Genomic DNA, 111,139 nt, shown 5'->3' on the forward strand with positions numbered 1-111,139 from the left:
TGGAGTCCACGAAGTAGATGAGCGGGTGCTCCTGCACCTGTTCGGACGTGCGGATGGCCGGGTGGGCCGCGAGGTAGTCCCGTGAGGCGTAGACGCCCAGCGAGTAGTCGGCCAGGTGGAAGGCCTCCTTGCGGGAGACCTCCGGACGCCCGACGACCACCTCCAGGTCGATGCCCACCGGATTGGTCTGCGCCCGCCGGGCCGCGTTGATCATCTCCAGCCGCACCCCGGGGTGCTCCTCGATGAGCCGCCGCATGGCCGCGCCCATCACCACGCCGCCGAAGCCGTCCGGGGCCAGTGCCCGCACCACGCCGTTGATGGAGTTGCCGCGTCCGCCCGCGCCGAGCGGGAGGGAGCCCATGGCGGCCTCGATCTCCTCGCCGGCGGCCACGAACTTCCGGCCGAGCTCGCTGGGCTCCCACATCTCCCCGGTGCGCACGAGCAGCCGGGCGCCCACGGTCTTCTCGAGCGCGGCCATCCGCCGCGACACGGTCGTGTGACTGAGCCCGAGGTCCGCGGCGGCGCCGGCGTAGGAACCGTGGCGGACCACCGCGAGCAGGAGCAGGAGGTCGTCGGCACCGTGCGACAAGGGGGAACTCCTCCGAAGGACTGGACCGGCCCCCGGGGAACGCACACGACCGGGCGGTATGTGCATTTTTGCACAGGCACCGCGAGCGCATGGTCATTGTGAAGCGCAACACATATCCGCACACTGTAGGCAAACAATGTGACTACAGTCACCGTTTCCCCAGCAGGAGGAGAGTTCCATGAGCACTGAGGACAGGGTCGCCGCCTCGGCGGACCCGAACGACTCGCCCGAGAACCGGGGTGGGCTGAAGAAGGTCGTGGCGGCCTCGATGGCCGGCACGGTCGTGGAGTGGTACGAGTTCTTCCTCTTCGCCACTGCGTCCACCCTGGTCTTCGGCCAGCTGTTCTTCGTGGACACCGGCAACCCGCTGGACGGCATCCTCAAGGCGTTCCTGATCTACGCGGTCGGCTTCATCGCCCGCCCGCTGGGCGGCATCGTCTTCGGCCACTTCGGCGACAAGTACGGGCGCAAGCACCTGCTGCAGATCTCGATCGTCATGGTCGGCGCCGCCACGTTCCTGATGGGCTGCCTGCCCGGCTACGACCAGGTCGGATACTGGGCCGCGGCGATGCTCGTGGTGCTGCGCTTCGTGCAGGGCTTCGCGGTGGGCGGCGAGTGGGGCGGGGCCGTCCTGCTCGTGGCCGAGCACTCCCCCAACAAGGAGCGCGGCTTCTGGTCCAGCTTCCCGCAGGCCGCCGTGCCGCTGGGCAACCTGCTGGCCACCGTCGTGCTGCTCACCCTGTCCTTCACGCTCTCCGAGGAGGCCTTCCTCTCCTGGGGCTGGCGCGTGGGCTTCTGGCTGTCGATCGTCATCGTGGCCATCGGCTACTACATCCGCACCCACGTGACGGACGCCGCGATCTTCAAGGAGGCCCAGAAGGAGGTCCTCGAGGAGAAGTCCGCCGCCTACGGCGTGGGCGAGGTCTTCCGCCGGTACCCCCGCGGCGTCTTCGGCGCCATGGGCCTGCGCTTCGCGGAGAACATCCTCTACTACGTGGTGGTGACCTTCTCGATCACCTACCTGTCCACCCAGCGGGACGTCGACACCAGCCGGATCCTGCTCCTGCTGCTGATCGCCCACGTGATCCACGCGATCTGCGTGCCGCTCGTCGGCCGGGCCACCGACAAGGTGGGCCGCCGCCCGATGTACGCCGCGGGCGCCTTCCTCGGCATCTTCTGGGCGTTCATCGCCTTCCCGATGTTCGACACCGACAACAGCTTCATCATCCTGGCGGCCATCACCATCGGCCTGATGATCCACGCGCTCATGTACGCCGGGCAGCCGGCGATCATGGCCGAGATGTTCCCCACCCGGATGCGCTACTCAGGCGTCTCCCTGGGCTACCAGGTGACCTCGATCGTGGCCGGCTCGCTGGCCCCGATCATCGCTACCGCCCTGCTGCGCGAGTTCAACTCCTGGGTGCCGATCGCCATCTACATCGCCATCGCCTGCCTCATCACCCTGTTCTCGGTGTGGACGCTGCGCGAGACCAAGGGCATCTCCCTCCAGGACGTCGACGCCGAGGACCGGCGCCGGCTCTCCGAGGAGAAGTCCGCCCGGGACCGGACCTCCTGATTCCCGCCATCAGCACCCACTTGCGCCCAGCGGCGGACCGGCTCCCCGGTCCGCCGCTGGGCGCGCTGTCCGTGAGCCCCACCTCTGGACACCCTCGACACCCCGCAGATCACGACTCCGCAGTTCACGACCTCGCAGTTCTCGACCTTGCAGAAGGGACTCCCCGATGACCACCATCACCTGGATCGGCCTCGGCCACATGGGCAACCCGATGTCCGCCAACCTCGCGAACGCGGGCTACGACGTCCGCGGCCACGACGTCAGCGCCGACGCCATGGCGGCCGCCCGCGACAAGGGGGTGCAGACCTTCGACACGATGGAGGAGGCGCTGCAGGGCGCGGAGGTCGTCTTCACGATGCTCCCCAAGGGCGAGCACGCCCGGGCGGTCTACCTCGGGGACAGCGGCGTCATCGCGCTCGCCCCGCAGGACGCGCTGCTCATCGACAGCTCCACGATCGACGTGGAGACCGCCATGGACCTGCACCGGGCCGCGGCGGACGCGGGCTTCCGCTTCGTGGACGCACCGGTCTCCGGCGGGATCAGCGGCGCGGCGGCCGGCACCCTGACCTTCATGGTGGGCGGGCAGCCCGGCGTCGTGGAGACCGCCCGGCACTTCATCGAGCCGATGGCCCGCAAGATCGTGGCCACGGGCGAGGCCGGCACGGGCCAGGCCGCCAAGATCGTCAACAACATGATGCTGTTCATCTGCCTCGAGGCCTGTGCCGAGGGCTCCGTGCTCGCCGACCGGCTGGGCCTGGACCCCCAGGTGTTCTGGGACATCGCCTCGGTGTCCTCCGGCAACTCGTGGGCGCTGCAGACCTGGTACCCGGTGCCCGGGATCGTGGACTCCGCCGCGTCCAACAACAACTTCGAGGCCACCTTCAGCGCCGCCCTCGCCGCCAAGGACGCCGGCCTGGCGCTCATGGCGGGCGAGCAGACCGGCGTGCACCTGCCCGCGGCCGCCCTCGTGGCCGAGAAGCTGCAGCAGCTCATCGACGAGGGCCTCGGGGACAAGGACTGCTCCCTCATCACCAAGTACGCCGCTCCGGACGGGAAGATCCAGGGCTGGGACCCGGACCGGGCCTGAGCGGCACCGAGATCACCACGACCGAGGAGAGAACCATGCAGGACACCAAGCAGAACGCCGAGCGCGCCGGCCAGGACGCGGCGCGCGGCGGCGGCCAGGACCCCCGGACCACCGGGACGGTCATCGAGCACTTCATCGACGGCAAGCGCCACGGCGGGTCGGCACGCACCGCCGACGTCTACAACCCCGCGACCGGGCAGGTGGCCAAGCAGGTGCTGCTGGCCTCCGCCGAGGAGGTCGCCACCGCCGTGGAGGCCGCCGAGCTCGCCCTGCCCGCCTGGCGGGCCACCGGGCTGTCGAAGCGCTCGGCGATCATGTTCAAGGTCGAGAACATCATCCGGGAGCGCATCCCGGAGCTGGCCGCGATCATCACCGCCGAGCACGGCAAGGTCCTCTCGGACGCGGCCGGGGAGGTCGCCCGCGGACTGGAGAACGTGCAGTTCTGCGCGGGACTGATGCACCACATGAAGGGCGAGTTCCTCGAGCAGGCCGCCACCGGGGTGGACGTGCACCAGACCCGCCAGCCGGTCGGGGTGGTCGCGTGCATCACCCCGTTCAACTTCCCCGCCATGGTCCCGCTGTGGATGATCACCACCGCGATCGCCGCCGGGAACACCGTGATCCTCAAGCCCTCCGAGCGGGACCCCTCGGCGGCGGTGTGGATCGCCGAGGCCTTCGCCGAGGCCGGCCTGCCGCCCGGGGTGCTCAACGTGGTGCACGGGGACAAGGTGGCCGTGGACGAGCTGCTGACCAACCCGCTGGTCAAGGCCGTGTCCTTCGTGGGCTCCACCCCGATCGCCAAGTACATCTACGAGACCGCGGCCGTCCACGGCAAGCGCGTCCAGGCCCTGGGCGGGGCGAAGAACCACATGGTGGTCATGCCGGACGCCGACCTGGACGGGGCCGCCGACGCCGCGATCTCGGCCGCCTACGGCTCCGCCGGCGAGCGCTGCATGGCGGTCTCGGTGCTGGTCACCGTGGGGGACGTGGCCGACCCGCTGATCGAGCGGCTCCAGGAGCGGATCGCGAAGCTGACCATCGGCGACGGCACCGACCCGGACTCGGAGATGGGCCCGCTCATCACGAGGGCGGCCCTGGACCGGGTCAACGGCTACGTGACGGGGGCGTCCGCGGAGGGCGCGACCGTCGTCGTCGACGGCACGGCCCAGGAGTTCGACGGCGAGGGCTTCTTCACCGGGGTGTCGCTGCTGGACCACGTGAGGCCGGGCATGAAGGCCTACGACGAGGAGATCTTCGGACCCGTCCTGTCCGTGGTGCGGGTGGACACCTACGAGGAGGCCGTGCGGCTGATCAACACCAACCAGTTCGCCAACGGGGTGGCGGTGTTCACCCGCGACGGCAAGACCGCGAGGCAGTTCGAGTTCGAGATCGAGGTCGGCATGGTCGGGGTCAACGTCCCGATCCCGGTGCCGATCGGCGCGTTCTCCTTCGGCGGCTGGAAGAACTCCCTGTTCGGCGACACCCACATGTACGGCCCGGAGGCCTTCAACTTCTACACCCGCCGCAAGCTCGTCACCACACGCTGGCCGGAGCCCTCGGAGTCCCAGATCAACCTGGGCTTCCCGACCCACTGACGGGTCCGCCGGAGCTCAGGCACGACGACGCCGGTCCTCGCCTCCCGCACGGAGGGCGGGGACCGGCTTCGTGGCAGGGGGGCGGTCCGCCGTGGTCGGAGGACGACCAGGGTGGTCCCGGCAGTGCATACCGACTGGTAGGTTATTGTCCGGCGCTGGCTCACACACCGGTGCCGCGGACCGGCGGCCCGTTCCCCGGCGGGTCCGGTCTGCACGGTGCGCTGCGGCGCAACGGTGCGCCCCCACCCTCTCCCGGGCCCGGGGGCGCACTCGCCGCCTCAGCTCTTCAGGCCGCCGCCGACGTTCCGGGCGGCGTCCTTCAGGTGCTCGCCGGCCTGTTTCGTGCTCCCGGCCGTCTTCTGCACCTTGCCCTCCGCCTGCAGGTCGCGGTTGTCGGTGGCGCCCCCGACCGCCTCCTTGGCCGAGCCGACCGCCTTGTCGGTGGCGTTGCGGATCTTGTCGTCGAGTCCCATGGGGATCTCCTTTCGTGCCCCGGCGTCCTGTGCCGGGGGTCTGGCGCCGGACACCTGGTGCCGTGAGGTCCCGCGCGAGCGGCGACCTGCCGGTGCGGTGCCCGGCGGGGCGGGCGCCCGATTCAGGCGGCCCCGGGGCCTTGATGCCGGCGGTCCTCGACCCGCGCCTCGGGCTGGGTCTCGTCGACGGCCTCCACCGCCTCCGCCATCGCGTGCAGGAAGGCGGTGACGGTGGCGGCCTCCTCGGCGGTCAGCGCGCGCGCCGCGCGCATCATGCGCTCGTGCACGGCCCCGAGGGTGGAGCGGACCTCGCAGTCGGCCTCGTCGGTGGCCACGATCACCAGCGCCCGCCGGTCCGTGGGGTGCGGGCGGCGCGCCACGTGGCCGCTGCGGGTCAGCCGGTCCAGCAGCGTGGTGGTGGAGGCCGAGGAAATGCCCAGCTTGCTCGCCAGGTCCCGCGGACTCAGGGGGGTCCCGGAGCGGTCCGCCGCGAGCAGGTAGCGCAGGGCCAGCACGTCCCTCTCCCCCATGCCCATGGACTCACGGGTCCGGAGGCGCATGGCCGTCTCGGCCGCGCGGTACGCGCGCATGGCCTCGAGGACCTGCAGCGCCGGCGGGCGCTGGCCCTCGGTGGCGTACCAGTAGCCGGAGGTCTCGGGTTGTGCGCTCATGCCCATAGTGTAAGCGATCTACAAAAGAGATTCTCTGATAACTAGACAACCTAGCAATACTGCTGTTCGATGGGACTCGTGCGGTTTCTCCCGGAGCCCGCAGGCAGTCGCAGCGGAACGCAGCAGGGTACGTGAGGAAGAGGTCGAGGAATGAGCCAGCAGCAGAAGTCCAGGAGCACCGACGAGCAGGCCGACCTCTCATTCCTCCGGGCGGTCCAGGACGATCCGAGGGACGTCTCTGCCTTCCCCGTGCACTGCGGGCAGCCCATGCCGGTGCGCACCCTCGACTTCGCCGAGGTGCAGGACCGCGTCAACCACGCCGTGGCCCAGGCCGCGGTCGAGGGCCGGCGGGTGCACGCGTGCGGCTGCGGCTTCCTGCAGGAGACCGCGCTGCCCGAGGGCACGGTGCCCTCGATCGTTCCCGACGGCGAGACGATGCTGTTCCGCCCGTTCTTCACCCGGCGGGTGCTGGCCGCGGCCGGACGCGTCGAGACCGCCGAGTGGTCCTTCGACCAGGCCCTCGCGGACGCCGGCCCCCTCGCCTCCCGGGACGCCGAGGAGCCGGCACAGCGCCTCTGCGCCTTCGAGGCCGGCCTCGAGACCGAGCGCTGGCGGCTGGACCAGGCCGTCGAGGCCCTGCGCGACGAGCTCCGCCTGGCCGTGCGCCACGGCGTGCCGACTGCCCTCCTGGCCCGCGAGGCCGCTCTCGACGAGGCGGACGTGGAGGACCTGCTGCGCCTGGGGGACGTCCCCGCGCAGTCCCGCGCGGGTGGGTCCGGCCCCGCGCTCGCCGCGGCCTGCTGATCCCCGGCCCCTCTCCGTCGGGCTGCTGTCGTCGAGTCGCTGCCGCCGGGCCACCGTCACCGACCTGGTCCTGCGGGGCCGATGCCCCCGGTCCACCGCCGGGCTGCTCCTTCCGGTCCATTGCCTCCGGGCAGCTCCTGCTGGGCCGCTACGCTGGAGGGGTTCCGATCCACCCCCGCGCCCCGGAAGGACGCCCGTGAAGTCGATCGTCGCGAGCCTGCTCGTCCTGGCCCTGGTGCTGACCTCGGCCGGGGCGCTGCTGACCTCCGTGGACGCCCAGGAGTGGCTGCCCGTCGTGGTGCTCGCGGCCCTCGCCTATCTCGGCACGTTCACCCTGTACCGGCGCGCGCGGGACCGCTACGCCGACCGTTACGCCGACCGGCGGGACTGATCCCGGCGGGGTCGGCGCCACGCCCGCCACGCCCCGGTGGACCACAGCGCCCACAGCACGAGCAGCGGCTGGAACAGCAGGCGCACGGCCCGGGCGCGGTCCGTGTCCAGGCCGAAGGCGTCGGTGCGCGTGAGGTACTGCGAGACGTTGCCCGGGAACACGGCCACGAAGAACGCCGCGGCGAGCCACCCGAGCAGCACCCGCCGCCGGGGCAGGACCACCAGCGCGGCGCCGAGGAGAATCTCCACCACCCCGGACCCGAGCACCACGGCGTCGTCGGGCACGGGCACCCACTCGGGCACCTGGGCCGTGAACTCCTGACGGGCCACCGTGAGGTGGCTGATCCCGGCGCCGAGCAGGGCGAGCCCGAGGAGCACCCGCGCGAGCGTGCGCGGCAGGGACCTGGCGGGGGCCCCGTCGGAGGATGTCATGCCCGCAGATTAACAGTGCAGGCTCAGGAGCGGTCGAAGTCCGCCTTGCGGATCAGCCCGTGCACCCCCACGGTGCGGTCCACCACCTGGGAGACGGCGAAGTCCGCGGCGGCCGAGAGGTAGGCGTAGGCCACCGCCCGGTCCATGCCCCTGTCGTTCTCGAGGAAGTCGAGGGCGTTGACCACGGCCCGGCGCATCGCCACGTCCAGGTCGGACCCCTGGCCATGTGCGGGTCCCCCACGTAGAACAGGGCGCCGTCCGTCGGCACGGGCAGATAGAAGGTGGAGTCGACGCCGAGGTGGCGGATGTCGATGTTGCCGCCGCCCAGTGTCGGCGGGAGCGAATTGATCAGGTCGTCGGTGGGCCCGGAGCCCTGGTGGTGGGCGACGCCCGTCATGCCCATGAACGGCCGCAGCGGGGATTGGACAGGTCACCGGGCGCCCCGGCCGTGGTGCTACCGGCGGCGACAGCCCGACCTCGTTGTCGGGACCGCGCACGGACGCCCGCGTGACCTGCGTCACCCACAGTAGGGGGTTACCGGGGGGTCTGGCCTATCTCATGCGAAATATGACGATTACGAATGCACATCAATCGGACCGACCTCTCAAGAACCCCTTGCGAAGGGGATGCTCAGCGGAAGTCCGCCTTGCGGATCCGGCCGTGGGCGCCCGCGGAGCTGTCCTCCAGCCGGGTGACGGCGAACTCCGCGGCGCTGGAGAGATAGGCGTGGGCGATGGGCCGGTCCATGCCGCGGTCCCGCGCCAGGAAGTCCACCCCGGCGCGCACGGCCCGCTGCATGGCCGCGGTCAGGCAGAACGTCCGCTCGTCGACGTCGTCCGTCCCCGAGCGTCCGACGACGATCCAGTGCTCGTCGGTCTCGGCGAACGGCTGCCGGTGCGCCACGGCGGGCACGTCCCGGGCGCCGGTCCGGCACACGGTCACCCGGAAGGTGCCGCGCAGGGGCTGTCCGGCCGCCCCCAGTGCCCTGTGGAGCTCCCGGGGGCAGAAGACGGCGCCGTCCGCGCGGACCGGCAGGTAGGCGGTGCACCCGGTCTCGAGAGGACCGTCGGACGCGCCGGGGTCCACGACGTCGAGCACCTCGACCTTGAGCGCGTCGCCGGACCGGGCCGCCGGCAGGAGCACCGGGCCCGTGACCACGTGCGGGCCCAGCCCGTCGAGAGCGGTGACGTCGGGCTGCGGCTCTGACTGCTGCTCCTCCGGGGGCGCCGCGGGGACCTCGGCCCGGGGCGCCGGACGGTCGTCCGGTCCCGGACTCGCGACCGGCTGCGGGCGCTGGAACCCTGGCACGCCCAGGCCGGACGAGGGGTGGGCGGCCCGCGCGGCCGCGGCACGGGCCCGTGCGGCCTCGTCGGGGGCGGCCTCGGTGGAGGTGGGCTCGGTGCGGGCGGGCCCGACGGCGGTGCCGCCCACCACCCGGAGGTCCGGCCGCCGGGCGTGCGGCACCACGGGCGCGGGTCCTGGTCCGGCGTGCTCGGTCATGGGCTGCTCCTTGGGGGCGGGGCGAGCGGTACTGCTCCGACAGTAGGAAGTGCGTGTTACTGCATCGGGCACGTCGTGTTACCGGAGCATGACGATCCTCATAACGAGACGAAGCATGCCACGGACGGGCCCGCAAGCCCCACAAATGACAATTGCGACGAAAACGCTCCCCTGCTGCCTCGAGCCCGAAGATCCGCCGGACCGTGTGGTCCGGGTCACGGATGCGGCATCCTCGTCAGAGGCATCCGAGCACCCCGATCCCCAGGAGGACCCATGAACGCCGCCGCGACCGACCTGCTCGACGTCGAAGCAGACCTCAGCGCCGAGGAGCTCGAGACCCGGGACGCGGTCCGCGAGTTCGTGGACCGGCGGATCCGGCCGAACATCGCCGGGTGGTTCGCCGACGCCGTCTTCCCGCAGGAGATCGTTCCCGAGATGGCGCAGCTGGGACTGCTCGGCATGCACCTCCAGGGCTACGGGTGCGCCGGGAAGTCCGCGGTGCAGTACGGCATCGCGATGCAGGAGCTCGAGGCCGGGGACTCCGGTCTGCGCACGTTCGTCTCCGTGCAGGGCTCGCTGGCGATGTCCGCGATCGCCAAGCACGGCTCCGAGGAGCAGAAGCAGCGCTGGCTGCCCGGCATGGCCGCCGGCGATATCATCGGCTGCTTCGGTCTCACGGAGCCCACCGCCGGTTCGGACCCCTCGACCATGGCGACCACCGCGGTGCGCGACGGCGACGAGTGGGTCCTCGACGGCGCCAAGCGCTGGATCGGTCTCGCCTCGATCGCCCAGGTGGCCGTGATCTGGGCCAAGGCCGTCGACGAGAGCGGGCAGGAGCGCGTCCGCGGCTTTCTCGTGCCCACGGACACCCCCGGGTTCACGGCCACGCCGATCGAGCCGAAGCTGTCCCTGCGCGCCTCCATCCAGTGCGACATCGTCCTCGAGGACGTCCGGCTCCCCGCCGACGCCCTCCTGCCGCACCACGCCGGTCTGCGGGGACCGTTCTCGTGCCTCAACGAGGCGCGCTACGGGATCGTGTGGGGCGCCCTGGGCGCCGCCCGGGACAGTTTCGACGCCGCGCTGGCCTACTCGCAGCAGCGCATCCAGTTCGACAGGCCGCTCGCGGCCTGTCAGCTCTCGCAGGCGAAGCTGGTGAACATGGCCCTGGAGATCCAGAAGGGGCAGCTGCTGGCGCTGCGCATCGGGCGGCTCAAGGACGAGGGCCGTCTGGAGAACCACATGATCTCGGTGGGCAAGCTCAACAACTGCCGGATCGCGATCGAGGTGTGCCGGGAGGCGCGCACCATGCTCGGCGGCAACGGGGTCACCCTCGAGCACTCGCCGCTGCGCCACGCCAACAACCTGGAGTCGGTGCGCACCTACGAGGGCACCGACGAGGTGCACACCCTCATCCTGGGCCAGCAGCTGACCGGGCACTCCGCCTTCCGCTGAGCACGGACCAGCCGCTCGAGCCGCAGGGGGCCCGGCCGGACCATGCCACGACGTGGTCGGCCGGGCCCCTGCGGGTCAGGGGGCGACGCCGGGGGCACCCGCCGGCGCCGACGGACCGGACGAAGATCACACCGGGAGGCATGGGAGACCGGGGCGAACGCGCGTAGCATCGAAAGCTACCCCTCCCCTTTCGCTCGGGCTCGACGACGTGCTCGTTCCCCGTCCCTGCGCCCTCCCCGGAAGGACCCGCCGTGCCCGCACCCCGCACCGCCCTGCTCCAGGTGGTCAACGCCCCCGGCCCCACCGGCACCCGCCTCGCCATCTTCGCCCTGGCGATGGGCGGCTTCGGGGTGGGCACCACCGAGTTCGCCTCGATGGGCCTGCTGCCGTTCATCGCCGAGGACTTCGACGCCTCCATCCCCGCCGTGGGCCAGTCCATCTCGCTCTATGCCCTGGGCGTGGTGGTCGGCGCGCCGCTCATCACGTCCCTCGCCGCCCGGGTGGAGCGCAAGACCCTGCTGCTGGCGCTGATGCTCACGTTCGTGGTGGGCAACGGGCTGTCGGCCGCCGCACCCTCCCTCGAGTGGCTCTACGTCGCCCGGTTCCTCGCCGGCCTGCCCCACGGCGCCTACTTCGGGGTCGCCGCGGTGGTGGCCTCCTCCCTGGTGGCCCGCGAGCGGCGCGGCACCGCGGTGGCCCGGGTGATGCTGGGCCTGACCATCGCCAACATCGTGGGCGTGCCGTTCGCCGCGGCCCTGGGCGGGGCCCTCGGCTGGCGCTCCGCCTATCTCCTGGTGGTGCTCCTGGGCGCTCTGACCATCGGGGCCCTGGCCCTCTGGGTGCCGCGCACCCGCAGCGAGGGCATGGCCTCGGCGGCCCAGGAGGTCCGCGCCCTGGCCCGGCCCCAGGTGGCCCTGACGCTGCTGGCCGGATCCGTCGGCTTCGGCGGCATGTTCGCGGTCTACACCTACATCTCCCCGACCCTGACCGAGCTGACCGGCCTCGACATCGGCACCGTGCCGTGGGTGCTGGCCGTCTTCGGTGTGGGCATGACCGTGGGCTCGCTGCTGGCCGGCCCGCTCATCGACCGTTCGATCGAGCGCACCGCTCTCGGCGCCGGCGCCGTGTCCGGCGTGGCCCTGGCGTTCTTCGCGCTGTTCGTCCACGTGCCCGTCGCGGCCGTCCTGGGGGCGCTGTGGATCGGCATCATGGGCTCGATCTTCACGACCTCGCTGCAGGTGCGCCTGCTGCGCGAGGCCAAGGACGCCCCGTCCCTGACCGCCGCCATGAACCACGCGGCGTTCAACCTGGCCAACGCCATGGGCGCCTTCCTCGGCGGGATCGTGATCTCCGCCGGCTGGGGCTACCGCTCCCCCGCCTGGGTGGGCGTCGGCCTGGCCGTGGCCGGCCTGCTCATCCTGGGCTACGCGGCGCAGCGGCGCCGGCACGCCGCGGTCGAGGCCCGGTAGACCCACCCCTCGAACACGGCCGGGCAGCTCCGTGCCACGAGGGACCGGCCCGTGCGGGGGCGGCGCCTTCCGCACCTGCCCACCGCACGGCGGACGACGGCCCAGGACCACGACCGCTGACGCGGACCGGGCCGCGGGGCCCCTCGGTCAGGCCTCGGTGTCCACCGGGCGCCGCGGCCCGCGGGAGGGACCGAGGCAGACCGCGCCGACGGTCAGGAGCCCCGCGGCGAAGACCACGACCGCGGCCCAGAAGACGAGCTGGGACCCCGGCGTGAGCGAGTGGACCACGGCAGCGTTGGGATCGAGGGAGGGGTGCTCGCACACCACCGAGGGAGGCCACCACGTGCGGTGGCCGACGGCCTGCTCCCCGGGAAGGAGCTCCGCGCTCCGCGGCACGGAGTCGGCGCACGCCGTGTCAGGGTCACCGCGGCTACGGAACGCCACGTAGACGAGGTCGAGCAGGACCACGAGCAGCGCCCCGAGCATGGCCACCGCGGCCAGCGGATAGAGGGAGGCGCCGGACGGGAACCGCCGGCCGGTCGAGCGGAGAGTCATGGGGCGAGAGCCTACCCGCGTGCTCGGCGGGGCCGTCGGCGCGCCACGGCACGCTCGGGGACGGCGCCGTCGGAGGCGGTGCCCCGGGCACGGTGTCCCATACTGGACCGACATCTGCAGTCGGACCCGTGGAGGCGGACGGACATGGAGGCTTCCGAGCGCGCACGGCGGCGGGGCATCGCGCTCTGCGCGACCGTCGCGGCGGTGGGCGTGCTCGCGACCGCCCTCGGGTGGCCCACGGCCCGGGAGATCGCGGCGTACGGGGAGCTCGCGTGGACCAACGCCGTCTCGGGGGTGCTCATCACGGCGCTGGGGCTGCTCCTGCTGGCGGGCACCGTCCGCCGGCGGCTGCGGCCCACGGGTGACCGCGTGGTGTTCGGGCTGTTCCTCGTGCCGCCCGGGCTGATCGGGCTGCTGGTCCTGGGCGGGCGCCTGCCGCAGCCCGTGGAACCGGTGCTGGGCCTCTTCCTCCTCTGGCCGGCGATCTTCGCCGTCCTGCTGTTCATGCCCCAACGGGCCTCCCTCGGCCCGGGCGGCGCACCGGGGACAGCACGCTCCGGCGGGTGACCCGCACCAGGGCGGTCACCAGCCGCTCGAGGGGCCCTGACCCGTGGCCCGGCGCCGGAGGGGCGCGCACAGCGCCGCGGAGGGGCCGGCGGCACGGCCTTCCGGTGCCTACACGGTCTCCGGGCGCCTCGACGGGCGGAGCGCGTCCAGGACGGCGCGCGCCCGGCGCGGCGCGGCGGCGGGGGCGGTGACCGACGACGACGGGACCGCAAGGGGGCGCTGGGCCGCCGTGTGCCGGTAGGCCATGGCCTGCAGCTCCACCACCGGGTACTCGAGGCTGCGCCGGGCGGCCTCGCTGGGGCGGGTGGTGGCGAAGGCGGTGGCGGCGTCCTGCAGGGACCGCGCGGCGATGAACGGGGCGGCCGCTTCGACGTGGGGTCGCACCGCATGGCGGTAGACGGCGCGGTCGGTCTCGGCGCAGTCCTCCCACCGGGGAGCCCCGGGGTGGGAGGCCCGCTCGTACTGGGCGCGGGCGGCGGCCTCGACGGCGTCGGTGATGGTGATGGGGCGCATGTCCGCTCCTGGGTGTCCGGTGGGTGGGTGGCTGGTCCGAGTGGTTCGAGTGGTTCCACTGTCCGTCCGGAGTCTGTGCCCCAGCTGTGCCGACGGTCCCGGTGTCCCTGAGAACCCTGGCACCACGGCACAGGCTGCGCACAGGTTCCACAGGACGTGCGCCTAATCTGGTGGGCAACAGTGGCAGTGTTATGTCCGCCCGGAACCGGGAGCTCCCATGTCCTACTCCTCCAGCTTCTCCGTCCTCACCGAGGTCCTGCCCCGCCTGACCCACCCGGACGGCTCGCCGATCCGGGTGCTGGTCGTGGACGACGAGCCGGCCCTCGCCGACCTCGTGGCCATGGGCACGGGCATGTGCGGGTGGGAGGCCCGGATCTCCCACGAGGGCTTCGACGCCGTCGCCCAGGCGCGCGACTTCGCTCCCGACGTGCTGGTCCTGGACCGGATGCTGCCCGGCCTGGACGGCCTGGAGGTCCTGGCCCGGATCCGCCAGTCCTATCCCGAGGTGCCGGTGCTGTTCCTCACGGCCAAGGACACGGTGCAGGACCGGATCGAGGGCCTGGCCTCGGGTGGGGACGACTACGTGACGAAGCCCTTCTCGATCGAGGAGGTGCTCATCCGGCTGCACCGGCTCGTGCAGCGCTCCGGGGCCGCCGCGCAGGACAGCGCCACCCTGGTGGTCGGGGACCTGGTCCTGAACATCGACAGCCGCGAGGTCACCCGGACCGGGGAGCCGATCGAGCTGACCACCACCCAGTTCGAGCTGCTGCGCTACCTGATGGAGAACCCGCGCCGGGTCCTGTCCAAGGCCCAGATCCTGGACAACGTGTGGCACTACGACTTCTCGGGCCAGGCCAACATCGTGGAGCTCTACATCTCCTACCTCCGCAAGCGGATCGACGCCGGCCGCGCCCCCATGATCCACACCGTGCGCGGGGCCGGGTACGTCATCAAGCCCGCGTCCTGATGCCGCACGGCCCGCGGACCCCGCCGCCGTCCCGGCGCCGCCTGCGCCTGGCCATCCGGCTCATCGCCGGAGTGGTCGTCCTCCTGGCGGTGGTCCTCCTCGTGCTGGGCGCCACGATCGTGGAGCTCACCCGTCAGGACCTCGTCGAGCGGCTCGACGGATCGTTGCGGCAGGCCACCGGGCGGGCGCTGACCTTCACCCGGGGGGACCCGGCCCTGGAGCGGGACCCGCTCGACGCCCCCGGCCAGCCGGTGGGCGTCCTGGTGGCCGTGCTGCAGGAGGACGAGGTGGTCACGGCGTCCTACCGCACCGGGTCCGGGGAGCCCGCGCCGCTCCCCGAGGAGGACGTCGCCGCCCTGCAGGAGGCGGGCGCCTTCGAGGCCGAGAGCCCGGACGAGCGAGGCTTCGGGGACCGTCGGCGCTCCACGGGCACGGAGCAGGGCCGGCTCTCGGACGTGGCCCTGTCCGTGGGCGAGTACCGGGTCGAGTCGGTCGCCCGGAACGCGCGCAGCGGGAGCCGGGTGCTGGTGACCGGGCTGCCCACGGCGTCGGTCGACGACACCGTGGCGGAGCTCGTGACCACGATGACCGTGGGCAGCCTGCTCGCGCTGGTGACCACGGCGGTGGCCGGGACCGTCGTCGTGCGTCGTGCCCTGCGGCCGCTGGAACAGGTCTCGGCCGCGGCCTCCGACGTCGCCCGTCTGCCGCTGGCCTCCGGGGAGGTCTCCCTGGCCGGCCAACACGTGCCCGCCGAGCTCGCCCGGCCCGGCACCGAGGTCGGGGAGGTCGGCCACGCCCTGAACTCCCTGCTCGACAACGTCGACTCGGCCCTGGCCGCGCGCCAGCACTCCGAGACCCGGCTGCGAGAGTTCGTGGCGGACGCCTCCCACGAGCTGCGCACTCCCCTGGCGGCTGTGCGCGGCTACACGGACATGCTGCAGCTCACCGAGCCCCTGACCGACACCGGCCGCGCCTCCCTGGCCCGGGTCGAGCAGCAGACGCTGCGGATGACCGCCCTGGTCGAGGACCTGCTGCTGCTGGCCCGCCTGGACGAGGGCCGCCCCCCGGAGCTGCGGGACGCGGACCTCGGCGAGCTCGTGCTCGAGGCCCTCACCGACGCCTCGGCCGCGGGCCCCGACCACGGCTGGGCCCTGGACGTGCCGGAGGAGCCGGTGCCCGTGCGCGCGGACGTCGCCCAGCTCCACCAGGTGCTGGCCAACCTGCTCTCCAACGCCCGCAAGCACACCCCGCCCGGCACCGCGGTGACCGCGGCCGTGCGGGCCACCCGGGACGGCTGGGCGGAGGCCTCCGTCCTGGACGCGGGCCCGGGCATCCCGCGGGAGTTCCAGGCCAGGCTCTTCGAGCGCTTCAGCCGCCTGGACAGCTCCCGGCAGAGCCGGGAGGGCAGCACCGGGCTGGGCCTGTCGATCGTCCGCTCGGTGGTGCAGGCGCACGGCGGCACGGTGGACGTGGAGTCCCGCCCGGGCCGCACGCGCTTCACCGTCCGGCTCCCGCTGGGCACTGACGGATCGGTGCCCGCTCCCCCACGGTGATCGACGGCCGCGTGCGCTTCAGCTCCGACGACGACGGCGGCGGCCGAGCCAGCCCGCCGGGCCGCCGTGGACGAGCAGGTGGCGGGTGTGGGGATCCAGGAGCATCAGGTAGGCGGTGAACAGCAGGGAGGTGACGAACGCGATCGTCGAGGCGTTGACCGGCAGCTCGATGAAGGGCCACACGGAGAGCTGGTCCTGAGCGCCGAAGATCACGAAGAAGGTGATCACGACGTACAGGGTGCGGATCTGCCAGTTGTCCCTGATCCCGGTCACGGCGAGGAAGGGGAGGAACCAGAGGATGTACCAGGGCTGGATGATCGGGGAGAGCAGCACCACGGCGGCAAAGGCCAGACCGAGCCTGCGGACCACGCGGTGGTCGTCGCCGCGGAACATCAGGAGCAGGACCAGGCCGATGGCGGCGTACTGCAGGACGGCACGCAGCATCGAGGCCATCGCCGCGCCCGGCAGTCCCACCGCGCTCGCGAGGTGCTGGACCTGCTGGCCCAGGAACCCCGAGGGTGAGTACCCGGTGTATCCGGGAGTGGAGTCCACGATCGCCCACGTCCACCCGAGGCCCAGCTGATAGGGGAGGCCGCTGAGCACCAGCACTCCGAAGCTGATGGCCGCCGTGGCCGCCCAGAGGGTGAACTTCCGCCTCCAGGACGCTCTCGGCCCGGCCCACAGGAGCCCGATGAACGGCAGCAGCAGGATCGTGATCGGCTTGATGCCGATGGACGCGGTCACCAGCAGGACACCGGTGACGGGGCGGCCCGTGGCCGCGAAGTACGTGCCCGCCACGGCCAGCCCGAGCATCAGCGCGTCGTTGTGCGCGCTGGCCACGAAGCTGATGAGGAACAGCGGATTGGCCACCGCGATCCACAGCGCCCGGGCCGGGTCGATCCCGTGCAGCCGCGCGAGCTTGGGCACGTACACGACGCAGAGGAGGACACCGGCGCAGGCCAGGATCCGGAAGAGCAGGACGGAGAGGTCCGGTTGCGCGCCCGTGAGGCCCACGATCCCACGCGCCAGCCACAGGAAGTACGGCCCGTACGGTGTCCGGGCCTCGGCCCAGACGGGATCCGCTCCCAGCATGAACCAGTTCTCCAGGACGGAGATACCGGTCGTGTACGGGTTCTGGTCGGCCAGCATCAGGCGGCCCTGCCCGATGTAGGCGTACACGTCGCGGGAGAAGATGGGCACGGCGAACAGCAGGGGCAGCGACCAGGCGCACACGGCCAGCACCACGGAGCGCTGGGCGCCCGCCGGCCAGCCCTGGAGTCTCTGGCCGAGCCGGAGCCAGGAGCGCACCAGCAGCATGGCGCCCAGGGTCAGCAGCACCGTGCAGGTGTAGACGCCCCAGCCCTCGACCCGCAGCGCGATGACCAGCGGATGGCGGACCATGGGTGAGCCGTTGGCGATCCACCCGGTGCCGACCGATCCGACGAGCATCATCAGGGAGCCGATGAACCCCTGCAGGACGGCGATGTGCGCTCGGGGGTGCGGGTGGGGCGCGGGCGTGTCCCGGGGGAACGGTACGGCGGCGGCAGCCTGGTCCCCGCGGCCCTGCGGCGCCTCCAGATGCGAACCCCCTGCCGTCATGACGTGCGCTGATCCCCTACGTGAGTCACTGCTGGGCGGACAGGTGTGCAGAACGCTCTCCAGGAGCGTCTTTTCAGCCATGATGCCACCTCGCCGCCTCGGCGTCGTGAGGCGTCGCCGGGATCCTGGGCCCGGAGCAGGAACCGCCGCGGGGGCGGGCTCCTGGGCGGATGCCGGGGCGGATGATGACGCGCGGTTCCGGGCGGACCGTACCCGGGCACGTACCATGGTGGGGCAGCGGACCTGCGTCCCTGCGACCCCACCCCCTTGACGAGGATTGCCCCATGTCCACGGACACGACCTTCAGCATGCTCACGCGGTTCCGCAACCGCCTCGCGAACCGGCGGTGGCCGGCCTGGTCGAGATCTCCGCGCGGACTGCTCGCCGGCTTCATCGCGGTGCACCTGGTGTTCCTGGTGTTCGCCCTCGTCGTGTCCCTGTCCGGCGGCGCCTTCAGCGACACCTACATCTACCGCGAGTGGGCCCGGGCCGGCTTCGACGAGCAGAACCTGGGTCCGGAGCCCAGCCCGTGGGTCTATCCGGTGCTGGCGCTGGTGCCCATCGCGGTGGCCGGCATGGCCGGCCCGGGACCGTTCTTCTTCCTGTGGGTCCTCATGATCACCGTGCTCAACGGCTGGGCCGTGGGGAAGCTGACGGACTGGGGACGCGACCGGCACGCCTTCCCGGCCGCGTGGTGGTGGCTGGGCTTCCTCTTCCTGATGGGGTGGCTGGGCTTCGCCCGCGTCGACGGGCTCACGGCCCCCCTGGTGCTCATCGCGCTGGTCTACGGCGTGGCGCACCCGGTCGCCGCCTCGGTCCTGCTCAGCATCGCGACCTGGATGAAGGTCTGGCCAGCAGCGGTCGTGCTTGCCCTCGTCACCGTGACGCGCCGACGGGTGGCGGTCGTCGTCGCGGGCCTGCTGGTCAGCGCGGCCGCGGCCGGGATCGCCGCCGCCATGGGCGCGCTCCCGAGGCTCTTCGACTTCCTCACTCAGCAGGGGGACCGGGGCATGCAGCTGGAGGCCACGTTCACCACCCCGTGGCTGTGGTCGTCCGTGCTGGGAGTGGGCGGGTCCCAGATGTACATGAACACGGAGATCAACTCCATGCAGGTCGACGGTCCCGGCACGGCGACGATGGCCGTGCTGATGCAGCCGCTGCTGGTGCTGGCCGCCGCGGTGGTCACCTTCCTGATCGCGCGGGCCCTCCGCAACGGCGAGCGGTCCGGGGACACCGATCGCACGGAGCTGCTGCTGGCCGGATCGCTGACCATGGTCACCGCCTTCATCGTGTTCAACAAGGTCGGCTCCCCGCAGTTCATGGTGTGGCTGGCTCCGGCCGTGGCCGTGGGACTGACCCACCACTGGAAGGCGTGGCGGGTGCCGGCGGCCATGCTGATCGCCATCGCCGTGGCAACGTTCTTCGTCTACCCGTTGTTCTACTACGAACTCAGCCACAACAATCCGCTGATGGCCCTGGTGCTGACCCTGCGCAACGCCCTGCTGGTGCTGTTGCTGGGGTGGTCGTCGGGCCGCCTGTACCAGCTGGGCACCCGGCGCCCCGCCACCGCGCTCGCCGCGAAGGAGGTCTGAGATCTCCGCCGCCTTCTTCGACCGGCTGGCCGGGGGCCGCGACGCCGTCCTGCCCGCCCGCGCCGTGGCCTGGTTCTCCCGTCCGTCCAGCGTGTGGTGGGGTTTCGCCGTCGTCCACCTCTACTTCCTGGGCTGGATGATGTCCTTCGTCATCCACGGCGACGCCTTCAGCGACACCGAGCAGTACCGCACGTGGGCCATGGCCGGGTACGACCCGGGCGATCGCGAGGGCGAGATCAGCCCGTGGGTGTACCCCGTGCTGGCGCAGATCCCGATCCTCCTGGCCGGGATCGCCGGTCACGGTCCCTACCTGCTGGTGTGGACGCTGATCATCACCGTGCTCAACGCCGTGGGCCTGGTCTGCCTCACGCGTGGCCGGCGGGGTGAGCAGGGTGTCGCCCCGGCATGGTGGTGGCTGTTCTTCACGGTCTTCCTGGGCTATCTGAGCTTCGCCCGGGTCGAGGGCATCGCGGCCCCGATCGTGCTCGTGGGCCTGCTCTACGCGTCCGAGCGTCCCGTGCTCGGCTCCGTGCTGCTGAGCATCGCGACGTGGATCAAGGTGTGGCCGGCGGCCGTCCTGTTCGCCCTGTTCATCGCCTGCCGGCAGCGCCTCCAGGTGGTGGCCGCCGGGGTCGCTGTCACCGCCGCGGTGGTACTGGGGACGTACCTGTCGGGCGGCCTCCCGCGGATCGCGGACTTCCTGGTCAACCAGGGAGAGCGCGGCATGCAGCTGGAGGCCACGTTCTCCACCCCGTGGGTGTGGCTGAGCGTCTTCGACGTGGCCGGGGCGCGGATGGCCGACAACGTGGCCATCAACTCCACGGAGGTCTACGGCCCCGGCACCGAGGTCGTCGCGTTCCTCATGCAGCCGCTGCTCGTGCTCGCCGTGCTCGTGGGGGCGGTCCTGCTGGTCCGGGCGCTGCGGCGCGGGGCCGAGCGGGAGGAGCTCTTCTACGAGGGGGCGCTGATGATGACCACGATCTTCATCGTGTTCAACAAGGTGGGCTCCCCGCAGTTCATGATCTGGCTCGCCCCGGTCGTCGTAGCGGGACTGGTGCACGACTGGCAGCGGTGGCGGACGCCGGCGGCGCTGCTGATGGGCATCGCGGTCACCACGTTCGTGATCTATCCGCTGTTCTACACCCCGCTCATCCACGCGCACCCGGTGATGGCGGCCGTTCTGACCACGCGCAACGTGCTGCTCGTGGTCCTGCTGTGGTGGTCCGTGCAGCGCGTGGCCCAGCTCCACCGCGTGCCTCCCCGCCCCGCACAGCTGGCCACCACCTGAACCGCGACGTGTGAGGGGCACCTTCGGGAGGACCAGGGTGGGCAGCGCGTCGGGCAGCTCGCCCTGGTCCCCGACCGCGGGCCCGACGACCGCGGCGACGACCGCGATGAGGGTGACGGCGACGGTCCCCAGCGGGGCGCCGGGCAGGCTGCTCGTCGGCGGTACGGAGCCGGAAGTGCTCAGTCGAGGTCCCCGCCGATCGGTTCCAGGGCAACCTCGGGGGCGTGGGTGGCCACGCGGCCGAGCTTCCACTTGTCGCTGAACACCGCGATCGGTTCGCCGTCGGCCCGCCGGAGGACCTCGGTCCCGGGGATCCGGTTGAGGACCTCGGGGTCCGGGGCGACGACCCGCCGGGCGAGGGTGTAGGTCAGGGGCTCCAGCCGGACCTGGGCGCCGAACTCCCGGTCCATCCGGTCGGCGACGACCTCGAACTGCATCGGCCCCACGGCCGCCAGCACCGGGGCCTGGTCTCCGCGGGCCTCGGAGCGCAGCACCTGGATCACTCCCTCGTGCTCGAGCTGGGTGATCCCGCGGCGGAACTGCTTGGCCCGCCCGGCGTCCACGGCCCGGGCCACCTGGAAGTGCTCGGGGGAAAAGTGCGGGATGGGCGGGAAGGTCACCGGCGTGCCCACGTACACGCTGTCCCCGGCCCGCAGCGCCGAGGCGTTGACCAGGCCCACCACGTCCCCGGGGAACGCCGTCTCGATGGTCTCCCGGTCGCGGCCGAACACGTGGTGGGCGTACTTGGTGGCGAAGGGCTTGCCGGTGGCCGCGTGGGTGAGGACCATCCCGCGGTGGAACACACCGGAGCACACCCGCAGGAACGCCACGTGGTCCCGGTGGGCGCGATCCATCCCTGCCTGCAGCTTGAACACGAACCCGGAGAACGGCGCGTCCACCGGGCGCGGGGCACCGTCGGCGTCCACCCGGGCGCCGGCCGGGGGCGCGAGGTCGACCAGGACGTCGAGCAGGGCGGCCACACCGAAGTTCAGGGCGGCGGCGGCGAACAGTACCGGGGTGGACTCCGCCGAGAGAAAGGCGTCCCGCTCGAACTCACCGTTGCTCTCGGCCACCAGGGCCGCGGTCTCCGTCGCCTCCGTCCACACCGCACCCTCCGACGCCGCGGCCTCTTCGGCGGAGAAGACGTCCACCTCGGCCAGGGAGGCACCGGAGGCCACCCTCCGGTACCGGGTGTAGGCGCGGCTGTGCGGATCCAGGGTGCCCCGGAAGTCCCCGGACAGTCCCACCGGCCAGGTCAGGGGCACCGGCACCCGCCCGGTGCGCTCCTGGACCTCGTCCATCAGCTCCAGGGCGTCCTTGCCCGGCCGGTCCCACTTGTTGATCACGGTGATCACCGGCAGGCCCCGTCGCCGGCACACGTCGAAGAGCTTCAGGGTCTGGGTCTCCAGACCCTTGGCCGCGTCGATCAGCATCACCGCGCAGTCCACCGCGGCCAGCACCCGGTAGGTGTCCTCGGAGAAGTCGGCGTGGCCGGGAGTGTCGAGCAGGTTGAACACGGTGTCCCGGTAGGTGAACTGCAGAGCGGCCGAGCTGATCGAGATGCCCCGCTCCTGCTCCATCTGCAACCAGTCCGAGACGGTCGCCTTCCGGCTGGCCTTCCCGTGCGTGGCCCCGGCCTCGGCGATGACGTGCGCGTGCAGGGCCAGAGCTTCGGTCAGCGTGGACTTGCCCGCGTCCGGGTGCGAGATCACTGCGAACGTCCGCCGCCGGGACGCCTCCCGGCGCACCTGGACGGCCGTATCCTGGCCGGTCGTCTCTGCCGGCGAGCGTTCTGGGTGGTGGACAGCCATGGCTCTGAATCTACTCTGACGTCACGGTGTTCTTTCGACGCGTGATGCACCATCCTGACACGTCCCGCACCACCGCGCCGCCCTCCGGAGCGGTCCTGGTCCCGGTGGCCGAGGCCCCTCGGCGGCCGCTGCCCCCGAGCGCTGCTGCCGGCGCCCACCACGCTGCGGGTCATGGAACCGGTCGGCTGCACCCCCGAGCGGTTGCCCACGCCTGACGAGAGCAACGGTTCCAGCTCACCGGTCCTCCGGGTGCCCACCGGCCCTCAGGACCAGGCCGCGGCCGGCGCCGGCGGCCCGCGCCATGACCCGCTCCAGCGGGCCCCGCCCGAAGGAGCGGTGCCAGGCCACCGCGAACAGCGCCGCGACCGCCACGTGGATGAGGAACCACAGCAGCGGCACCTCGTAGTGGAGCATGGCGGCCAGGGCCAGCAGGTGCGCCGAGTAGAGCGTCAGGGTCATCGACCCCATCGCGCTCAGCGGCAGCAGCCAGGCACCGGCCCGGCGGGCCACGAGGAGGAAGAGACCCAGCACGGCGGCCCCGGAGCCGAGATCCTGAAAGATCGCCACCGGGGTGTTGGTGTGCGGGCCGGGGATCAGCAGCCACCACCAGGAGGTGTCGGGCAGCACCGGGTCCGGTCCCCAGACGATGATCTCGTCGATCTGGTCCTCGCTCAGCCACGGGGCGGAGCTCATGAGCTGGTCGTAGCCCCCGGACCGGAGGATCAGCACCCAGTAGACCAGCCACGCGCCCACGGCCAGGGCGAGCCCCGCCCAGAGCAGCCGGCCCTGGACCCGAACGGCCCGCAGGTTCAGCCGGCCGATGGCCATCCCGGCGAGCAGGTAGGCCAGGTACGGGACCGCCGGATAGGTGCCCGTGAACAGGACCTGGGCCAGGACGGTCCCCGGCTCGGCGAGCACGTCGGAGAAGGTCGGGTTGTACACCTCGAGCGCGGGCAGCACCCCGCGGAGCACCTGCACCAGTACGGGCCCCGCCACGGCGGCCGCGGCGGCGAGGCCGAACAGCGCCCGCACCGGCAGGTGCAGGAAGGGGATGGCCAGCAGGAAGAACATGCCGTAGTGGACGAGGATGTCGTACGCGGGCGGATCCCCCGGCATGACCTGGTTGATCAGCAGCCCCACCACGGTGATCAGCACGGCCCGGACGAGCAGTCCCACCCGGTCGGCGGTCATCGTCCGGCCCCGGTGCGGGGCGTGCCCGCCGGAGGAGAAGGCCAGGCCCACCCCGGCGAGCAGCGCGAACAGGGCCGCGGCGCGGCCCGCGAACAGCTCCCACTGAAGAGTGGGCCCGTAGGTCTCGGGGTTCCAGGCGGGGAGGATGTGGATCGACATCATCCCGACCAGGGCGAGGCCCCGGGCGGCGTCGACCCCCACGAGCCGGCGCCTCCGGACCAGCGGCAGGGCCGGGCCCTCCTCTGCTGACCGTGCACCGGGGGCAGGGTGGTGGACGTTGACCATGGCGGCGGGTTCCTTCTGTCGGACGTGCCGACGGGCTCCCGTCCGCCGGCCCGGACCTCTCGGTCCTTCTCGTCCTCCAGCTGACCAGGCCGGATTGTGCCGTCCTTGTGGCGATCCTGTGCCGGGACTGTCGAAGAGGTTCCGCGCGCCCGGCTAGCGCCGCAGGGTCTTCTCCAGCCCGCTGACCAGCAGCACCGCGCACGTGGACCAGATCGCCCCGGCCGGGCCGAGCGGCGCGGCCACCAGGCCGGCCAGCAGGGGCATGGCGACCTGGCCCACCCGGTTGCCGACCAGGCGCACGGCGAGCGCCGATCCCCGCCACGAGGAGGGCACGGCGGTGGACACCAGCGTCATGGTGATCGGCTGCCCCAGGCCCAGGCAGAACCCGCCCACGAAGAGGAGCACCGCGGCGAGCCAGGGCACCGTGATGACGGCCGGCGGCACGGCCAGGGTGCACCCGGCGCCGTAGAGGCTGATCAGCAGCAGGGACCGCCGGGACATCCGGTGCGCGAGCCACGGCAGCAGGACGCGCGAGAGGATCGAGGCGCCGCCGCGCACGGCCAGCAGGACGCCGATCCACGCCGGGGAGACCCCGGCCCGCTCCCCCACCAGCGGCAGGAACGCGGTGAGGATGTCGAGCATCGCCAGCAGGGCCAGGGACGCCAGCATGTGGGACGGGATGCCGGGGACCCGGAGGATCCGCAGCATCGACGCCCGCGGCGACGTTCCCGGGACCACCTCGAGCTCACCGGTGGCGGGAACGGCCTGCTCCGCGGCAGCGGCGTCGTCGTCGTTCCGGGGGCGGGCACGGCCGGACCGCGCCGACCGGGCACGCACGAGCAGCACGGGCACCGCCAGGAAGGACAGGACGGCGCCGATCCAGAACGCCAGGTCGATGTCGGCGAGCCGTTCGGGGGAGTCGACCGTGCTGCCGGAGCCCAGCAGCGCACCCGCCAGCAGGGGTCCGGCGAGCTGTCCCACCGAGAAGGCCGCGGTGAACCAGCCGAAGCCCTGGTCCAGCTGGTCGTCCGGGGCGTGGCGGGCGATGGCCGCCTGCCCGGCGATCGTGAACACCAGGTGCCCCATGCCCAGCAGGGCGCTCGCCACGGCGACCAGTGCCACGTTGGGCGCGACGCTCAGCGCCACCGAGCCGAGCGCGAGGACCAGGGCGCCCAGGAGCACCATGGTCCTGAGCTCCCGGACGCGGTCGGTCATCCGGCCCAGCGACATGGCCGTGACCAGCGGAATCACGGCATAGGCGGCCGTCACCAGGCCGACCGTCACGGAGTCGGCGTCCAGTGCCAGCAGCTTGTAGGTGGTGACGGGCCGCACCAGGTTCAGGGCGGTCTGCGTCAGGGCGGCGCTGACCACCAGGAACCAGAGCCACGCCCCGGGCCGAGCAGCCCGAACTCCCCGGGCCATGCCTCAGGAGCGCCGGGGCTTGACCGCGATCACCGGGGCGTTGGCCTCGAGGAGGATCTGCTGGGCGGCGCTGCCCAGCAGCAGCTTGCCCACGGGGCTGCGGTGCTTCACGCCGATCACCACGGCGGAGGCGTCCACCTGCTCCGCGGCGTCGAGAAGCTCCCCCACGGCGTCCCGGTTGCGGGTGTCGGGGGTGCGGAATGTGACGGGCACGCCGTCGATCTCCCCGGTCTCGGGGTCGAGCTGGGCGCCCCCGAGGTTGAAGACCAACAGGTCCTCCTGGCGGCGTCCGGCCTCCTCGACCGCGGCCGCGAGCGCGGCCTCGCCCTCGGGGGTGTTGGTTCGGGCAACGACGACGGTCATGGGAGCCTCCGCGGTGGGATGGGAAAATCGGGGAACAAAACGAAGTCCACCCTACGGCCGAACGTGTGAGGAGCATCTCTTCCGGCGTGAGCAGAATGCGCAGAACCAGCACAACGATCACTACGCACGAAAGGCCCAACAACGCCGGCCGCGTGATCCGGATCACTTATCGTCGGGGGAGCGGCTCGGACGGAGCCATGCACCCGTAACCTACGACCCAGGAAAGTGGATCCCCGTGAGTTCACCACCAGATCAGGCCCAGCCGGGCTCCCGGCGCCGGCACCCGATCGCCATGACGGTCTACGGCGTCGTCGCCGCCGCAGTGATCGGGCTGGCCTCGTTCACCTCCATCCAGGCCGCGAGCGGCGGGGCGGACCTGCGAGCGAACATGACCCTGATCGCCCCGGCCGGCGCCGGCGGCGGCTGGGACACCTTCGTGCGCGAGCAGCAGCAGGCGATGCGCACCAACAACATCGTCAACAACGCCCAGGTGGTCAACATCCCGGGCGCCGGCGGGACCATCGGCCTGGGCCAGCTCACCACCATGGAGGGCCAGGCGAGCACCATCATGTCCACCGGAACGGTGATGCTGGGCGGTGTCGCGCTCAACGATTCCCCGGTGGGACTCGACGACGTCCGGCCGATCGCCCGCATGGCGGAGGAGTACGACGCGCTCGTCGTGCCCGCCGACTCCCCGTACGACACGCTCGACGAGCTGATCGCCGACTGGAAGAAGGACCCGAAGGCCTTCCCGTTCACGGGCGGCTCCGCCGGGTCGATCGACCACCTCATCATCGCGGACCTGGCCCTGCAGGCAGGGATCGATCCCGCGGACGTCACCTACATCCCCAAGACCTCCGGCGGCGAGGCGATCCAGACGATCTCCTCCGGCACCGCGAAGGCAGCGACCTCGGGCTTCACCGAGTTCGCCGACCAGGTCGAGGCCGGGCGCCTCAAGATCCTGGGCGTGGCGGCCCCCGAGCGGCTCGAGGGCATCGACGCCCCGACCTTCAAGGAGCAGGGCTACGACGTCGAACTGACGAACTGGCGCGGCATGGTGGCGCCTCCCGGCATCACCGACGAGGAGTTCGCCGAGCTGCAGGCCATCATCGCGGAGACCGTGGAGACCCCGGAGTGGCGCGAGGCCCTCGAGCGCAACCAGTGGCAGGACGTCTACCTGACCGGGCCCGAGTTCGAGCAGTTCATCGAGGAAGACCGGGCCGAGATCGAGGCCCTCATCGAGGAGTTGGACCTGTGAGCACATCGTCTCCCACCACCCCGTCCGCCGAGCTCGCGGACGACGGCCACGGCGGAGCCTCCGGCAGCCGTGACGTGCAATCTCGCGGAGGAAGGATGCACGGGCGCAGCGGGCTGGTCGTGCCGCTGCTGATGGCGGCCTTCAGCACCTACCTGCTGATCGGCATCCTCACCATGGAGGTGCCCGAGGGCACCGACTTCCCGGGCCCGAAGTTCTTCCCCGGCATCCTCATGGTGGCCGGCTACGTCCTCGCCGCCCTGCTCGTGCTCCACTACCTGCGCTCCCCCGAGCACCCCGAGGAGCTCTCGGAGAGCACGTACCGCACGCACTCGGACTGGTCCGCGGTGATCTGGTCCGTGGCCGGGTTCCTGGTCTTCGCCCTCACCATCGAGTTCCTCGGCTGGATCCTGTCCGCCGCGCTGCTCTTCTGGGCCGTAGCCCGGGGCGTCGGCAGCCGCCGCCCCCTGTTCGACATCTCGCTCGCCCTGGTTCTCTCCAGCGCGATCTACCTGGCATTCTCCGTCGGCCTGGGCCTGAACCTCCCGTCCGGCATCCTGGGAGGCGGTTTCTGACATGGAAGCACTCGAACTGCTCGCCGGCGGCTTCGCCGGGGCGCTCACGCCCATGAACCTGCTGTGGGTCCTGATCGGCTGCCTTCTGGGCACCGCCGTGGGCGTGCTCCCGGGCCTGGGCTCCTCCATGGCGGTGGCCCTGCTGCTGCCCATGACCTTCGCCCTGGATCCCACCGCCGCCTTCATCATGTTCGCCGGCGTCTACTTCGGCGGCATGTTCGGCGACTCGACCATGGCCATCCTCATGAACACCCCCGGACAGGCCTCCGCGATCGCGTCGACCTTCGAGGGCCACAAGATGGCCAAGGACGGCCGGGCGCCCCAGGCGCTGGCCACCGCCGCAATCGGCGCGTTCATCGGCGGCATGGTCGCGGCCTGCGTCGTCGTCTTCCTCGCCCCGGCGCTGGCGGACTTCTCCGCGAACTTCGGTCCGGCCGAGTTCTTCGCCCTGGCGATCTTCGCCTTCATCGCCACGTCCTCGGTGGTCTCCGACTCCGCCGTCAAGGGCCTGGCGGCCCTCGTCCTGGGCCTGGGCTTCGCGACCGTGGGCATCGACTCCATCTCCGGCACCGAGCGCTTCAGCTTCGGGGTCCCGCAGATGTTCGACGGCATCTCCCTGGTCACCGTCACCGTGGCCATCCTGGCTCTGGGCGAGGTGTTCTTCGTGGCCTCCCGGATCCGCCGCGACCCCGCCGCCATGCAGATCTCCGCAGCGGGACGCCCGTTCCTGTCCCGCGCCGAGCTCAAGGAGGCCGCCCCGGCCTGGGCGCGCGGCACCGCGATCGGCCTGCCCTTCGGCGTCATCCCCGCCGGCGGCGCGGAGATCCCCACCTTCATCTCCTACGACGTCGAGCGGCGCATCGACCGCCGCCGCCCGAACCCCATGTTCGGCAAGGGCGCGATCCGCGGCCTGGCCGCCCCCGAGGCCGCCGGCAACGCCACCACCGGCACCGCCATGGGCGCGCTGCTGGCCCTGGGCCTGCCCGTCTCGGCCACCGCGGCGATCATGCTCGCGGCGTTCCAGCAGTACGGCCTGCAGCCGGGCCCGCTGCTGTTCGACCGTGCCCCCGAGCTGGTGTGGGCGCTGCTGGCCAGCTTCTTCATCGCGATGATCGTGCTGCTGATCATCAACCTGCCCTTCGCCCAGTACTGGGCCAAGCTGCTGCTGATCCCCAAGCCCTACCTCTACGGCGGGATCACGGTGTTCTGCGGCCTCGGTGTCTACGCGACCTCCGGGTCGGTGTTCGACCTGCTGCTGCTGCTGGGCATCGCCCTGGTCGGCTTCGCCATGCGCCGCCACGGCGTGCCCCTGGCCCCGCTGATGATCGGCATGGTCCTGGGGCCGCTGGCCGAGACCAGCATGCGCGACGCCCTGCTGTCCTCCAACGGCGACTACTCGGTCTTCGTGGCCGGTCCCATCCCGCTGGTGCTCTACGGCCTGCTGTTCATCGTGCTGGCGCTGACCGTCCGGTCCAAGATCGTCAACCGCGCCCGCCAGGACGTGTAGCCCCCGGTCCCACCGCGTGCCGCAGCGCCCCGCCCCGGGAGTCCCCGGGGCGGGGCGCCGCCGTTGCGGCGGTGACCACCTTCACGCGGGCCGCGACGGTCTCGAGCCGGCGACCTTCACCCGGGAACCACCGGAACGGTGCTCGGGACGCGGCGGGGTGGCAGGCCCCGGCGGACCCTCCCCGTGGTGGCCTCCGGTACTGGCCGGTCACGGTGATAATCACGACGGTCACGAAGGTCACGACGGTCACGACGGTCACGACGGTCACGACGGTCACGGCGGTCACGACGGTCACGGCGGTCACGGCGGTCACGGCGGTCACGGCGAAGAAGACCACGGACACGAGGACGCGGACGGCGGGACCGAAGTTGTTCTCCAGGGACCGGGCGACGGCGAACCGGACGAACCAGCAGACCGGGTCCGGGTGGTGCACCTCATGCCGTATCCTGTCGATAACCAACAACGGATCGTCCTCGCCGGCCTGTCCATCGCTCCGCGGAGCCCTGCTGCTGTGTCCAGGACGTTGAGACACGTCCGCACGGCGCGCCGGCCGGGGCTGGACACGGGGCGGACAGGAAGGGCGGATGGAGCGACGTCACGCGTGGGTCGACGACCTCCAGCCCGCGGAGCTCTCGCGCTCCACGCTCAAGGACTCGACCGAGGCCCTGATCCGCCGCGCACTGCTCAGCGGGGCCATGAAGCCCGGCGAGATCTACTCCGCCAACGCCCTCGCCGCCCGTCTCGGGGTGTCCAACAGTCCCGCCCGGGAGGCCATGATGTCCCTGGCCAACAAGGGGCTGCTCGAGCTCGTGCGCAACCGGGGCTTCCGGGTGGTGGAGCTCTCGGACCGCGACAAGCAGGAGGTCTACGACCTCCGCCGCCTCATCGAGGTGGAGGCGGTGCGCCGCGTGGCCGGGGCCGGCGTCACGGCCGAGCAGGCCGCGCTGCTGTGGACGCTGACAAAGACAACCGTGGACGCCGCCGCTGCGGACGGCATGCCGGAGTACCTCGAGGCCGACCAGCGTTTCCACGTCGCGCTCGTGGACATGCTGGGCAACAGCCGGTGGACGGCGATCGTGGAGAATCTGCGGGACCAGTCCCGCATCAACGGCTCCTACCACCTGCAGGAGCGGGGGCTGGTCCGGAGCAGCGCCGCGGAGCACCGGGGCATCACCGAGGCCGTCGTCGCCGGGGACCCGGAGCTCGCGGCGCAGCGGATGGTCCGCCACCTGGACTACGCCCGCCCCTGAGCCGGGGCGCGCGGACGGCATGCGGCTGCGCCCCTTCCCTCCCCTCGCCCGCAACGGGTCCTGCCACCCCTTGACGCCATCGGAGCTGTCGCCCCACTATAAGTTATCGATAACTCATAAGTCGCTGAGGGTTGCCGACGGACTCCGTTCCGAGCGGGCGGGCAGAAGGAGGAGGTGTCCGTGCCGGACCAGATCGTCGGGCTCGACCCGACCTACGCCACCGCCCAGCCCCCGGCGGCCGATGTCGTCGTCGTCGGCGGCGGGATCATGGGCCTCAGCACGGCCTGGCACCTCGCCGCGCAGGGGGTGCGCAACATCGTGGTGCTGGAGCGCGCCGACCTCGGCAGCGGGTCCTCCGCCAAGCCCCTCGGCGGGGTACGGGCGAACTTCTCCGACCCCGGCAACATCGAGCTCGGCCGGCGCTCCCTGGAGGCCTTCCGGCGGTTCCCCTGCCAGTTCGGGGTGGACATCGGGTTCCAGCAGGTCGGTTATCTCTTCCTGTGCCGCTCGGACGCCGAGGTGGAGGACCTGGAGCGAGCCACCGGGATCCAGAACGGCCTGGGGGTCGACAGCCGCATGGTGTCCCCCCAAGAGGCTGGCGAGATCAATCCGCTGCTCGACCCGGCGGCCCTGACCGGGGCCTCGTTCTCCCCCGGCGACGGGTTCGCCGCCCCCTCCGCGGTGATCGCCGGCTACGCCGCCGCGGCGCTCGAGCTCGGCGTGACGATCCTCGACCGCACCGAGGTGCTGGACGTCCAGCGCGGCACCGGCGCGATCGAGTCGGTGACCACCCAGCGCGGCACCATCCGCACGAACGCGGTCGTGTGCTGCGCCGGGGCCTGGAGCGCCCGGATCGGGGCCATGGTCGGCGTGGACCTGCCGGTGACCCCCGTCCGGCGGCTCATCGGCCTCACCCGGCAGCGCTCCCTGCCCTATCCCCGGGTGCCCTTCACCCTGGACCTCTCGACCACCTTCTACCACCACAACTACCGCAACGGCCTGCTGCTGGGCATCTCCCACCAGCAGGAGCCGGGGTTCTGCCGCGAGTTCGACCACGACTGGCTGCCCGAGCTCAACGCCGCGGCCGCCGTCTGCACCCCCCAGCTCGAGCACCCCGACCTCGAGGGCGGCTGGGCCGGCCTCTACGAGAACACCCCCGACCGCAACGCGCTCATCGGCGAGGCCGGGGAGCTGCCCGGCTTCTTCTACGCCACCGGGTTCTCCGGGCACGGCTTCCTCCAGGGCCCGGCCGTGGGAGAGCTGGTCGCCGACCTCTACCTGGACCGGCCCTCCTTCCTGGACGCCGGCCGCTTCTCCGCCGACCGCTTCTCCCGGACCGCCTCGGTCCTGCACGAGGTGAACATCATCTGAGCACCCGCCCCGATCCCGCGCCGCGCCCGGCGCCGCTCCCCGCACCGCTCCCCGCACCGCTTCCTGCACCGCTTCCCGCGCCGTTTCCCGCGCACCGAGAGGACGACCCGTCATGACATTCCAGCCGCTCTGGCAGCTGAGGGCCCAGTTCGCCCGCCGGCTGTCCCGGATGTACGGCGCGGAGGTGCCGGCCTACAACACCCTGGTCGACGTCTCCACCGCCGTGAACGAGGACTTCCTGGCCCGCCACGGCGCCGACGCCGAGCGCCTGGGCAGCATCGGCCGCGTCACCGCGGAGCGCCACGGCGCGATCCGCGTCGGCTCGCCGGGGGAGATGGCCCAGGTGGCGCGGATCTTCGCCGCGTTCGGGATGCACCCGGTGGGCTTCTACGACCTGCGCGACGCCTCCGCGTCCTCCGTGCCGGTCGTCTCCACGGCCTTCCGCCCCGTCGACCCCGAGGAGCTGGCCCGCAACCCCTTCCGGGTCTTCACCTCGATGCTCGCCGCCGACGACCCCCGGTTCTTCGGCGAGGACCTGCAGGAGCGGCTGTGGGACGTCATCGACCACCGCACCCTGTTCCCGGAGGAGCTGCTCGAGCTGGCGGACCGGTCGGCCGCCGACGGCGGCCTGGACGCCGAGGACGCCGAACGGCTGCTCCGCCTGGCCACCCGGTGCTTCGAGCTCTCCGACGAGCCGGTGGACCACGCCTGGTACCGGGAGCTCGAGGCCGTGTCCGCGGTGGCCTCCGACATCGGCGGGGTGACCACGACCCACATCAACCACCTCACCCCCCGCGTGCTCGACATCGACGACCTCTACGCGCGCATGGAGGCGCTGGGGATCACCATGATCGACGAGATCCAGGGGCCTCCGCGGTGGGACGGCCCGGACGTCCTCCTGCGGCAGACCTCGTTCCGCGCGCTCGCGGAGGACCGGGTGTTCCGCTTCGAGGACGGCACCGTGGGCCCCGGTGCGCTGCGGGTGCGCTTCGGCGAGGTGGAGCAGCGCGGCATCGCGCTCACCCCCGCGGGACGGGACCTCTACGACCGGATGGTCGCTGAGACCGACCGGCGGCTGGCCGACGGACAGGGCAACGGGGTCCGGGTCGACGTGGCCCGCACCGTGTGGGAGGGGGACCTCCCCCGCACCGAGCAGGAGCTGGCCCTGCGGGGCCTGGCCTACTTCACCTACTCCCTCGACGAGGACGCCCTCGGCCGCCGGGAGGCCCCCCTCACCGGCGCGGACCTCGAGCTCGGGGCGCTGATCGAGTCGGGCGTGGTGGTCCCGCAGCCCATCGTCTACGAGGACTTCCTCCCCCGCTCCGCGGCCGGGATCTTCCAGTCCAACCTCACCGACGAGGGCTCGCGCGACGACGCCCAGGCCGGCACCGACTACGACATCACCGTGCTGTCCCAGGTCGTGGGTCGCACGGTGATCGACCCCTACGAGCTGTACCAGCGCCAGCAGGACGCGTCGCTGGCCCGGCTGCGCGAGCGGCTCGGCGCCGTCGTCGCCGTCTGAGCCCCGTCACCGACAGCCACCGACCCACCCCACCGGACCTCACCAGACCACCAGGAGAAGCACCATGTCCCAGACCTTGCAGAACACCGCCCTGACCGCCGACGTCCACCGCGCCCTCCGGGCGTGCGGGGTCGACGTCGACGGGCTCACCGGCGGGCTCGAGGCCCGCAGCCCCCTGACCGGGGAGGTGCTGGCGGGCCTGCCCCTGGCCTCCGCGGCGGACGTCACCGCGGCCGTCGACCGGGCCGCCGAGGCGTTCCCCGCCTGGCGCGACGTCCCGGCGCCGGTGCGCGGGAACGTGGTCAAGCGCTGGGGCGAGCTGCTCACCGAGCACAAGGAGGACCTCGCCGTGCTCGTGCAGGCCGAGGCCGGCAAGATCACCTCCGAGGCCCTCGGCGAGGTCCAGGAGATGATCGACATCTGCGACTTCGCCGTCGGCCAGTCCCGCATGCTCTACGGCCGGACCATGCCCTCCGAGCGTCCCGGGCACCGGCTCATGGAGACCTGGCACCCACTGGGCGTCGTGGGCGTCATCTCGGCCTTCAACTTCCCCGTGGCCGTCTACTCCTGGAACACCGCCCTCGCCCTGGTCTGCGGCGACACCGTCGTGTGGAAGCCCTCGGAGACGGTCGCGCTCAGCGCGATGGGCTCCCACGCGCTCCTGGGGCGCGCGGTGCGCGACTGCGGTGCCCCCGCCGAGATCCACCAGCTGGTCCTGGCCGACCGCGAGGGCGGCCAGAGCCTCGTGGACGACGCCCGGGTCGCCCTGGTCTCGGCCACCGGTTCGGTGCGGATGGGCCGCGAGGTGGCCCCGCGCGTGGCCGCCCGGTTCGGCCGCTGCCTGCTCGAGCTGGGCGGGAACAACGCCGCGGTCGTCGCGCCCAGCGCCGACCTCGACCTCGCCCTGCGGGGGATCGTGTTCTCCGCCGTGGGCACGGCGGGCCAGCGCTGCACCACCATGCGGCGCCTCATCGTGCACGAGTCCGTGGTGGACGTCCTCACCGAGAAGCTGGTCCAGGCCTACGGCACCCTCAGCATCGGCGACCCACGAGAGGCTTCCACCCTGGTCGGACCGCTCATCGACGAGAACAGCTACGAGGCCATGCAACGGGCCCTCCGCTCCGCCGAGGCGCAGGGCGGCACCGTCCTGACCGGCGGTGAGCGGGTGCTGGCCGAGGAGCGGCCGGAGGCCTTCTACGTCCGGCCGGCCGTGGTGCGGATGCCGGCGCAGACCGCGGTGGTGCAGGAGGAGACCTTCGCCCCGATCCTCTACGTGCTCACCTACTCGGAGTTCACCGAGGCGATCGAGCTGCAGAACGGCGTGCCGCAGGGCCTGTCCTCCGCGGTCTTCACCAACGACCAGCTGGAGGCCGAGCGGTTCCTCTCCTCGGCCGGCTCCGACTGCGGGATCGCCAACGTCAACATCGGCACCTCCGGCGCGGAGATCGGCGGGGCCTTCGGCGGCGAGAAGGAGACCGGCGGCGGCCGGGAGTCCGGCTCCGACTCCTGGAAGGCCTACATGCGCCAGGCCACCAACACCGTCAACTACTCCGGGGGGCTGCCGCTCGCCCAGGGCGTCAAGTTCCTCTGACCCCGTCCCCCGCGCCCGGCGACCCCGCAACGGCCTGCCGGGCGCGGGCCTTCCCGCCCCGTCCCCGAGCGCTGGAAGCATCCCCGTGACCAGCCTCTTCGACCTCATGCCCCGGGCCACCGGTGCGGCGGGCTCCGCCCGGCGCCGCGCGTGGGCGGACCAGGTCCGGGAGGATGGGAGGACGCCCCGCGTCGTGATCTCACGTTTCCGGGGGCGCAGCCGTCTACGGGGTGATGGAGACGAAAGAGCCTTTCGAGACGCTGGTGAGCCGGCACGGCCCCGTGGTGTGGCGGGTCTGCTGGGCCGTGCTGAGCACCCACGCCGACGCCGAGGACGCGTGGTCGGAGACGTTCCTGGCCGCCCTGCGGGCTTACCCGGACCTGCCGGCCACGGCGAACGTGCAGGCGTGGCTGGTGACGATCGCCCACCGCAAGGCGGTCGACGTCGTCCGGGCGCGGTCCCGGGCGGCGGTGCCCGTGGCCTCGCTCCCCGAACCACCGGCCCACCGGGACGTGCCGCGCGAGCACGACTCCCCGCTCTGGGCTGCCGTGGCCGCCCTGCCGCCCAGGCAGCGGCACGCCGTGGTCTACCGCTATCTGGGCGGACTGCCCTACCGGCAGATCGCCGAGCTGCTGGGCGGCACCCCGGAGGCCGCCCGCCGGGCCGCCGCCGACGGCGTGGCCACCCTCCGCAGGACACTCGCCACGGCCGTCCCCACGCCCCTTGCCGAGACCCTCGCAGAGCCCGACCGGACAGGACAGGACCGATGACCACCCATCCCTTCAGCACGCCCTCGAACTCACCCCTGCACGACCTCCGCGCCGACCTCGTGCCGGAGACCGTCCTGCGAGGCCTGCACCGCCGCCTGGAGCACGGTGCCGCCGCGGCGGGTCTGCTCGACGTCGCGTACACGACCGTCAGCACCCCGGTGGGAGTGCTGCTGCTGGCCGCCACGGAGGAGGGCCTGGTGCGGGTCGCCTACGCCCGGGAGGACCACGAGGTGGTCCTGCAGGACCTCGCGCGCCGGATCAGCCCGCGGGTGCTGCGCGCCCCGGCCCGCCTGGCTCCGGCGGTGCGGCAGCTCGAGGAGTACTTCGCCGGGACCCGCACCCGCTTCGAGCTCCCGCTGGACCGGTCGCTCTCGCACGGGTTCCGGCGCCTGGTCCAGGAGCACCTGCCCGAGATCGGCTACGGCCGCACGGAGAGCTACGGCGCGGTGGCCCGGTCGGTCGGGCGCCCGCAGGCCGTGCGGGCGGTGGGCACGGCGTGCGCCACCAACCCGCTGCCGGTGGTCGTGCCGTGCCACCGCGTGCTGCGCAGCGATGGCGGACTGGGCGGATACGTCGGCGGCCTCGAGGCCAAGACGGCGCTGCTCGAGCTGGAGGCGGCGGCCTGAGAGCGCACGGCGCAGGCCCCGCGGCTCCGGGGACGCGCAGTCAGGGACATGCGAGCCAGGAGTAGGCCCCTGCCTCAGGGGTACGCGCCTCAGCGGCCCGGAGCGCAGAGGCGGGGCGCGACGTCCACGTGCCGGATGGCGCGGGTTAAACACAGACGTTACGGAGGAGAAACCACTGCGCCGCACCCCGCGGACATGCTTTACCTGTCAGATGACAGGAACTCCGCTCGTGCGGAGCCCAGGCGGGGAGAAGCACATGATCATTCTCGGGGTCGGCATCACCGTGCTGGCGGTGCTCATCATCGGCGTGCTCATGGCGCGCAAGGTGGACGGCGACAGCACCAACTATCTCGTGGCCGGCCGGCAGCTGGGGATGCCGCTGGTCGCGGTGTCCCTGACCGCGGCGGCCGTGGACTCGAACGCCACCGTGGGCAACACGGACCTCACCTCGGGCTACGGCTTCTGGGCCGGCGCCTCCCTGGCCCTCGGCCTGGCGGTGTGCCTGCTCCTGGCCGGGCTCTTCCTGGCCAAGCCCATGAACAGGCTGCGCCTGTTGACCCTCGGCGACTTCTTCCGGATCCGGTACGGCCGGACCACCGAGACGCTCGCCTCCGTGATCATGATCTTCGCCTTCACCTTCCTGCTGGCCGGCAACCTGGTGGCGTGCGGGTTCCTGCTGGAGTACTTCGCCAACGTCCCGTACTCGATCGGGGTGGTCGTGGCCAGCACCCTGGTGCTCAGCTACACCCTGGCCGGCGGGCTGTTCTCCGACGCCTACACGGCGGTGCTGCAGACCGTGATCACCGTGGTGGCCGCCGTGGCGCTCATCGCATGGGTCGCCCTGACCTACGGCATCGTCATCCCGGAGGGCATGGGCCCGTTCGACCTCGAGCAGCTCACCAGCTCGGAGGCCGGCGCCCCGATCAACTGGGCCACGCTCATCGCCCTCGGCATCGGCGACCTCGTGGCGATCGACTTCATGCAGCGGATCTTCGGCGCGAAGAGCCCCAAGGTGGCCCAGCGCTCGTGCTTCGTGGCCGCCGGCACCACCGCGGTCATCGGTACGATCTTCGCCCTCGTTGCCCTCACCGCCTCCTCCGTGCTGGGGCTCTCAGCGGAGAACGGCCCGATCCTCTACACGCTGCTGGGCGAGTACGCTCCTCCGCTGCTGGCCGTGCTCGTGCTCTCCGGCATCGTGGCCGCGTCCTTCTCCACGGCCTCCGGGGCCATCCTGGCCACCTCCGCCGTGACCGTGCGCAACGTCTTCAACGTCCGCCGCACCGAGATCTCCGGCGCCCACGACCCCCTGCTGCGCTGGACGCGCCTGGCCATGCTGCCGGTGGTGGTCATCGGGATCCTGCTGGCCGTGCGGGTCAGCCAGACCGGGATCCTGCTGACCCTGGCCTTCGATCTCATGCTCGCGAGCCTGTCCGCCTCGTTCATCCTGGGCACCTTCTGGCGGCGTCCCGGCGCCCGGGCCGCCCTGGCCGCGGCGCTCGTGGGCCTGACCAGCCGGCTGGTGTTCCTCGTGCTGACGCCCACGATCTACGGCGCCCCCAACGACCTCTTCCACATCGAGAACACCCTCGTCACGAGTGCCTTCGACGGCTGGGCCACCCTCGTGGCGGGCGCCCTCGGCTGGCTCACCTACGTCCTGGTCGGCCTCACCGCGGCCCGCGCCCAGGCCGAGACGGACACCCAGCGGCTCGAGCTGTACCGGCTCTACCGCGAGCAGACCCCCTCCGGGCTCACGCCCCGGGCCCACACGGCCCCGGCCCCCGCGCAACCGGCCGAGCCGCCGGTCCCGGCCGGGGTCTGAGCTCCGACACGAACCCACCACGGCCCGACCCCGGTCGACCGGCGTCCGGCGCCCGGCGTCCGAGATCAGCCGCAGCCACCGACCGCACGGCCGGGTACGCGCCTCAACCGCCGAGAGCTCAGAGGCGCGGCATGACGTCCGCGTGCCGAGTGGCGTGGTCGTAGGCGCGGGCGGTCCGGAGCAGCTCGACGTCGCGCCCGTGCGCGGCGACGAGCTGCAGCCCCACGGGCAGACCACCGGGGCTGAAGCCGCCCGGCACCGAGACGGCCGGGCACCCGGTGGCCGAGATCAGGCTCGCCGAGCGCATCCACTCGACATATGTCTGCATCGGCATACCCGCGACCGTGCGGGGCCAGCGCTCCTCGGAGGGGAACGGCAGGACCTGGGAGGTGGGCGTCAGCAGCACGTCCCACCGGTCGAAGAACGCGCGCACCGCCTCGTGCAGGCGGGTGCGCGCCAGGGCGGCGTCCATGAGCTGCTCGGCGGTCAGCGCCAGCCCCTTCTCGACGTTCCAGACGATCTCCGGCTTCACGAGCTCGCGGTGCTCGGCGACCACCGTGCGCAGGTTGACGGCCATGTCGAAGGCCCGGGTCACGTCGAACACCTCGTCGGCGTCGCGCAGGTCCGGGACGGCCTCCTCGACCACGGCGCCCAGCTCCTCGAGCACCCGCGCCTGGGCGAGAAGCACCGCGACGATCTCCGGCTCCACCGGGACGCCGAGGCCGAGGTTCGTGCTCAGCCCGATCCGGACGCCGGCGAGGGGGCGGGTCCCGGGGTCGGGCGGGTCCTCTGCCGCGAGCGCCCGGAACCCCGTCCGCGGCGCCGGGCAGTCGAGGGGGATCCGCGGATCGGGGCCGGCCAGCACGGACATGGCCAGGGCGATGTCGTCCACGCTGCGGGCGAGCGGACCGGAGCGGCCCAGCCACGCCCAGGCGTTGCCGGCGGGCGCCGAGGGCACGACCCCGGCGGAGGGCCGGAACCCGGCGATGTTGCAGAACGCGGCCGGGTTGCGCAGGGACCCGCCCATGTCGGAGCCGTCGCCCAGGGGCTGGATCCGGGATGCGATCGCCGCGGCCGCCCCGCCGCTGGACCCGCCCGCGCTGCGGTCGAGCGCCCAGGGGTTGTTCGTGGTGCCGAAGATCTCGTTGAAGCTGTGGGAGCCCGCGGCGAACTCGGGCACGTTGTTCTTCCCGGTGCTGATCACCCCGGCCGCCGTGAACCGCGCGACGATCAGGTCGTCGTGATCCGGGACGTGCTCCGCGAACACCGGGGAGCCGGAGGTGGTGCGGATCCCGGCGGTGGCGTGGGTGTCCTTGTGCGTCATCGGCACCCCGTGCAGGGGCGGCAGCTCGTCCGCGGGCGTGACGGCGGTGAGCTCGTCGGCGCGGGCGGCGGCCTCGTACGCCTGCTCCCGGACCTGCGTGACCACGGCGTTGACGGCGGGGTTCACGGCGTCGATCCGTGCGAAGTGCGCGTCGAGCACCTCCCGCGCGTTGACCGTGCGCGCCCGGACGGCCGCGGCGAGGTCCCGGGCGGAGAGCTGGAGCGGCTCCGCTGTGCCTGCGCCCCCCGTCATCGGGTGCCCACGCGGGAGAGGATCGCGCTGATCGCGGCCGTGACCCCGGTGCTCAGCGTGGGTTCCACGACGGGGGCGAAGAACGGCGAGTGGTTGGTCGGCACCGGTGCGTCGCCGTCGACCGCCTCGTCGGACATCCCGCCGAAGAACCAGTAGACACCGGGCACCCCCAGGGCATCGGGCAGGTGCCCGAAGTCCTCGCTGCCCATCTGCGCGGGGCGGTCCAGCACGTTCTCCCCGCCGAGGGCCGCGCCGAGGACGGTGCGGAGGGAGTCCGTCTCGCCCGGGTCGTTGACGAGCAGCGGAAAGGTGTAGATCTCGTCGATCCGGGGCTCTGGGGCCCCGGAGGTGACGGCCTCCCCGCGGATGACCCGCCGGAGCGCGGCCAGCACCTGCTCCCGGACGTCGGCGTCCAGGTTGCGCACGTTGACGGTGAACTCCGCGACCGCCGGGATGATGTTCTCCTTGAGCCCGGCGTGGAAGCTGGCGATGGTGACCACCGCCGCCTGCTGGGCGGGGATCTCGCGGGAGACGATGCTCTGGATCCGCACCACCATGTGAGCGGCGAGCACCACCGGATCGATCGTGTCCTCGGGGCGGGAACCGTGGCCGCCCCGGCCGTGGACCGTGACCTTCCAGCTGTCGGCCATCGCCATGGCCGGGCCGCTGGTGAGTTCGACCTGACCGGCACGCCCGGGCCAGACGTGCTGGCCGTAGACGATCTCGGGGCGGGGAGCGCGGTCCCACAGGCCGTCCTGCAGCATCGCCATCGCGCCCTCGGCGGTCTCCTCGCCCGGCTGGAACAGGAAGACCACGGTTCCGGCCCAGGCGTCGCGGTTCCCGGCCAGCAGGGTGGCCGCCCCGACGGCGCTCGTGATGTGGGTGTCGTGCCCGCACGCGTGCATGATGGGGACCTCGGTCCCGTCCGGCAGCACTCCCCGGGCGGTCGAGGCGTAGTCCAGGCCGGTGTCCTCCGCCACGGGCAGGGCGTCGGTGTCCGCCCGGAAGCCGACCACCGGTCCGTCGCCGTTGCGCAGCACGGCCACCACCCCCGTGCCGCCGCAGACGAAGGTCTCGCAGCCCAGTTCGTCCATCCTCTCCCGGATCAGTGCGGCGGTCGCGTGCTCCTGCATCGACAGCTCGGGCGCGCCGTGCAGGTGGCGGTACAGGGTGTGCAGGTCCTCGCGCAGCTCGGTGGAGATCTCGGGCAGCGTGCCAGGTGAGACGGTCATGGTGTCCTCTCGGGGATGGTCGGGGTGATGTGTCGGGGAGAACGTTCCGGCGCCTGTGCAGCGGCGCGTGACGGTCCGGTGCGACGGTCCGCGGCGCTACTGCTCCTCGCCGGGGCCGGTGCGCTCCGCCCGCCGGTTGCGGAGCACCCACGCCAGGACCATGGTGGCCAGGACCACCACCGCCGTGGCGAAGTTGCGGAACGTGGTGCCCAGGACGGGCACCAGCAGCAGCTGGACGACCGCGCCCACGGCGAGTGCGATGAGGAGGATCCGCGGCTGCTTCACGTAGGCGGCGAGCTGCACGATCACGGCGCCGATGATGGCCGGGAAGATGTAGAGCCGGGCCACCTCGACGACGGATTCCGGCACCACGCTGACCAGCCAGGTGCCGAGGATGCCGACGAAGAGCAGCAGGGAGAAGATGTGCACGACGGCCGCGCCGCAGATGGCCATGACGGCCGCCAGCTCCGCTCGGCGGGTTCCGGGCTTCGCGCCGATGGCCGCCTGGGCCACGATCGCGGAGGGCAGCAGCTTGTTCGCGATGTTCCCGATCATGAAGGCCTGGTACATCGCGGCGGGCCCCAGCACGGGGTAGTAGGTGATGGGCTCGACGACGGCGAGGATCGCGAAGACCGCCGCGACCGCCAGGAAGGCGGTCACGACGTCGGACAGAGGGATGTCCAGATCGGAGAAGAGCAGCAGATACACCGGGCCGGCGTAGGAGAACAGCAGGCCCAGGACCATGGTGAGCCGTCCCCAGCGGGACGTGGTGCGGTCGTAGACGGCGTAGGCGGTGGCTGACGTGCCGGTCGGTGAGGCCATGACGACTCCTTCGGGTTCTCGGGGCGGTCAGGCCGTGGGGCCCATGCCGGCGCCGTGGGCGAAGTAGGCGACGACCAGGCCGATGATGATCGAGAAGCCGAGCCCCCACTCCCGCAGCCACGGCGCCCCGAGGGCCCGCGCGAGCAGCAGGCACACGGCCATCACGATGGCGGAGACCACGACCGTCAGAATGTGCACGGAGCCCTTGGGGAGCTCGGCGATGCCCAGGGAGGCGAAGGCGGCCAGCAGCGCGGCCGAGGGGACGATCGCCATCAGCGCGGGGTTCACCGACCGGAGCTTGACGTCCCCTCTCTTCAGCAGGGGCGTCAGGATCAGCGTCGACAGCATCCACAGACCGCCGGAGAGGCTCATGGCCAGGAAGGCCACGGTGAAGACGTCCGGCGTCCAGCCCGCCCCGCCCAGTTCGGCGTCCAGGGTCCCGGCGGCGAGGTTGGCCGAGGAGGTCTCGGTCGCGGCCGAGCCGACCAGTCCGATGCGCACGAGCACGGCCGGGGCTCCGAACAGCGGCAGCAGGGCGACCGCGACGACCACCACGGCGAGGGAGGGGCCGATCGCGGCGACGCCGCCCGAGCGGAAGGACTGGCGCAGGTCCTGTGCGGTGAAGCCCACGTCGGGGCCTACGAGCCGGGCGGCGCGCACGTAGATGACGGTCTGCAGGATGATCACGGCGAAGACCGCCAGGGCGCAGAACCACAGGAAGGGCGTGTTGACGTAGTCGGACAGCGTGTTCATGGGGAGCCTCCGCTCGAGGAGTGTCGTGCTCGGGTCGTGGCCGTCCGGACGCCCCGGCGGCCGGAGATCACAGCGGCGCGGTGTCCAGGGAACGGAGGGTCTCGCCGAGGACGTGGACGCCCCGGCCGATCTCCAGGGGGTCGGTCCACTCCTCGGGGCAGTGGCTCCGGCCGCCGCGGGAGGGGACGAAGATCATCGCCATCGGCGCCAGGGCCGCCATGTGCACGGCGTCGTGCGTGGCGCCGCTGGGGATCGCCCGCCAGGAGTACCCGAGCCGGTCGGCCGTCGCGGCGACCACGTCGTGGGCGCGCGGATGGGTGTCGACGACGTGGTTGTCCGTCGTCCAGTCGAACTCGACGTCGACGCCGTAGCGGCGGGACGCGGCGAGAACGGACTCCCCCAGTTTCCGACGGGCCCCGGACAGCCACGACCGGTCGATGCTCCGCAGCTCGCCCCGCAGGTCGACCGCGCTGGGGACCACGTTGGGGGACGGCGAGAGATTGTCGGCGTGGGTGGCGGTCGCCACCCCGTTGCCGGGGGCCCCGCAGCCCTCGCGGCGCACCGCCAGGACGGCCTCGGCGGCGGCCACCATGGCATCCTGCCGGTCGGCGACGGGCCGGGTGCCGGCGTGGTCCTCCCGGCCGGCGAAGTGGGCCACGAAACGTTCGATGCCGCAGACGGAGGTCACCACGCCGATCTGCTCCCCGCCCCGCTCGAGCGCCGGACCCTGCTCGATGTGGAGCTCCACGAAGGCGTGCAGCGGGCCCGGACCGGGAGGGGACGACTGCAGCACGGCGGATGGGTCGAGGCCGAAGTCCTCGTAGGCCGCGGCCAGGGTCTTCCCGGCCCCGTTCCTGCGGGCGAGGTCGGCGGCCGTCATCTCCCGGGCCATGGACCGGCTGCCCAGGCAGCTGAGGCCGAAGTCGTTGGGCTCCTCGCCGAGGAAGTCGACGACCAGGAGGTCCCGGGTCAGCGGGGAGCCCGAGGCGCGGATGCTCCGGGCGACCTCGATGGCCGCCAGCACGCCGACGACTCCGTCGAAGCGCCCTCCGCCGTCGACAGTGTCCGAGTGGGACCCGGTCATCAGCGCGGGCGCGGCGGGCCGGGCACCGGCGAGCCGGCCGACAAGGTTCCCGGCGACGTCCCGGCGCACCTCCAGACCGGCGTCCTTCATCCGCGCGGCGACCCACTCCCGGGACTCCCGGTAGGGATCGCTGAAGACCTGGCGCGTCCACCCCCGGCGGTCGTCCCGGCGCAGCCGGGACAGCTGACCGACCTGCTCCTCGACCCGCTGGCTCGTCTCCTCCAGATCGAACTGCATCGAGCACGTCCTTCCTGCTGAGCCGTCGGGTCCTGCGCCGCTCGCACGGCCGGGAACCGGCGCCGGGGCGCGACGGACGTCCTGGTCAGTCATGCCGCACGTTACCCACTCCGGGGCCGTCCGGCCAGGGCTCGGCCCCCGGTCCGCTCAGGCCGCGGCCGCCCGGTAGGCGGCCCAGCCGCCGTGGACCGTGATGTCCTCGGCGCCGACGAGCGCCCACGGCTCCACCAGGAACCCGGGCAGCTCCCGGCCGTCGGCGAGCTCGACCCTGCCGATGGCCATGGGCGCGGGCAGCCCGGCGACGAACGTGCCGAACGCGGCGGCGTCCAGCGCCCAGACCTCCACGGCCAGGGCCGCCCCGCGGCCCGGGGCGCGCACCACCCCTGGCTTGGCGGGCGCGGTGTCCAGGGCGAACATCCGGTACGCGGCGGCCGTGGTCGTGGCCTCCACGAAACGGGCGGCCAGGTCGAGCAGCTGCGGGTTGAGCGGCTGGCCGCGCAGGTGGGCTCCCGCGACCACGAGCAGCACCTCCACGGCGCCGGGCGCAGCGGAGGCAGAGGCAGCGGTGGAGGACACGGCCATCGCGGGCGCACCCGACGAGGACACCGAGGACGCGGGATCAGCGGCCACCGAAGCCCCCCTCCCGGGCCACGTCCACGAGCCGGTCGTCCTGGAACGTGTCCCCGACGAGCTGCACGCCGAAGGGCAGGCCGTCCACCCGGCCGGCGGGGACCGCGAGCGCGGAGAGGTCGAGCAGGTTCACGAAGTTGGTGAACCGGCCCATCCGGCTGTTGGCGCCCACGGGATCGGCCGCGACCTCCGCCAGGGTGGGGTGGCAGGTGGTGGTGGGCAGCACGAGGGCGTCGAGCGCCCCGAACACCTGCCGGGCCCGGCGGGCGCAGCCGTCGAGGTACTCCTGGTCGGCGAAGACCCGGTGGGCGGGGATGTCCCGGGCGCCGGTGATGATGCGCCCGACCGTGGGGTCCACGTCGGCGGGGTGGGCGTCCACGAACGAGCCCACGGCCGTCCAGCGCTCGGCGACGAACGCGCCGTCGTAGAGCAGCGTCGCGGCCGCGAGGAACGGCTCGATGTCCACCGGCACGGTCCGGAAGCCGCGCTCCCCGAGCTGCCGGACGGCGGCGGCATAGGCCTCGGCCCAGCCGGGGGCGAGCTCCCCGAGCTGCTCGGGTTCGGCGAACCCGACGACGCGGTCCAGCCGGGCCGGTCGCAGCGCGGCGGGCGGGCGGGAGCGGGCGTCGCCGTCGTCGGCCCCGGCCATGACGTCCGCCGCGAGGCGGGCGAGGCGCAGCTCCCGGGCCATGGTGGTCACCACGTCCTGGCTCCGGCACGCGGGCACCACCCCGGTGGAGGGCACGACGCCCTTGGTGGGCTTCACCCCGTACAGCCCGTGCAGGGCCGCGGGCACCCGCCCGGAGCCGGCGGTGTCCGTGCCCAGGGCGAAGTCCGCGAACCCGAGGGCCACGGCCACCCCGGAGCCGCTGGAGGACCCCCCGGAGATCCGGGCGGGGTCCTCCGCGTGCCGGACCGCCCCGTACGGGCTGCGGGTGCCGACCAGGCCGGTGGCGAACTGGTCGAGGTTGGTGCTGCCCAGCACCACCGCGCCCGCCTCCTTCAACCGGCGGACCACCACCGCGTCGCACTCCGGCTCGTAGCCGAAGGCGGGGCACGCCGCCGTGGTCGGCAGACCGGCCACGTCGATGTTGTTCTTCACCGCGAACAGGGTCCCGGCCAGCGGCAGGTGCTCACCGGCGGCACGGGCGGCCAGGGCCCGGGCGACGTCCTCGGCCACGTCCCGCTGGCAGCGCAGGCCGATCCACACCTCCGGTCGGCTCGCCTCCTCGACCAGGCGGTAGCGCCGCGCCACGAGCTCGCGGGCTGTGCGCTCGGCCGCGTGCGGGGAGCCGGCCGGGGGTGCTGCGGTCTCTGCTGTCGTCGTCATGCGTGTTCTCCTCGTGCTGATGGGGTCCGGGCCACGGCTCGGACCGTCTCGGTGGCGGGTGCAGGGGTGGCCGGGTCGGCCGTGCGGACGACGGCCAGGACGGCGCCCGGGCCCACGTGCGCCCCGGGCTCGACGACGATGCTGTGCACCACGCCGTCCGTGGGGGCCGTCACGGGGGCCTCCATCTTCATGGCCTCGACCGCCATCAGGGTCTGGCCCTCCCGCACCCGGTCGCCCACCCGGACGTCCACCCGGAAGACGTTGGCGGCGAACTGCGCCTCGACGCCCTCGCACCCGTGCGGGATCTGCACGGCGACGTCGTCCTCCACGGCCACCTCGGCGAGCGCGGCCACGCGCTCGAACTCGCCCGCTTCCTCCCACGCCTGGCGCTCGTCGTCGAAGGCCGCCTTCCGGCGGGCCTCGAAGGCGTCGATGCCCTCCCGGTGCTCGGCGAGGAAGGCCTCGTGATCGGCCATGGAGAACTCGCCCTCCTCGATCCGCAGGGGGAGCCGGCCCACGGCCATGTCCGCGCGCATCTCCGCCAGCTCCTCGGAGGAGACCGGGTACCACTTGATCCGGTCGAAGAACCGGAGCAGCCAGGGGGTGCCCTCCTCGTAGGGCCCGCGCTGCCGGTGGGTGGACCACACTTGGGTGGTCCGGCCCACGAACTGGTAGCCGCCGGGGCCCTCCATGCCGTAGATGCACAGGTACGCCCCGCCGATGCCCACGGCGTTCTGCGGGGTCCAGGTCCGGGCCGGGTTGTACTTCGTGGTGACCAGCCGGTGCCGGGGGTCCACCGGGGTGGCCACGGGCGCGCCCAGGTAGACGTCGCCCAGGCCCAGGACCAGGTACTCCGCCTCGAAGAGCACCGAGCGGACGTCCTCGACCGAGTCCAGGCCGTTGATCCGGCGGATGAACTCGATGTTCCACGGGCACCACGGGGCGTCGTCGCGCACGCCCTTCTCGTACCGCAGGATGGCCTCCCGGGTGGCGGGATCGTCCCAGGACATCGGCAGGTGCACGGTGCGGCTGGGCAGCCGCAGGTCGTGCGTGGGGGGCAGCGCGGCGTCGAGGGCCAGCACGCGCCCGAGCACCTCGTCCAGGCCGAGCCGGTCCGGGTCGAGGTGGATCTGCAGGGACCGGATGCCCGGGGTCATCTCGAGCACTCCGGTCAGCGCCCCGTCGTCGACCAGCTGCTGCAGGGCCCGCCGCAGCGCCTCGATCCGCATGCGGGAGGCGATGTCCAGGGTCATCTCGCCGTACTCGACCAGCAAGTTGGAGTCGCCGCTGCGCCGCACGGTCAGGGAGGGGCGGTCCGCGGTGGCGGGCACGGAGTCGACCACGCCCCCGTCGACCACGGCGTCCCGGCCCGGGGCCACCCGGGCCCGCGGGTCGCGGCGCAGCTCCGCGGCCTGGGCCTGGGTGATGGGCACGAAGCGCACCCGGTCCCCGGCGCGCAGCTGGCCCAGCTTCCACTTCTGGCCCTCGGCCACCGTGGCCGGGCACGTGAACCCGCCCAGGCTGGGACCGTCGGGGCCGAGCAGGATGGGCATGTCGCCGGTGTAGTCCACCGCGCCCACGGCGTACGGGGTGTCGTGGATGTTGGAGGGGTGCAGGCCGGCCTCGCCGCCGTCGCGGCGGGCCCACTGGGGCTTGGGGCCCACCAGGCGCACGCCGGTGCGGTCGGAGTTGAAGTGGACCTCCCAGTCGGCGGCGTAGAACTCCTCCATGTCGGCCACGGTGAAGAACTCGGGAGCGGCGTGGGGGCCCTCCAGGACGCCGACCTCCCAGTAGGAGCCCACCTGCGGGCGCTCGGCCAGCGGGACGTCGGCGACCTCGTGGGCCACGGCCGGGGTGCTGATCCCGAGGACGTCGCCGGGGGCCAGAGCGCGGCCGGCGGCGCCGCCGATCTCGCCCTGCACGAAGGTCGCGGCGGAGCCCAGCACCAGCGGGACGTCCAGGCCGCCCTCCACGAGCAGGTAGGCGCGCATGCCCTGCTCGGCGCGGCCGATCGCCAGGACGTCCCCGGTCACCAGCTCGAGCACGGCCCACTGCGCCACGGGCTCCCGGTTCACCAGGACCTCCACGGGGGCGCCGGTCACCATGACCCGGCTGGGCGTGTGGAAGCGCAGGGTCGGCCCGGCCACCGTCACCTCGAGGCCGGCCGCGCGCTCGGGGTTGCCCAGTGCCTCGTTGCCCAGCCGGAAGGACAGCTCGTCCATGGGGCCCGACGGCGGAATCCCCACGGGCCAGTACCCGATCCGCCCGGGCCGGTCCTGGACGGTGGTCAGCAGCCCGGACTTCAGCACCTCGAGTCGCGGCTGGGCGCTGCGCACGCCCTCCAGCGTGGCGGTGGAGTGCTGCACGTCCCGTACCACGGGCAGCTGCGGGATCGCCCGCAGCACGCCCAGGTTGGTGGCCACGCCGTGCACGCGGGCCTGCTCGAGGGCCGCGGCGAGGTTCGCCCACGCCTGCTCCCGATCCTCGCCGTGGGCGACGAACTTGCTCAGCAGGGGGTCGTAGAAGGCGCTGACCTCGGTGCCGACCTCGATCCAGGAGTCCACCCGGATGCCGTCCGGGACCACGAGGCCGGTGACGGTGCCCGCGCTGGGCAGGTTGTCCAGGTCGGTGTTCTCCGCGTACACCCGGGCCTCCACGGCGGCGCCGCGGGCCGTGAGCTCGGAACCCAGCATGGTGCGGTCACCGCCGGCCAGGCGGAGCATCCACTCCACGAGGTCCACGCCGTAGACGGCCTCGGTGACGGGGTGCTCGACCTGCAGGCGGGTGTTGACCTCCAGGAAGGCGGCCTCCTGGCGCACGGGGTCGTAGATGAACTCGACGGTCCCGGCGGAGCGGTAGGCGACGGAGGCGCACAGCCGCCGGGCGGCGTCGTGGATCGTGGTGCGCACGGGACCGGGCAGGTCGGGGGCCGGAGCCTCCTCGACCACCTTCTGGTGGCGGCGCTGGAGGGTGCAGTCGCGGTCGCCGACCACGAGGACGTCGCCGTGGCCGTCGCCGAAGACCTGCACCTCGACGTGGCGGGCCCGCTCCACGAGCCGTTCCAGGAAGACCCCGGCGGAGGAGAAGTTCGCCCCGGCCACGCGCCGGACGCCCTCCCACGCCCCGCGCAGGTCCTCGGCGTCGCGGCACTCCTGCATGCCGATCCCGCCGCCGCCGGCGGTGGCCTTGAGCATCACGGGCCAGCCGATCTCCTCGGCCTGCGCGAGGGCGTCCTCGAGGGAGTCGAGCAGACCGGTCCCGGCGAGCAGGGGCACCTCGGCGGCCACGGCGGCGTCCCGGGCCGTGTGCTTGGACCCGAAGATCCGCAGCTGATCTCCGGTGGGGCCGACGAAGGCGATCCCGGCCGCCTCGCAGGCCTCGGCGAATGCGGTGTTCTCGGAGAGGAAGCCGTAGCCGGGGTGGATCGCCCCGGCCCCGGTGCGCTGGGCCGCGGCGATGATCTTCCCGATGTCCAGGTAGCTCTCCGCGGCGGGCGAGGCCCCGAGGTGCACGGCCTCATCGGCGGCGCTGACGTGCAGGGAGCCGCGGTCGGCGTCCGAGTACACGGACACGGCCCGCATTCCGAGGGCCTGGACGGAACGGATGATCCGGACGGCGATCTCGCCGCGGTTGGCCACGAGGACGGTGTCGAAGGTGCTCATGCTCAGGCCTCCTGCCCCGCCGCGGCCGCCGCGCCGGCGGAGACGATCATCTCGGCGCGGGACGGGTCGAAGCCGTTGCACGGGTTGTTGATCTGCGGGCAGTTGGAGACGACGACGAGCACGTCCCGCTCCGCCCGCAGGCTCACCGACAGTCCGGGCGCGGAGATGCCGTCCACGATGCCGAGGGCGCCGTCGGGGTCCACCGGGACGTTCATGAACCAGTTGACGTTGGAGACCTGGTCCCGCTTGCCCAGGCCGTACTGGGAGAGCTCGGCCAGGAAGTTGTCGGCGCACCCGTGCTGGGACCAGGTGTGGTGGCCGTAGCGCAGGGTGTTGGACTCCTTGGAGCAGGCGCCACCGAGGGTGTCGTGGCGCTCCACGTCCGTGCCGACGACGGTCAGCAGCGGGTCGTGCTCGTTGCTGCGCAGCACCGACCCGGCGGTCAGGTAGACACTGTCCTGGCCCTGCAGGGTGGCCTGCGCGCTGTAGGCCCGGGCGGTGTCCACGGCGTCGTAGACCAGGAAGTCGACGGCCTGGTTGCCGTCCACGTCCACGATGGTCAGCACCTGGCCGGCCGTCAGGACGGCGGACCAGGGGGCGAGGGGCGCCACGGTCTCGCGGCGGAGCTCGGGGCCGAACCGGGACGCGAGGGTTCCGGTGGCCGGGGTGGTGGTGCGGGCGGTGGTGGCAGCAGTCATGGCGGGGTTCCTTGTTCTCGTCGCTCGTCGCTCGGGGGATCAGGCCTGGCCGCGGGCGCGGAGGTACTCGGCGGTGTTCTGGTAGGCGCGGCGGCGCTCGGGGGTGGAGTTCCAGGCCGGCGCCTCGGGCGAGGTGGGCCGGGCGCGCCACGCGACGACGTCGAGCGGGGTGCTCACGTACTCGTCGCGCGGGTCCAGCGGGTGGGCGGCGTTGGCGATCAGCAGCACGCACGGCATCTCGGTGACGAAGGTCAGGGCGGCGCCGGCCCCGGCGGATCCCGTGAACACCGGGCGTCCGGAGGTGGCGATCTCGACGCCCTGGAAGAAGGAGACGCAGGGCGGGACGTCCCGCCGGGAGAGCCCGTGCTTGGCGCCCGCGAGGACCAGCAGCTCGCGGCCGGCGGGGCTGGGGCCGTGCGGCTGGCCGTCCCCGTAGCGCTCCTCGTTGCGGGCCCGGGAGCTGACGCCGTAGAGGGCGTCGTGCTGGCCCGAGCTGTCCTCGACGACCGTGGCCAGCGCGCGGCCCTGGTCGGAGAGCAGGACCTGCCCCGCACCGGAGTAGACCTGCCACTGGATCTTCACGGTGTCGGCCACGTTGAGCCGCTCGAAGGGCTCGGCGGCGTTGTAGAGCAGGACCGAGGCGCAGGCGTCGCCGCGCACGTCGGTGAGCCGGACGGCGGTCCCGCGGTCCAGGACCTTGTGGGTGTAGTTGCCACCGGCCACGCGCTCGGCCCACACGAGGTCCTGCGGGACCACCCGGGCCGGAGCCGCGGTGCAGGTCGTGGCCGGGACGGTGGGGCGGCACTCGACCGCGGTGCCCTCCTGGGCGCGGGCGTGGGCCCGGGCCCCGGCGGTGGTCCCCGTCGAGGACGTGGTCTGGGTGTCGGTCATGGCCGGCTCCTTCTCCGAAAGACTTTTCTGTCGCTTGACAGATATAGAACCAGGGCCGGATTTCGCCCCGGTTCGGCGCCTGTTTCGGCTGTGTAACTCCGTTGCCGGCACCGGCGTCCCGGGGATTGGTAGGTTCGACGGCGTGACGAAGAGCCCAGGACGCCCGCGCAAGAGCAGCACCTCCCCCACCGGGCGCGGCGCCGAGCAGGACATCCTCCACGCGGCCGGGGAGCTGTTCGTGCGCCACGGCTTCGGCCGCACGAGCACCCGGGCCGTCGCGGAGGCCGCCGGTCTCCAGCAGGCGAGCGTCTACCACTGGTTCCGCTCCAAGGAGGACGTTCTGCTGCGCCTCGTGCTCGGCACCGTGCTGCCCTCGCGCCGGCTCGCCGAACGGCTGCTCGCCGCGGACGCCCCCGGGCACGTGACGCTCTGGGCACTGTGCTTCGCGGACACCCGGCTGCTCCTGGCGGACCCCCAGAACCTCGGGGCCCTCTACTTCGCCCCGGAGCTGCGGACGGAGGGCTTCGAGGAGTTCCACGGGAACCGGGACGCGCTGGAGCGGATCTACGGGGAGCTGCTGGAGCGGACCAGCGGGCACCCCGCCACGGCCTTCGACGCCGCCGTGGTCATGGGGCTCGTGGAGAACGTGATCCTCCAGCGGCAGCGGACGGACCCGCGGCTGCCCGAGGACGCGGCGGCCCGCATCGCGGACGCGGCGCTGCGGTTGGCGGAGGTGCCCGACCGGGTGACGGAGGAGACCCGGCGCCGGGCCCTGGACCTGCTGGAGCGCCTCGACCGGGCGGACTGACACCCTCCCCGCGGCCGGCGGCCCGTCATCCCCTGAGCGGCGCCGGACCGAGCCCGTAGCATGGGAGGATGCTCTCGCGCCACGGAACTCCGGTCCCGACCAGCCCTGCGCCCCGGAGCGGGGGTGAGCGCTGATGTGCGGCATCGCCGGTGAGGTCCGGTTCGACGGCGCCGCCGCGGACCCGGGCACGATCCACCGCATGACGTGCGCCCAGTCCGGCCGCGGTCCGGACGGGCAGGGCGCCTGGGCCCAGGGGCCGGTGGCCATGGGCCACTGCCGGCTGAAGATCGTCGACCTGAGCCCCTCGGGCGGACAGCCGATGGTCGACTCCCGGCTGGGGCTGTCGATCGTGTTCAACGGGATGATCTACAACTACCGGCAGCTGCGCGAGGAGCTGCGCGGGACGGGCTACGAGTTCTTCTCCACCTCGGACACGGAGGTGGCCCTGAAGGCCTACCACCGCTGGGGCCGGGAGTGCGTCGACCGCTTCCACGGCATGTTCGCCTTCGCGCTCACCGAGCACACGAGCGGGCGCACGGTCCTGGCCCGCGACCGGCTGGGCATCAAGCCGCTCTATGTCGACCACACTGGGTTGCGGCTGCGGTTCGCGTCCACGGTGCAGGCGCTGCTGGCGGCCGGGGACGTCGACACCTCGATCGACCGCACCGCCCTGTCCTACTACCTCACCTTCCACTCGGTGGTCCCGGCCCCGCGCACGATCCTCCAGGGCGTGCGGAAGCTGCCGCCGGCGACCGTGCGCACGGTCGAGCCCGACGGCTCGGCCTCGGACCACGAGTACTGGAGCCCCCAGTTCACCCGCGACGAGGACCGCTCGGACTGGTCCGGGCAGGACTGGCAGGACGGGCTCGTCGAGAAGCTGCGCACCGCGGTGAGGCGGCGCATGGTGGCGGACGTCCCCGTGGGCGTGCTGCTGTCCGGCGGCATCGACTCGAGCCTCGTCGTCGCCCTGCTCGCGGAGAGCGGGCAGGAGGACCTGCAGACGTTCAGCATCGGCTTCGAGTCCCGGGGCGAGGAGTCCGGGGACGAGTTCGAGTTCTCGTCCCTGGTGGCCCGCCGCTTCGGCACCGACCACCACCAGATCGCGATCGACGACGCCCGCCTGGTCCCGGCGATCGACCAGACCGTCGCCGCGATGAGCGAGCCGATGATCAGCCACGACTGCGTGGCCTTCTACCTGCTCAGCGAGGAGGTCTCGAAGCACGTCAAGGTGGTGCAGTCCGGCCAGGGCGCCGACGAGGTGCTCGGCGGGTACCACTGGTACCCGCCGCTGGCCGACGTCGCGCGAGACGACGCCCGCAGGACCTACTCCGAGTCGTTCTTCGACCGGCCGTGGTCCCGGCTCGCGAAGGTCCTCTCCCCCGAGTGGATGGCGACCCACGACGCGCCGACCGCGTTCATCGAGCGCCATTTCGGCCGCCCCGGCGCGGAGACCGCCGTGGACGCCGCCCTGCGCACCGACTCCACGGTGATGCTCGTGGACGACCCCGTGAAGCGCGTCGACAACATGACCATGTTCTGGGGCCTCGAGGCGCGGGTGCCGTTCCTCGACCACGAGCTCGTCGAGTTCGCCGGGCGCATCCCCCCGGAGCTCAAGCTCGCCGACGGCGGCAAGGGCGTGCTCAAGCGCGCGGCGCGCGGCATCGTCCCGGACGAGGTGATCGACCGGAAGAAGGGCTACTTCCCCGTCCCGGCGATCCGCACCCTCGAGGGCGGCACCCTGGACCGGGTCGAGGCCGCCCTGACCGACCCGGCGGCGGTGCGGCGCGGGCTCTACAACTCGGAGGTCGTGGAGACCCTGCTGGCCGACCCGAACCAGCACCACACGCCGCTGCGCTCCAACGTGCTGTGGCAGCTGGGCCTGCTGGAGATGTGGCTGCAGGAGAACGGCGTCGCCTGACGGCTCGAGCGGCCGGACCCACGACGACGGCGCGCCCCGCCACCCGCTGCGGGTGGAGGGGCGCGCCGCTGTCGCCGGGGTGTCCCGGCGCCGCGTCAGTCGCGCCGGCCGGCGCCGACCAGCTCGCGCTCGGCGTCCGGGCCCGGCGCCGCGCCGCCCCAGCCGCTCGGCCCGGCCGCGGCGGCCGGGTCGGCCGGAGCGGGCGTGCGGTCGCGGCGCAGGGAGTCGCCCTCGACGTCCACGTTCGGCAGGATCCGGTCGAGCCGGCGGGGCAGCCACCAGGCCCTCTCGCCGAGCAGGTGCATGACCGCGGGGATCAGCATCATGCGCACCACGAAGGCGTCGACGAGCACGCCGAAGGCGAGGCCGAAGCCCAGGGGCCGGACCATCGCCATGTGGGAGAACATGAACCCGGCGAACACGGAGATCATGATGATCGCCGCGGCGGTGACCACGGCCCGGCCGGCCCGGAGCCCCTCCTGCACGGCGGCACGTGCCGAGCGGCCGTGCACGAACGCCTCGCGCATCCCGGAGACCAGGAACAGCTGGTAGTCCATGGCCAGGCCGAACAGCACGCCCACGAGGATGGTGGGCAGGAAGCTGAGCACCGGGCCCGGCGCGTGCACGCCGAGGAGTCCGCCCAGCCAGCCCCACTGGTAGATCGCCACCACCGCGCCGAACGCGGCGAAGAGGGAGAGCATGAACCCGGCGGTCGCGACGACCGGCACGAGGATCGAGCGGAAGACGAGCACCAGCAGCACCAGGGACAGCCCGATCACCACGGTGAGGTAGAGCGGCAGCGCGTCGGCCAGCAGCTGGGAGACGTCGATGTTGCCGCCGGTCTGGCCGGTGACGCCGATGCCCACACCGTGCTCGTCCTCCAGGGCGGGGGACAGGGCGCGCAGGTCGTTGACGAGCTCCTCGGTGGACTCGGCGGCGGGGCCGTCCACGGGCACGACCTGGAACGCGGCGGTCCGGTGGTCCTCCGACAGCCCGGCCGGGACCACGGAGACGACGTCGTCGTTCGCCATGAGCTCCTCGCCCACGGTGAGCTGCAGCTCCGCGGCCCCGGACGCGTCCGTGCCCTCCGGCAGGTCGGCGACCACGAGCAGCGGGCCGTTGGCGCCGGCGCCGAACTTCTCGTCGAGGACCTGGTAGGTGCGGTACTGGGTGGAGTCCTCGGGCTCGGAGGAGGCGTCCGGCAGGCCCAGGCGCATCGAGGCCGCGGGGAGCGCGACGACGACGAGCGCGAGCACGCCGGCCACGAGGGTCAGCACCGGGTGGCGGGTGGCCACCCCGGGGCGGGACTCCCCGAGGTGGGCGGGCCGGCGGGCGGCGCGGGCCCGGGCGCGGGCGGAGAGCAGCCGTCCGCCCACGAGGGACAGCAGCGCCGGGGTGAGGGTCACGGCGATCAGCACGGCCACGGCCACGCAGACCGCCGCCGCGGTGCCCATGACGCCCAGGAACGGGATGCCGGTGACGTTGAGCGCGGCCAGGGCGATGATGACGGTCAGCCCGGCGAAGACCACCGCGTTGCCGGAGGTCCCGGTGGCCAGGCCGATGGACTCGTGCAGCTCCGTGCCGGCCAGCAGCTGCTGACGGTGCCGGTTGAGGATGAACAGCGAGTAGTCGATGCCCACGGCCAGGCCGAGCATGACGCCCAGCATCGGGGTCACGGACATCATGTCCAGGACCCCGGAGAAGGACAGCACCCCCAGGGCGCCGACGGACACGCCGGTGAGCGCCATCAGGATGGGCAGGCCGGCGGCCACGAGGGTGCCCAGCATGGCCAGCAGCACGATCCCGGCGATGGCCACGCCGATGATCTCGGCAGGGCCGACGAGCTGGGAGATGTCCTGGGCGATCTCCAGGGAGTAGTCGACCTGCACGCCCTCGATCTCCGTGCCGTCCACGGCGGCCTGGAGGGACTCCTTCTCCTCCGCGGTGACCGCCTGCTGCTCGGCGGTGAAGGTCACCACGGCCATCGCGGTGGTCCCGTCCGCGGAGACCGTGCGGGTCTCCGCGGCCAGGGCCATCATCCGCTCGCCGCGGTCGAGCTCGGGCAGCCCGTCCGCGAGCCGCTCCCGGTTGCGCTCGAGCTCCGCGCGGCCGTCGTCGAGGGCCTCCTGGCGGTCGTCGAGCTCGTCCAGGACCTGGTCGGGGGCGTCGGCCCGCTCGGCCTGCTCGCGGGCGGCGTCGAGCCTCTCCTGGTTCTCGTCGAGCGTGTCCTCGGCGGCGTCGAGCTGCGCGCGGCCGTCGGCCGCCTGCTCGCGCCCGTCCGCGAGCTGCTGCTCCTGCGCCTCGCGCTCGTCCTGCGCGGCGAACGGGTCCAGGACGCCGTCGACGCCCGGGGACTCCTCCGCCGCGGCGAGCGCCTCGCCGATCTGCTCGCGCTGGCCGGCGCCGAACGGGTCGCCGTCCTCGGTCTGGAACACGATCCGGCCGGTGCCGTGGCCGGCGTCGGGAAGCTCGGTCTGCAGGCGGTCGGCCAGCCGCTGGGTCTCGGTGCCGGGAACGGTGATCGCGTTGGTCAGCTGCCCGCCGAAGGCCGCGAAGGCGCCGCCGGCGAGGAGCAGGACCGCAGCCCAGGCCGCGACCACGGCCCAGGCGCGGCGGGCGGCGAAGCGCCCGAGTCGGTACAGCAGATGTGCCATGTCTCTTCTCTGTCGGTCGTGTCAGGACGGTCGTGCGCGGACTGTCGTCTCAGGGATCCCGTGCCGGGAAGCTCGTGCCGGGAATGCGGGTCGTGGGTGCGGGTCAGTCCGCGAAGCCGTGGCGCAGACGGTCGACGGCGGTGCGCACCAGCCGCTGCCAGGTCGCGCGACTGTCCGGGGTGTCCACCGCGCCCGTCTCCTCGGCCCACCGCTCGAAGGCGACGGCCAGGGCGTGGAGCAGCAGGCTCGCGAGCAGGTCCACGGTGAAGGGGGGCGCGCCGGGGACCCGGTCGGTGATCTCGGAGGCCAGCCGCGCGGTGAGGGTCTGGAACACCTCGTGCGCCCACATCGCGGTGATGGGGCTGTCCTCGCTCGCGCCCATGAGGTGGGCGATGTGGCACATGGCAGGAATCAGCTCGGTGCGCTCGATGACGTCCGCCAGCTGCTCGAGGACGGCTCCGGGGCTGGGGTTCGCGGGCGGCGGGGTGGCCGCCACGACCCGCGCGAAGTTGTCGACGAACACTCCGAGGAGCTCGCTGAAGCGCGCGTAGACGGCGTCGTCCGCGGAGGCGAAGTGGTTGAAGATCGTGCGCCGGGAGACCCCGGCCCGTTCGGCGAGGTCGTTGACGGTGAAGCGGCCCAGTCCCCGCTCCGCGGCCAGGGCGGCGGCGGCGTCGATGATGGCGCGGCGGTTGTGGTACTTCACCGCTTCCCGCCGGTCCCCCGGGGGGCGGTCCTGGGCCGGCTCGGCGGGCAGATTCGTCACGAGTGCTGACACTACGTGCATCAATGCACTCAGTGCAACATTGCACTTCGTGCACTCATTCGGAGTGGCGGTGGAGAACGACGGGTCACAGCCGGGTCACGACCCCCGGCGAGAACTCCCCGAGAGTGCCCGCGGCGGTAGCGGCAGGGCGATCATCGCGCCTACGGTCGTCCCTGACCTGCTCGAACAGCTCGACGACGAGGAGACCACCATGCACCGCTATCCACGGACCACCGCCGCCGCGGCGGCAGCGCTCCTGCTGGTCGGCACCGCGGCCGGCTGCGCCGAGGAGACCGAGCTGACCCAGGCGGATCAGTCGGGCGTGCCCTCCGAGGAGCTCGTCGGCGAGACCATGACGCTCACCGGCGAGGTGCAGGAGATCCTGGCCCACCAGGTGATCGCCATCGGCGCGGAGGACACCCTCGTGCTCGCCGACCAGCTGCCGGAGGACCTGTCCGTGGGCGACGAGGTCGAGGCCACCGGCACGGTCGAGGAGCGGGACGTGTTCACGGTCGACGACTACGAGGCGCTGCAGGAGGTCACCGACCAGGAGACCGCGCAGCTCTACGTCGGCCGCGAAGAGGAGCCGATCCTCGTCGACGCCACCGTGACGAAGACCGGCTGAACGCCCGCGCCCCCCCCCGGGCGCTCGTCGTCCCACCGGACGGACGGCGAGCGACCGGGGCCGCTGACGGGTCCGTGGCACCGGTGGCCTACCGTGGGGCCAGGACCGGACGGCCCGACGGAGAGGACAGCAGTGGAGCGGAACGAGGACGCCCGGCACCAGCACCGGCGGCCGGCCGACGAAGCCGAGCAGCTCGGCCTGGCGGAGGGGCTCTCACGCCGGCTCGACCGGCCGATGGGCATCCTGGGCGTCCTGTTCCTGTTCGTGGTGCTGGGCCAGCTGCTCGCCGAGGACCCCGGGCTCGTGGCCGCCCTCAACGTGGTCGGCTGGCTCTTCTGGGCCGTGTTCGTCGGCGAGTTCCTGCTCCGGGCCTACATCGCCCGGTTCTCCGTCCGGTTCTGGAAGCGCAACTGGTGGCAGGTGCTGTTCCTGCTGCTGCCCTTCCTGCGCTTCGTCCGCGCGCTGCAGGCCGCCCGGCTGCTCCGGCTCACCCGGCTGACGCGGGCGGGGAGCGTGCTCTCGGCCGGGGTGCGGGGTTCCCGCTCGGCGGGGAAGCTGCTGTCCGGCCGGATCGGCTGGCTCGCAGCGGTCACCGGCGTCGTCGTCCTGGTGGCGAGCCAGCTGCTGTACGTCCTCGGCCACTACGCGGGATACGGACCGGCGCTGTCCGACGCGGCGATGTCCACCGTCACGGGCCGGGAGCTCGGGGCGCGGGGGGTCTTCCCCCGCGTGCTGGAGGTGGTGCTGGCGCTCTACTCCGTGGCCGTCTTCGCCACCCTGGCCGGCTCGGTGGGGGCGTACTTCCTCCGCGGCGAGACCGCGGCCGAGGCCGCGCACTATGCGGGCCCGGACGCCGCCGAGTAGGCTGGGGCCAACCGAACAGATCAGCATGCTGTCGTTCCGGACCGGGAGGGCGGCTCTGAGAAGGAGGATCGATGAAGGCTCTGACATGGCAGGGAAAGCGCTCGGTGAGCGTCGAGGAGGTCCCGGATCCGCAGATCCAGGAGCCCACGGACGCGATCGTGCGGATCACGTCGAGCGGGATCTGCGGGTCGGACCTGCACCTGTACGAGGTGCTGGGTCCGTTCATGGACAAGGGCGACATCATCGGCCACGAGCCGATGGGCATCGTCGAGGAGGTCGGCTCGGCCGTCACCCACATCAAGGCCGGGGACCGCGTGGTCATCCCGTTCAACGTCTCCTGCGGGCACTGCTTCATGTGCAACCAGGGGCTGCAGTCGCAGTGCGAGACCACCCAGGTCCGCGAGTACAACAGCGGCGCGGCGTTCCTCGGCTACTCGCGGCTCTACGGCTCCGTGCCGGGTGGTCAGGCCGAGTACCTGCGGGTGCCGCACGCCGACTACGGGCCCATCAAGGTCCCTGAGACCGGTGAGGACGAGCGCTACCTCTACCTGTCCGACGTGGTGCCCACCGCGTGGCAGGCCGTGAAGTACGCCGCTCCCCCGGAGGGCGGCTCCCTGGCCGTGCTGGGCCTGGGCCCGATCGGCCAGATGTCCGCCCGGATCGGCCGGCACCTGGGCTACCGCGTGCTCGCGGTGGACCCGGTCGCCGAGCGCCGGGCCATGGCCGAGCGCCACGGCATCGAGACGCTGGACTCCTCCGGCGACGTGGCCGAGCGGCTGAAGGACCTCACGGACGGCCGCGGCCCGGACTCCGTGGTGGACGCGGTCGGGATGGAGGCCCACGGCTCCCACGTGGCCGGTGTGGCCCACAAGGCGGTCGGGCTGCTGCCGTCCCCCCTGGGCCGCAAGGCGATGGAGACGGCCGGGGTGGACAAGCTCGGTGCGCTGTACACCGCCATCGACGCCGTCCGGCGCGGCGGCACGATCTCGCTCAGCGGCGTGTACGGCGGCATGAAGGACCCCATGCCGATGCTCACGCTGTTCGACAAGCAGGTCCAGATGCGCATGGGCCAGTGCAACGTGAAGTTCTGGATCGACGAGCTCCTGCCGCTCGTGGACGACCCCTCGGACCCGCTGGGCGTCCTCGACCTGGCGACCCACCAGGTCCCGCTGTCGCAGGCCCCGGAGATGTACGAGAAGTTCCAGAAAAAGGAGGACGGCTGCATCAAGGTGGTGCTCAAGCCGTAGTCCCGCCCACCGTGCACGAGCCCTTCCCTCTTCGGGGAGGGCTCGTTCCGTCGCCCCCACGGAGGGCCCGGCGGGACGCCGACCGCTCAGCGGTGCGGCGGCGGGGTCCACCGGTTCGTGAGCCCCCGCGAGGTGGCCGCGGCACTGCTCCTTCCGGTGGAGGGCAGGTGCCGGGCTCAAGCCGGACGGATGACGCAGGAGTCCGCGACCTCCAGGGCCCGGTCGATGATCTCCAAGCCGCGCACGAGCTCCTTCTCTGTGATGACGAGAGGCGGGACCACGTGCAGGCGGTTGAAGTGGGTGAAGGGCCACAGCCCGTCGTTCTTGCAGGCCGCCGCCACCGCGGCCATGGGTGCGGCGTCGGGGCCCGCGGCGTTGAACGGCACGAGCGGCTCGCGGGTCCGCCGGTCCTTCACGAGCTCGATGGCCCAGAACATCCCGAGTCCGCGCACCTGGCCGACAGCGGGGTGGCGGGACGCCATGTCCTCCAGTCGCGGGCGGACCACCCGTTCGGCGAGGTCGTGGACGTGCTCGAGGATGCCCTCCTCCGCCAGGGCCTCGAAGGTGGCCACGCCCGCGGCGCACGCCAGGGGGTGCCCGGAGTAGGTCAGTCCTCCGGGGAACGCACGGTCGTCGAAGGTCCGGGCGACCTCATCCGAGATCACGACTCCGCCGAGGGGCACATACCCGGAGTTCACTCCCTTGGCGAAGGTGATGAGGTCGGGTGCCACGTCGAAGTTCTCGACGGCGAAGACCTTTCCGGTGCGCCCGAAGCCGGCCATGACCTCGTCGGCGATGTACAGGATGCCGTACTTGTCGCACAGCGCCCGCAGACCGGGCAGGTACCCGGGGGGCGGGACGAGGATCCCGTTGGTGCCCACGACGGTTTCGACGATGACAGCCGCGACGGTGGAGGGCCCCTCCAGAACGATCACCTGCTCCAGGTGCTCCAGCGCCCGCGCGCACTCCTCCTCCTCCGTCTGGGCGTGGAAGGCGGAACGGTAGAGGTAAGGGCCGAAGAAGTGGGCGACGGACGGGTCCCCGGGTTCGTTGGGCCACCGGCGCGGATCCCCCGTGAGCGAGATCGCCGTGGTGGTGGACCCGTGGTAGGAGCGGTACTGGGAGAGCACCTTGTGCCGACCCGTGTGGGCCCGGGCCATGCGCACGGCGTTCTCAACGGCGTCCGCACCGCCGTTGGTGAAGAACACCTTGGCGGCGCCCTCCGGGGCCGCCTCCACGATGAGCCGGGCGAGCTCGCCCCGGACATCGTTGGCGAACGCCGGGGCGATCGTGGCCAGTCGCGCCGCCTGCTCCTGGATCGCGGCGACGAGCCGGGGGTGCTGGTGCCCGAGGTTGAGATTGACCAGCTGCGAGCTGAAGTCGAGGTACTCGTGGCCCTGGTAGTCCCAGAACGTGGAGCCCTTCCCCCCGGCGACCGGCATCGGGGCGATCTGCGCCTGGGCGGACCACGAGTGGAAGACGTGGGCGCGGTCATCGGCGCGCACCGCGGCCTCGGCGGCGTCGGCCGCAGCGCCGGTGCGGGAGTCGGTCGGGGTGTTCATGGTGTGCTCCTGTGTCTCGGGTGCCCTCGGTGAGATGTTCGGTGGGTGGATCGGCCGTCGTGTGAAGGCGCGGAGGCTCCGGTCCGGCCCCCGGAAGCCGTTGGAGGAGGACGAAGGAGTTGCCGAGGGCGTCTCGGTCACGGCGGCGCCCACCTGGGTTCGCGGGTGCCGTTGCCGAGGTTTGTCACGGGTCAGTTCCCGCCCTCCGCAAGGGCGACCTCGATCGGCGCGAAGTCCTCGCCCCGGGTGTCGACCCCCTCCTCCTCGAGCTCGGCCAGCGCCTGCTCGATGTACTCGGTGGTGTAGGCGTCCTCGGGCGGCGCCCCGCTGATGATGGTCGCTCCGGTCTCGTTCTTCGTGCCGGTGGCGATCTCGACGGTGTTCTCCCACGCAGCCTCGTCGAGCACGCCGATGCCGTTGGTGGCCGGCCAGATCAACTTGTTGGTCTCGTTGGTCATCCACAGCTGGTGGCTCTGGCCGAGGGTCGAACCGTTCTCGGTCACGATGGAGGCCGCCTCCTCGGGGTTGTCCTTGGCGTACCCCCAGCCCTTCACGACGGCCTTGAGGAACTGCACGGTGGTGTCGGCGTACTGCTCGTCCTCGGCGAGCCGCCCGGCATCAGCCCAGACCGCGTCCTGAAGCATCGCGGTGCCCTCCTCATTCCAGTCGATGACGTTGAGGTCCTCCGGCCGGTAGAGCTCGCCGGTGTCCGGGTCGGTGCTCTCGAGGACCTGGGCGTATTCGTTGTACGTCATCGCCTGGGCGGCATCGATGTCCCTGGAGAGGAAGCCGTTCATGTCGAAGGCCTGCTGCACCAGCTCGATGTCCGAGAGCTCCACGCCGGCCCGTTGCATGCCTGCGAACAGCTCCCACTCGTTGCCGTAGCCCCACGAGCCGATCCTCTTGCCCGCGAAGTCCTCGGGCGAGTCGATCCCCGAGTCCGCCATGGCGATCTGCAGCGTGCCGCTGCGCTCGAAGATCTGGGCGACGTTGGTGATGTTCGCGCCCTGCTCGATGGAACCGAGCACCTTGGGCACCCAGGCGATGGCGTAGTCGGCGTCGCCCGAGGCCAGGACGTCCTGCGGGACGATGTCCGCCCCGCCCTCGAGGATCGTCACGTCGAGGCCCGCCTCCTCGAAGTAGCCCTGGTCCAGTGCGGCGTAGTAGCCCGCGAACTGGGCCTGCGCCGACCACTGAAGCTGCAGGGAGACGGGGGTCAGCTCCTCGGGGCCTCCGGAGCCCTCCGCGGACGAGGGGTTGTCCGCCGGGCCTCCGCACCCGCTGAGGACCAGCGCGGCGACGGCTCCCGCGCCCGTGAGGCCGAGGCGGTTCCGCTGGGTGGTGTTCATGGTGTCCTCCGACTGTGGTGGGCCTCGGCGGCCGTGGGATCGCGGGGTGGGTTCGTGAGCGTGGTCAGTGGCGGGTTGACAGGCGTTCGAGCAGGACGGTGGCGAGGTAGAAGACGAGCCCCACGGTGACGGCGCCCAGGACATAGGCCCACGCCAGGGTGTAGTTGCTGCTGGCTGCCGCCGAGGTGATCGACTTGCCGAGCCCGCCCACCGGCCCCCCGAAGTACTCGGCGACGAGCGCGGAGATCACCGCGAGGGAGGATGCCTGCTTGAGGCCGGTGGAGATGTGCGGAAGGGCTCCGGGGACGGTGACCGCACGGGTGGCCTGCCAGGTGGTAGCAGCGCAGGCCCGCATGAGATCCCGGTGGACCGGCTGGACGCGACGGAAGCCCTTGAGCGAGTTGACGTACACCGGGACGAAGGCGGCGACCCCGGCCACGATCTGGCGGGCGGCCTGCGCGTCCGCGCCGTACATGGTGTAGAGGACGGGGGCCAGGGCCACCACCGGCACGACGGACAGCGCGGCGACCAGGGGGCTGCCGAGGCGCTCGACGGAGCCCAGCGCGGCCGCGAGCACGGCGGCGACCACCCCGATCACGGCGCCTCCGGCGAGCCCCACGAGGGAGTTGCGCCCCGTGACGGACGCCGCGGCCGCGACGTTGCCCGCGTTCTCGGCGAACGCCCCGGCGATGTCGAAGGGGGCCGGCAGCACGAACGGCTCGATGCCGAGGACCGTCACGGCGCCCTGCCACAGCAGCACGGCAAGTACGCCCAGGGCCAGCGGCGGGACCAGGGCACCGAGCCGGGCGGACGGGACACCGTTCATCGGGTCTCCGTCCCGCGCACAGCCCCGGTCGGCGCCCGGCCGCCGTGGAGCACCCCTCGGACCTCCGTGATCGCCGCGTAGAAGGCCGCCTCCTCGCGCAGCCCCTCACCCCGGTTCCCTCCGAGGCCCACGGGGACGATCCCGCGGATCCGTCCGGGCCGCGCGGACATCACCATGATCCGGTCCGAGAGGAACACCGCCTCGGGGACGGAATGGGTCACGAAGACCACCGCGGCGCCCGTCTCGGTGCGGATCCGCGCGAGCTCGGTCTGCATCCGTTCGCGGGTCATCTCGTCGAGCGCTCCGAAAGGTTCGTCCATCAGCAGCAGCCGGGGACGCTCGGCGAGCGACCGGGCGATGGCCACGCGCTGCTGCATGCCCCCGGAAAGCTGGTCCGGGTGCTGCTGGGCGAACTCCGTCAGCCCCACCATGGCCAGCAGCTCGGCGGAGCGCTCCCGCCTGGCTCGGGCGCCGACGCCGTGCATGTGCAGCGGCAGTTCGACGTTCTCCTGGACGGTGCGCCAGGGCAGCAGGCCGGCCTGCTGGAAGACGATGCCGTACTCCCGGTCCCTTCGGGCCTGCCCTGCGGGCTTGCCGAACACCCGCACGGCCCCGGCGGAGGGCTGATCCAGGTCCGCGACGAGGCGCAGCAGCGTGGACTTGCCGCAGCCCGAGGGCCCGATGAGCGAGACGAACTCCCCCGGGGCAACCCGCAGCTCCACGTCCCGGAGGGCCGTGACGGTCTGCTTCCTGCCACTGAACACCTGGCTCACCCCGCGGACGTCCACGGCGTCCGCGGGGGCGGGGCCGTTGTCCGTGCTCTTCCCCTCGTCGTTCATGACGAGATCTCTCCTCTGCGGTAGCGGCGCAGGAGGTGCCCGATCAGCCCGACGGCCCCGACCGCGATGAGGCCCAGCAGCACCGCCCCGAAGATCGGCGCCCACGGCTTGGCGGGGTCTCCCCCGGTGGAGGCGGCGAACTCGACGATCATCCGGCCGACACCGCCCCGCAGCCCGATGGAGACCTCCGCGACGACCGTGCCGACCACGGCGCTCGAGGCAGCCAGGCGCAACGACGGGATCAGGTAGGGCACACTGGCAGGCAGCCGCAGGTGGAGGAGGATGCGCCACCAACCGAGGCCCAGGGTGCGCATGAGGTCGAGGTGGTGGGCATCGGGTGACTCCAGGCCGCGCAGTGCGCCGACGGCGACGGGGAAGAAGGCGAGGTAGGCGGCGATGAGGGCGACCGACATCCAGTTCTGCCACTCCAGGGGACCCAGGTGCACCTGCGCACCCCACCGGCGCACGAGGGGAGCGATCGCGATCAGCGGCACGGTCTGACTGAGCACCACCCAGGGCAGCACGGCGGACTTCGCGGGCCGGAAGCGCTGCATCAGCAGGGCCAGGGCGAGACCGAGCAGCACCCCCACCAGCCATCCCACGGCGACGATCCCCAGGCTGAACAGCACGGCGGAGGCGACGTCCTGCCACAGCGGGGCGGCGGTCGAGGTTCCGGTCGTCGGCTCGAGCAGCCGGAGCACCATCTCCCACACGTGCGGCATCGCCAGGTCGGTGGTCCGAGGCAGAACCGGCACCGGACCGACCCGGACGCCGTTCTCCGGACCCAGCAGCTTGTACAGCTCCCAGAGCAGCACCGGGACCAGCAGCCCGCCGAGGTCCCAGGCCCACCGGTACGGACGTCGCCGCCCGCGCCGGGGCGGGACCGTCTCCGGTTCGGTGAAGCTGGCCAGCGGTGGCTGAGCCGGCGGTCGGGTCATGACCTGGCCGCGACCTTCTCGGTCAGAGCGGGGATGACCGTCTCCCCGTAGACCCGCAGCGTCTCCTCCTTGTTGTCGTGCTGGAGATAGCCCGCGAACTGCGTGGCGCCCAGCTTCTCGAGCCGCTCGAGCTTCTCGATGTGCTGCTCGGCCGTGCCCAGGACGCAGAACCGGTCGACGATCTCGTCCGGCACGAACGCGGTGTGCGTGTTGCCGGCGCGGCCGTGCTCGTTGTAGTCGTAGTTCTGCCGGCCCTTGATGTAGTCCGTGAGGGCGGTCGGCACGTCCGAGCGCTCGCCGTACTTCGCCACGATGTCGGCCACGTGGTTGCCGACCATGCCGCCGAACCACCGGCACTGGTCCCGCATGTGCGCCAGGTCCTCCCCCACGTACATGGGGGCGGCCACGCAGAACCGCACGGACATCGGGTCGCGCCCCGCCTTCTCGGCGGCCTCGCGGACCGTCCTGATCATCCAGGCGGCGATGTCGGGATCCGCCAGTTGCAGGATGAAGCCGTCGCCCACCTCTCCGGCGAGCTTCAGTGCGAGCGGCCCGTAGGCGGCCACCCACACTTCGAGCGTGGAGCCCCGGCTCCAGGGAAACTGGAGGGTGACGCCGTTGTGCTCGACGGCCCGGGAGTTGGCGAGCTCCCTGATGACGTGGATCGACTCGCGCAGGGTCTTCAGCGTGGTGGGGGCGCCGTTGGTCACCCGCACGGCCGAGTCGCCGCGGCCGATCCCGCAGACGGTGCGGTTGCCGTACATCTCGTTGAGCGTCGCGAAGACCGAGGCCGTCACCGTCCAGTCCCGGGTAGCGGGGTTGGTGACCATCGGACCGACCGTGATCCTGCGGGTCTCGGCCAGGATCTGGCTGTGGATCACGTACGGTTCCTGCCACAGCAGGTGGGAGTCGAACGTCCACACGTGGCTGAACCCGTGCTGCTCCGCGAGCTTGGCGAGCGCGACCGTCCGGCTCGCGGGCGGATTGGTCTGCAGCACCGCGCCGAAGTCCATGGGTCCTCCTTCTCGGGTCGGGTCTCAGACGAGGTACTGGCTCGTGCCGCGCCGGACGTACCGGCCGTGCCCCTTGCGGCCGAGGTACCGGCCGCCGTCGACGAGCACGGTCCCGCGGGAGATGACGGTGTCCACGTGCCCGTCGATCTCGAAGCCCTCCCAGGCCGAGTGATCCATGTTCATGTGGTGGGTCTTCTCCAGGCCGATGGAGGTGTGGCCGTCGGGATCGTAGAGCACGATGTCGGCGTCCGCGCCCGGGGCGATGACGCCCTTTCGCCCGTGCAGGCCGAACATCCGGGCGGGCGTGGTGCTGGTGATCTCCACCCAGCGCTCCAGGCTGATCCTCCCGTCCACCACGCCCTGGTACATGAGGTCCATCCGGTGCTCCACGGAGCCGATGCCGTTGGGGATCTTCGAGAAGTCGCCGACTCCCGCGTCCTTCTGGCCCTTCATGCAGAACGGGCAGTGGTCGGTGGCGACCGTCTGGACGTCGTTGGTGCGCAACGCCTGCCACATGTGGTCCTGGTGGTGCTCGTGCTTGGAGCGCAGGGGCGTGGAGCACACCCACTTGGCGCCCTCGAAGCCCCCGGCGCCGAGCTGGTCCTCGAGGGACAGGTACAGGTACTGGGGGCAGGTCTCGCCGAACACGTTCTGCCCGCGGTCCCGCGCCGCGGCGAGCTGCTCGACGGCCTGCTTGGCGGAGACGTGCACCACGTACAGCGGGGCCCCGGTGAGATGGGCGAGCATGATGGCGCGGTGGGTGGCCTCCTCCTCCATCTGCCAGGCGCGGGCGACCCCGTGGTAGTACGGGTCGGTCTTGCCCTGCGCCAGCAGCTCCTCGACCATGACATCGATGGCCGGCCCGTTCTCGGCGTGCATCATGGTCAGCAGCCCGGTCTCGGCGCTGAGGCGCATCGCCCTGTAGATCTGGGCGTCGTCGCTGTAGAAGACCCCGGGGTAGGCCATGAACAGCTTGAAACTGGAGACGCCCTCGTCGAGCAGGCCCCGCATGGCCTGCAGGGAGTCCGCGTCGACGTCGCCGATGATCTGGTGGAAGCCGTAGTCGACGGCGCACTCGCCCGCCGCCTTCTCGTGCCACGCCCCGAGCCCGTCCATGACGCGCTCGCCGCGTTTCTGGACGGCGAAGTCGATGATCGTGGTGGTACCGCCCCAGGCGGCCGCGCGGGTGCCGGTCTCGAAGGTGTCGCTGGCGGTGGTGCCCCCGAAGGGCATCTGCATGTGGGTGTGGGCGTCGATGCCGCCAGGGACCACGTACTTGCCGGTCGCCTCGAGCACGGTGTCGACGCTCCTCCGCAGGTCGCTGCCCAGCAGCTGCGATCCGCTCTCCAGGACGGCGACGATGCGCTCGCCGTCGACCAGGACGTCCGCTTCGGCGCGGCCCGTCGAGGTGACGACGGTCCCGCCGGTGATCAGGGTGGTGCTCACGGTGTCTCCTTCGTCGGGGCGGGCGGTCGGCCGGGAGCGTCCGTCACGGAGCCACGATCGGGGCGTAGGTGTCCGGGCGGCGGTCGCGGTAGAACTGCCAGGTGTGCCGCATCTCGCGGACCAGGTCCATGTCCAGGTCGCGGATCAGCAGTTCCTCGTCCGTGCTCGTGGCGGTGTCGTCCACGAAGTTGCCCTGCGGGTCGACGACGTAGGAGGTGCCGTAGAAGTTGACCGCAGCGTCCCCGAACTCCTCCGTCTCCGCGTCCACCCGGTTGGGGACGACCACGAAGTAGCCGTTCGCCGCGGCGGCGGTGGGCTGCTCCAGCTCCCACAGCCGGTTGGACAGCCCCGGCTTGGACGCGTTGGGATTGAAGACGATCTGCGCCCCGCCCAGGCCCAGCGCCCGCCAGCTCTCCGGGAAGTGGCGGTCGTAGCAGATGGCGACGCCGAGCTTCCCGACAGCGGTGTCGAACACGGGCCAGCCCAGGTTGCCCGGACGGAAGTAGAACTTCTCCCAGAAGCGATCCACGTGCGGCAGGTGGTTCTTGCGGTACTTGCCCAGGTAGGCGCCGTCCGCGTCGATGACCGCGGCCGTGTTGTAGAGGACGCCCGGCTGCTCCTCCTCGTAGACGGGCAGCACGATCACCATGTGGTGCTCCGCGGCGAGCGCAGCGAAACGCTCGGTCAGCGGGCCGGGCACGGACTGGGCGTACCGGTAGTACCCGGCGTCCTGGACGATCCCGAAGTAGGGGCCGTGGAACAGCTCCTGGAAACAGATGACCTGCGCCCTCTCGGCCGCTGCCCGCCGCACGAAGTCCTCGTGCTTGCGGACCATGGATTCCTCGTCCCCGGTCCACGCGGCCTGTGTCAGCGCTGCTCTGATGATCGTCATGGGTGCCTCCCGAGGTCGCCGCGGCTGGCGTGTTTCCATGATGCTGTCGCGATTCCGGGCTTTCCTCACTCTCATCACCGAACATTTCTCGATCGTTTCTGAGGGATGGGCGTTCTTCGGCCGGCGCGGCAGGAGTGCATCGTTGTGGGCAGGAAGCATCCGCGTCCTAGACTTCGGTGCAGGAGATCGCCGGTTCCGCTCTGACCGGCACGGTTGGCCCGGGTGTGGGCCATGGGTCCCGCTACCGCCGTCCGGCCGCGCCCTCGAGGAACCCATGCCCAGATCACCGTCGACCGCCGCAGCCCTGCTCCTCGTCTTGGCCGGGTGCGCCGCGTCGCCCGCGTCGGACGACGCCGGGAATCCGTCCGCGGCGTCCGCTTCCTCCCCCACCGTTTCCTCCGCCACCGTGGACAACTGCGGGACCGACGTCCCCCTGGGGCAGGCTCCGGAACGGGTCGTCACCATCAAGTCCGCAGCCACGGAGATGCTGCTGGCGCTCGGGCTGGAGGACCGGATCGTGGCCACCGCCTTCCCGGACGGACCCGTCCCGCCGGACCTCGCCCCCGAGCGGGGCCCGCTCCCCGTGCTCTCCGAGTCCGTGCCGTCCCAGGAGGCCGTCCTCGCCCTGGAGCCCGACTTCGTCTACGCCGGCTGGGAGTCGAGTCTCACCGCGGACGCGGTGGGCGACCGTGGCTTCCTCGCCTCCTTGGGCATCGGCAGCTATGTGTCCCCCTCGGCGTGCCGCGGCGAGGAGCACCGGCCGGACAAGCTCGGCTTCGAGGACGTCTTCGATGCCATCACCGAGGCGGGAGCGGTCTTCGGCGCCCCCGAGGCGGCCGCCGAGCTCGTCGCGCAGCAGAGGATCCTGCTCGACTCCGTGGCACCGGCCCGCGAGGGGACGACGGTGCTGTGGTACTCCTCCGGCACGGACGTCCCCTATGTCGGCGCCGGCACCGGGGCTCCGCAGATGATCCTGGAGGAGCTCGGCCTCGTGAACGTCGCCGCGGACGTGGAGGACTCGTGGGCCTCCCTCAGCTGGGAAGCCGTTGTGGCGGCGGATCCGGATGTCATCGTGCTCGTCGACGCACGGTGGAACACCGCCGAGAGCAAGAAGGAGCGTTTGCGCGCCGACCCTGCGACCTCGACCCTGGAGGCCGTGCTGGAGGAGCGCTTCCTCGTGGTCCCGTTCGCCGCGGGAGAGGCCGGGGTCCGCAACGCCGAGGCGGTCCTGGACCTCGCCGCGCAGCTCGAGGCCTTGGAGGCGCGACCATGACGGCCCTCGAGCCGCGCACCGCCGGGGCCCTGCGGCCGGCTCGCCGCGCGGACCGCGTGCCCGTCCGGCCCGCGGCCCTGGCCCTGGGCCTCGCACTGGCCGGCACGGTGGTCGTGGCGGTGACCATGGGTCCGGCGGAGCTCACGGTCCCGGACGTGCTGCGGAGCGTGCTCGCGCACCTGGGCGCCGGAACGAGCCCGCTGCCGCTGATCGAGGACAACATCGTGTGGCACATCCGCCTGCCGCGCGTCCTGACCGCAGGGGCGGTCGGCGCCGGGCTGGCTGTCAGCGGCGCGGTGATGCAGGCGCTGACCCGCAACTCGCTGGCCGACCCGTACCTGCTCGGCCTCTCCTCCGGGGCCTCGCTCGGCGCCGTGGCCGTCCTGCTCCTGGGCCTGCACCTGCTGCTGCCTCTGGCCGCCTTCGCGGGCGCCCTGCTCGCCCTGGGCACCACCCTGCTGCTGGCCCGGCTGGCCGGTGGGCTGACCCCGGCGCGCACGGTCCTGGCCGGGGTCGCGGTGTCCTCCCTGGGCACTGCGCTCACGAGTCTGCTGATCTTCTGGACGGCCACCGGGGACTCGTACCGGGACATCATGGGCTGGCTGATGGGCTCGCTGAGCGGTGCCCGGTGGTCGGGCGTCCTGGTCGTCCTGCCCGTGCTGGTCCTGGCCCTCGTGCCCCTGCTCGCGGCGGCACCTGTGCTGGACGGCTTCGCCTTCGGGGACTCGGCGGCCGCGGCGCTGGGGATCAACGTGCCCGCCGCCCGGTGGTTCCTTCTCGTGGCAGCAGCCCTGCTCACGGGCGTGATGGTCTCGGTCAGCGGGGCCATCGGCTTCGTGGGCCTCGTGCTGCCGCACGCGGTACGGCTGGTGGCCGGACCCGGCCACCGAGCACTGCTGCCGCTCTCCGCGCTGCTCGGAGCGGTCTTCCTGATCTGGGCGGACACGCTGGCGCGCACCGTCCTCGACCCCCGCGAGCTGCCGGTGGGCGTGGTCACCGCCGTGGTCGGGGCACCGGTCTTCGCCCTGCTACTGGCCAGGCGGCAGGGGCCACGATGAGCGGCGTGGCCGTCCGCGGAGTGACGGTCGAACTCGGTGGGCGGCTCGTGCTGGACGGTGTCGACTGCACCGTGCCGGCCGGAGCGGTCTGCGCGGTCGTCGGCCCGAACGGTGCCGGCAAGTCCACGCTCCTGCGCGCGATCGCAGGGCTCACCCGCACCTGCCAGGGCCGGGCCGTGTGGGAGGGGGAAAACCTGCTGTCCATGCGCGGCCGGGACCGGGCACGCGTCGTGGCGTTCGTCGAGCAGGAGTCCACGACCGAGGAGACCCTGACCGTTCGGGAGGTCGTGGCCCTCGGCCGCGTTCCCCACCGCCCCCTGCTGGGTTTCGGCGACACCCGGGACGACGCCGCGGTTCGAGCGGCACTGCGCACGACCGCGTGCGCCGAATTCGCAGAGCACCGCTTCCTGGACCTCTCCGGGGGCCAGCGCCAGCGCGTGCAGCTCGCGCGCGCCCTGGCTCAGCAACCGCGGCTGCTCGTGCTGGACGAGCCGACCAATCACCTGGACCCGCACGCCCAGCTGTCCACCCTGCGTCTGGTCCGGGAGCTGGCCGCCGAGGGCGTCACCGTGCTCGCGGCGCTGCACGACCTCACCCATGCCGCAGCCTGGTGCGACCACGTGGTCGTTCTCTCCGCCGGGCGGGTGGTCGCGACCGGCGAACCGGACGCGGTACTCACCCCGCAGCTGATCGAGGCGGTCTACGGCGTCGAGGCGCACCTCCTCGAGCACCCGGTCACCGGACGGCCCGTGATCGCGCTGTCCTTGCCCCCGACGGGGTCGGGTTCCGTGCCTCCCGCCGCCGGTTCGGCCAGCGCGGTGGCATAGCCCTCCTCCCACGCCTCCTTGCTGCCGCGCCGGAACATGTCGTCCTCCGCGGGCCGGACCAGCACGGACGCTCCTTCCCGGGCAGCGGGATGCTCGGCGTCCACCACCAGCTCGGGCAGCCCCCGCACCACAGCGACGGGGCACCTGCGGGTCTTGCCCTTGACGAGATCGGCGGCGGCGGCGATCTCGTCGGCCACGGCAGTGACCGTGGCCGACAGAACCAGGCCGTGGTCGTCGGTCGAGCCCCGCAGGTCCTCGACCACGCGCACACTCGCGGCGCCGATCGCCGCGTCGGTCTGACCGATCCGCCAGGCACGGCCCAGGGTGTCGGTGACGACGACGCCCACCGCCACGCCCAGGCGCCGCCGAAGTCCGGCCACGAGCCGGCGGGCGGAGGCGTCAGGGTCCTCCGGCAACAGCAGCACCGTACCGGGGGGCGCGTTGCTGCTGTCGACCCCTGCGGCCGCGGCCACGATGCCGAGCCGGTTCTCCACGATGCGGGTGGCGCCGCCCGGATGGACCTTCGTCGCCACGACCCGGATCGTCTCGTCCGTGATGGCCTGCTCCCGGTTCTCGGCGCTCACCGATCGGCCCTCGGCCTTGGAGACGACCTTCGAGGTGACCACGAGGATGTCCCCGGTTCGCAGCGTTCCGCCGGCCGCCCCCACGATCAGGTCCACGAGGTCGTGCCCCTCGGCGACCTCGCCGATGCCCTCCAGGGCCCACACCTGCAGGACGGGCGCGCTCATCGGCGCAGGGCGGGGAGGACGGAGCGGGAGAACTCGTCGATCCACTCCCGCTGGTTGCGACCGACGTTGTGCAGATAGATCCTGTCGAAGCCCAGGTCGACGAATCGTTGGACGTGGGAGCGGTGCACGTCGGGGTCGCTCGAGATGACCATGCGGCCCTCGAAGTCCTCGGGTCGGACGAGCTTGGCCATCTGCTCCAGCTCGAACGGCGAGCGGATGTCCCCCTTGGGGAACTTCATGCCGCCGTTCGGCCACTCCACCATGGCGTTGGTCAGCGCCTGCTCGTCCGTGTCGGCCCAGCTCAGGTGCAGCTGAAGGACCTTGGGCATGCTCCCGGGGTCCTTGCCGACCTCCCGGGCGCCGGCATCGAAGCGGTCGAAGAGCATCTGGATCTTCTCCAGGGGTGCGCCCACGGTGATGAGGCCGTCCGCACGGCGGCCGGCCCGCTTGGCGGTGACCGGTCCGGCCGTGGCCACCAGGATCTCCGGTGCCGTCTCGGGCATCGTCCACAGCCGGGTGGACTCCATCGTGTAGAACTCGCCGTGGTGCCTGACGTCCTTGCCCTCGAGCGAGTGCGTGAACAGCTTCCGGATGATGTCGATGGCTTCGAACATCCGGTTGATGCGTTCCGGAGCCTCCGGCCAGTACTGGGCGGTGATGTGCTCGTTCAGAGCCTCTCCCGAGCCGAGACCGAGCCAGTGCCGCCCGGGGTACATGGCCGCAAGCGTGGCCGAGGCCTGCGCGACCATGGCGGGGTGCCAGCGGAAGGTGGGCGTGGTGACGCCCGGGCCCATGTCCCCGGCGGTGCGCTCACCGATGGCCGCCAGGACGTTCCACACGAAGGCCGACTGCCCCTGGGCGGGGACCCATGGCTGGAAGTGGTCGGCGGCCATGACCCCGGAGAAGCCGGCCCGTTCGGCATACTCGGACAGCTCGACGGCCTCTCGCGGGTGGAACTGCTCGAGCATGGCGGCGTAGCCGATCCGGAGCGATGCGTTCATGACCGCAACCTATCTGTCCCGGATGCCCGAGCGGTCATGTTCCTCTCCCCTGCGTGAAGATTTCACGGGCATGCCCGGGTTGCTCCCGGCCCCGTGTCACGGTGTGACGGTGATCCGCACCCGCGCCGGGAGCAGGGCGTCGAGATCGCCGTCCAGGGCCAGGGCGGGCGTGCTCGAGCCGAGGGCGGCGTCCGGGACGCCGTGCACCGCCATGCGCAGGGCGAGCTCCGTGGTCAGCCACGGGGTGGTGCCGTAGCCGGGGTTGCCCTCTGCCTCCAGCACGGCGGGAAAGCTGCTGCCCTCGTGGGTGGAGAACACCCCGCGGGTCGTCCACGACCAGCCGGTGCGCACATCGCCCACCGGACCCGTCCCGACCTGGGGCAGGACCTCCGCCAGGACGTCGGCGAGCCGCGCGCGCACCGGGTGCGGCAGGCCGGTGGCGAGACCGGCGAGCGCCTGGAAGACGGCCACCGCCACGGCCGCGGCGAAGCGCCCGGCCCCTCGGAGCCCGCCCGCGCGGCCGACGTCCATGGCCTCGCGGAAGGCCACGGGGTGCGCGGCGGCCCCCGGGACGGGACTGAGGGCCTGGGTGCGGTGCACCACCGGGGGGTTGATCGCCGCGAGCGGGCTCATGGCCGCGAGCACCCGGCCGCCGGCGGTCCGGGGGCGCAGGCGCAAAGGGCTGAACCCGCGGACGGCGTCGGGGTCCGCGGCGGTCCCGCTGCCCGGCGCGGGGTCCGGGAGGCGGGCGGCGACGTCCCCGGTGCGGGCGGGGTCGGGGTCCCGGAGCACCTCGACGAGGCTCTGCACGGTCCCGCCCGAGACCGACTCCGAGAACCCGGTCCCGGGCGGAGTGCGCACGGAGGTCACGAGGTCCGCGGTGCGCAGGGTCTCGCCCCGGGCGGCGGCGTGCCGGCGGGCGGCGTCGACGAGGACGTCGGCGGGCAGGGCCTCGAAGCCCGCCGTGTGCACGAGCGCGACCCCGGCGGTCCGCGCGGCCTCGTGCAGGTCCCGGTCGGTCCGGTGCACGAGCTGGGCCTCGCCCGTCACGTCGACGTAGTGGGTGCCCTCCGCGACGCACGCGGCGAGCACCGGGGGCGCCAGCCGCGTGTAGGGCCCGGCGAGGTCGACCAGCACGTCGACCCGGCGGACGAACGCGCGCAGGGAGTCGGGGGCGGCGATGTCGGCGTGCAGGACCTCGGGGACGGGAAGGTCCCGGTCGGCGCACAGGGTGCGCACGCGCTCGGGGTCCCGGGCGCCGACGACGACGTCCGCTCCCGCTTCGGGCGCCCGCGCCAGGAGATGGGCCAGCGCCACACGCCCGGTGATGCCGGTGGCGCCGAGAAGGCCCACGACGGGCCGGGGGCTGTGCTCTGGTTCCATCCGGCCACTCTAGGGGAACGGCCCGGCCGCCGGCCGGGCACCGGGGCGTCCCGGGCGCCGGAGTCCCCCAGGCACCGCATCGCCCCTGGCGGCGCCCAGGTCCAGGGCCTACCGTGGCGGGCAGGGGTCCGGGTCCTCGATTCGCGCCCAGTGCTCCGCATCCGCCGACCCGTGACTCTCGGCCTGCGAGCTCCGCTCCGCGCCTCCCGCTCCGTGAGTCCCGCTCCGTGACTCCCGCTCCGTGACTTCCGACCCGCGCCACTCGAGAAAGGCCCCGCCGTGACCGCCTCCCCCGTCAGCACCCGCCGCACCGGGCTGCGGCCCACCGCCGCGGACCGCGTCCGGCAGGTCGCGGTCACCATCAGCGAGATCGCGTGCCTGCTGGGCACGCTCGTCGGGATCGGCGTCTTCGGCACCCGGGTCGAGGAGTCGTCCGGCGGCAGCCTCTCCGCGGACGCCACCCTGCTCGCCCCGGCCGGCACGGCGTTCTCGATCTGGTCGGTGATCTACCTGGGGCTGTTCGCCTACACCGTCTGGCAGTGGCTGCCCTCGCGGGCGACGGACCCCCGGGCCCGCGCCACCGGATGGCTCGCGGCGGCGTCCATGCTCCTCAACGCCGGCTGGCTGCTGGTCACCCAGCAGGGCTGGATCTGGACCAGTGTCGGGGTCATCGTCGCCCTGGTGCTGGTCCTGGGCCTGCTGGTGGTGCGCCTGACCGAGCTCCCCGGCCGGCGCGGCCCACTCGACCTGGTCGTGGTCGACGGCACCTTCGGGCTGTACCTGGGATGGGTGTCCGTCGCGACGGCCGCCAACGTGGCGGCCGCCCTCGTGGCCTCGGGCGTGCCGCAGGAGGGCCGGGGCGCCGAGTGGATCGGCGTCGGCGTCGTGCTCGTGCTCGCCACGGTCGTCGCCGCCGTCCAGAGGCGGGTCGGCGGCCGGTGGGCCGTGGCCGCCGCCTCCGCGTGGGGACTGTCCTGGATCGCGGTCGGCCGGGCCACGGACGAGCCGCGGTCCATGATCCTGGCCTGGGGCGCCGCCGCGGCGGCTGTCCTGGTCGTGCTGGCCACCGCGTACTTCCGCCGGGGCGCCGGCGTCCGGGACGGCGCCGCTCAGCACGGCGCCGGACGGAACGGCGCGGGTCGGAACGGCGCCGACCAGCACCGGGCCGATCGGACTGCGCACACCGATCGAACGGTGGACGAGCAGCGCTGAGGGCCCTCCGCGTGCTCCCGCCACCGATTCCCCGCGCGGCGGCTCAGCCGCGCAGCCGGAGGAGCGCCCGCACCGCCGCGTCCCCGTAGCCGCCGCCGAACCGGACGGCGTGCACCAGCAGCGGCGGCAGCTGGTACCACGGCACCCGCTCCTGCCAGCCGGGCGCGAGCGGGTGCTCGGCGTCGTAGGCGGCCAGGCACTCCTCGCCGAAGCCGCCGAACAGCAGCATCATCGCGATGTCGACCTCGCGGTGCCCCCAGTGTGCCGACGGGTCGATCAGCCAGTTCCGCCCGCGGACGTCCACGAGCCGGTTGCCGGCCCACAGGTCGCCGTGCACCAGGGTGGGCGGTTCCTGCGGACCGGCGAGCTCCTCGGCCCGCGGGGCGAGCTCCTCGAGCAGGTCCGCGGCGTGCGCAGCGATCCGGCCGGCCGCGACCGCGTCCCGCAGCAGCGGGCGGATCCGCCGGCCGAGCAGGAACGCCGCCCAGTCCTGGGTCGGGGACAGGTCCACCTCGAAGGACCCGATCCTCGCGGGCAGCTCCGGGGCGAGCCCGCCGAAGGCCTTTCCCTGCGTGCGGTGCAGCGCCGCGAGCCCGCGCCCGCACTCCTCCTCGGTGCCGGGCCGACGCCGGCCCGGCGCCTCGTCGATCCACTCGAGGACGATGCCGTCGTCCGTCCACCGCACGACCTCCGGCACCCCGAGGACCTCCGGCACGTGCTCCCGCAGGGCGTGCAGGCCGGCGACCTCCGCCGCCATCATCCTGGCGGGCGGGTCCGCCATGGTCTTCGCGAACAGGGGTCCCCGTGCCGTCTCCAGGCGGAAGGCCGACGCGGTGTCGCCCCCGCCGAGAGGAGAGGCCCGTTCCACCCCGAGTCCGCCGACGAGGTCGTCGGTGAGGTCGTGCGGCAGGCCGGCCGCAAGGTCGAAGGTGCTCATGCCGTCCGTTCTCCTCGATCCGTCCTGCTCCGTGCCGACGTCCGCGTCCCAGCTCTGCCGGAAGCCGGCCGTCGTCCTGCGGTTGTCGTGCGGTTGCCGTGCGGTTGCCGTGCCGTTGTCGTACCGATGTCGCGCCTAGGCCTCGAGCCGTTCCGCGAGGTTCACGCCGGCCCGCGCCCGCACCACGGCGTCGACGGCGCGGATGAACCCGAGGTGGCTGAACGCCTGGGGGAAGTTCCCGGCGAGCCGCCCGCTCCCGGGGTCGTACTCCTCGGCGTAGAGGCCCAGGTCGTTGGCGTAGCCCGCGAGCTGCTCCAGGAGCTCACCGGCGTCGTCCACCCGGCCGCTGCGCGCGTACTGCTCCACGAGCCAGAACGTGCAGATGAGGAACGGGTACTCGTCGCCCTCGAGACCGTCCAGGCCGGAGGCGGTCCGATAGCGGTGGACCAGACCGTGCGCTCCCCGCAGGTCCCGCTCGATCCGGGCCACGGTGCCGAGCATCCGCGGGTCGTCGTAGGCCACGAAGCCCGTGTGCGGCAGCTGCAGCAGCGAGGCGTCCACCTCGGTGTTGTCGTAGGTCTGCGTGAACGTGTTCAGCTCCGTGTCGAAGCCGTGCTCCAGGATCTCGGCGCACAGCCGGTCCCTCAGGTCCCGCCACCGCTCCACCGGCCCGGAGAAGCCGTGCTCCTCGACGGCGCGCACGCCCTGGTCGAAGGCCGCCCACATCATGGCGCGCCCGTGCACGAAGAACCCGGCGCTCCCGCGCATCTCCCAGATCCCGTGGCCGGCCCGGTCGAAGTTGCGCTCGCAGAAGCGCAGCAGGTTCTTCTGCAGACCCCACGACCACTGGTCCTCCTCCACGCCGGCGTCCCGGAGGGCGGCGAGCGCGAGCATGACCTCCCCCACGACGTCCGCCTGGTACTGGCCCACCGCGCCGTTGCCGATCCGCACGGGAGTCGAGGCCTCGTACCCGCCGAGGTGGCCCAGCTCGCTCTCGGGCAGCTGCCGCTCCCCGGCCAGGCCGTACATGATCTGGACCTGGTCGGGGTCCCCGGCCACGGCCCGCAGCAACCAGTTGCGCCAGTGCAGGGCGCCGTCGGTGAAGTCGTGGGCGACGAGCACCTCGATGGTCAGGGCGGCGTCCCGGAGCCACGTGTAGCGGTAGTCCCAGTTGCGCGATCCCCCGAACTCCTCGGGCAGCGAGGTGGTGGGCGCCGCGACGATCCCCCCGGTCCCGCGGTGGGTGAGGGCCCGCAGCACGAGCAGCGAGCGCAGGACGGCCTGCTCGTGGCGCTTGTGGGTGCTCACGTGCGAGGACCACTCGGTCCAGAAGGACACCGCCCGGTCGAGGGCGGCGGCGGGGTCCACGGGGGTGGGCAGCGCGTGGTGGGACTCGTGCCAGGTCAGCACCCAGTCCAGGGACTCCCCTGACGAGAGCGGGAAGCGTCCGCCGAGCCGGTCGGCGACAACGCCCTCGTCCTCGTCGGGGTGCCCCGTCTCGTTCCGGACGGCGTCCTCGAGCGGGTCGACGCGCGGGAAGTCCTCGGGGTGCAGCATCGGTCCGGTCAGGAGCAGGGCGTCCGGGCCGGCGATCGAGAGCTGCCCGCACGTGCCGTTGCCGTCGATGTCGACCCGTCGCGTCCAGGGCAGGGCGCGCCCGTAGTCGAAGCGGATCCGCAGGTCGTGCTCCACCTCGACCGTCCCCGAGGTGCACTCGACCCGCCGCACGAGGTCGGCGTGGTCCGGGTGGTCGTCCCCGGCGGCCACGGGGGGCAGGAAGTCGGTCACCACGACGGTCCCGGTGGGGGTGCGCCACGTCGTCTCGAGCACGAACGTGCGGGGCAGGTAGCGGCGGGACGTGACCTCGCCGTCGACGGCGGAGAGCTTCCAGCGCCCGTCCTCGGGCGTGCCCAGCAGGGCCCCGAAGACCGACGGCGAGTCGAAGCGGGGGAAGCACAGCCAGTCGACGCTGCCGTCCCGGGACACGAGCGGCCCGGTGTGCAGATCGGACAGCAGCGCGTAGTCCTCGAGGGGGGTGGACGGGGGCCGGGTCGCGTCGTCGCTCATCCGCCCATTCAACCAGCCTCGACCGGGTGTCCGGTCGGCACAGCGCCGTCGCCGTGGCCGCGGACCGCCCGGACCGGCGAGCCGGCGGGATCGGAGGCGTGCTCCTCGGAGGCCGGGGTACCGTGCTGGCATGACCACCATCAGGACCCTGATCGTTCTCGGCGCCACCGGCGACCTCACGTCCCGTCTGCTCCTGCCGGGGCTGGGCACGCTGCTCAGCTCGCAGCCGGAGCTGCGGATCGACGTCGTCGGATCCTCCCGCGAGCCCGCGGACGGGTGGGAGCAGGTCGTGGCGGAGGCCTTCGACGTCGTCGGCGCCTCCGGGCCCGCCGCCGCGCACACGCGGGAAACCGCCCGCTACGTAGCCGGCGACGTCACCGATGCCGGGGACCTCGCCCGCCTGCTCGACGACGTCGAGGGCCCGGTCTGCCTGTACTTCGCCCTGCCCCCGGCGGTCACCGCGCAGGCGTGCGAGGCCATGGCCGGAATGGACCTGCCGGAGGACCTGGTGCTGGCCCTCGAGAAGCCGATCGGCTCCGACACGGAGACCGCCCGGGAGCTGAACCGGCTCGTGGGCCGGATCGTCCCGGAGGAGCGGACCTTCCGGGTGGACCACTTCCTGGGCATGCCGGCGGTGCTCAACTTCGTGGGGCTGCGCTTCGCCAATCGTCTGCTGGAGCCGCTCATGAGCCGGGAGCACGTGGAGTCCGTGGAGATCGTCTTCGACGAGACCCTGGGCCTGGAGGGACGTGCGGGGTTCTACGACGCCACGGGGGCGCTGCGGGACATGATCCAGTCCCACCTGCTGCAGGTCATGGCCCTCGTCATGATGGAACCGCCCTCCTCCTTCGACCAGGTGGAGATCCCCACGCTGACGAGCCACGTGCTGCGGGCCACGAAGCTCTGGCAGGACGATGTCGCGGGGGCCGCGGCCCGTGGCCGCTACACCGCCGGCGGCGTGGACGGCCGTGAGCTGCCCGACTACACGGCCGAGGACGGCGTGGACGCGGGGCGCGGGACGGAGACGTTCGCGCAGGTGGTCCTCGAGGTCGACACGTGGCGCTGGAACGGCGTGCCGGTCACCCTGCGCTCGGGCAAGGCGGTCGGCAACCCCCGCCAGGAGATCGCGATCACGTTCCGCCGCCCGCCGCACGACTACGAGCAGCTGCCCCGCTCGGGGGACGTGGCCCCGAACGTCCTGCGCATGGGCCTCGAGGAGGAGCAGCTGAGCCTGGAGCTGAACGTGGGCGGGCCCTTCGACTCCCGCGGGATGACCCGGGTGACGCTCTCGTCCGGGATGGCCCGGCCGGGCCTGACCGCCTACGGCAGCGTGCTGCGGGGCATCCTCGAGGGCGACCACACCTTCAGCGTCCGCGGGGACGCGTCGGAGCAGGGATGGCGCATCGTCGACGAGGTGCTCGCCGCCTTCGAGGACGGCCGGGTCCCGCTGCTCGAGTACCCGGCCGGCAGCTCCGGGCCCGTCTGAGCGGGAGGCGCGCCGGCCGGGGGCCGCCGCGCCGTCGCCGGAGCCGTCACCGGAGCCGTCACCGGAAACACCATCGGGGTCCCGGCCGAGAGCTTCGCCGGGAACGCCGATGGGGTCCCGGCCGGGGTCGCCGTCGGTCTCTCCGTCCGGGTCCGCCGGGGTGCCAGGATGTCCGCGGGGACGACCTCGGCACCCCGGGGCCTAGAGGTCGCCGATCGCGGATCCGAGCAGGCGGACCGGCTCGAAGGCCTCCGCGTTGGTGTGCTTGGCCTGCGCCCCGCGGAAGGCGGCCATGCCGCGGACCCGCCCGGGGGTCATGTAGGGCTTGCCGGCCTGGTCCCGGTGGGAGAGCACGGCCTCGACCTTGACGTCGACGTAGCCGTCGATGTCCACGAACACGGACGGGTCGAAGTCGCGGGTCACCGACGGGGACTCGTAGCACAGGATCGAGTGGTGGGCCCGGGCGGCGCGCAGGGTGGCCTGGTGCACCGCGTAGTGGTCCTGGTGCTGGTCGTGGGCGGAGTGGGTGAAGATCACGTCCGGCTCGAACTCCCGGATCGCGGCCTCGATGGCCCGGACCATGTCGTTGCTGGCCGCCTCCAGCTTGGTGTCCGGGAAGTCGTGCACCCGCAGCCCCGTGAGCCCCAGGAACGAGGCGCCGCGCTGGGCCTCGGCCGGGCGCACCCCGGCGTTGCCGCCGACCTCCCCCGAGCTCATCACCAGGCCGCGGACCTCGTGACCGGTGTCCACCAGCTTGGCCAGGGTCGCCCCGCAGGCGAGCTCGAGGTCGTCCGGGTGGGCCCCGATGGCCAGCACCCTCCGCCGTTCGACCACGGTGGTGGCGGGGATCCGCCGCTCGGCGATGGCGAAGCCGAAGACCCCGGTGGCGACCAGGGTGGCCACCGCGATCGCGTCGCAGACCAGGGTCACGGGCATGACCGTGGCGCACCACAGGTTGAGCACCAGCAGCACCGAGTAGACGACGACGATGGCCTGGCGCAGCGACCTGGCCCCAGCGATGAACCGCTTGTGCCGCGTGTAGGCGGTGGTCGACAGGACGTAGACGAGGACGACGGTGCTCAGCAGAGCACCCACGACGGATGGCAACATGTTTCCCCCCAGAAATGATCGGCCCGGCCCGGAAGCTCCTTCGCTCCGGGTCGAGGACGCCACCGGCCCCCCGACCGGTTCGACGTCCGCCCGACCGGGGTGGTGGACACCACCGGGTCGGGTATGGATCAGTTTGCATGAGGAAACAGTTTTTTGCATCCGTTAATAGGCGTTCGGGCGACCCCACATCCGCCCACATCCACGGAGCGATCTCCGGTTCGCCGGACCGGGCACGAGCCTGGTCCTCGCGGTCCGCCGGGTCGAGGCCCTCGACGACGAGACCGAGGAGCGCCGCCGGCGGGGCGCCCGAGCCGTCGCCGCGCCGACCGACGTGACCGGCCCCGAGTCCGTGCAGGAGCTGGCCCGGCGGGCTGTGGAGGAGTTCGGCCGCATCGGCGCGTGGGTCGATGACGCCGCCGCGGGCTTCTTCTCGCCCTTCCTGGACATGCCGCTCGAGGATTTCCGGCGGGTCCTGGACGTCAACGTGATGGACTGCGCGCACGGCACCCGTTCTCAGCCGATTTTATAGTCAGCCTGCTTTCGTATCGTCCCGTTTCGTGTGAGACTGGGCGGACACCGCTCGAGGAGTTCACCGTCCCCGGTGACCGCCACATGAAAGAGGTACTTCCATGATCAGCACGATCCAGAACCTTGGTGTCCGCAGCGAGCACGCCTACGCGGCGGGCTTCGCCTCCATCGGCCTGTCCGTCCTCTCCTGGACGATCAGCCTCGGCAAGAGCAAGTCCAAGCCCCAGGCCGACCGCTGGGGCCTCTTCGTGGGCGAGTGGACCCCGACCTTCTTCGCGATCGGCGTGGCGCTGAAGCTCGAGGAGACCTCCTCCAAGAAGTAGGTCCTCCGGACAGCGCGTCCCCGGACGCAGCGGCGGCCCCCATCCTCACGGGTGGGGGCCGCCGTCGCGTCCGGGACCGGGTTCAGCGCCCGACCGTGGGCAGGTCCTTCACGGCAGGGCCCTCGAGCAGGGAGCCGTCGGCGGCGAAGCGGGAACCGTGCAGGGGACAGTCCCACGAGCGCTCGGCGTCGTTCCAGCGCAGCACGCCGCCGAGGTGCGTGCAGACGCCGGAGATCCTGCAGGTGGTGCCGTCGACGGTGGACACGGCCACAGGACGGCCGTGCTCGCGGCCGACGACGCCCTGCCCCTCCGCGGGCGCCCCGCCGGGCAGCTCCTTCAGCTCGGCCTTGAGCCAGTCCTTGGGTGCGTTGAGGCCCACGCCCGCGTTGACGCGCAGAGCGGTGAGGATGTCCGACGGCGAGGTGACGCGCCGTCCCAGTGTCTCGGCCCATGGGACGCTGCCGCCGGTGATCTCGGCGTTCAGCGCGATCGCGGCGGCGACGGCATTGCTCATCCCCCACTTGTTGTAGCCGGTGGCGAGGTAGATGTTCCCGCCGCCTCGGGGCAGGGCGCCGATGAAGGGGATCAGGTTGACCGACTGGTAGTCCTGCGCCGCCCACGCGTGGGTGCGCTCGGCCCCGGGGAACCAGCGCTGCGTCCAGGACTCGAGGTCGTCCACGGCGGCCTGCGGGGAGGCGGAGCGCCCCACCACGTGGTCGTTGCCGCCCACCAGCAGCAGCTCCTCCCCGTCGACCGGCACGGTGCGCAGGGTCCGGGCCGGGCTGTCCGCGGTGATGTACATGCCCTCCGGGATGGACCCCGGCGCCCCGGGAACCCGGTAGGTCAGGGCGTAGGAGCGGTTCGGGGAGAGCTTCGCGAAGTACCCGCCGCGGTCCAGGACCGGGGTGCCCGTGGCCAGCACGAGACGGTCGGCGCGCACCGGCCCCTGCGAGGTCCGCACCGTCAGGGGCGAGCGGACGCCGGCGCCGGTGATCCGGACGCCCTCCACGAGCGTGCCCCCGCGCTCCTTCAGCTCGGCGACGAGGGCGCCGAGCACCTCCATGGGGTGGAACTGGACCTGGTCCGGCATCGTGATGGCACCGGAGACCTCATAGGGGAGGCCGGTGTCGCGGGTCCAGTTCATGTGCAGACCGGCGATGCGGGCGGCCTCGAGCTCCTTGCGCAGGGCGGAGGCGCCCTTGGACGTCGTCGCGTAGGTGTACGCGGCGCGGCGCTGGAACGGGACCCCGCGCTCCTCGAGGAAGCGGACCAGCCAGTCCATGCCCTCGCGGTTCCCGTCCGCATAGGCGCGCAGCACCTTGTCCGACTGGTGCCGGTGGATCTGGGAGAGCGTGGTGCCCTGCAGCAGGGACAGCTTCGCCGTCGTGTTGCCCGTGGTGACGGCCCCCACGGAGCGGGCCTCGAGCACGGCGACCCGTTGGCCCGCACGCGCCAGCAGCACCGCGGTGGTCAGCCCGGTCAGCCCGGCGCCCGCGACGACGGTGTCGTAGTGCGTCCCCGGGACGAACTGGTCCGATGCTGTGGACGGCACCTCGTACGTGTCGAGCCATACGGATTTCATGGAGGAGCTCCCTCGGGGTCGGTGCGGTCGGCGCGGTCCGACCCTGTTGCCATCCTGGCGGCCACCCGGTGGGAAGTCCACTGTGCAGTCCCGGGGAGGATTCGGCGAACCGGCTGTCGGAGGCGGTTCCTAGACTTGTCCTCATGCCCCCGGAACCGTCCATGGTCGACATCACCCGCATCTACTACGAGCCGGCCGCCGCCGAGCTGCCCCGGGGGCGGCAGGTCCTCGAGCGGTGGCCGGACGCCACCCTGGTGGAGGTGCCGAGCCACTGGCAGATCCCGGAGCTGCACGGGGACGAGACCAACGCGCGGCGGTGGGTGCGGATCAAGCGCGAGGCCCTGGTGCTGGGGGTCAAGAAGTCGCTGGCGGCCCGGCCCAACGGCCGGTCGGCGGACTTCATCGCGCCGTCCACGGCCAACGGGTGCGCCATGGCGTGCGCCTACTGCTACGTGCCCCGCCGGAAGGGCTACAGCAATCCGGTGACGGTCTTCGCCAACATCGAGCAGATCACCGGCTACCTGGACCGGCACATCGGCCGGCAGGGCACCAAGCCGGAGCCCAACCAGTGCGACCCTGACGCGTGGGTCTACGACCTCGGGGAGAACAGCGACTGCTCGGTGGACGCGCTGCTCAGTGACAACGTGCAGGACCTCGTGGACCTGTTCCGCCGCCACCCCACGGCCAAGGCGTCCTTCGCCACGAAGTACGTCAACCGGGAGCTGCTGGACTGGGACCCGCAGGGACGGACCCGGGTGCGGTTCTCGCTGATGCCGGCGCACCTGGCCAAGCTGACGGACATCCGGACCACGCCGGTGCCCGAGCGGATCTCCGCCATCGACGATTTCGTGGCGGCCGGGTACGAGGTGCACGTGAACTTCTCGCCGGTGATCGTCACGGACACGTGGCTGGAGGACTGGGCCGAGCTCTTCGAGCAGCTCGACGACGGCCTGAGCGCGGCGGCCAAGGACCAGCTGGCCTCGGAGGTCATCTTCCTGACCCACAACGCCCAGCTCCACGACGTCAACACGCAGTGGCACCCCAAGGCCGAGGAGGTGCTGTGGCGCCCGGATCTCCAGGAGACGAAGCGCTCCCAGAACGGAGCCCTGAACGTGCGGTACCGGTTCCGGGACAAGCAGCGCTACCTGGAGCAGTTCCTGGACCTGCTGCACGAGAAGCTGCCGTACTGCGACGTCCGCTACGCGTTCTGAGCCCGGATTCTGCCGCCCCGTCCCGAGCCCGCGCTCAGGACCGGAGCCCCCGGTTCACGCCACCCGGGGGTCGTAGCCGTCCGAGGGCCGGGAGACCGTGGTCAGCAGGAACACCGAGTCCTCCAGCGCCTCCACCGAGTGGCGGGAGTCGGTCAGGGACAGCAGCTCCCCGGCCGTGAGCTCCTCGGCGAGCTGACCGCGCTTGAGCACCCGGACCCGGCCGAGCAGCAGCTGCAGCGTGGCGGCGGGCGGGGAGACGTGCTCGGCGAGCTCCTTGCCGGCGCACAGCGCCATCACCGTCTGCCGCAGCACGCCGTCGTGCACCACCAGCTCCGCGCTGCGCCCGACGCCGGAGGCCCGCGCCTTCGCGAGGTTGGCGGTGGCGAGGTCGTCGAGGCGGGTCATGGGTCCTCCTGGTGGCGCGTCAGCGGTGGGGTCTCAGAGCAGCGCGCCTTCGAGGCGCAGCAGGTACTCCTTGCGCTCCATGCCGCCGGCGTAGCCGGTGAGCCGCCCGTTCGCCCCGATGATCCGGTGGCACGGGACGAGCAGGCTGACGGGGTTGCGGCCGTTGGCGGCCCCCACCGCCTGCGCGGCCCGGGGCGCCCCGACGGCGCGGGCCACCTGTCCGTAGGTGCCGGTGGTGCCGTACGGGATCTGCGCGAGGGCGTTCCACACGCGCACCTGGAACGGCGTCCCGTGGAGGACGACGTCGGCGTCGAACTCCTGCAGCCGTCCCGCGAAGTACTCGCCGAGCTGCTCGCGGACGTGCGGGAGGAGGCTGTCGTCGCGTGCCCCGAAGGAGGCGGGGATCGGCCCCTGGCGTGCTGCCTCGACGGAGAGCGCCGCGAGCGCACCCGCCTCTTCGACGAGAGCCAGCGGGCCGATGGGCGACTCCACGACGGCGTGACGGCGGACGGTCGCGGTGGTGGCTGCCGGGCTCAGTCTCAGTCCCATGGGCCGATTCTACGCCCGGCGCAGCTGCCCCCGCGGTCTGCGGGCCAGGGTGTAGGACGGCTCCCGGATCCGACAGGTCCAGTCGTAGTTCTCGGCGCCCGTGGGGACGTTGAGCAGGGGGTCGAAGCGCTCGTCGTCCCCGAACGGGGCGCCGGGACCGAGCTCGACCGTCCCGAATCGCTGCCACGCCCCGAGAGGCGTGGCCCAGTGCAGACCGAGGACCCACGGCTCGGCCGCGACCGACGCCCGGAAGAGGTCGGGGCGGGCCGGCAGTCGCTCCGTGCGGGGCTCGGGGTGCGCGGCGACCAGCACGGGGCCGCCGAGACCGCGGTAGGGCATGAAGGAGGCGAAAGCACTGTCCGGCACGTGCCGGTGGAAGGTCGGGACGAAGCGGGAGAACCGCCCGCTGCCGGCGGTCGCCAGGAGGATGTCGGCCCGGCCGTCGCTGCGGCCCTCCATCTGCCCGGAGGGCGGCACGGGGCAGCGCAGGGCGAGCCCCAGGATGTCGGGCCACCCCTGCGGGAAGCCGAAGGAGCGGGAGAAGCGGGCCCGCACGGGGTCCTCACCGGCGTCGTCGATCCAGTGGATGCCGCTGGTGCTGCCCCCCGTCCGGGTCAGGACGCCTTCGAGCCCCACGCCCTCCGAGTGGATGGGCCGCTGGGGCCTGAACTGCTTGAGCAGGACGAACGGCGCGCGGGCGGCGGACCCGAGGAGGGTGCTGATGGGTGCGGTCGTCATGACCCACACGCTACCCGTAGGGCCGCCCCCGGATCAGCGGAGCCGGACGCGGATCGGCCCGCGGGCCGTCCGGCCGTCGACCACGCGGCCCTGCTGGGTGATGTCCACCAGCCCGTCGTCCGCCATCCGGTACGCCTCCTGACGCACGTCCTCCATGAGGTCGCGCCAGTCGTCGGGGGCCAGAGCGCGGGCGGCCTCGGAGGGACAGACGGTCTTCTCGGATCCGCGGCGGCGGACCAGGTCGAGCAGCACCGAGCGCATCTCGGTGGGCGACGGGGTGGTCACGGGCGGCTCTTCTCCGTGCGGGAACGGTCATGGGTGCGTGCGGGCAGATCCGTTCGTGCAGCCTGGGTCGCAGGGTGCGTGCGGGCAGATCCGTTCGTGCAGCCTGGGTCGCAGGGTGCGTGCGGGCAGATCCGTTCGTGCAGCCTGGGTCGCAGGGTGCGTGCGGGCAGATCCGTTCGTGCAGCCTGGGTCGCAGGGTGCGTGCGGGCAGATCCGTTCGTGCAGCCTGGGTCGCAGGGTGCGTGCGGGCAGGTCGGGTCGTGAGTGAGTTCAGGGGGCGCGGAACAGGGGCGGATAGCAATTGCCGGATCCCGGCTCACCGGCGGGCCGGGTCGGGTCCGGGTCCAGGTCCAGGTCCAGGTCCAGGATGTCAGAACGGCGGCGGATCGCCGGCCGGATCGGGTCGAGGACCAGACCGGGCAGCGAAGCCTGGAGCGGAGTCCGGGACAGGACGCGGCGCGGGATCCGGCTCTGGGTGCGGGGCGGGGACCGGGACGAAGTACGGTGCGCGCTCCGGAGCAGGATGGTGGTGCTCCTGCGGATAGGTCCGGTGGACCAGTCCTGCAGGCGAGCTCCACTCCAGCACGCCGTGGTGGTGCAGGGAATTCGCACTTCCGCATCCCTCAGGGGCAGGATTCCCGGGCCCCCGTTGTGGGTGCCGGGGGTCACGTCGCTCGGGCACCACGTGCTCCACCCGCCACCGGCCCAGCGGGCCGTCCCGGTGCTTGAGCAGGTGGTGGTGCCGGCACAGGTGCGCGAGGTTGTCCGCCGAGGTCCGGCCACCGTCCGCCCAGGCGATGGTGTGGTCGAGGTCGCAGCGCGACGCCCGACGTCGGCAGCCCGGGAAGCGGCAGGTGCCGTCCCTGGCTCGCAGACGGTGCTTGAGATCCGCGGGCACCGCATAGGTGCTGCGGTCCCGGTCCAGCACGGTCCCGGTGACGGGATGGGTGAGGATCCGAGACCAGGACGGCGCGCGTGCCGCGATCCGCTCGGCCAGACCCACCGGGATGGGCCCGTAGCCCTCCAGCTCCGCGCAGTGGGGGGTGCGCGGCACGTCCTCGGCGGGACCGGAGGGCCCCTCCCCTGCACCCGGGAGGAGCGCGAGGACGGGCACGGTGACCGTCACGTGCCCGCGGATGCCGCGCAGGTGGTCGGGCAGGTCGGGGGGCTCGCCGTCGAGCAGGAGGTCCGCCAGCACGTCGGCCCGCAGCTGGGGGACCGTGCGGCGCTCCGGAGCCCCCGCAGCGAGTTCGGACGGCCCGCCGTCCGACGCGGGCGACACCGACGACGCGGGCGACGCCGCGGCCGGAGCCTGCGGTGTGAAGGTCTCGACCGGGGCTGCGGGGGCGGCGCGATCGACCAGCGTGTCGATCCGGTCCTGGATCGCGTGCGCGGTGGCCGCGTCCAGGAGGGCGCACAGCTGCGCCATGCCGTCCTCCCGGGGTTCAACCCACACGCGCCGGTCCCGCAGCGCCAGCCGGTGGCGCTGCTCCTCGGTCTCCCGCAGCAGACCCGCACGGCGTCGGCGGACGAGGGCGCGCAGCTGAGCCACGGTGCTGTCCGGTGCTCGCAGGAGCAGCTCGTCGACGATCCGACGGACGTGCGCGACCGGCGCCTGCAGCTCCGGCGGGAGGCCGTCGGCGTCCCGCACGAGTTCGCGCCACAGCTCGGCGAGCACTCCCGCCTGCCGGATTCCCACGAGACCCTGCTCAAGGGCCTCGAGGACCTCGGGCAGGGACTCCGCGAGCATCACGGCGTCCTCGACACGGCGCAGCGCGGTGCCCGCGGGGAGCCGGAGGGCCGGACCGATCTCATCGGCCACGTCCCGCAACGTCTGCTCATCGGGCTCGAGGGAGTGCGGGCCCAGCCGGTCCGCCTCGGGGCGCATCCAGAGCGCCTCCACCATCCAGCGCTGCTCCCGGGCCTCCTCCTGCAGCTGCCAGAGCCGGTGGAGCCACCGGTACTGGCGCCCCGCGGCCCGCGCCTCCGCGCGGGACTCCTCGACCAGTGCCCGCACGCCGTCGGAGAACTCCTCGCCGATCTCGGCCAGGTCCGTCTCCTCCCGGAGGGCGTCCTCCAGGCTTCGCGGCGGAACAGCGGTGGCGGTCATGATCCATGGTCCAGCCGGCTCCGACACGCTAAGACGTGACGTGGATCACCCTTGAAGGCCGCCCCACACCCCACCCGGCACGGCGCGTGGGACGCGAGGAGCCGCTCAGGCCTGCGCGAACGGGTAGTCCGTGTAGCCCTCGGCGCTCTGCGTGTAGAAGGTCCGCGGGTCCGGCACGTTCTCCGGAAGACCCTCCGCCCAGCGCCGCACCAGGTCCGGGTTCGCGATCGCCGGACGTCCGACGACGACGCCGTCCGCCACGCCCTCCTCGATCAGCTGCACACTCTCCTCGCGGGTGGTCGGGACGTCGCTGAAGCCGCTGTTGGCCAGGAAGGCTCCGCCGAAGCGAGTGCGCAGCCCCTGCACGAACTCCCCTGCCGGCTCCTTGTGCAGGACGGAGAGGTAGGCCAGGCCGAGATCCTCGACACCGTCGATGAGAGCGGCGTACGTGGCCCGGACGTCCTCGTGGTCCGTCTCCCAGGCGTCCTGGACGTTGTGCTCGGGCGAGATCCGCAGGCCGACCTTCTCCGCGCCGACGGCCTCGGCCACGGCCCGGACGACCTCGACCACGAAGCGGGCGCGGTTCTCCGGGGAGCCGCCGTACTCGTCGGTGCGCCGGTTCGCGCCGGGCGCGAGGAACTCGTGCAGCAGGTAGCCGTTGGCGCCGTGGATCTCCACGCCGTCCAGGCCCGCCTCGATCGCGTTGCGCGAGGCCCGGACGAAGGACTCCACCACGGCCGGCAGCTCCTCCGCGGTCAGGGCGTGCGGGACGGGGTAGTCGGCCTTGCCCTGGTAGGTGTGCGTCCTCCCCTCGATCGCGACAGCGCTCGGGGCCACCGGCTGGGAACCGCCGTTGATGTCCGGGTGCGTGACGCGCCCGGCGTGCATGACCTGCATGAACAGGCGTCCGTCGGCGGCGTGCACGCTCTCGGCCACACGGCGCCAGCCCTCGATCTGTTCCGTCGTCTCGATGCCGGGCTGGTAGGCGAAGCCCTGCCCCACCACGTCGGGGTACGTGCCCTCGGTGACGATGAGGCCCATCGAGGCGCGCTGGGCATAGTGCTCCACGTTGAGCTCACCGGGGACCCCGTCACGGCCGGAGCGCATCCGGGTGAGCGGCGCCATGACGAGACGGTTCGGCAGCTCGAGGGAGCCGAGGGTGAAGGGGGTGGCCAAGGTGGAGTGCGACATGAGGAAACCTTTCATCAGGGAACTGGTTCTTTCCGTGTCAACGGAAAATGCCCCGGAGTTATTTGCACCGCCGCTGTCTCCTTCCTCACAGCTGGTACCATATATACCCCTTGGGGTATTATCAGCACCAGGCATCCCGCCCGGGAGCTCCTGGGCAGCGGGGCCGTGCTCGTCGACGTCCGCACCACTCAGGAGTACCGCGCGGGCCACGCCCCGGCCGCCCGGCACATCCCCCTGGACGCCATCGCCACCCGGCAGCGCGAGCTGTCCGAGGACCGGCTGGTCGTGACGGTCTGCCGCTCCGGCGCCCGGTCGGCGAACGCCGCCCGTCAGCTGGCCGGGGCCGGCTACCAGGTGACCGGCCTCCGCGGCGGCATGACGGCCTGGCAGCGCGCCGGCGAGCGCGTGGTCGCCCAGAACGGCCGGCCCGGCACCGTCGCCCGAGCCGCCGTCCGGGTTCCCCTGTTCCTCACCCGCCCTCCCGGCCGGACCCGGCCCGGCCGTAGCCGCGCGGGGTGGTGCCCAGCACGGACCGGAACTCCCGGGTGAGGTGGGGCTGGTCCGCGAAGCCCAGCTCCGCGGCGAGCGCCCCGAGGTCCGCGGCCGGGTCCGCGCGCATCCGCTCGGCCGCCTCCTGGAGCCGACGACGACGGAGCAGCAGCTGCGGCGGCATCCCCACGAACCGGGCCGCGAGCCGTTGCAGCGAGCGCTCGGACACGTGCAGCTGCCGGGCCAGGTCGGCCGGACTCCGCGCATCGGCCCCCGCCTCGAGAAGATCGACCATGCGGTTGGCCAGGGCACCGTCCCGCGCCGCGACCGGGGGCACCTCCGCCGCCAGCACCCGGACGTGCTCCAGGAGCAGGGCCGCCGCCCGCAAGTGCCGACCGGCCGGATCAGCCCCCGTCATGGCCTCCGTGACAGCCGAGAGCAGTCCGGGTGCACGCACCGGCGCCGACCCGTCGAGCAGGTCCGCCGGGTGCTCCGTGAACAGCAGGACTCCCGCCGGTCGCAGCAGCGCGCCGACAGCCCAGCCTTGGCCCGTGAGCACCCGGGTGGACGCGCGGCTCGTGGGCCCGTGCAGCGCCACGCCCTCCGGTTCGACCACCACGTTGCTCGCCGGATAGCCCAGCACCAGCTGCTCGGCCCGCTCCCCCGCCGGCAGGTCCCACTCCGGGATCCACAGCTGCCGGACGAGGTGGGCGACGTCGTCGGGCGCGGTCAGGCGCACGACCGTGGCGTGCGGTCCCGGGGTGAGGTGGCCCCGCGTGGTGGGCGGCTCGCTCATGGCACGAGCGTAGTCATCCGGGGGTGGCGGAAATCTTCAAGACGGGCCGCCGCCCGGATGCCTAGGCTCGGGGCATGAGCACAGAGCAGAACCTCCGTGGGGTCACCGGAGCGCACACCACCGACGGGACGCCCCGGGGCTTCACGTCCCTGACCCCCTTCATCGCGGTGGTCGACGCGGCCGCCGCGATCGACTTCTACACCGGCACCTTCGGTGCCGTCCTCGTCGACCGCACCGACATGCCCGGGCCGGACGGGGCTCCCGTGGTCGTGCACGCCACCCTCGACCTCGGCAACGGGCGCCTCCAGCTGGGCGAGGTGAACCCCGCCTTCCATCTCGTGGCCCCGCCCGCGGGCGACGACGACTGCTATTCGCTGGGCCTCTACGTCCGAGACGTCGACGACGTGGTGGCGCGCGCCGTCGACGCCGGCGCCACGGTCCGCGAACCCGTCAGCACGTTCGTCTCCGGCGACCGCTTCGGCAGCATCCGCGACCCGTTCGGCGTCCGCTGGTCGGTCATGACCCGGGTCGAGGACCTCTCCGAGGAGCAGAGCAGTGCCCGTGTCGCCGAGTGGGCGGAGTCCGTGGGGCAGGGGTGAGACGCCGCGCGGCTCAGGCGTCCTGGGGGCCGGCGGCCGGGGCGTGGAGCTCGAGGGCGATGTCGTCCGGGTCGCGGAACTCCAGGATGTGGCCCACGCCGATGTCCTTGATCCCCTCGTGGGCGATCCCCAGGTCGTCCAGCACGACGACGGCGTCCTGCAGATCTGCCTGCGACGCCACGGTGAAGCACAGGTGGTCCAGCCCCACCCGGTCCTCGTCGTGCCGGTCCCCGTCCGGCGCCACCGGCCGGAGCCCCAGCAGGCCACCGCCGAACTGGTAGATCACACCGCCGAAGAGGAAGGACAGCTGGTCCTTCGTCTCCTGGTCGGCGTCCGCCGGAGGAGCCTCGAAGGCGATCGGGAAGCCGAAGACGGCGTCGTAGAAGGCGCGGGAGCGGTCGATGTCGGTGACCGTGAGCCGGACGTGGGCGTAGTCGGTGGCGCTGATGGGCACAGTGTTCTCCGGAGTCGTCGGGGTGGCGCTTCGAGCGGGATGTCCTGCCGTGGGGACCGGGCGGCGGTGTCCGCCCCCGGTGCCAGGACTCGCACTCTACGGGTCTCCACCCCTGCGGGCGAGGGTTCGGGCCCCGCGCGCGAACTCCTCGGACGCGCGCGGGGCCCGGTCTCCGGGACGGGTTCCGGTCGCGGCTCTCCAACCCCCGACCGGGACCGTCAGCTTCTCCCTGTGCCCCGGGGATCCCCCCACACGTTTCAGCCAACCACCTCCTGCTGAGCACGAGCTGAAGCAGGCCCCTTCGCACTGGCCTCGGTGGTGCCGCCCGTCCCCGCCGGGGCGGGCGTGACGGCTCAGTCCTCGGCGAACCAGAAGTCGCCGAATCCGTACTTCAGCACCCGGTAGGCGAAGTCGTCCTCGGTCGGTCCCTCGAGGGCGTAGCCGAAGCGGGCGACGACCTGGCGCTGAGCGTCGTACTCGGCGAACGTCAGGGCCTGGCCGCTGTTGACCAGGAGCGGACCGTCGAGGTCCTGCACGTTGCTGACGATCGCGGAGCAGGGCACGGGGACGGTCCCGACCTCGCTGTAGGTCCCGGCGTTCTCGTCGACGAGGTACTTCCGGTACTCCGAGCGGAGGGAGGGGTCCGCCGTGGGCACCGGGGAGGCCCCGGAGGGCACGGGGGCCGTGCAGTCCGGAAGGACTCCAGGTTCTCGCAGTCCGGAGGGACTTCAGGTCCTCCAGCGCGGCGTCGACCACTTCCTGCACGTCCGGCGCGAAGCCGTCGCGCCGCTCGGGAACGCCGTTGTGGGCGACCGCGACGGTGTAGACGTCCGTGTCCGCCTTACTGCGGGATCCGCCTCACTGTTCCCTGTCGCGCTCGCACTGGTCGGCGCAGTCGCGCAGCCGCGCCACGAGCTCCTGGGCCGCCGGGTCCTGGTCGAACTCGCTCACCACAAGACGCCGGACGCCGGAGCTCTCCTGGACCTCGATCACGTAGGACTGCTGGTCGGCGGTTCCGTGGCGGGTCGTCGGGGCGGCCGATCCCAGCCGGTGCGCGCAGACGGTCTCGAAGAGGCCGAGGAGCGCGTCCTGCTGCGCCCGGGGCAGGGACTCGGTCTCGAAGCTTCTCTTGACGGCCAGCCCGGGGAAGTACGCGACGCCTCCCTCGAGGCGGTAGCTGACTCTCGCCATGAACGGCACCGTCCCTCCGTAGGACGCGGATGGCCCGGGCCGGACCCGCGCGGGGGCCGGCAGGGCCGGTGAGGAATCAGTTCCCGACTATACCCGTGGCGCCCTTCCTGGTCAGGCGCCAGCACCCGTCCGCTCCGTCGAAGGTGGACATGACGCCCGTGGCGACGTCGCCCGCGAGCGTGCCGGCGTACCGGGCCGAACCGGCGTCGAAGGACAGGAGCAGGGTGCCGTCCTGCTGGTGCCATCTGCCGGAGAGCTCGCCGGTGAACGACCCGTCGTCGTGGAACATCAGTGTCGTCTGCGCGTAGGGGTCCGTGCAGCCCCAGCTGTAGTGGAGCATCCATGCGTCCGCGAGGGCGCCCACGGGCCGGGCCGCCTCGGGCGTGATCCCCACCTGCTGCCAGGCGTCCGCCACCACGGACTGCTCCGCGGGTCCGTACAGGGCGGTGGCGTGCTTGATCGTGAGACGCGCGAAGTCCTTGAACTGCGCGGTCCACCGCAGGCGCCGCAGCTCCGGTTCCCGCATCGCGGCGTACCAGATCCGGCCGGCCCTGTCCCAGCTGAAGCCGCCCAGTCCGATCGCCGCCAGGTAGAAGGCCCGGTTCGGGATGCCGGAGTTGATGTGCACCCCGCCGTTGTCGTCCAGGGTGTGCACGAAGCGGGACATGTGGTCCGGCTGAGGGTCCTTGCCGAGCACGTCGTCGTCGAACGCGGTGCCGGGTGCCTTCATCGACCGGAGGCCGACGCCGTTGACGGCGCTCGTGAAGAGGCCGGCGCCGATGATCCAGTCGGCGTCCGCCGCGGTCTGCCGCGGCTCGGACACGTACTGCTTGACCATGGCCCCGATGACGTCGGAGAAGTGCTCGTTGAGCGCCCCGGACTGGTGCATGTACAGGAGGTCGGACTCGTGCGTGGTGATGCCGTGCGCGAGTTCGTGCCCGATGACGTCCACGGAGGCGGTGAAGCGGTTGAAGTACTGGCCGTCGCCATCCCCGAAGATCATCTGCCGGCCGTCCCAGGCCGCGTTGTTGTACCTCTTCTGGTAGTGCACCGTGCCGAGCAGGGGCATGCCGGCGTCGTCGAGGGAGTTGCGCCCGAAGACGTCCTGCATGAGGTCGAATGTGGCACCCAGCCCGTCGTACGCCTCGTCCACGGCGGGATCGGCACTGGCAGGGTCCCCCTCCGAGCGCACGAGCGTTCCCGGCAGCTCGGCGGTGTTGTCCGCCGTGTGCACCCTTCGCTCCCTGTGGGCGGTCGCCTGCGCTGCGACGGAACGGGCGGTCAGGTCGGCGATCAGCCGTTCTGCCCGGACCGTGGTGTCCACGGCGAGCGCGGCCAGGGCATTTCTGCGGGTCTCCTCGTCCCCGTGCACCGCCATCTGCTCGTGCACGTACGGCGGGATCACGCCGCAGAAGGGTCCGTGCCCGTGTCGACCTCCGTGGTCCGTGGTCATCGCTTCCCCACCCCTCCGCATCAGATCCGGTTGCCCGCGGCGTCCAGCTCACCGGGCGCCGTCCCCGCCGAGTCCAGCTTCCGCCCGGCGACGTCCGCCGGCTGCCCGGCGGTGCTGTCCGCGGACTCCGGCCCGCCGCCGGAGCCCTTTCTGACCAGGTACCAGCAGCCGCCCGGCGAGCCGTCGAAGGAGGTCATCGCGCCCGCCCCCGCGCTGCCGGTGACCGTGCCGCCGTACTGCGCGGGGCCGTCGGCGAAGCGGAGCAGCAGGGTGCCGTCGTGCTGCCGCCAGGCGCCGGAGAAGCCGCCGCCCGAGAAGGTGCCGTCCGGGTTGAACGCGAGGCCAACCCTGCCGTAGTCGTCGGTGCAGCCCCAGCTGAAGTGGAGCACCCACGGACCGGTGATCGTCACAGTTCCGCCCCTTTCCCCGACCGGTGCGCGAGCACCGGCGGAACCGCTGACCGGGTTCTCCGGGGACCGGAGAACCATGTGCATCGATCATCCCACCAGGATCCGACGGCGTACCGGTCGGCGCGGAAATTCAGCAGCCGGTGCCCTGCGGGTTCTCGAGGCAGTCGTCCGCGTAGTTGCGCACCGTGGAGCGCCAGACGCTGATCGGCACGGGCGCGCTCGGCACGTCGTTGAGCCCTGCCACCGGCAGCCACGGGCCGCCCGCGACGGAGTACTCGCCGGAGAACCAGGTGGTGAGCGCGACGGCGTAGTCGCCGGTCTCGGTGTAGACGTGGCTGATGTCGGTCTCCACGTCCCACGCCCCGTCCGCGAGCGGGGCGCCGCTGAGCTCAGTGGGACCGAGTGCGGTGCCGTCACCGTAGTCCCACGCGTACTGGACCGGGACGGCGCGCACCTGCACCGGGAACCCGCCCAGCTCGGTGCTGAACTGCTGGGGCCGGGCCTCCGCCCAGACGTTGGTGTGCATGCCCCGCAGCGTGTCGGGCGCGGGCTGGACGGCACTGACCGCGGGTGCGACGGCCAGCGTCCTGAAGTCCTGCAGGGTGAAGGTCGGCAGCTCGACGATCTCCTCGCCACCCTCCGCCTCGGCGACCGCCACGCACATGGGCTCACCCCACGGCGTGCTGGGACCGTCCCCCTGCCGCACGACGACGTTCATGTACACGCCCTCCCCACCGTCGGCTGTGGTGCAGTCCCGCTCGGCCAGGCAGTCCTCGAGGATGTCGCCGGTCCGGTTGGTGCACGGGTTCTGCAGGCCGAACGTCTGCGACTTCGACTGCGCAATGGTGTCCGGGTTGAACGGCCGGTCGATCCCCTGGTCGCTCAGGTACTGACGGAGTGCCTTCTGGAAGGCGGGGTCCTCGTCGGGGTCGTAGTCGACCGGGGCGGCAGGCACGGGCTCAACAGCCGCAAAAGCATTCAGCTCCTCCTGACCTCTTTCACGACGTGCATCGACTGAAATTTTCACCTCGTCACCATCCGCATAGGAACCAAAATTGTACGACTCACTTTTCTGAAGGTCATTCTTTTTGAAAAGTGTCTGGCCGGAGTCACCATCTCTTTCCGTCGCTTGACCCGTCGCTAAAGGTAGAAGAACCAAGAACGTGGACAGTGATGATACAACTCGAGGAAAATTCATTGCTGCTCGCCTGCAATCGGGGCAAGAGTGATATATATCCAACTACCGTCTGAGAAATCCAAATAGAGTACAGACTCATCTCTCGGTTCTCCTGGCGCATCTATCTCAATTGCGGCATCGCTCACCAGTTGCCCTGGTTCTCGCTTGTAAATGACCACAGGCTTGTATACACCATCTGCCGCCCTAAAAAATTCTGCCTGCGCAATTTGAATCGACTCTCGGCCACCAATTGTCCAATTCCCCTCCCCATAGACGGCCTCCAAGTCATCCAGTTCAGCTAGGCAGGCTTCACATGCATCACTAGTGATGTCTCGTGCGAATGTAGTGTCGCCGGTCTGGTACGCGTACCACATGGCGTCGGACCAGTAGTCGAGGAATGCCTGCGCCCCCTCCCGGGACTCCTGCCTCGCCAGGTCCGGCATGACTGGCTTGGGCACGTTCTGGGCAGGCCCGTCGAGCGAAGCCGGCACGTAGTCGGCGGGAGTGGCGCCAGAGCTGGGCTCCGCCGAGGTCGCCGCGGCCGACGAGGCAGCACTGGAAGGCGGCGTCGCGGCGACGTCGTCGTCGGTGCCGCATCCCGTGAGGAGCAGTCCCGTCAGGACGACGCCCCCGATCGCCGTGCCGACTGGGCTGGACCGGACCATGAAGTTCCCCGCTTCGCTCTGCCACGGCCGGACGGGCCGGCTGGATGGATCAGATGGTAAGTGCCCTCCGCTGTGCGACAGCAAGCCCTGTGGACACCGGGAAACCCGCGTTTTCATGGGGCCAGGTCAGCGGCACCATGATCACGACTTCGTTAATGTCACTCTGACTCGAACAGTGTTATAGTCACTGCAACCAGAAGACAGACGACGCGATGGAGGTGACGATGACCGCGCAGAACGTGGCCCTGGCCGTGTCGACCGTCATCTTCGCCGCCCGGGACACCGGCCCCGACGGCCGCAAGGAGCTCTGGCTGCCGCTGGTCCGCCGCATCCGCGATCCCTTCCGGGGCATGTGGGCCCTTCCTGGCGGACCGCTCCAGCCGCACGAGGACCTCGAGGACTCCGCCGCCCGGTCCCTGCAGCTCACCACCGGCCTGCAGCCCGGCTACCTCGAGCAGCTCTACGCCTTCGGCGGCCTGACCCGCTCGGCGAACGCCGAGGAGCGCGTCGTCTCGATCGTCTACTGGGCCTCGATCCGCGCCGACCAGGCCTCCGACCTCCACGCCGACCTCAACGTCACGTGGATGCGCACCACCGAGCTGCCGCCTCTCGCGTTCGACCACAGCGACATCGTGGCCTACGCCCTCTACCGACTGCGCAACAAGATCACCTACAGCCGCGTGGCCCACTCCTTCCTCGGCGAGACCTTCACCCTCGCCGCACTGCGGGAGGTCCACGAGGCGATCCTCGGCACCCCCCTGGACCCGGCCAACTTCCGGCGCCAAATGCTCGCGTCCGGCGCCGTCCTCGACACCGGCACCCGCCTGGAGGGCACGCGACATCGCCCGCCCCGGCTCTACCGCTACAACCACGACCTCGACCTCGCCGACCGCACCCCGGCCGGCCGCAGCACCCAGGAGCAGACATGACCTCCGTCGCCACCCGCATCGACCTGCTGACCGGGAAGCCGGCCGATCTCCCGGGCACCGTCCCGGCCACGAGCACCTGCAGCACCGACCTCGCGGCGAGCCCGTGGGACTTCGCGCCCACCGTCGCCGCCGGCTACGGCCCCGGGGCGTCCGAGGCCGACACGGTGCCCGCCGGCGCCCCCGCCCAGCCCGTGATCCCCGAGGAGTACCAGCACGCCTCCGCCGAGGAGCTCGACCGGCGGATCGCCGCCGCCAAGGAGACCCTCGGCGAGCGCGCGGTGGTGCTCGGCCACTTCTACCAGCGCGACGAGATCGTGAAGCACGCCGACTTCCTCGGCGACTCCTTCCAGCTGGCCCGCGCCGCCGGGAGCAGGCCGGAAGCCGAGGCCATCGTGTTCTGCGGCGTGCACTTCATGGCCGAGACCGCCGACATCCTCTCCGGCGACCACCAGTCCGTGATCCTGCCCAACCTCGCCGCCGGCTGCTCCATGGCGGACATGGCCGACGAGGACTCCGTCGAGGAGGCGTGGGAGCAGCTCATGGACGTCCTCGGGCAGACCGGCGAGGACGGCCGGCAGACCGTGGTCCCCGTGACCTACATGAACTCCTCCGCGGCGCTCAAGGCGTTCTGCGGCCGGCACGGCGGCATCGTGTGCACCTCCTCCAATGCCGCGACCGTCCTGGAGTGGGCCTTCGAGCGGGGGCAGCGGGTGCTGTTCTTCCCCGACCAGCACCTGGGCCGCAACACCGCCAAGGCGATGGGGATCCCCCTCGAGCAGATGCCGATGTGGAACCCGCACCAGGACCTCGGCGGGAACACCGCGCAGGACCTGCAGGACGCACGCGTGATCCTCTGGCACGGCTTCTGCTCCGTGCACCGCCGCTTCACCGTGGCCCAGATCAAGAAGGCCCGCGCCGAGCACCCCGGGGTGCGGGTGATCGTGCACCCCGAGTGCCCCATGCCCGTGGTCGACGCCGCCGACGAGAACGGGTCCACCGACTACATCCGCAAGGCGATCGAGACCGCCGAGCCCGGCAGCACCTTCGCGATCGGCACCGAGATCAACATGGTCAACCGGCTCGCCGACCAGCACCCCGAGCACACGATCTTCTGCCTGGACCCCGTCATCTGCCCGTGCTCCACGATGTACCGGATCCACCCCGGCTACCTCGCGTGGGTGCTCGAGGAGCTCGTGGCCGGGCGCGTGATCAACCAGATCTCCGTGGACCCCGCCACCGCCCGGGACGCCGAGGTGGCGCTCGAGCGGATGCTGGCGGCGCTGCCGCGGTGAGCACGCACCCGGCACCGCGCGTGCTCGTGGTGGGCAGCGGCATCGCCGGTCTCACCGCGGCCCTGGGCGCCGTCCGCCACGGGCTCGACGTGACGCTGCTGAGCAAGGACGCCCTCGACGAGACCAGCACCTCCCGCGCCCAGGGCGGGATCGCGGCCATGACGGCCGCGCTCCCGGCCGGCCAGCCCCGCGACTCCGAGGAGCTGCACGTCCAGGACACCCTCGCCGCCGGGGCCGGGACGTGCGACGACGACGCCGTGCGCGTCCTCGTGCGCGACTCGGCGGCCGCGATCGACGAGCTCGTGGCGCGCGGTGTCGTCCTCGACCGCGCGGCCGGACCGGACTCCCCCTGGCTGGAGGGCCTCGAGGGAGCCCACTCCGTGCCCCGGATCCTGCACGCCGGCGGGGACGCGACCGGCCGCGAGATCCAGCGCGCCCTCCTGGACGCCGCGCTGGAAGCCGAGGCCGCGGGCCGCCTGACCATCTCCCGGCACACCATGCTGGTCGACCTCGTGCTCGGCCCCGGCGGCCGCGCGGCGGGGGCCCTCGTCCTGACGGGCCCCGGGGACCGGCTCCACGAGCTGGCCGCCGACGCCGTGGTGCTCGCGACCGGTGGGGCCGGACAGCTCTATCCGCACACCACCAACCCCGCCGTGGCCACCGGCGACGGCATCGCCGCCGCCCTGCGCGCCGGCGCCGCCGTGGCGGACCTCGAGTTCGTGCAGTTCCACCCGACGGCACTGGCGGCCCCGGGCTGCTTCCTGGTGTCCGAGGCCGTCCGCGGCGAGGGCGCGGTGCTGCGGGACGGCACGGGCCGGCGCTACCTCGAGGACGTGCACCCGCGCGCGGAACTCGCCCCCCGGGACGTCGTGGCCCGCGAGAACGTCCGCCGGTCCCTGGCCCAGGGCGGCCGGCCGGTCCTGCTCGACTGCACCCGGCTGACCCCACCCGTCCCCGGCACGCACGGGGGCGGCACGCACGAGGGCGGCTCGACCGCCGAGTTCCTCGCCCAGCGCCTCCCCACCATCGACGCGGCCCTGCGGGCGCACGGCCTCGACTGGTCCCGCGAGCCGGTCCCGGTCACCCCGGCGGCCCACTACCTGATGGGCGGTGTCGCCACCGACGGTCTCGGCCGCACGACCGTCCCGGGGCTCTACGCCGTGGGCGAGTGCGCGGCCACGGGCGTGCACGGCGCGAACCGGCTGGCCTCCAACTCGCTGCTGGAGGGCGCCGTCTTCGGGGCCCGTGTGGCAGACGCGCTGCGGGCGGACGCCCTGCGGGACGACCGCGCGGACGACGACGCCCCGGCGCGTCTCGTCCTGCCCCGCGGCACCGAGTTCCTGCCGGCGGGCGGCCGTCCCGGGAGCCCTGTGCCGTTCGCCAGGGACACAGCGCCGTTCGACCGGGCGGCCGGGCCGGCCGCGGAGGACATCGTGCCGTTCGACCGTGCGCAGTTCCAGGCCGCCATGTGGACGGGCGCCGGTGTCCTGCGCGACCGCTCGCGGCTCGAGGCACTGGCCCGGCGGCTGGCCGGCTTCCGCCCACCCGCGGGCCTCTCCCGCCGCGCGGTCGAGGACCGCAACCTGCTGACCGTGGGACGCGCCGTCACCGCCGCGGCCCTGCACCGCACCGAGTCCCGGGGGGCCCACTACCGGGAGGACTTCCCCGCGCCCGATCCCGCCCGCGCGCGGCGCACGTTCTGGCGTCCGGACGCACCCCGGCTTGCCGTCAGCGACCACGCGCCGACCAGTTCACATACCGTCATCGACATGTTCGACATCCCGGAGAGGATCCCCGCATGCTGACCCGAGCCGCCATCACCGAGGTCGTGGAGCGGGGGCTCGCCGAGGACGCCCCCTGGGGCGACATCACCTCCGAGCACCTCATCCCCGCCGGCACCACCGCCCGGACCGAGCTCGTGGCGCGCGAGGCCGGGGTCTTCTCCGGCGGTCAGGTGTTCGCCGCGACGTTCGCCGCCGCGGACCCCGCGGTGGCCGTCGAGCTGGTCCGCGCCGACGGCGACCGCTTCGAGGCCGGGGACACCCTGGCCGTGGTGACCGGTCCCGCCCGTGCCGTGCTGACCGGCGAGCGCGTGGCCCTGAACCTGACCCAGCGGATGTGCGGGGTCGCCACGCTGACCGCCCGCTACGTCGCCGCCGTCGAGGAGACGGTGGCCCGCGTGGAGCAGGCCGCGAACCTCCCGCCCGGCACGATCACCCGCACCCGGGTGGCCGACACCCGAAAGACCACCCCGGGGCTGCGCGCGCTCGAGAAGCACGCCGTGCTCAGCGGGGGCGGGCACAACCACCGGCACTCCCTCTCGGACGCCGTGATGGCCAAGGACAACCACCTGGCCCTGCTCACGGCCGACGGCACCGACCTGACCGGCGCCCTGCGGCAGCTGCGCCGTCGTCTCCCCCACACGGTGCACCTCGAGGTGGAGGTGGACCGGCTCGACCAGATCGAGGCGGTCCTGGCCGGGGGCGCGGACACGATCCTGCTGGACAACTTCTCGGTGGACGACCTCGTGAGCGGCGTGGCCATCATCGACGGCCGGGCCACCGTCGAGGCCTCCGGCGGCGTGAGCCTGGAGACCATCGGGGACATCGCGGCCACCGGGGTGGACGTCATCTCGGTGGGCGCGCTCACCCACTCCGCCCGGAACCTGGACCTGGGTCTCGACATCGGGCTCGGCACCGGCCGCGGCACCGGGACGGGATGACGGTGCTGTACCTCGACTCGGCCGCGACCACCCCCGTCCGGCGGGAGGTCCTGGAGGCCATGTGGCCCTACCTCACGCAGGAGTTCGGCAACGCCTCGAGCCACCACGAGGTGGGACGGCGGGCGCTGGCCGGGCTCGACCGGGCCCGCGGGACGGTCGCGCAGGTGCTGAACTGCCGGCCCGCCGAGGTCGTGTTCACGTCCGGCGGGACCGAGGCGGACAACCTGGCCGTCAAGGGCATCGCCCTGGGCCGCCGGGACCGGGACCCCGCGTGCACGCACGTGGTGACGAGCGCGGTCGAGCACTCCGCCGTGCTCGACTCGGCCCGGGACCTGGCCCGCTGGGACGGCTTTGACGTCACGGAGCTGGGCGTGTCCGCCGAGGGGTTCGTGGACCCCGCCTCCCTGGAGGGGACTGTTCGTCGGAGCACCGCGGTGGTATCCGTGATGCATGCGAACAACGAGACGGGCACGGTCCAGGCGATCGCCGAACTGGCTGCGGTGGTTCGGGCGCGGGACGTCCCGTTCCATACGGATGCGGTCCAGGCGGCCGGGTCGCTGGAGCTGGACGTACAAGCGCTCGACGTGGCGGCGCTGAGCCTCGCCGGGCACAAGATCGGGGGGCCCAAGGGCGTGGGGGTGCTGTTCCTGCGCCGAGGGACGCCCTTGCGGCCGCTGCTGAGCGGCGGCGGGCACGAGCGCGGCCGGCGCTCCGGGACCTCGAACGTGGCCGGCACCGTGGGGCTCGCCACGGCCCTGCGGCTCGCCGCGGAGGAGCGCCCGGACCGGGCGGCCCGGCTCGCCGCCCTGCGGGACCGGCTGATCACCGGGATCCTGTCCGCCGTGCCCTCGGCGGTGCTGACCGGCCCGGACCCGCGGGAGCGGCCGGCGGCACGGCTGCCCGGCAACGCCTCGTTCTGCTTCCCCGGCGTCAACGGCGAGACGGTCCTGGTGGACCTGGAGGCGCGCGGACTGCTCGTCTCCTCGGGCTCGGCCTGCTCGGCCGGGGACACCGAGCCCTCCCACGTGCTGACCGCCATGGGGTTCCCGCCCGAGGTCGCCACCACCGCGGTCCGGTTCACGCTGTCCGCCGAGGTCACCCCGGAGCAGGTGGACGGGATCGTGACGGCGACCCGGGACGTCGTCGAGCGGCTGGGCGCGGCCCGCGGCTGAGCACGCTCAGCCGACCGGCACCGGGACCGGCACCGGGACCGGCACCGGGTGCTGCACGCCGCTGTGCACGACCGCCAGGACCGGTTCGCCCTTCTCCTCCACGGTCCGCGAGCTCTCCGGCACCAGGAGCCACGAGGGGTCCGGGCAGGAGTGGGGGGCGGGCCCTTCAGGGGACGCGCTCGAGGCGCCCCGGCCGTCGAAGCCCTCCAGCCGGAAGCCGACGACGGTCCGCCCCCACAGCGTGCTCGGCGTGCTCGCGATCCCCCGGGTCTCGGTGATCACCAGGTCCGTCCGCCGCGCCAGGACCTCGGAGGTCCCCGGCTTGGCGCACTCCCACGAGATCTCGGTCACCGACTCGGACTCGGCCACGAACTCGAGGGAGGCCGCGTTGGCCTGCAGCGTCTCGTCGTCCCAGCCGAGCGCGGCCCTGGCGTCGGCGCCCGTCACGAAGCCGGTGCCGTCCTCGTGGAGCTGCGTGGCCGCCCAGGCCGGCGCCACCAGCCCGATCGACACCCCCGCCGCCGCGAGAGCCGCCAGTACCACGATGAGCTTGTGCATGTGCTTCCCCGTTCCCCTGTCCCCCCGGCGCCGGGGCGATCTCCCGGGCCTTCTTTCCGAACGCTAATGCAGGCGCAGGGTCGGATCCAACGGCGTGACCCTTCTGTGACCCCCGGTCCGACCTGCGACGACACATGCCGTGTCGCGCAGTGCGGCCCTCAGGCCGCGGCATTCCCCTCGGTGGGCACCCGGTGCGCCACGCCCTCGTGGACCACCTCGAGAGCAGGCCCCTCGTGCGACTGCGCCCGCTCGGTGGACCGCGGCACCCTCGACCAGGCCTCGCCCTCGCTCGCGGGGCAGGCGTCGAGGTCGGGGCCCTCGACCACGGAGACGGACACCGCGTCCTCGGCGAAGCCCTGCAGCTCGAAGCCCGTGACCGCACCCGTCACGGAGCTCCGCTGCACGGCGGCGACCAGCTCCGCCCGGGCCGTCGTCGTCGTCCGCCGCTGCCGCACGGCCACGGCGCCGGTGGACTCCTCCGCGCACTCCCACGTGGCCGTGGCCACGGTGACCGTCTCCGCGACGAGGTGCAGCTCCGCGGCGGAGGTCTGCAGCCGGTCGTTGGTCCAGCCCACGGCCCGCAGGACGTCCTCCCGCCCCACAGAGCCCGTGCCGTCGGCGCGCAGCGTCACGTCCGCCGCGGCCGGCACGGTCAGCCCGATGGAGGCGGCCGTCGCGGCCGTCATCGCGCCGACCAGCAGTCTCTTTCCCACTCGAGCTCCCCCCAGGTCCTCCTGTCCCCCGACAGGAGTCCGGCCATCAGGCCGTGCTGGGGAGGCTAATGAAAAGTCGTGGGTGCGTCCAGTCCTGCGGCACGCGTCCCGGTCAGCGGGGCGCCATGCGGATCGCGCGACGGGTTCCGCGCCTCAGCCGGCGGCCTGCTCGCGCAGGACGTTCTTGCGGATCTTGCCGGACGCGGTGCGGGGCATCTCGTCCACGAGGCTCAGCGTCTTGGGCACCTTGTAGCGGGCCAGCCGCCCGGCCAGGTGCTCCTGGATCGTGCCCGCGGTGAGCTCCCGGCCCTCCCGGGGGACGACGACGGCGTGCGGCACCTCGCCCCACTTCTCGTCGGGCACGCCGATGACCGCCACGGCGGCCACCTCCGGCAGCTCGAGGATGGCCGCCTCGACCTCCGCCGGATAGATGTTCTCCCCGCCGGAGATGATCATGTCCTTGATCCGGTCCGAGACGAACAGGTAGCCGTCCTCGTCGAGGTAGCCCAGGTCCCCGGAGTGGAACCACTCCCCCTCGAAGGAGGCCGCCGCGTCGGGGCGGTTCCAGTACTCCCGGATGACGTTGGGCCCCGAGAGCAGGATCTCCCCCGCTTCGCCGGGAGCTGCGGGCTCCCCCGCCGCGTCCACGATCCGCACGTCGGAGAAGAAGTGCGGCAGCCCGGAGGAGCCCGCCTTCTCGCGCGACTTGGCCGCGGGCAGGTTGGTGGCCCCCGGGGAGGTCTCCGTCATGCCGTAGCTGGCGGTGAAGGCCAGACCCCGGTTCTCGTAGGCGTCCAGGACCCGCATGGGCACCGCGGAGCCGCCGCAGGTGAGCTTGCGCAGCGAGGACAGGTCCGTGGCGTCCCAGTCCGGGTGCTCGCACAGCAGCTGGTAGGTGGTCGGCACCCCCGACAGCCAGGTGACGCGGTGCCGCTCGATGAGCTCCAGCACCCGGCCGGGCACGAACTTGGACTCGAGCACCAGCGTGGCGCCCTTGAGCAGCGTCGGCAGCACCCCCATCCCGAGCGAGGCCACGTGGAACATCGGCGAGATCATGAGCGCGACGTCGTCGGCCGCCACGTCGTAGTCGACCAGGACGTTGAAGCAGTTCCAGGTGAAGTTGCCGTGGGTCAGGCAGGCGCCCTTGGGCCGCCCGGTGGTCCCGGAGGTGTAGAGGATCACGGCGAGGTCGTCCAGGTCCACCGGGACGTCCTCCGTCCAGGGCTCGGCCGCCGCGATCACCGTCTCGACGGCGGGGATCCCGTCCACGTCCTCCTCGGCCACGACCCAGCGCACCACGTCCGTCAGCTCCCGGGCGGCGGGCCCGGCCAGTCCGGTCAGGGCGGCGTCGTGGATCAGCACCGAGACGTCCGCGTCCTCGAGCTGGTAGCGGATCTCGGGGACGGCCAGGCGCGTGTTGAGGGGGACGAGCACCGCGCCGAGCGTGCCCGCCGCGAACATCGTCTCGAGGAAGGCCGGGCTGTTCTCCCCGAGGAAGGCCACGCGGTCCCCGGGACCCACGCCGCGGGCGGAGAGGGCCGTCGCCAGGCGCCGGGACCGGTCGTGCAGCTCCCGGTAGGTCAGCGTGCGCTCGCCGTGGACCACGGCCGTCCTCGGCTCCGACTTCTCGAGCCTCCGGACGAGCCAGGATCCCAGTCCCTGATTGCGCATGCGATCGTCTCCTCAGGCAGTCGCCAAAGTCAATAGTTGAGAATATCCATTATTTGGCCTCCAGCGTAGAGAGAGCTGGGTCACATTGTCCAGACCCGTGCGCGAACCGGAGCCCACGACACCTCCCCATTTAAGACATGTTTTCAATGGTTTACTTTCTCAATTGATTGCTGTTCCAATGGTCGCATTGTGAGTCGGCCCACATGCTCGTCACGACGCATCCGACGACCGGGGCCGACCCGTCCACCGTCTCGGCGCCCGTTCCCGGCGCCGCGCCCACTCTTTCCGCCCCAGAGCAAGGAACCGCCATGTCAGCAGCACCCGACACCCTGGCGTCCCTGGACGCCCGCGCCAGGAACAAAGAGGCGCGCAAGGTCATCTTCTCGAGCTACCTCGGCTCCACCATCGAGTTCTACGACTTCCTGCTCTACGCCTCGGCCTCCGCCCTGGTCTTCCCGTACGTGTTCTTCACCGACCTCGACCCGCTGGCCGGCACGATCGCCGCGTACGGCACCTTCGCCGCCGGCTACCTGGCCCGCCCGCTGGGCGGAGCGGTCTTCGGCCACTTCGGCGACCGCCTGGGCCGCAAGAAGATGCGCATCATCTCGATGCTGATCATGGGCATCGCCTCGACGCTCATCGGCCTCATCCCCAGCGCCGCCGTCATCGGCTCCTGGGGGGCGGTCGTCCTGATCGCCCTGCGGGTGTGCCAGGGCATCGCCGTGGGCGGCGAGTGGGGCGGAGCCGCGCTGATGGCGCTGGAGCACTCCGCGAAGGGAAAGCGCGGGTTCGCCGCGTCCTTCACCAACGCCGGCGCCCCAACCGGCGCCGCACTGGGCACCTTCGTCCTGGGCCTGTTCGCAGCCATGCCCGAGGAGCAGTTCCTCTCGTGGGGCTGGCGCGTCCCGTTCCTGCTGTCCGTCCTGCTGCTGGCCGTGGGCGTCTTCGTGCGCTCCCAGGTGTCCGAGAGCCCGATCTTCCAGGCCGCCCTGGCCAAGGAGGCCGCGGAGGGCCCCGCCGTCAGGCGCAAGGTGCCCATCGTCGAGGTGCTGCGCCGCCCCCGCGCCCTGATCTTCACGATGCTGGCGGGAGCCTCCGGGTTCGCCCTGCAGGTCTTCCTGGCCACCTTCGCGGTCGCCTACGCGGTCGAGCGCGGCGCCGACCGGCAGCCGGTCCTCTACGCCTTCGCCCTCGCCTCCGTGCTTAGCGTGTTCTTCGTGGTCGGCATGGGACGCCTGTCCGACCAGCTGGGCCGGCGCCCGGTCATGGTCGTCGGGCTGGCGCTGTTCATCGCCCTCATCTTCCCGATGTTCTCGTGGCTGGCCACGGGCAACGTGCTGCTGATCTTCGCGACCTTCACCATCGGGCTGGCCTGCCACGCCGCGATCTACGGGCCGCTGGCGGCCTTCATCTCCGAGCAGTTCGGCACGTCGTCGCGCTACACCGGCGCCTCGCTGGGCTACCAGTTCGCCACCCTGATCGGGGCGGGCTTCACCCCCACGATCCTCGCCTCGATCTACGCGTCCTCGGGGCAGGCCATCGCCCCCGTGGTCTGGTACCTGGCGGGGATGGCGGTGGTCAGCGCGGTGTTCATCCTGCTCACCCCCGAGTCCAAGGACTTCGACCTGGAGACCCACGAGCACTGACCCGGGCCCGGGCCGCCACCGGCACCGCGGCCCCGGACACTCGCGGGCCACCCTGATCCGTCAGGGGGGCCTGCAAGCGTCCGGGTGCTCCTGCGGTCAGAAGGCCACTTTCTTCAGCAGCCGGGACAGCTCCTCGCGCTCCGCCGGGGAGAGCGGGGACAGCGACTCCGCGGTGGAGTTCTCCACCAGGACCCTGGCCTGGGCGTACAGCTTCCGGCCGGCCGCGGTGGGGGCGATGATCTTCGAGCGGCGGTCCCGCGGGTCGGTCCGGCGCTCCACCGCGCCGCGCCGCTCCAGGTCGTCGAGGATGGCCACGATCTGACTGGGGTCCAGCACCAGGAACTGGCTGAGCTCGCGCTGGGTCAGCTGCTCCTCGCCGCAGGCCAGCGCCAGGACCGAGTAGTGGCGCACCTTCAGCTCCAGCTGCGCCAGCTTCCTGTTGGCCGCGGAGGAGCCGGTCGAGGCGGCGCGGGCCATCAGGAAGACCGGCTCCGTCGTCAGCTCGGCCTCGAGGAGGCGCTCGAGGCCGGCGGACGGGTCGGTGGGCATGGTCATAGCGTCTCTCCTGGGGCCGGGGACCCCATTCTACGGAATCCGTGCCTCCAGCATAGATGGAGGTTCTTAACCATTGACATTTTCAACGAATAGCGGTGGAATGGGAACGACACCGAAGCAGTGACGGGCGTCACCCCGTCCGCCCGTTCTCGGGCGGAGATCCACCGCCCCGATCCCCAGCGAAGGAGCCACTCCATGGCACAGGACAGCACCGCATCCGCGAGCACCGCCCCTCTGACCGGCAAGGTCGCCGTCGTCACCGGCTCCGGGCAGGGCCTGGGCCTGGCCTACGCCCAGGAGCTCGCCCGCCAGGGTGCCGCCGTCGTGATCAACGACGTCGACCAGGCGATCGCCGATCGTGCCGTCGCCTCCATCACCGAGGCCGGCGGGCAGGCCGTGGCCGTCGTGGCGCCGGTGGGCTCCACCGAGACCGCCACCGCGCTCGTGACCGGGGCCGTGGAGGCCTTCGGCCGCCTCGACGTCCTCGTCACCAACGCCGGGGTGCTGCGCGACAAGTCGTTGCTTAAGATGACCGACGAGGACTTCGACCTGGTCATCCAGGTGCACCTGCGCGGCACCTTCACCTGCGCCCGTGAGGCCTACCGGTACTTCAAGGACAACGGGGTTCCCGGGCGGATCATCACCATCGGCTCCCCCACCGGCCAGTACGGCAACTTCGGCCAGACCAACTACGCCGCGGCGAAGGCCGGGATCGTGGGCATGGTCCGCACCTGGGCGCTGGAGATGAAGAAGGCCGGCGTCACCGCCAACGCCGTCATCCCCGTGGCCGCCACCGCCATGACCGAGACCATCCCCTACTTCGCCTCCGCCGTGCAGGCCGACCGCCGCGGCGAGCCCATGCCGGACTTCTTCCGCAAGGACCTCGGCTTCGGCAACGCCGCCGACGTCGCGGGCCTGATCGCCTGGCTCGCCTCCGACGACGCCGCGGGCATCACCGGTCAGGCCATCGGCGCCGGCGGGGACCGCCTCCAGGTCTTCAGCCACCCCCGCCCCGTGGCCACCGAGTACCGCGACGGCGGCTGGACCTTCGAGGCGCTGCGCGAGCAGCTCCCCGCGATCCTCGAGGGCAGCCTCCAGCCGGTCGGCGAGACCCTGCCCCCGCCGCCGGAGGAGCTTGCGCCCGAGTCCGCGACCCAGCAGTCCTAGGAGGACCACTGTGCGCTACGAATACGGTCTCGACCTCGCGTCCCTGGACGCGATCGACATGCACGTGCACATCGAGTGCTCCGACCACGGGCACCCGTCCCTGCCCACGGCGCTGACCGAGGCCTCGGCCAAGTACTTCAAGTCCGAGGACCGCTCCCCGTCCCTGGACACCATCGCCGAGCGCTACCGCGAGTGGCGGATGGCCGCCGTCGTCTTCACCGTCGACGCGACCACGGCCCTGGGCCACGAGCCGAACTCCATCGAGGAGATCGCCGAGGGCGCGGCCCGCAACAACGACGTGCTCATCCCGTTCGGCTCCGTGGACCCGCTCCAGGGCTCCGCGGCGGTGGAGCGCGCTCGGATGCTCGTCGAGGAGCACGGCGTGAAGGGCTTCAAGTTCCACCCGTCCCTGCAGGGCTTCGACCCCTCGGACGAGCGGTTCTACCCGCTCTATGCGGCGATCCAGGCCCTGGGCGTGCCGGCCCTGTTCCACACCGGGCAGAACGGCATGGGCGCCGGGCTGCCCGGCGGGGGCGGGATCAAGCTGGCGTACTCGAACCCGCTGCTGCTGGACGCGGTGGCCGCGGACTTCCCCGAGCTGCAGGTCATCATGGCCCACCCCTCGGTGCCGTGGCAGGAGGAGGCCAACTCCATCGCCACCCACAAGGCCAACGTGTGGATCGACCTCTCCGGCTGGTCGCCCAAGTACTTCCCCGAGTCCCTGGTCAAGGCCTCCAACCGGATGCTCCAGGACAAGGTCCTC

Annotated in this window: 103 protein-coding genes and 2 pseudogenes (2 of these 105 running past the window's edge); 45 read left to right on the forward strand and 60 right to left on the reverse strand. The window is 72.4% G+C overall.

The window, feature by feature from the left end:
- On the reverse strand, positions 1 to 589 hold the 5' portion of the coding sequence (locus ACFYE3_RS07275; RefSeq protein WP_387607499.1) for a LysR family transcriptional regulator. It extends 314 nt beyond the left edge of the window; 589 of the gene's 903 nt are visible here — the first part of the coding sequence; it begins with the start codon at positions 587 to 589; the stop codon falls past the left edge of the window.
- 178 nt (positions 590 to 767) lie between these two features.
- Here ACFYE3_RS07275 and ACFYE3_RS07280 point away from each other — a divergent pair, with 178 nt between their 5' ends.
- The 3 genes from ACFYE3_RS07280 (at position 768) to ACFYE3_RS07290 (ending at position 4,847) form a co-directional block, all read left to right on the forward strand.
- The gene (locus tag ACFYE3_RS07280) at positions 768 to 2,165 is read left to right on the forward strand and encodes an MFS transporter (protein ID WP_387607501.1); all 1,398 of its coding nucleotides are present in this window, start codon (positions 768 to 770) and stop codon (positions 2,163 to 2,165) included.
- A gap of 166 nt (positions 2,166 to 2,331) precedes the next feature.
- A complete protein-coding gene (gene mmsB, locus ACFYE3_RS07285; RefSeq protein WP_387607503.1) occupies positions 2,332 to 3,252 on the forward strand; it encodes a 3-hydroxyisobutyrate dehydrogenase in 921 nt (306 codons plus the stop codon).
- Between the two features lie 35 nt (positions 3,253 to 3,287).
- A complete protein-coding gene (locus tag ACFYE3_RS07290) occupies positions 3,288 to 4,847 on the forward strand; it encodes a CoA-acylating methylmalonate-semialdehyde dehydrogenase (protein ID WP_387607505.1) in 1,560 nt (519 codons plus the stop codon).
- Between the two features lie 278 nt (positions 4,848 to 5,125).
- Here the strand turns inward: ACFYE3_RS07290 and ACFYE3_RS07295 are convergent, their stop codons facing one another.
- Positions 5,126 to 5,320, reverse strand: coding sequence for a CsbD family protein (locus tag ACFYE3_RS07295; protein WP_387607507.1), 195 nt, complete (start codon positions 5,318 to 5,320; stop codon positions 5,126 to 5,128).
- A 122-nt stretch (positions 5,321 to 5,442) separates the two neighbouring features.
- Positions 5,443 to 5,991, reverse strand: a complete 549-nt coding sequence (locus ACFYE3_RS07300; RefSeq protein ID WP_387607510.1) for a MarR family winged helix-turn-helix transcriptional regulator — start codon at positions 5,989 to 5,991, stop codon at positions 5,443 to 5,445.
- A 150-nt stretch (positions 5,992 to 6,141) separates the two neighbouring features.
- Here ACFYE3_RS07300 and ACFYE3_RS07305 point away from each other — a divergent pair, with 150 nt between their 5' ends.
- Positions 6,142 to 6,795 (forward strand): hypothetical protein, encoded by a 654-nt coding sequence (locus tag ACFYE3_RS07305; protein ID WP_387607512.1) that lies wholly within the window; start codon positions 6,142 to 6,144, stop codon positions 6,793 to 6,795.
- A gap of 196 nt (positions 6,796 to 6,991) precedes the next feature.
- Positions 6,992 to 7,186: a hypothetical protein gene (locus tag ACFYE3_RS07310; protein WP_368821905.1), complete on the forward strand. Its 195-nt coding sequence runs from the start codon at positions 6,992 to 6,994 to the stop codon at positions 7,184 to 7,186.
- Here the strand turns inward: ACFYE3_RS07310 and ACFYE3_RS07315 are convergent.
- The 4 genes and pseudogenes from ACFYE3_RS07315 to ACFYE3_RS07330 all read right to left on the reverse strand — a co-directional run bounded on the left by ACFYE3_RS07315 (position 7,165) and on the right by ACFYE3_RS07330 (position 9,117).
- Positions 7,165 to 7,617: a DoxX family protein gene (locus tag ACFYE3_RS07315; RefSeq protein WP_387607514.1), complete on the reverse strand. Its 453-nt coding sequence runs from the start codon at positions 7,615 to 7,617 to the stop codon at positions 7,165 to 7,167. The genes ACFYE3_RS07310 and ACFYE3_RS07315 overlap by 22 nt on opposite strands.
- A 23-nt stretch (positions 7,618 to 7,640) precedes the next feature.
- Positions 7,641 to 7,814 (reverse strand): hypothetical protein, encoded by a 174-nt coding sequence (locus tag ACFYE3_RS07320; protein ID WP_387607941.1) that lies wholly within the window; start codon positions 7,812 to 7,814, stop codon positions 7,641 to 7,643.
- A gap of 77 nt (positions 7,815 to 7,891) precedes the next feature.
- Positions 7,892 to 8,020 (reverse strand): annotated as a pseudogene (locus ACFYE3_RS07325) (hypothetical protein); the annotation flags it as partial.
- 227 nt (positions 8,021 to 8,247) lie between these two features.
- Positions 8,248 to 9,117: a hypothetical protein gene (locus ACFYE3_RS07330; protein WP_387607517.1), complete on the reverse strand. Its 870-nt coding sequence runs from the start codon at positions 9,115 to 9,117 to the stop codon at positions 8,248 to 8,250.
- A gap of 273 nt (positions 9,118 to 9,390) precedes the next feature.
- Between ACFYE3_RS07330 and ACFYE3_RS07335 the strand changes: the two genes are divergently transcribed.
- Positions 9,391 to 10,569 (forward strand): acyl-CoA dehydrogenase family protein, encoded by a 1,179-nt coding sequence (locus ACFYE3_RS07335; RefSeq protein WP_387607519.1) that lies wholly within the window; start codon positions 9,391 to 9,393, stop codon positions 10,567 to 10,569.
- Positions 10,570 to 10,820: 251 nt separating this feature from the next.
- Positions 10,821 to 12,038, forward strand: a complete 1,218-nt coding sequence (locus tag ACFYE3_RS07340) for an MFS transporter (protein WP_387806091.1) — start codon at positions 10,821 to 10,823, stop codon at positions 12,036 to 12,038.
- A gap of 147 nt (positions 12,039 to 12,185) precedes the next feature.
- On the opposite strand, the gene ACFYE3_RS07345 is transcribed toward ACFYE3_RS07340, so the two are convergent.
- Positions 12,186 to 12,593, reverse strand: coding sequence for a hypothetical protein (locus tag ACFYE3_RS07345; protein WP_387607524.1), 408 nt, complete (start codon positions 12,591 to 12,593; stop codon positions 12,186 to 12,188).
- A 144-nt stretch (positions 12,594 to 12,737) separates the two neighbouring features.
- On the opposite strand from ACFYE3_RS07345, the gene ACFYE3_RS07350 reads away from it, so the two are divergent.
- Positions 12,738 to 13,160, forward strand: a complete 423-nt coding sequence (locus tag ACFYE3_RS07350) for a hypothetical protein (RefSeq protein ID WP_387607525.1) — start codon at positions 12,738 to 12,740, stop codon at positions 13,158 to 13,160.
- A 108-nt stretch (positions 13,161 to 13,268) separates the two neighbouring features.
- Here ACFYE3_RS07350 and ACFYE3_RS07355 read toward each other — a convergent pair whose 3' ends face one another.
- Entirely contained in the window at positions 13,269 to 13,673 is a 405-nt protein-coding gene (locus ACFYE3_RS07355; protein ID WP_387607527.1) for a hypothetical protein, read from the reverse strand.
- Between the two features lie 217 nt (positions 13,674 to 13,890).
- On the opposite strand from ACFYE3_RS07355, the gene ACFYE3_RS07360 reads away from it, so the two are divergent.
- Entirely contained in the window at positions 13,891 to 14,640 is a 750-nt protein-coding gene (locus ACFYE3_RS07360; protein ID WP_387607529.1) for a response regulator transcription factor, read from the forward strand.
- Positions 14,640 to 16,193 carry a sensor histidine kinase gene (locus ACFYE3_RS07365; RefSeq protein ID WP_387607531.1) on the forward strand — a complete coding sequence of 518 codons (1,554 nt, stop codon included), beginning with the start codon at positions 14,640 to 14,642 and terminating at the stop codon, positions 16,191 to 16,193. Before ACFYE3_RS07360 ends, ACFYE3_RS07365 begins: the two co-directional genes overlap by 1 nt.
- Positions 16,194 to 16,211: 18 nt before the next feature.
- Here ACFYE3_RS07365 and mptB read toward each other — a convergent pair whose 3' ends face one another.
- Positions 16,212 to 17,792, reverse strand: coding sequence for a polyprenol phosphomannose-dependent alpha 1,6 mannosyltransferase MptB (gene mptB / locus ACFYE3_RS07370; RefSeq protein WP_387607534.1), 1,581 nt, complete (start codon positions 17,790 to 17,792; stop codon positions 16,212 to 16,214).
- A gap of 284 nt (positions 17,793 to 18,076) precedes the next feature.
- Between mptB and ACFYE3_RS07375 the strand changes: the two genes are divergently transcribed.
- Both ACFYE3_RS07375 and ACFYE3_RS07380 read left to right on the forward strand, forming a co-directional pair.
- Positions 18,077 to 19,384: a glycosyltransferase 87 family protein gene (locus tag ACFYE3_RS07375; RefSeq protein WP_387607536.1), complete on the forward strand. Its 1,308-nt coding sequence runs from the start codon at positions 18,077 to 18,079 to the stop codon at positions 19,382 to 19,384.
- 64 nt (positions 19,385 to 19,448) lie between these two features.
- A complete protein-coding gene (locus ACFYE3_RS07380) occupies positions 19,449 to 20,672 on the forward strand; it encodes a glycosyltransferase 87 family protein (RefSeq protein WP_387607539.1) in 1,224 nt (407 codons plus the stop codon).
- Positions 20,673 to 20,851: 179 nt separating this feature from the next.
- On the opposite strand, the gene ACFYE3_RS07385 is transcribed toward ACFYE3_RS07380, so the two are convergent.
- The 4 genes from ACFYE3_RS07385 to ACFYE3_RS07400 all read right to left on the reverse strand — a co-directional run bounded on the left by ACFYE3_RS07385 (position 20,852) and on the right by ACFYE3_RS07400 (position 25,744).
- The gene (locus ACFYE3_RS07385; protein ID WP_387607540.1) at positions 20,852 to 22,483 is read right to left on the reverse strand and encodes a peptide chain release factor 3; all 1,632 of its coding nucleotides are present in this window, start codon (positions 22,481 to 22,483) and stop codon (positions 20,852 to 20,854) included.
- 234 nt (positions 22,484 to 22,717) lie between these two features.
- Complete coding sequence (locus ACFYE3_RS07390; RefSeq protein WP_387607542.1) at positions 22,718 to 23,959, reverse strand: heparan-alpha-glucosaminide N-acetyltransferase domain-containing protein; 1,242 nt, start codon at positions 23,957 to 23,959, stop codon at positions 22,718 to 22,720.
- Between the two features lie 153 nt (positions 23,960 to 24,112).
- Positions 24,113 to 25,381: an MFS transporter gene (locus tag ACFYE3_RS07395; RefSeq protein WP_387607544.1), complete on the reverse strand. Its 1,269-nt coding sequence runs from the start codon at positions 25,379 to 25,381 to the stop codon at positions 24,113 to 24,115.
- A gap of 3 nt (positions 25,382 to 25,384) precedes the next feature.
- Complete coding sequence (locus tag ACFYE3_RS07400) at positions 25,385 to 25,744, reverse strand: universal stress protein (protein WP_387607546.1); 360 nt, start codon at positions 25,742 to 25,744, stop codon at positions 25,385 to 25,387.
- A gap of 235 nt (positions 25,745 to 25,979) precedes the next feature.
- Here ACFYE3_RS07400 and ACFYE3_RS07405 point away from each other — a divergent pair, with 235 nt between their 5' ends.
- Genes ACFYE3_RS07405 through ACFYE3_RS07415 form a run of 3 tightly spaced genes read left to right on the forward strand, consistent with a single transcriptional unit; the run spans position 25,980 to position 29,081 of the window.
- Complete coding sequence (locus tag ACFYE3_RS07405) at positions 25,980 to 27,002, forward strand: tripartite tricarboxylate transporter substrate binding protein (RefSeq protein WP_387607548.1); 1,023 nt, start codon at positions 25,980 to 25,982, stop codon at positions 27,000 to 27,002.
- Positions 26,999 to 27,574 carry a tripartite tricarboxylate transporter TctB family protein gene (locus ACFYE3_RS07410; RefSeq protein WP_387607551.1) on the forward strand — a complete coding sequence of 192 codons (576 nt, stop codon included), beginning with the start codon at positions 26,999 to 27,001 and terminating at the stop codon, positions 27,572 to 27,574. The genes ACFYE3_RS07405 and ACFYE3_RS07410 overlap by 4 nt, the downstream gene beginning before the upstream one ends.
- A gap of 1 nt (position 27,575) precedes the next feature.
- A complete protein-coding gene (locus tag ACFYE3_RS07415) occupies positions 27,576 to 29,081 on the forward strand; it encodes a tripartite tricarboxylate transporter permease (RefSeq protein ID WP_387607552.1) in 1,506 nt (501 codons plus the stop codon).
- Here the strand turns inward: ACFYE3_RS07415 and ACFYE3_RS07420 are convergent.
- Positions 29,056 to 29,514 (reverse strand): hypothetical protein, encoded by a 459-nt coding sequence (locus ACFYE3_RS07420; protein ID WP_387607554.1) that lies wholly within the window; start codon positions 29,512 to 29,514, stop codon positions 29,056 to 29,058. The two genes, ACFYE3_RS07415 and ACFYE3_RS07420, sit on opposite strands and share 26 nt — an antisense overlap.
- A gap of 151 nt (positions 29,515 to 29,665) precedes the next feature.
- Here ACFYE3_RS07420 and ACFYE3_RS07425 point away from each other — a divergent pair, with 151 nt between their 5' ends.
- From ACFYE3_RS07425 to ACFYE3_RS07455, 7 genes are all read left to right on the forward strand, one after another.
- Positions 29,666 to 30,331, forward strand: coding sequence for a GntR family transcriptional regulator (locus ACFYE3_RS07425; RefSeq protein ID WP_387607556.1), 666 nt, complete (start codon positions 29,666 to 29,668; stop codon positions 30,329 to 30,331).
- A 180-nt stretch (positions 30,332 to 30,511) separates the two neighbouring features.
- Entirely contained in the window at positions 30,512 to 31,702 is a 1,191-nt protein-coding gene (locus ACFYE3_RS07430) for an NAD(P)/FAD-dependent oxidoreductase (protein WP_387607558.1), read from the forward strand.
- Between the two features lie 112 nt (positions 31,703 to 31,814).
- The gene (hglS, locus tag ACFYE3_RS07435) at positions 31,815 to 33,224 is read left to right on the forward strand and encodes a 2-oxoadipate dioxygenase/decarboxylase (RefSeq protein ID WP_387607560.1); all 1,410 of its coding nucleotides are present in this window, start codon (positions 31,815 to 31,817) and stop codon (positions 33,222 to 33,224) included.
- 64 nt (positions 33,225 to 33,288) lie between these two features.
- Entirely contained in the window at positions 33,289 to 34,815 is a 1,527-nt protein-coding gene (amaB, locus tag ACFYE3_RS07440) for an L-piperidine-6-carboxylate dehydrogenase (RefSeq protein ID WP_387607562.1), read from the forward strand.
- Between the two features lie 233 nt (positions 34,816 to 35,048).
- Positions 35,049 to 35,585 (forward strand): RNA polymerase sigma factor, encoded by a 537-nt coding sequence (locus ACFYE3_RS07445; protein ID WP_387607565.1) that lies wholly within the window; start codon positions 35,049 to 35,051, stop codon positions 35,583 to 35,585.
- Positions 35,582 to 36,211 (forward strand): methylated-DNA--[protein]-cysteine S-methyltransferase, encoded by a 630-nt coding sequence (locus ACFYE3_RS07450; RefSeq protein ID WP_387607567.1) that lies wholly within the window; start codon positions 35,582 to 35,584, stop codon positions 36,209 to 36,211. The genes ACFYE3_RS07445 and ACFYE3_RS07450 overlap by 4 nt, the downstream gene beginning before the upstream one ends.
- Before the next feature lie 256 nt (positions 36,212 to 36,467).
- Complete coding sequence (locus tag ACFYE3_RS07455) at positions 36,468 to 38,030, forward strand: sodium:solute symporter family protein (RefSeq protein WP_387607568.1); 1,563 nt, start codon at positions 36,468 to 36,470, stop codon at positions 38,028 to 38,030.
- 118 nt (positions 38,031 to 38,148) lie between these two features.
- Here the strand turns inward: ACFYE3_RS07455 and ACFYE3_RS07460 are convergent, their stop codons facing one another.
- From ACFYE3_RS07460 to ACFYE3_RS07505, 10 genes are all read right to left on the reverse strand, one after another.
- Entirely contained in the window at positions 38,149 to 39,606 is a 1,458-nt protein-coding gene (locus tag ACFYE3_RS07460) for an amidase family protein (protein WP_387607570.1), read from the reverse strand.
- Positions 39,603 to 40,838 (reverse strand): amidohydrolase, encoded by a 1,236-nt coding sequence (locus ACFYE3_RS07465; RefSeq protein ID WP_387607572.1) that lies wholly within the window; start codon positions 40,836 to 40,838, stop codon positions 39,603 to 39,605. Before ACFYE3_RS07465 ends, ACFYE3_RS07460 begins: the two co-directional genes overlap by 4 nt.
- A 96-nt stretch (positions 40,839 to 40,934) precedes the next feature.
- Positions 40,935 to 41,660: a hypothetical protein gene (locus tag ACFYE3_RS07470; protein WP_387607573.1), complete on the reverse strand. Its 726-nt coding sequence runs from the start codon at positions 41,658 to 41,660 to the stop codon at positions 40,935 to 40,937.
- 27 nt (positions 41,661 to 41,687) lie between these two features.
- On the reverse strand, positions 41,688 to 42,413 hold the full coding sequence (locus ACFYE3_RS07475) for a DUF5058 family protein (RefSeq protein ID WP_387607575.1): 726 nt from the start codon (positions 42,411 to 42,413) through the stop codon (positions 41,688 to 41,690).
- Positions 42,414 to 42,480: 67 nt separating this feature from the next.
- Positions 42,481 to 43,734, reverse strand: coding sequence for a M20 family metallo-hydrolase (locus tag ACFYE3_RS07480; RefSeq protein ID WP_387607577.1), 1,254 nt, complete (start codon positions 43,732 to 43,734; stop codon positions 42,481 to 42,483).
- A 147-nt stretch (positions 43,735 to 43,881) separates the two neighbouring features.
- A complete protein-coding gene (locus tag ACFYE3_RS07485; protein WP_387607579.1) occupies positions 43,882 to 44,364 on the reverse strand; it encodes an allophanate hydrolase-related protein in 483 nt (160 codons plus the stop codon).
- A complete protein-coding gene (locus ACFYE3_RS07490; RefSeq protein ID WP_387607581.1) occupies positions 44,354 to 45,694 on the reverse strand; it encodes an allophanate hydrolase in 1,341 nt (446 codons plus the stop codon). The genes ACFYE3_RS07485 and ACFYE3_RS07490 overlap by 11 nt, the downstream gene beginning before the upstream one ends.
- A complete protein-coding gene (gene uca, locus ACFYE3_RS07495; protein ID WP_387607583.1) occupies positions 45,691 to 49,356 on the reverse strand; it encodes an urea carboxylase in 3,666 nt (1,221 codons plus the stop codon). The genes ACFYE3_RS07490 and uca overlap by 4 nt, the downstream gene beginning before the upstream one ends.
- Positions 49,357 to 49,358: 2 nt before the next feature.
- Positions 49,359 to 50,054 carry an urea amidolyase associated protein UAAP2 gene (locus tag ACFYE3_RS07500; protein ID WP_387607585.1) on the reverse strand — a complete coding sequence of 232 codons (696 nt, stop codon included), beginning with the start codon at positions 50,052 to 50,054 and terminating at the stop codon, positions 49,359 to 49,361.
- Between the two features lie 39 nt (positions 50,055 to 50,093).
- Positions 50,094 to 50,945, reverse strand: a complete 852-nt coding sequence (locus ACFYE3_RS07505) for an urea amidolyase associated protein UAAP1 (protein ID WP_387607587.1) — start codon at positions 50,943 to 50,945, stop codon at positions 50,094 to 50,096.
- A 142-nt stretch (positions 50,946 to 51,087) separates the two neighbouring features.
- On the opposite strand from ACFYE3_RS07505, the gene ACFYE3_RS07510 reads away from it, so the two are divergent.
- The gene (locus ACFYE3_RS07510) at positions 51,088 to 51,753 is read left to right on the forward strand and encodes a TetR/AcrR family transcriptional regulator (protein ID WP_387607589.1); all 666 of its coding nucleotides are present in this window, start codon (positions 51,088 to 51,090) and stop codon (positions 51,751 to 51,753) included.
- A gap of 133 nt (positions 51,754 to 51,886) precedes the next feature.
- Positions 51,887 to 53,671 (forward strand): N-acetylglutaminylglutamine amidotransferase, encoded by a 1,785-nt coding sequence (locus ACFYE3_RS07515; protein ID WP_387607591.1) that lies wholly within the window; start codon positions 51,887 to 51,889, stop codon positions 53,669 to 53,671.
- 95 nt (positions 53,672 to 53,766) lie between these two features.
- On the opposite strand, the gene ACFYE3_RS07520 is transcribed toward ACFYE3_RS07515, so the two are convergent.
- Positions 53,767 to 56,325, reverse strand: a complete 2,559-nt coding sequence (locus ACFYE3_RS07520) for an MMPL family transporter (protein WP_387607592.1) — start codon at positions 56,323 to 56,325, stop codon at positions 53,767 to 53,769.
- Positions 56,326 to 56,428: 103 nt separating this feature from the next.
- A complete protein-coding gene (locus ACFYE3_RS07525; RefSeq protein ID WP_387607594.1) occupies positions 56,429 to 57,091 on the reverse strand; it encodes a TetR/AcrR family transcriptional regulator in 663 nt (220 codons plus the stop codon).
- Positions 57,092 to 57,302: 211 nt separating this feature from the next.
- On the opposite strand from ACFYE3_RS07525, the gene ACFYE3_RS07530 reads away from it, so the two are divergent.
- The 3 genes from ACFYE3_RS07530 (at position 57,303) to ACFYE3_RS07540 (ending at position 59,827) form a co-directional block, all read left to right on the forward strand.
- Positions 57,303 to 57,716 (forward strand): hypothetical protein, encoded by a 414-nt coding sequence (locus ACFYE3_RS07530; protein ID WP_387607596.1) that lies wholly within the window; start codon positions 57,303 to 57,305, stop codon positions 57,714 to 57,716.
- A gap of 132 nt (positions 57,717 to 57,848) precedes the next feature.
- Positions 57,849 to 58,580 (forward strand): hypothetical protein, encoded by a 732-nt coding sequence (locus ACFYE3_RS07535; RefSeq protein WP_387607598.1) that lies wholly within the window; start codon positions 57,849 to 57,851, stop codon positions 58,578 to 58,580.
- 71 nt (positions 58,581 to 58,651) lie between these two features.
- A complete protein-coding gene (locus ACFYE3_RS07540) occupies positions 58,652 to 59,827 on the forward strand; it encodes a zinc-dependent alcohol dehydrogenase (RefSeq protein ID WP_387607600.1) in 1,176 nt (391 codons plus the stop codon).
- 176 nt (positions 59,828 to 60,003) lie between these two features.
- Here ACFYE3_RS07540 and ACFYE3_RS07545 read toward each other — a convergent pair whose 3' ends face one another.
- From ACFYE3_RS07545 to ACFYE3_RS07580, 8 genes are all read right to left on the reverse strand, one after another.
- Complete coding sequence (locus tag ACFYE3_RS07545) at positions 60,004 to 61,389, reverse strand: aspartate aminotransferase family protein (protein ID WP_387607602.1); 1,386 nt, start codon at positions 61,387 to 61,389, stop codon at positions 60,004 to 60,006.
- A gap of 191 nt (positions 61,390 to 61,580) precedes the next feature.
- Positions 61,581 to 62,738, reverse strand: a complete 1,158-nt coding sequence (locus ACFYE3_RS07550) for an ABC transporter substrate-binding protein (RefSeq protein ID WP_387607603.1) — start codon at positions 62,736 to 62,738, stop codon at positions 61,581 to 61,583.
- Positions 62,739 to 62,802: 64 nt separating this feature from the next.
- Entirely contained in the window at positions 62,803 to 63,564 is a 762-nt protein-coding gene (locus ACFYE3_RS07555) for an ABC transporter permease (protein ID WP_387607605.1), read from the reverse strand.
- Positions 63,561 to 64,403: an ABC transporter ATP-binding protein gene (locus ACFYE3_RS07560; protein ID WP_387607607.1), complete on the reverse strand. Its 843-nt coding sequence runs from the start codon at positions 64,401 to 64,403 to the stop codon at positions 63,561 to 63,563. The genes ACFYE3_RS07555 and ACFYE3_RS07560 overlap by 4 nt, the downstream gene beginning before the upstream one ends.
- A complete protein-coding gene (locus tag ACFYE3_RS07565; protein ID WP_387607609.1) occupies positions 64,400 to 65,341 on the reverse strand; it encodes an ABC transporter permease in 942 nt (313 codons plus the stop codon). Before ACFYE3_RS07565 ends, ACFYE3_RS07560 begins: the two co-directional genes overlap by 4 nt.
- Positions 65,338 to 66,354 (reverse strand): TIGR03842 family LLM class F420-dependent oxidoreductase, encoded by a 1,017-nt coding sequence (locus ACFYE3_RS07570; protein ID WP_387607611.1) that lies wholly within the window; start codon positions 66,352 to 66,354, stop codon positions 65,338 to 65,340. Before ACFYE3_RS07570 ends, ACFYE3_RS07565 begins: the two co-directional genes overlap by 4 nt.
- A gap of 24 nt (positions 66,355 to 66,378) precedes the next feature.
- Entirely contained in the window at positions 66,379 to 67,800 is a 1,422-nt protein-coding gene (gene hydA, locus ACFYE3_RS07575) for a dihydropyrimidinase (RefSeq protein WP_387607612.1), read from the reverse strand.
- A gap of 43 nt (positions 67,801 to 67,843) precedes the next feature.
- Positions 67,844 to 68,692, reverse strand: a complete 849-nt coding sequence (locus ACFYE3_RS07580) for a nitrilase-related carbon-nitrogen hydrolase (RefSeq protein WP_387607614.1) — start codon at positions 68,690 to 68,692, stop codon at positions 67,844 to 67,846.
- A 274-nt stretch (positions 68,693 to 68,966) separates the two neighbouring features.
- Here ACFYE3_RS07580 and ACFYE3_RS07585 point away from each other — a divergent pair, with 274 nt between their 5' ends.
- From ACFYE3_RS07585 to ACFYE3_RS07595, 3 genes and pseudogenes are all read left to right on the forward strand, one after another.
- The gene (locus ACFYE3_RS07585; RefSeq protein ID WP_387607616.1) at positions 68,967 to 69,965 is read left to right on the forward strand and encodes a putative F420-0 ABC transporter substrate-binding protein; all 999 of its coding nucleotides are present in this window, start codon (positions 68,967 to 68,969) and stop codon (positions 69,963 to 69,965) included.
- A complete protein-coding gene (locus ACFYE3_RS07590) occupies positions 69,962 to 71,023 on the forward strand; it encodes a putative F420-0 ABC transporter permease subunit (RefSeq protein ID WP_387607618.1) in 1,062 nt (353 codons plus the stop codon). Before ACFYE3_RS07585 ends, ACFYE3_RS07590 begins: the two co-directional genes overlap by 4 nt.
- Positions 71,020 to 71,463 (forward strand): annotated as a pseudogene (locus tag ACFYE3_RS07595) (ABC transporter ATP-binding protein); the annotation flags it as partial. The gene ACFYE3_RS07590 and the pseudogene ACFYE3_RS07595, both read left to right, overlap by 4 nt.
- A 260-nt stretch (positions 71,464 to 71,723) precedes the next feature.
- Here the strand turns inward: ACFYE3_RS07595 and cofE are convergent.
- The 3 genes from cofE to ACFYE3_RS07610 all read right to left on the reverse strand — a co-directional run bounded on the left by cofE (position 71,724) and on the right by ACFYE3_RS07610 (position 74,983).
- Positions 71,724 to 72,599 (reverse strand): coenzyme F420-0:L-glutamate ligase, encoded by an 876-nt coding sequence (gene cofE, locus ACFYE3_RS07600; protein WP_387607619.1) that lies wholly within the window; start codon positions 72,597 to 72,599, stop codon positions 71,724 to 71,726.
- Entirely contained in the window at positions 72,596 to 73,600 is a 1,005-nt protein-coding gene (locus ACFYE3_RS07605) for a TIGR03557 family F420-dependent LLM class oxidoreductase (RefSeq protein WP_387607622.1), read from the reverse strand. The genes cofE and ACFYE3_RS07605 overlap by 4 nt, the downstream gene beginning before the upstream one ends.
- Positions 73,601 to 73,696: 96 nt before the next feature.
- Positions 73,697 to 74,983: a saccharopine dehydrogenase NADP-binding domain-containing protein gene (locus ACFYE3_RS07610; RefSeq protein ID WP_387607624.1), complete on the reverse strand. Its 1,287-nt coding sequence runs from the start codon at positions 74,981 to 74,983 to the stop codon at positions 73,697 to 73,699.
- A gap of 279 nt (positions 74,984 to 75,262) precedes the next feature.
- On the opposite strand from ACFYE3_RS07610, the gene ACFYE3_RS07615 reads away from it, so the two are divergent.
- The gene (locus ACFYE3_RS07615) at positions 75,263 to 76,195 is read left to right on the forward strand and encodes a tryptophan-rich sensory protein (protein WP_387607626.1); all 933 of its coding nucleotides are present in this window, start codon (positions 75,263 to 75,265) and stop codon (positions 76,193 to 76,195) included.
- A 43-nt stretch (positions 76,196 to 76,238) separates the two neighbouring features.
- On the opposite strand, the gene ACFYE3_RS07620 is transcribed toward ACFYE3_RS07615, so the two are convergent.
- Both ACFYE3_RS07620 and ACFYE3_RS07625 read right to left on the reverse strand, forming a co-directional pair.
- Positions 76,239 to 77,132 (reverse strand): fructosamine kinase family protein, encoded by an 894-nt coding sequence (locus tag ACFYE3_RS07620; RefSeq protein WP_387607628.1) that lies wholly within the window; start codon positions 77,130 to 77,132, stop codon positions 76,239 to 76,241.
- A 135-nt stretch (positions 77,133 to 77,267) separates the two neighbouring features.
- A complete protein-coding gene (locus tag ACFYE3_RS07625; protein ID WP_387607631.1) occupies positions 77,268 to 79,199 on the reverse strand; it encodes a glycoside hydrolase family 15 protein in 1,932 nt (643 codons plus the stop codon).
- A 130-nt stretch (positions 79,200 to 79,329) separates the two neighbouring features.
- Here ACFYE3_RS07625 and ACFYE3_RS07630 point away from each other — a divergent pair, with 130 nt between their 5' ends.
- Entirely contained in the window at positions 79,330 to 80,685 is a 1,356-nt protein-coding gene (locus tag ACFYE3_RS07630; protein ID WP_387607633.1) for a glucose-6-phosphate dehydrogenase, read from the forward strand.
- A 201-nt stretch (positions 80,686 to 80,886) separates the two neighbouring features.
- Here ACFYE3_RS07630 and ACFYE3_RS07635 read toward each other — a convergent pair whose 3' ends face one another.
- The gene (locus tag ACFYE3_RS07635) at positions 80,887 to 81,795 is read right to left on the reverse strand and encodes a PIG-L deacetylase family protein (protein WP_387607636.1); all 909 of its coding nucleotides are present in this window, start codon (positions 81,793 to 81,795) and stop codon (positions 80,887 to 80,889) included.
- Between the two features lie 187 nt (positions 81,796 to 81,982).
- On the opposite strand from ACFYE3_RS07635, the gene ACFYE3_RS07640 reads away from it, so the two are divergent.
- Positions 81,983 to 82,324, forward strand: coding sequence for an SDR family oxidoreductase (locus ACFYE3_RS07640; protein ID WP_387607927.1), 342 nt, complete (start codon positions 81,983 to 81,985; stop codon positions 82,322 to 82,324).
- A gap of 100 nt (positions 82,325 to 82,424) precedes the next feature.
- On the forward strand, positions 82,425 to 82,646 hold the full coding sequence (locus ACFYE3_RS07645; RefSeq protein WP_368821554.1) for a hypothetical protein: 222 nt from the start codon (positions 82,425 to 82,427) through the stop codon (positions 82,644 to 82,646).
- An 82-nt stretch (positions 82,647 to 82,728) separates the two neighbouring features.
- Here ACFYE3_RS07645 and ACFYE3_RS07650 read toward each other — a convergent pair whose 3' ends face one another.
- Positions 82,729 to 84,228 carry an FAD-dependent oxidoreductase gene (locus ACFYE3_RS07650; RefSeq protein WP_387607639.1) on the reverse strand — a complete coding sequence of 500 codons (1,500 nt, stop codon included), beginning with the start codon at positions 84,226 to 84,228 and terminating at the stop codon, positions 82,729 to 82,731.
- Between the two features lie 143 nt (positions 84,229 to 84,371).
- Between ACFYE3_RS07650 and ACFYE3_RS07655 the strand changes: the two genes are divergently transcribed.
- On the forward strand, positions 84,372 to 85,439 hold the full coding sequence (locus ACFYE3_RS07655; protein WP_387607641.1) for a spore photoproduct lyase family protein: 1,068 nt from the start codon (positions 84,372 to 84,374) through the stop codon (positions 85,437 to 85,439).
- 54 nt (positions 85,440 to 85,493) lie between these two features.
- Here the strand turns inward: ACFYE3_RS07655 and ACFYE3_RS07660 are convergent, their stop codons facing one another.
- The 6 genes from ACFYE3_RS07660 to ACFYE3_RS07685 all read right to left on the reverse strand — a co-directional run bounded on the left by ACFYE3_RS07660 (position 85,494) and on the right by ACFYE3_RS07685 (position 90,717).
- Positions 85,494 to 85,844, reverse strand: a complete 351-nt coding sequence (locus ACFYE3_RS07660; RefSeq protein WP_387607643.1) for a cupin — start codon at positions 85,842 to 85,844, stop codon at positions 85,494 to 85,496.
- A gap of 33 nt (positions 85,845 to 85,877) precedes the next feature.
- A complete protein-coding gene (locus ACFYE3_RS07665; protein WP_368833127.1) occupies positions 85,878 to 86,393 on the reverse strand; it encodes a methylated-DNA--[protein]-cysteine S-methyltransferase in 516 nt (171 codons plus the stop codon).
- A gap of 9 nt (positions 86,394 to 86,402) precedes the next feature.
- A complete protein-coding gene (locus ACFYE3_RS07670; protein WP_387607646.1) occupies positions 86,403 to 87,131 on the reverse strand; it encodes a hypothetical protein in 729 nt (242 codons plus the stop codon).
- 33 nt (positions 87,132 to 87,164) lie between these two features.
- Entirely contained in the window at positions 87,165 to 87,416 is a 252-nt protein-coding gene (locus ACFYE3_RS07675) for a DUF3253 domain-containing protein (protein WP_368821547.1), read from the reverse strand.
- A 370-nt stretch (positions 87,417 to 87,786) separates the two neighbouring features.
- Positions 87,787 to 89,526 (reverse strand): HNH endonuclease signature motif containing protein, encoded by a 1,740-nt coding sequence (locus tag ACFYE3_RS07680; RefSeq protein ID WP_387607648.1) that lies wholly within the window; start codon positions 89,524 to 89,526, stop codon positions 87,787 to 87,789.
- A gap of 105 nt (positions 89,527 to 89,631) precedes the next feature.
- Complete coding sequence (locus tag ACFYE3_RS07685) at positions 89,632 to 90,717, reverse strand: alkene reductase (protein ID WP_387607650.1); 1,086 nt, start codon at positions 90,715 to 90,717, stop codon at positions 89,632 to 89,634.
- Here ACFYE3_RS07685 and ACFYE3_RS07690 point away from each other — a divergent pair.
- Positions 90,709 to 91,266: a rhodanese-like domain-containing protein gene (locus ACFYE3_RS07690; protein WP_387607652.1), complete on the forward strand. Its 558-nt coding sequence runs from the start codon at positions 90,709 to 90,711 to the stop codon at positions 91,264 to 91,266. The two genes, ACFYE3_RS07685 and ACFYE3_RS07690, sit on opposite strands and share 9 nt — an antisense overlap.
- Here the strand turns inward: ACFYE3_RS07690 and ACFYE3_RS07695 are convergent.
- A complete protein-coding gene (locus ACFYE3_RS07695; protein WP_387607654.1) occupies positions 91,187 to 92,002 on the reverse strand; it encodes an AraC family transcriptional regulator in 816 nt (271 codons plus the stop codon). The two genes, ACFYE3_RS07690 and ACFYE3_RS07695, sit on opposite strands and share 80 nt — an antisense overlap.
- A 74-nt stretch (positions 92,003 to 92,076) precedes the next feature.
- On the opposite strand from ACFYE3_RS07695, the gene ACFYE3_RS07700 reads away from it, so the two are divergent.
- Positions 92,077 to 92,601, forward strand: a complete 525-nt coding sequence (locus ACFYE3_RS07700; protein ID WP_387607657.1) for a VOC family protein — start codon at positions 92,077 to 92,079, stop codon at positions 92,599 to 92,601.
- Positions 92,602 to 92,614: 13 nt separating this feature from the next.
- Here the strand turns inward: ACFYE3_RS07700 and ACFYE3_RS07705 are convergent, their stop codons facing one another.
- The 7 genes from ACFYE3_RS07705 to ACFYE3_RS07735 all read right to left on the reverse strand — a co-directional run bounded on the left by ACFYE3_RS07705 (position 92,615) and on the right by ACFYE3_RS07735 (position 97,951).
- Complete coding sequence (locus ACFYE3_RS07705; protein ID WP_387607660.1) at positions 92,615 to 93,055, reverse strand: VOC family protein; 441 nt, start codon at positions 93,053 to 93,055, stop codon at positions 92,615 to 92,617.
- Positions 93,056 to 93,408: 353 nt separating this feature from the next.
- Positions 93,409 to 93,732 carry a hypothetical protein gene (locus ACFYE3_RS07710; protein WP_387607663.1) on the reverse strand — a complete coding sequence of 108 codons (324 nt, stop codon included), beginning with the start codon at positions 93,730 to 93,732 and terminating at the stop codon, positions 93,409 to 93,411.
- Positions 93,733 to 93,913: 181 nt separating this feature from the next.
- A complete protein-coding gene (locus ACFYE3_RS07715) occupies positions 93,914 to 94,246 on the reverse strand; it encodes a protealysin inhibitor emfourin (protein WP_387607666.1) in 333 nt (110 codons plus the stop codon).
- A 76-nt stretch (positions 94,247 to 94,322) separates the two neighbouring features.
- The gene (locus ACFYE3_RS07720) at positions 94,323 to 95,651 is read right to left on the reverse strand and encodes a M4 family metallopeptidase (RefSeq protein ID WP_387607668.1); all 1,329 of its coding nucleotides are present in this window, start codon (positions 95,649 to 95,651) and stop codon (positions 94,323 to 94,325) included.
- A 68-nt stretch (positions 95,652 to 95,719) separates the two neighbouring features.
- The gene (locus tag ACFYE3_RS07725) at positions 95,720 to 96,109 is read right to left on the reverse strand and encodes a hypothetical protein (RefSeq protein ID WP_387607670.1); all 390 of its coding nucleotides are present in this window, start codon (positions 96,107 to 96,109) and stop codon (positions 95,720 to 95,722) included.
- 130 nt (positions 96,110 to 96,239) lie between these two features.
- Positions 96,240 to 97,064, reverse strand: a complete 825-nt coding sequence (locus tag ACFYE3_RS07730; protein ID WP_387607672.1) for a PKD domain-containing protein — start codon at positions 97,062 to 97,064, stop codon at positions 96,240 to 96,242.
- Positions 97,065 to 97,303: 239 nt separating this feature from the next.
- Positions 97,304 to 97,951 (reverse strand): DUF6318 family protein, encoded by a 648-nt coding sequence (locus ACFYE3_RS07735; RefSeq protein ID WP_387607675.1) that lies wholly within the window; start codon positions 97,949 to 97,951, stop codon positions 97,304 to 97,306.
- Between the two features lie 224 nt (positions 97,952 to 98,175).
- Here ACFYE3_RS07735 and ACFYE3_RS07740 point away from each other — a divergent pair, with 224 nt between their 5' ends.
- From ACFYE3_RS07740 to ACFYE3_RS07760, 5 genes are read left to right on the forward strand one after another with little or no spacing between them, the layout of a single operon-like run.
- Complete coding sequence (locus ACFYE3_RS07740) at positions 98,176 to 98,880, forward strand: NUDIX hydrolase (protein WP_387607678.1); 705 nt, start codon at positions 98,176 to 98,178, stop codon at positions 98,878 to 98,880.
- A complete protein-coding gene (gene nadA / locus ACFYE3_RS07745) occupies positions 98,877 to 100,172 on the forward strand; it encodes a quinolinate synthase NadA (RefSeq protein WP_387607681.1) in 1,296 nt (431 codons plus the stop codon). The genes ACFYE3_RS07740 and nadA overlap by 4 nt, the downstream gene beginning before the upstream one ends.
- Positions 100,169 to 101,977 (forward strand): L-aspartate oxidase, encoded by a 1,809-nt coding sequence (locus tag ACFYE3_RS07750; protein ID WP_387607683.1) that lies wholly within the window; start codon positions 100,169 to 100,171, stop codon positions 101,975 to 101,977. Before nadA ends, ACFYE3_RS07750 begins: the two co-directional genes overlap by 4 nt.
- On the forward strand, positions 101,971 to 102,894 hold the full coding sequence (nadC, locus tag ACFYE3_RS07755; RefSeq protein ID WP_387607686.1) for a carboxylating nicotinate-nucleotide diphosphorylase: 924 nt from the start codon (positions 101,971 to 101,973) through the stop codon (positions 102,892 to 102,894). The genes ACFYE3_RS07750 and nadC overlap by 7 nt, the downstream gene beginning before the upstream one ends.
- Positions 102,891 to 104,066, forward strand: coding sequence for a cysteine desulfurase family protein (locus ACFYE3_RS07760; protein ID WP_387607688.1), 1,176 nt, complete (start codon positions 102,891 to 102,893; stop codon positions 104,064 to 104,066). Before nadC ends, ACFYE3_RS07760 begins: the two co-directional genes overlap by 4 nt.
- A gap of 6 nt (positions 104,067 to 104,072) precedes the next feature.
- Here the strand turns inward: ACFYE3_RS07760 and ACFYE3_RS07765 are convergent, their stop codons facing one another.
- The 3 genes from ACFYE3_RS07765 to menE form a co-directional block, all read right to left on the reverse strand.
- Entirely contained in the window at positions 104,073 to 104,624 is a 552-nt protein-coding gene (locus ACFYE3_RS07765; protein WP_387607691.1) for a hypothetical protein, read from the reverse strand.
- A gap of 158 nt (positions 104,625 to 104,782) precedes the next feature.
- Positions 104,783 to 105,337, reverse strand: coding sequence for a hypothetical protein (locus ACFYE3_RS07770; RefSeq protein WP_387607693.1), 555 nt, complete (start codon positions 105,335 to 105,337; stop codon positions 104,783 to 104,785).
- A gap of 153 nt (positions 105,338 to 105,490) precedes the next feature.
- Positions 105,491 to 107,008 carry an o-succinylbenzoate--CoA ligase gene (gene menE / locus ACFYE3_RS07775; RefSeq protein WP_387607695.1) on the reverse strand — a complete coding sequence of 506 codons (1,518 nt, stop codon included), beginning with the start codon at positions 107,006 to 107,008 and terminating at the stop codon, positions 105,491 to 105,493.
- 308 nt (positions 107,009 to 107,316) lie between these two features.
- On the opposite strand from menE, the gene ACFYE3_RS07780 reads away from it, so the two are divergent.
- Positions 107,317 to 108,654 carry an MFS transporter gene (locus tag ACFYE3_RS07780; protein WP_387607697.1) on the forward strand — a complete coding sequence of 446 codons (1,338 nt, stop codon included), beginning with the start codon at positions 107,317 to 107,319 and terminating at the stop codon, positions 108,652 to 108,654.
- A 96-nt stretch (positions 108,655 to 108,750) separates the two neighbouring features.
- On the opposite strand, the gene ACFYE3_RS07785 is transcribed toward ACFYE3_RS07780, so the two are convergent.
- Positions 108,751 to 109,209, reverse strand: coding sequence for a MarR family winged helix-turn-helix transcriptional regulator (locus ACFYE3_RS07785; RefSeq protein ID WP_387607699.1), 459 nt, complete (start codon positions 109,207 to 109,209; stop codon positions 108,751 to 108,753).
- Positions 109,210 to 109,404: 195 nt separating this feature from the next.
- Here ACFYE3_RS07785 and ACFYE3_RS07790 point away from each other — a divergent pair, with 195 nt between their 5' ends.
- A complete protein-coding gene (locus ACFYE3_RS07790) occupies positions 109,405 to 110,376 on the forward strand; it encodes an SDR family NAD(P)-dependent oxidoreductase (RefSeq protein ID WP_387607701.1) in 972 nt (323 codons plus the stop codon).
- 58 nt (positions 110,377 to 110,434) lie between these two features.
- Positions 110,435 to 111,139, forward strand: partial view of an amidohydrolase family protein gene (locus ACFYE3_RS07795; RefSeq protein ID WP_387607930.1) — the 5' portion only. The gene runs 141 nt beyond the window's last position; only the first 705 of its 846 coding nucleotides appear in the window; it begins with the start codon at positions 110,435 to 110,437; its stop codon lies off the right edge, out of view.

The organism is Kocuria arenosa (assembly GCF_042879215.1).
Classification (GTDB): domain Bacteria; phylum Actinomycetota; class Actinomycetes; order Actinomycetales; family Micrococcaceae; genus Kocuria; species Kocuria arenosa.

What these genes read in the sequence shown, in the direction of transcription:
- ACFYE3_RS07590 (WP_387607618.1), top strand. Translation starts at nt 69,962, where the DNA reads ATGACGGCCCTCGAGCCGCGCACCGCCGGGGCCCTGCGGCCGGCTCGC.
- ACFYE3_RS07320 (WP_387607941.1), bottom strand. Translation starts at nt 7,814, where the DNA reads ATGCGCCGGGCCGTGGTCAACGCCCTCGACTTCCTCGAGAACGACAGG.
- ACFYE3_RS07345 (WP_387607524.1), bottom strand. Translation starts at nt 12,593, where the DNA reads ATGACTCTCCGCTCGACCGGCCGGCGGTTCCCGTCCGGCGCCTCCCTC.
- ACFYE3_RS07685 (WP_387607650.1), bottom strand. Translation starts at nt 90,717, where the DNA reads ATGTCGCACTCCACCTTGGCCACCCCCTTCACCCTCGGCTCCCTCGAG.
- ACFYE3_RS07425 (WP_387607556.1), top strand. Translation starts at nt 29,666, where the DNA reads ATGGAGCGACGTCACGCGTGGGTCGACGACCTCCAGCCCGCGGAGCTC.
- ACFYE3_RS07520 (WP_387607592.1), bottom strand. Translation starts at nt 56,325, where the DNA reads ATGGCACATCTGCTGTACCGACTCGGGCGCTTCGCCGCCCGCCGCGCC.
- ACFYE3_RS07665 (WP_368833127.1), bottom strand. Translation starts at nt 86,393, where the DNA reads ATGGGACTGAGACTGAGCCCGGCAGCCACCACCGCGACCGTCCGCCGT.
- ACFYE3_RS07530 (WP_387607596.1), top strand. Translation starts at nt 57,303, where the DNA reads ATGCACCGCTATCCACGGACCACCGCCGCCGCGGCGGCAGCGCTCCTG.
- ACFYE3_RS07330 (WP_387607517.1), bottom strand. Translation starts at nt 9,117, where the DNA reads ATGACCGAGCACGCCGGACCAGGACCCGCGCCCGTGGTGCCGCACGCC.
- ACFYE3_RS07360 (WP_387607529.1), top strand. Translation starts at nt 13,891, where the DNA reads ATGTCCTACTCCTCCAGCTTCTCCGTCCTCACCGAGGTCCTGCCCCGC.
- ACFYE3_RS07395 (WP_387607544.1), bottom strand. Translation starts at nt 25,381, where the DNA reads ATGGCCCGGGGAGTTCGGGCTGCTCGGCCCGGGGCGTGGCTCTGGTTC.
- ACFYE3_RS07760 (WP_387607688.1), top strand. Translation starts at nt 102,891, where the DNA reads ATGACGGTGCTGTACCTCGACTCGGCCGCGACCACCCCCGTCCGGCGG.
- ACFYE3_RS07355 (WP_387607527.1), bottom strand. Translation starts at nt 13,673, where the DNA reads ATGCGCCCCATCACCATCACCGACGCCGTCGAGGCCGCCGCCCGCGCC.
- ACFYE3_RS07785 (WP_387607699.1), bottom strand. Translation starts at nt 109,209, where the DNA reads ATGACCATGCCCACCGACCCGTCCGCCGGCCTCGAGCGCCTCCTCGAG.
- ACFYE3_RS07490 (WP_387607581.1), bottom strand. Translation starts at nt 45,694, where the DNA reads ATGACGACGACAGCAGAGACCGCAGCACCCCCGGCCGGCTCCCCGCAC.
- ACFYE3_RS07585 (WP_387607616.1), top strand. Translation starts at nt 68,967, where the DNA reads ATGCCCAGATCACCGTCGACCGCCGCAGCCCTGCTCCTCGTCTTGGCC.
- ACFYE3_RS07475 (WP_387607575.1), bottom strand. Translation starts at nt 42,413, where the DNA reads ATGAACACGCTGTCCGACTACGTCAACACGCCCTTCCTGTGGTTCTGC.
- ACFYE3_RS07555 (WP_387607605.1), bottom strand. Translation starts at nt 63,564, where the DNA reads ATGAACGGTGTCCCGTCCGCCCGGCTCGGTGCCCTGGTCCCGCCGCTG.
- ACFYE3_RS07660 (WP_387607643.1), bottom strand. Translation starts at nt 85,844, where the DNA reads ATGACCCGCCTCGACGACCTCGCCACCGCCAACCTCGCGAAGGCGCGG.
- ACFYE3_RS07565 (WP_387607609.1), bottom strand. Translation starts at nt 65,341, where the DNA reads ATGACCCGACCGCCGGCTCAGCCACCGCTGGCCAGCTTCACCGAACCG.
- ACFYE3_RS07290 (WP_387607505.1), top strand. Translation starts at nt 3,288, where the DNA reads ATGCAGGACACCAAGCAGAACGCCGAGCGCGCCGGCCAGGACGCGGCG.
- ACFYE3_RS07680 (WP_387607648.1), bottom strand. Translation starts at nt 89,526, where the DNA reads ATGACCGCCACCGCTGTTCCGCCGCGAAGCCTGGAGGACGCCCTCCGG.
- ACFYE3_RS07465 (WP_387607572.1), bottom strand. Translation starts at nt 40,838, where the DNA reads ATGACCGTCTCACCTGGCACGCTGCCCGAGATCTCCACCGAGCTGCGC.
- ACFYE3_RS07460 (WP_387607570.1), bottom strand. Translation starts at nt 39,606, where the DNA reads ATGACGGGGGGCGCAGGCACAGCGGAGCCGCTCCAGCTCTCCGCCCGG.
- ACFYE3_RS07695 (WP_387607654.1), bottom strand. Translation starts at nt 92,002, where the DNA reads ATGAGCGAGCCGCCCACCACGCGGGGCCACCTCACCCCGGGACCGCAC.
- uca (WP_387607583.1), bottom strand. Translation starts at nt 49,356, where the DNA reads ATGAGCACCTTCGACACCGTCCTCGTGGCCAACCGCGGCGAGATCGCC.
- ACFYE3_RS07605 (WP_387607622.1), bottom strand. Translation starts at nt 73,600, where the DNA reads ATGAACGCATCGCTCCGGATCGGCTACGCCGCCATGCTCGAGCAGTTC.
- cofE (WP_387607619.1), bottom strand. Translation starts at nt 72,599, where the DNA reads ATGAGCGCGCCCGTCCTGCAGGTGTGGGCCCTGGAGGGCATCGGCGAG.
- ACFYE3_RS07560 (WP_387607607.1), bottom strand. Translation starts at nt 64,403, where the DNA reads ATGAACGACGAGGGGAAGAGCACGGACAACGGCCCCGCCCCCGCGGAC.
- ACFYE3_RS07635 (WP_387607636.1), bottom strand. Translation starts at nt 81,795, where the DNA reads ATGTTGCCATCCGTCGTGGGTGCTCTGCTGAGCACCGTCGTCCTCGTC.
- ACFYE3_RS07515 (WP_387607591.1), top strand. Translation starts at nt 51,887, where the DNA reads ATGTGCGGCATCGCCGGTGAGGTCCGGTTCGACGGCGCCGCCGCGGAC.
- mptB (WP_387607534.1), bottom strand. Translation starts at nt 17,792, where the DNA reads ATGACGGCAGGGGGTTCGCATCTGGAGGCGCCGCAGGGCCGCGGGGAC.
- ACFYE3_RS07790 (WP_387607701.1), top strand. Translation starts at nt 109,405, where the DNA reads ATGGCACAGGACAGCACCGCATCCGCGAGCACCGCCCCTCTGACCGGC.
- ACFYE3_RS07470 (WP_387607573.1), bottom strand. Translation starts at nt 41,660, where the DNA reads ATGGCCTCACCGACCGGCACGTCAGCCACCGCCTACGCCGTCTACGAC.
- ACFYE3_RS07305 (WP_387607512.1), top strand. Translation starts at nt 6,142, where the DNA reads ATGAGCCAGCAGCAGAAGTCCAGGAGCACCGACGAGCAGGCCGACCTC.
- ACFYE3_RS07550 (WP_387607603.1), bottom strand. Translation starts at nt 62,738, where the DNA reads ATGAACACCACCCAGCGGAACCGCCTCGGCCTCACGGGCGCGGGAGCC.
- ACFYE3_RS07415 (WP_387607552.1), top strand. Translation starts at nt 27,576, where the DNA reads ATGGAAGCACTCGAACTGCTCGCCGGCGGCTTCGCCGGGGCGCTCACG.
- ACFYE3_RS07765 (WP_387607691.1), bottom strand. Translation starts at nt 104,624, where the DNA reads ATGCACAAGCTCATCGTGGTACTGGCGGCTCTCGCGGCGGCGGGGGTG.
- ACFYE3_RS07295 (WP_387607507.1), bottom strand. Translation starts at nt 5,320, where the DNA reads ATGGGACTCGACGACAAGATCCGCAACGCCACCGACAAGGCGGTCGGC.
- ACFYE3_RS07645 (WP_368821554.1), top strand. Translation starts at nt 82,425, where the DNA reads ATGATCAGCACGATCCAGAACCTTGGTGTCCGCAGCGAGCACGCCTAC.
- ACFYE3_RS07500 (WP_387607585.1), bottom strand. Translation starts at nt 50,054, where the DNA reads ATGACTGCTGCCACCACCGCCCGCACCACCACCCCGGCCACCGGAACC.
- ACFYE3_RS07480 (WP_387607577.1), bottom strand. Translation starts at nt 43,734, where the DNA reads ATGCAGTTCGATCTGGAGGAGACGAGCCAGCGGGTCGAGGAGCAGGTC.
- ACFYE3_RS07390 (WP_387607542.1), bottom strand. Translation starts at nt 23,959, where the DNA reads ATGGTCAACGTCCACCACCCTGCCCCCGGTGCACGGTCAGCAGAGGAG.
- ACFYE3_RS07620 (WP_387607628.1), bottom strand. Translation starts at nt 77,132, where the DNA reads ATGAGCACCTTCGACCTTGCGGCCGGCCTGCCGCACGACCTCACCGAC.
- ACFYE3_RS07670 (WP_387607646.1), bottom strand. Translation starts at nt 87,131, where the DNA reads ATGACGACCGCACCCATCAGCACCCTCCTCGGGTCCGCCGCCCGCGCG.
- ACFYE3_RS07625 (WP_387607631.1), bottom strand. Translation starts at nt 79,199, where the DNA reads ATGAGCGACGACGCGACCCGGCCCCCGTCCACCCCCCTCGAGGACTAC.
- ACFYE3_RS07385 (WP_387607540.1), bottom strand. Translation starts at nt 22,483, where the DNA reads ATGGCTGTCCACCACCCAGAACGCTCGCCGGCAGAGACGACCGGCCAG.
- ACFYE3_RS07350 (WP_387607525.1), top strand. Translation starts at nt 12,738, where the DNA reads ATGGAGGCTTCCGAGCGCGCACGGCGGCGGGGCATCGCGCTCTGCGCG.
- ACFYE3_RS07580 (WP_387607614.1), bottom strand. Translation starts at nt 68,692, where the DNA reads ATGACGATCATCAGAGCAGCGCTGACACAGGCCGCGTGGACCGGGGAC.
- nadC (WP_387607686.1), top strand. Translation starts at nt 101,971, where the DNA reads ATGCTGACCCGAGCCGCCATCACCGAGGTCGTGGAGCGGGGGCTCGCC.
- ACFYE3_RS07280 (WP_387607501.1), top strand. Translation starts at nt 768, where the DNA reads ATGAGCACTGAGGACAGGGTCGCCGCCTCGGCGGACCCGAACGACTCG.
- ACFYE3_RS07650 (WP_387607639.1), bottom strand. Translation starts at nt 84,228, where the DNA reads ATGAAATCCGTATGGCTCGACACGTACGAGGTGCCGTCCACAGCATCG.
- ACFYE3_RS07735 (WP_387607675.1), bottom strand. Translation starts at nt 97,951, where the DNA reads ATGGTCCGGTCCAGCCCAGTCGGCACGGCGATCGGGGGCGTCGTCCTG.
- ACFYE3_RS07540 (WP_387607600.1), top strand. Translation starts at nt 58,652, where the DNA reads ATGAAGGCTCTGACATGGCAGGGAAAGCGCTCGGTGAGCGTCGAGGAG.
- menE (WP_387607695.1), bottom strand. Translation starts at nt 107,008, where the DNA reads ATGCGCAATCAGGGACTGGGATCCTGGCTCGTCCGGAGGCTCGAGAAG.
- ACFYE3_RS07505 (WP_387607587.1), bottom strand. Translation starts at nt 50,945, where the DNA reads ATGACCGACACCCAGACCACGTCCTCGACGGGGACCACCGCCGGGGCC.
- ACFYE3_RS07570 (WP_387607611.1), bottom strand. Translation starts at nt 66,354, where the DNA reads ATGGACTTCGGCGCGGTGCTGCAGACCAATCCGCCCGCGAGCCGGACG.
- hglS (WP_387607560.1), top strand. Translation starts at nt 31,815, where the DNA reads ATGACATTCCAGCCGCTCTGGCAGCTGAGGGCCCAGTTCGCCCGCCGG.
- ACFYE3_RS07740 (WP_387607678.1), top strand. Translation starts at nt 98,176, where the DNA reads ATGACCGCGCAGAACGTGGCCCTGGCCGTGTCGACCGTCATCTTCGCC.
- nadA (WP_387607681.1), top strand. Translation starts at nt 98,877, where the DNA reads ATGACCTCCGTCGCCACCCGCATCGACCTGCTGACCGGGAAGCCGGCC.
- ACFYE3_RS07655 (WP_387607641.1), top strand. Translation starts at nt 84,372, where the DNA reads ATGCCCCCGGAACCGTCCATGGTCGACATCACCCGCATCTACTACGAG.
- ACFYE3_RS07780 (WP_387607697.1), top strand. Translation starts at nt 107,317, where the DNA reads ATGTCAGCAGCACCCGACACCCTGGCGTCCCTGGACGCCCGCGCCAGG.
- mmsB (WP_387607503.1), top strand. Translation starts at nt 2,332, where the DNA reads ATGACCACCATCACCTGGATCGGCCTCGGCCACATGGGCAACCCGATG.
- ACFYE3_RS07315 (WP_387607514.1), bottom strand. Translation starts at nt 7,617, where the DNA reads ATGACATCCTCCGACGGGGCCCCCGCCAGGTCCCTGCCGCGCACGCTC.
- ACFYE3_RS07365 (WP_387607531.1), top strand. Translation starts at nt 14,640, where the DNA reads ATGCCGCACGGCCCGCGGACCCCGCCGCCGTCCCGGCGCCGCCTGCGC.
- ACFYE3_RS07450 (WP_387607567.1), top strand. Translation starts at nt 35,582, where the DNA reads ATGACCACCCATCCCTTCAGCACGCCCTCGAACTCACCCCTGCACGAC.
- ACFYE3_RS07375 (WP_387607536.1), top strand. Translation starts at nt 18,077, where the DNA reads ATGTCCACGGACACGACCTTCAGCATGCTCACGCGGTTCCGCAACCGC.
- ACFYE3_RS07545 (WP_387607602.1), bottom strand. Translation starts at nt 61,389, where the DNA reads ATGAACACCCCGACCGACTCCCGCACCGGCGCTGCGGCCGACGCCGCC.
- ACFYE3_RS07715 (WP_387607666.1), bottom strand. Translation starts at nt 94,246, where the DNA reads ATGGCGAGAGTCAGCTACCGCCTCGAGGGAGGCGTCGCGTACTTCCCC.
- ACFYE3_RS07400 (WP_387607546.1), bottom strand. Translation starts at nt 25,744, where the DNA reads ATGACCGTCGTCGTTGCCCGAACCAACACCCCCGAGGGCGAGGCCGCG.
- ACFYE3_RS07700 (WP_387607657.1), top strand. Translation starts at nt 92,077, where the DNA reads ATGAGCACAGAGCAGAACCTCCGTGGGGTCACCGGAGCGCACACCACC.
- ACFYE3_RS07335 (WP_387607519.1), top strand. Translation starts at nt 9,391, where the DNA reads ATGAACGCCGCCGCGACCGACCTGCTCGACGTCGAAGCAGACCTCAGC.
- ACFYE3_RS07445 (WP_387607565.1), top strand. Translation starts at nt 35,049, where the DNA reads ATGGAGACGAAAGAGCCTTTCGAGACGCTGGTGAGCCGGCACGGCCCC.
- amaB (WP_387607562.1), top strand. Translation starts at nt 33,289, where the DNA reads ATGTCCCAGACCTTGCAGAACACCGCCCTGACCGCCGACGTCCACCGC.
- ACFYE3_RS07630 (WP_387607633.1), top strand. Translation starts at nt 79,330, where the DNA reads ATGACCACCATCAGGACCCTGATCGTTCTCGGCGCCACCGGCGACCTC.
- ACFYE3_RS07300 (WP_387607510.1), bottom strand. Translation starts at nt 5,991, where the DNA reads ATGAGCGCACAACCCGAGACCTCCGGCTACTGGTACGCCACCGAGGGC.
- ACFYE3_RS07455 (WP_387607568.1), top strand. Translation starts at nt 36,468, where the DNA reads ATGATCATTCTCGGGGTCGGCATCACCGTGCTGGCGGTGCTCATCATC.
- ACFYE3_RS07610 (WP_387607624.1), bottom strand. Translation starts at nt 74,983, where the DNA reads ATGGAACCAGAGCACAGCCCCCGGCCCGTCGTGGGCCTTCTCGGCGCC.